Raw genomic sequence first — 115,343 nt, forward strand, 5'->3', positions numbered from 1 at the left:
GCGCGCTTTCCCCGATTACTACGACGGCAAATTCCTGGCCTACGATTGGATGCGCGGCTGGATTATGGCCGTAACGATGGATGACGAAGGCAACCTTCAGCAAATGGAGCGTTTCATGCCGAACTATAAATTCAGCAACCCGATGGACATGCAGTTCGCGGACAACGGCGACCTGTATATGCTCGAGTACGGCTCCGGCTGGTTCTCCCAGAACCCCGACGCCCGCCTGGTGCGCATCGAGTACAACGGCGGTAACCGACAGCCACAGGCCACCGCCATTGCCGACAATACCGGTGGCGTGCTCCCCCTCACCGTCAATCTTTCCGCCGAAGACGTGGAGGATCCCGACAACGATGACCTGACCTACCGTTGGGTGGTGACCAGTGACAAAGGCTACAACGAGGCCTTCGACACCAAGGAGGTGAAGCTGGATCTGAACGAGCCCGCCAGCTACACCGCCCAACTGACGGTTTCCGACGGCCAGGGCGGCGAAGCGAAATCGAACGTCCAAATCTCCGCCGGCAACGCCGTACCCGACGTACGCTTGGATCTGGCGGGCGCGAACCGCAGCTTCTTTACTCCCGGCGAGCCGATACGGTACACCGTAGAGGTAGCAGACGCCGAAGACGGCAGCCTCGGTCAGGGAATCGCGGAAGGGCAGGTAGCGCTGACCATGGATTACCTCGCGGAAGGCTATGACCAGGTTGAGATTGCCCGGAGCCACCGGGGAGCCGATGCCGGTGCCATCGCGATGCAGGGAGAAAGCCTCATCAACGAAAACGACTGCATCAGCTGCCACGCGATCGAGAAGGAATCGGTGGGCCCCACCTACCAGGCCGTGGCCGCCCGCTACGCCGGTGAATCCGGTGCCCGCGACTACCTGGTAGGCAAGATCATCAACGGCGGCGGCGGCGTCTGGGGCGAGAACGTGATGTCCGCCCACCCCGATCTGGACGAGGAGGCGGCGGAGACCATGGTCGACTACATCCTCGCTCTCGACACCGGGGCTGACGTCAAGAAGCTTCCGCTGGCCGGCACCTATACGCCGGAACTGCCGGAGAACGACCCGGGACAGGGCGTGTACTACCTCCGCGCGGCCTATACCGATAAGGGCGCCCCGGGCCTCGGTTCGCTGATGGCGGAAGACGTGCTTATCCTGCGCAACAGCAACGTCGGCGTACACACCTACGACGAAACCGATAAGATTCAACCTTTCACCACCGGCCCCATGCGCGTTTCCATCGCTGGCGGTGACGGTGCCTATATGATGCTGCGGGACGTGGACTTGACCGGCGTGACCGGACTTACGGTCTCCGCCACGGCGCCCAAGCCGCGGGCCAATGCCGTGGGTGGTATGATCGAGCTGCACCTCGACGGACCGGACGGTCCACTAGTCGGACAGTCCGGGATGCTGGAACCCACGGAGGAGTTCAGCTTTGCGCCAAACTTGCTGGAGATACCCATCGAGCTTCCCGAAGACGCCGGGCAGGCAATGCATGACCTCTATCTCGTTTTCGTTAATGACGGCCACCCCGACGATACCATCATGGTTGTCACCGGAACCCGTTTCCACGTGGGTGGTGGCGGGGGCCAGATGAGTCGCTAGGCCGGCTTCTCGCCGCGGAAGTAGAAGCCCAGTCCCCGCTCCAGTCGCTCCGGCAGTTCCGGGAGGGCGGAGCGGGGGATGAGCAGCGAACTGATGTGGTGCAGGTCGCGAAAGATCTTGTGCCGCTCGGCGGTCTGCGCCAGGTAGCTGTGGCCGGAGGAGCCGCCCGTACCGATCTTGTTGCCGATCATGCGCATCACCATCTGGGCGTGGCGGTAGCGCCAGGTGGTGAGGGATTCGTCGATGACCATTAGTTCGGTCAGCAACTGAAAGGGGATATTGAGGATGGGCTGGTCCCGGTAGAGATTAATGAGCAGGGCCGCGATCGTAGCGTCGTAGCTCAACCGCGCCTCCCCGGCCTCGACCATTCGGTCGTGCTCCTCGCGGTCGAGGACGTGGTGGAAGTAGGTCGTCGTGTCACCGAGTACCCGCAGGCGCATCTCCTTCATATTGGGGCTTAGTTCGCTGTCGCGGATGTGCTGCTGGTCGCGCGCGATCATCCGCTCTACGGCTTGTTTGTAGGCGGACAGGAAGTCGAAGTCGCCGAACTGCAGGAAGGGCGTCCGTTCCAACCAGCGCTCTACCAAGTCGAATAGGCTGCCGCCCCGCTCGACGGTACCCAAGCGTTCCTGCTGTTCCTCGGTGAATACGGACTTATAGGATTTGCCGTGGTAGGTAAGCCGGTCTTCCTCGCGCAGGCCCAGCGTGGTCTCGATGAGGCGAAACTGCACGCTCTGGAAGCCGGAGGCGGGGAAGAGGTAATCCCGAAAGTCCAGGAAGTCCAGCGGCGTCATCGTCTCCATCACTTTCACCTGCTCGATCAGCAGATCGATGATGACGTTGACCCGCCGGAGCCGGAGCAGTACCGTGTGCATATTGTCCTCCCGTACCCGCTCCTCGCGAAACAGCAGCAACACCGAATCCAACTCCGTCAGGATCTGCTTGAACCACAGCTCGCACACCTGGTGCATGATGATGAACAGCATCTCGTCGTGGGCCGACTCCCCGACCGCTTTACTGCGTTCCTTCTGCAGGGAGAGCAGGGCATCCAGCTCCAGGTAATTGTGGTAGTGGATGGTGGTGTATTTGTCGGACATGGGGGGGAGGGTAAGTACGATATTTGAAGTACGATTTACAAAGTACAAAGGGCTGCCGCACGGGGTGGCTCGCCTGCGGCTCTTTTTCCTCAATACAGATTTCGCAGATTTGCTTCGCGGCTGCCTTCGGCGGTTAGGGCACGGATTAAACACGGATTTTCTTGGCGCGGTAGCTCGCCTGCGGCTCCGGCCACCATTCGTGAGCTGCGCTCGGGGTCATCGTGGGTTGTAAATCTCGCTTGCTGCTCGAAGGCTTCACAACACGAGTTGGCATCCCTTCGTAGCTCGCCTCCGGCTCGTTTTCCTCACCACAGATTTCGCGGATTTGCTTCGCAGCTTCCTTCGGCGATTAGGGCACGGATTAAACACTGATTTTCTTCACGCGGTAGCTCGCTTGCGGCTCGTGGTATTTACGGTTCGTGAGCGCTGTTCGCGGTGATTTCGGATTATGGGAGCTAGCCTGCAGCTTGTTTATTCACCCCAGAGGACGCGGAGAGCGCCGAGGTTCCGCAGAGACAATACGGGCATCACCGCCATGGAAGGCGTGTCTCTGTGGCAACTCTGTGCAGCCCTCCGTGAAGCACGCAGTGCCATCTGTGTTTAAAATAGCCGCACCTCCCTCGGCGAAACTCAGCGCTCCTCTGTGTCTCAGCGGTTGACCTCCTTCGCGCTGCGGCGATGCCTACTATTCCCTCGCCTATGCCATCCTCTCAAGTCGCGCAGCGACGCCCCCCCTTTAGATTGCGCAGCAACCCCTACCGCCGCGCGGCAGCCCCGGAATGCTCCAAAATAAAATCATCCACCACCCGCTTCCATTGCTCGCGGCTAGCTTCCTCCACGTACATCATATGCCCCGCCTCGAAGTACTCGATCTCGATATTATCGCGGATACTGGGATCCAGGTTGAGGTGATTGACCGTGTGCTCGATACCGTAGAAGGGGGTGGCGGCGTCGTAGTAGCCCTGCAGGATCAGTACGTCGAGGTTCGGGTTGGAAGACATGGCGGCGGCCAGATCGGCGGCGGTGCTGACGGCGGCCTGGGTGCCCCAGCCCATGTTGCCGGCGTGGGTCCAGTCCCACTTGAAGCCCTCGCGGCCGCCGGTGCTGCTGGTGTAGGTCATCGACTTATCGGCCCCCAGCTCCCGGTAGAGGTAGTCGCGGAAGGCAGTCATGTAGGCGCCCTGGACGGCTTCACTGAAGGGGTCGCCACGGTCGGGTTCCTGTCCCATCGGATCCTGGTTGATGGCGGTAAAACGGGCATCGAGCCGGCCGGTGGTGGCGGGCGTGGTCAGGTTGAGTTGCTGGAAGAATTCGCCGTCGGTGAGGCGGAGATTAGCCTTGAGCCAGATGTCGCTGCCGATGCCGGTGTACCGTTCCAGCTTGGTCGCGATGTCCTGCTTTTCGCCCGGAGAAAGGCGGTCGCCCCGGAGAAGGGCCGGTGCGTATTCGTCTTCGGTGAAGGTGCGTACCTCCTCCATGAAATCTTCGATGTTATCCGGCCGGTCGGCGATGGTTTCGTGGAACCACCCGGCCGCGGCGTAGGTCGGCAGGAAAACGACGTAGCTCTGGTCGTGCCCCGCCCCGAAGAAGAGGTCGTGGATATCCAGGGTGGCGGAAACCATGATCACCCCGTTCATGGGTATCCCCTGCTCCTGGAGGTGCTTCACCAGTCCGGCGTTTCGGAAGGTGCCATAGCTCTCGCCCAGCAAAAACTTGGGGGCGTTCATGCGGTCGTGCTCGATCAGGAATTGCTGAATGAACAGCCCGATACTGCGGATATCCTGGTCGGTACCCCAGAAATCTTTCCATTCCGCCTCACCCACGGGTTCGCTGAAGCCTACCCCCACCGGGTCGATCATGACCAGGTCGGCTACTTCGAGCAGGGAGTAATCGTTGTTCACCAGCTCGAACGGTGGGGTGGTATTGAAGAGCAGGTCTTCCGTAGCGATGCGCTTGGGCCCCAGAATGCCGATGTGCAGCCAGAAGGAAGCCGAAAGCGGCCCGCCGTTATAGGCAAAGACAATCGGGCGAAGCTTTCCGGCTTCTTGTCCCTCGGCGAGGTAGGAGGTATATCCGAAATTGGCGATGGGCTTATCGTTTTCGTCCCGCAGGCGGAGGGTGCCGGTGGTGGCTTCGAGGTCTACTATGGTTCCGCCGAAGGTCACGGTTTGCTCGGAGGGGAAGGTGCGGGCGGGTGCATCCGTCGTATCGGCTTGGGCGCTACCCCGTCCACTAATAAACAGGCAAAGCAAAAGGGTAGCGTAGCGAATTGACATAGGGCAGGTTTGCTGGCCGTACACTTTAGCCAGATGGCTATCAGGTGGGTACGAATTAAGAGTTCTTCAAAGTAAGGTAATTGCCATGGCTTGCCCAAGTGGTTTTTGCGGCGGGGCGCTGGAAAGGGGCTGACTTGGATAAAGAGATGCCATTGGGCTAACGACTGGCTCTGGATAAGTGGACTTTACATTCGTGGGATTAGTCCTTCCAGGCGGGATTGACTCAGCGTAGCGTCTCGGCCCGGAGGGCGCTCGACCCCGGAGGTTCACGAGGGTGCTACATTCCAAGGTCAAGCCCTTCTAGGTCGAGGGGTGCTTGTAGTATCTCGGCCCTGGCAGGTTATCGTACCAATAACCGCTCCGTAGATAGCACACCGTCCCGGCCAAGTAGACTGACCAAATACATCCCCGCCCGCAGGTCACCAACGGGAATGCGGTCGGGCACTGCCTCGTCGATCGCGATCTCCCGGACCAGCCGGCCGGTCACGCCGCGGATCTCGATCCGTCCCACCTCCTCCGGAATACCGGCGAGTCGTACGTAATCATCCGTTGGATTCGGGAAGAGGCGGTACGCCGCCAGGCCCGACCCGGTTACAAATACCGTATTGCTGAAGCTGGCGGTACCGTCGAAGTCCGTCTGCCGGATGCGGTAGTAGCCATCGGTGGCCAGCGCGGGTAGCTCGGTGCGGTAGATGACTTCGGCGGACCCGTTTTCGATGTAGGCTATGTCTTGTACTGGCTCGAAGGTGGTGCCCTCCTTCCGTTCGAGGGTGTAGCCGGCTACGTCCCGCTGGTCAGCTACGCCGAAGGTGAATTCGGTCTGAGAACCAATTTGTCGAAAATGGAGCGGTTTCGTCCATACCACGGGTAAAGCACCTTCCAGTACGGTAAATGTTTTCCCGCCCGGAATAAGCGGTGTATACAGCCCACTCCCTTGGTTCTGATCGATAAAAATGGTAGCCTCTCCCGCCCGGATGGGTTCCACCGTAATTCGCTTTACACCTGGTATGAGGTCTATCTGCTCATTATTTTCGTCCAATAGCAACGTCGACGTACCGTTTTCGATTCGTACTCGACCCGGAGCCCCCTCACCTTCAAACTGCAGCGTGACCCGCAGATTCACCTCAAATTCCACTTCGATTCCCGGAAGTATTTCTACCAGGATACGCTCAGGTAAATCAACGCATCGAACCACATTCTGCCGTTCGGTAAATTCATCGGTTGCCAAAAAGAACACCAAGAATTCATCCCACGTCTCCGCCGGACTACATACCTGTGCGCGTAGCGTAGAAAAGAGTGCGGGCAGGCATAGCGCTACTAGAACGCAGATAAGTCGGTGCATATCAATAGTGTCTAAATCGCCAAAAAAACAAAGGCGGGGGCAATAGTCCCCCCGGAAGATAAGCCGCTCACCAACCAAATACCATCGTAACCGACGTTAAAGTATGCTCTTAAGCAATAAGCACCCGGCAGCGCCTAAGCGCTACGGGGTGCGATAATTGGGTGTCAAATAAGTTTCCGGAGCGAAGTAGACGCTTACTTTTTCCGGGGTGTATCGGGCGCGCCCGGCTCCCAAATAAGCCGGACGAACGAGCTGAACCGCTCGTTCTCTCGACTCACCGGAATACCCGCTACGATGCCCACCATCAGATTATCCGCGATACCGAGGCGCATTTGCGGACGTAACGTCATATCGAAGTCGCCGTGGTCGAGTGTCTTGTTAAACTCGATGCCGATGAAATTGCGGGTGCCCGGTACCATGTAGTGCAGGTTGCTGTTGATGTCGTAGGTCGTGTGCCAATCGTTGGTGCGGTAGTGCTGCTGAACCTGTGGACCGGTGTATACCAACGTATGCCAGTTGCTTCCCCATCGTTTGGCCACGACCAGGAAGGGGTTGTAGACGTTTCCGGTGATGAGGGGCTTTCCGAAGTCGGCAAAACTTCCCAGCTCGAATTCGTTGATGTAGCCGATAGCCATGGAAGTGGCCATGCGATCGTTGACGAAGAAGGACCACTGGGTCGCCACCTTGATGCTCTCCAGCCGGTTGGAGGGGACCGCCTCGTCATCGGTGCCGTTTACCGGCGAATAGAAGGTGAAGGGGAGTTCCACTTCCAATCCCAGCCGGTTGATCGGCGCCCACTCGTACTCAATGAGGGCCTCGTAGGTGTCGAAGTCCTGATTGTCGGTCAGCCCGAAGCCGAGGTTCCACTCCCGTTCCCCCTTGCGGGCACCGAGGTCGCGGATGAGGTCGATGTACAGGGGCTCGGCGTGGAGCACTTTGGCGGGTAATTCAGCCTCCACCTCCTCCAGGTACAGGCTGTCCTGTACGGCGTTATCGGTTTGGGCGGAGGAATGGAGGGATAGCGTCAGTACGAGGACTGACGTCAGCATTAACTTGAAATTCATGTTGATTTGTTTGAGGTACGAAAGGATCCGCCGACCGGGCGCGGTCGGAACGGCTAGGGGTCATTGACCACTAAGGGCGTGCAAAAACAAATCAGGTTCGGGGGGGTGGGGCGTCGATGCGGTGATGGCCGGCCGCCCAACGGTCCGTATAGGGAGGGTAAGCGGTACGGCGGGCACGGGGCACCGGGGTATGCAACACAACCGCCAAAGCCGTGGGCAGGGTGGCATCCACGCTTACGGTCAGCTTAGTGAGGATTTCGTCGGAGTCATCATCGTCGTATTCCGCGAAAGCATCTTCGTAGCCCAATAACTTCTCAATGGCGAATTCCAACAGGCTTTCTTGCTCGTTGTGGCTCAGGTCTTCCGGTAAGTGGCGGCCAGCCGGATCCGGTGCATCCACGCTCAGGTTGAGCAGGAAAGCGGCCATCGCTCCCCAAAGGAAGCTGCGGTAGGGGCTATGGCGGATACGGTGAATCATGGACCGGGGTCAGCCGGTAAAATGCGCCGGTTGGGGGTTGGGTTCGATGCGGGGTCACTTTCTTCCCGCGGCGGCATGGGAGCGGGCCACTATAAATCGGGCGCCGCAGCGCAGGAACCGAGCCAGGTTCCGGCGCGGAAACGGATCAGTATTCCAATCCCCTTGGCTACCCGCGCCCCGGCGCCAAACATCCCCCTATTCGCTCCGTTGCGCCAGTATGCAATTCCTTCGCAAGCTGCTGTATTATTTGGTGATCGGGGTGGGTACGGTGGTCACGCTGCTCAGCCTGCTGTCATTAATTTACGACGTCTCCTACTGGTACACCAAGGTGGTTGATTTTCCGCGGGTGCAGTACCTGATCGTTGGGGCGATCAGCCTGCTACTCTTCCTCCTGCTGAACCGCCGGTGGAATGTGCCTACGGTGGCCTTTATCCTCGGTCTGCTGGCGACGATCACCATCCAGGCCTTCGCCGTGCTACCATACCTCATCGGGCCGAAGCAGGTACCCGACGCGAAGGTCGGGGACGTTACCCCGGACAATACCGCCAGCCTCATGCTAGCCAACGTGCTGGTGACCAACCGGCAAGCGGACGCCTTGCTGGAGATCGTGCAGGCCCGCGATCCGGACCTGCTGCTCGTCATGGAAAACGACCAATGGTGGGCCGAACGGCTCGCCCCCCTCCGCGAGCGCTATCCCCATACGATCGAATACCCCGCCGGCAACGGCTACGGGATGTCGCTCTACTCGAAACTGGCCCTGGCCGACGAGCGGACGCTGTTCTTCAATCAGGACAGCGTGCCGGCATTCCGCGTACGCGTCACCTTGCCGGATGGCAGTCCCTTTATCCTCTACGCCATGCACCCCGTGGCGCCGGTTCCCAGCAAGCAGTATCCGGATAACCAGGGAGAAAAGGAGGTCGCCTTCGAAAAACTGGCCGACCGACTGGCCAATGACAGCCTGCCCGTGATGGTGGCCGGCGACTTTAACGACGTCACCTGGTCACGCACCGCCCGGCTGTTCCAGCACCGGAGCCAGCTGAACAACGTACGGCTGGGGCGGGGGCTGTACAACACCTTCGATGCTACTTCCTGTTGCATGCGTTGGCCGCTGGATCATTACTTCGTGAGCCCCGGTTTCGCGTTGGTGGAGTTGGCGCGCTTGCCCGCCTTCGGCTCCGACCATTTTCCCATGTACGCCCGCTTTACGCTGACCGAGTAGGGATCTTCCCCCGCCTAAGAATGGGTGGGTAGCGGATTTTCGCCGTCGTCGGATTCCTGGTCGTCGCTTTTGTCATCCTTTGACTTCTCGCCGATCACGGAAAATCCCCCGTCGGATTCGAGAATGATCAAGTCGATGTCGCTCAGGTCGTGGTGGCCGTGCGCCCGGGCGATCGCGTACAATTCGCGTTTGGTGAGTCGGGCGCCGTGGATGGCTTCGGGAAGAATTTCGCCCTTACGTACCAAGAGTACCGGCTCGGAGCGGACCATTTTGGCAAAGCTTTTCGAACGGACGGAAAAGTAGGCCAGCAAAAACTGCAGTACGCATAGGAGGCTGATGGCCAGGATCCCCTCCACGAGGGCCACCCCCTCGGACAGCAGCATGGACGCAAAGACGGAACCGAAAGCAACCGACACGGCCAGGTCGAAGGCATTCAACTTCGACAGGGTGCGGTTACCGGAAATGCGCAGGGCCAAAACCATAAAGGCATAGCCGACCGTACCTACGATGAGCGTACGCACCAGCCCGGCCCAGTCCTGGTAGATCATTTCCGAAAAATCCATACGTATCCCTGTTTTGTGGGGATTAACGTCAAGGAATGGCCGTTGTTCCGTACTTCCCCCTTCCTACCGCTGCCGGGAGAGCTCTACGGTTTCGCGGCTGCTGCCTGAACGCCGGGGGCGGAAGAACGCGGGGCAACGCAAAGCAGGTACGGTGGCAAACCCGGGTCGGATTAACACCGCACTTCCGGGGTGGTTACCGGGTTACCCCTATAACCCTGACTTTCAAGTATCTCCTTACCCATTGTTCACTACCCCGTTCTTCGCATTCCCCCGCTAAATCATGAATATCGGCAGCAACCTTACATCTGAAACCTACCGATCCGTATTCATGGCAGGCCCCATGCCCTGCCTTCTGGTGGCCCCGGACCCACCCCGGTTCACGATTCGCCACGTGAACCAGGCTTACGTCCGGGCAACCCACGTTCCTGCGGAGCAACTGATCGGTAAAGGGTACTTTGAATGCTTTACTGAAGAGACCGAGGAAGCCCGTAGCCGCTGTGTCGGGCACCTTAGGAAATCGTTTAGCTATGTCCTGGAACACCAGGACGCGCATGAGCTTCCGGTGCAGAAATGCGACGTCTACCTGCCCCGGGAGCTCGGCGGGGACTACGAGCAGCGGTACTGGAAAATTCATAACGCCCCCATTATCGACACCGACGGCCAGCTCGGTTTCATCCTCCACACCATCGACGACCAAACCGGGCAGGTGCTGGCCGAGAGTGACCGCCGCCACTTCGCCGACGTGGTCAGCGACATGCTGGTGAAGGTGGGCTTCGATGGCTACTTCAAGCACATCAACGCCCGCTGCGAGTCTATCCTGGGCTGGACGCCCGCGGAATTGCAGCAGACACCCTGGATTGATTTCGTCCACCCCGATGACGCCGCCGCTACCCTCGACGTCATGGAATTGGTAAAAAAAGGCAACCCGGTTCACCACTTCGAAAACCGCTACCGCTGCAAGGACGGTAGCTACCGCTGGCTCAACTGGAATACCCTCACCGTACCCGAAGAGGATGCGATTTACTGCGTGGCGGGCGACATCACCCAACCCCGCCGCTTGCACGCCGTCGCCGAGGGGCAGAAGCACGCCCTGGAGCTTTCGGTGCAGGGTGCTACGCTCCCCTTCATCCTGGAGCGACTCGCCCTGACGATGGAAGCGAACACCGGTAGCGGGGTGCGGGCTTCGATCCTCCTGCTTAGCGAAGATGGCCGGCAACTCTTTACCGGCGCGGCGCCCAGCCTGCCCGCGGCGTACGTTGCGGCCATCGACGGTATGGAGACCGGGGAGGGGCAGGGCTCCTGCGGCACGGCCGCGGCTCTGGCTAGTACGTACATTGCCCGAGACATCGCCACGGACCCCTACTGGGAAAACTTCCGGGAGCTGGCGCTGCGCCACGGCTTACGGGCCTGTTGGTCTATCCCCATCCTCTCGAGTACCGGCGACGTCTTCGGAACCTTCGCCCTCTACTACGCCCAGCCAAGGCGACCCTCGGCGAGCGAGCGGCAGCTGGTGGACATTCTCTCCCGGACGGCGGGCGTCGTCATCGAACGGGAGCGAAACCAAAAGATCCGGGTGAGGACGGAACGACAGATGATCAAGGCACGCAACGAAGCCCAGGCGGCCAACCTCGCCAAATCCGAATTCCTCGCCAACATGAGCCACGAGATCCGCACGCCGATGAACGTGGTGGTTGGCATCTCCAACATCCTGAGCCAGCACGAGCAACTGAGTGAAGAGCAGTCCGACCTGGTCCATACCCTGCAGCATTCCGCCGCAAGCCTCCTGGATCTCATCAACGACCTGCTGGACATTTCCACGATTGAAGCCCACGGCATCGAGCTGGATCGGGTAGCCTTTCGGATGGAGCAGTTGCTGGAAGACGTAGCCGATATGATGCGCCCGCGGGCCGAGGAGAAGGGGCTGACCTTCACGGTCAGCGGCCAGGACGCTCTCGACGGTCGCTTCATCGGCGATCCGGCCCGGCTGCGGCAGGTGCTCCTGAACCTCTGCAGCAACGCCGTGAAGTTTACCGATCGGGGCAAGGTCGAGCTATTCGTATCCCGCCAACCCGGAGAGCAATCCGGTACGGCTCTGGTTTCTATCGGGGTCACGGACACCGGAATCGGTATCCGCAAGAATAAGCACGCCGCTATCTTCCAGAAATTCACCCAGGCAGACAGCAGCATCAGCCGAAAGTTCGGGGGCACCGGGCTGGGGCTTTCCATCACCCAGCGCCTGGTTGGGATTATGGAGGGCACCATCAGCGTGAAGAGCAAATTCGGGGAGGGATCCACCTTCACCGTCACCGTTCCGCTCACCGTCGACAACCGAAAGGCGTCTTCGCCGATGGCCGAAGCACCGGCGGCGGAGCGGCGGGGTAAAGCTTCTGGAGGAAACGTCCTCCTGGTCGAGGATTTCGAGCCCAACGCCATCATTACCTCCCGTTACCTGCGTGTATTCGGTTACCCCTACGAGATCGTTACCAACGGGTTGCAGGCGGTGGAAAAGGTCAGAACGAATGCCCACCGGGTCGTGCTGATGGACATCCAGATGCCGGAGCTGGACGGCTACGAGGCTACCCGACGCATTCGTGCCCACGAGCGTGCCAATGGGCTCCGCCGGATACCCATCATCGCCATGACCGCTAACGCCCTGTCCGGCGATCGTGACCACTGCCTGGAAGCGGGGATGGACGACTACCTGGCCAAACCCTTCAGTTCGGCGGAGCTCAGGGAAAAATTGGGGAAATACCTCGGCGAGCCGGACAACTAGTGCGCTGGCCTGACGGGCTCCCTACCGGTCGGGGAATCCGGTTTGCGCCCGGGATCGACATACCAAACAACCGATAAGCGGTAACGAAGTCGGTAACGGATGCATCAACGGGCAGCATGCTCACTCCCCCCGCCATGGCCGATCCCAAGCCGCACCCCCTTACTGTACTGCTCTGCCTGCTCTGCTTTCCCCTGCTCTACCTACTGGGGTGTTGTTTCCGGTACTGGTGGGGGTGACCGCATGGGCTTTTCTCCGCCGGAAACGAATTTCTTCCCCCTTAGCCACAGTCATCCGCTCTCCTATTCAGCCAAAATCCGTCTTTCAGGGATGGCCTGACGGAGCAGTAGCCCTATGTGCCTGGTTCGTCCCCGAATAGGAGGAACTACAGCCTGGAATTATAGGTTATATTTGTTGCCCTCTACGACCTATGCATCCGCCTGTCGGATTACAACACGGGTGGATGGGCAAGCGCCGCTTTCATGAAAAAGACCCCCTCTGGTCCGATGATTCCCTTCGAGTCCATTTTCATGGCTGCCCCGAGTCCCTTCCTCATACTGAAGCCGGACCCACCGCGATTTACGATCGTTACCGCTAACGATGCCTACGCGGAAACTACCGGTAAGTCCCGGGAATACCTGACCGGCCGGGGACTATTCGATGCCTTTCCCGCTAACCCCGCCGACGGCGAAGCCAACGGACAGGAACGACTGACCGCCTCCCTGAATCACGTACTCCGGTACCGAAAGGTCCACGAGATGCCGTGGCACAAGTACGACCTCCCGCAGGACGGGGGCCTCTTCGAGGAACGGTACTGGAAACCCATCAATCAACCCATTTTAGACGAGCACGGAGCGGTCAGCTACATCATCCACCGGGTAGAGGACGTGACCGAAAAAGTCCGCGCCGAACGCGACCGCGATCGTTTTTTCGGTCTGGCTACCGACATGCTCGTGAAAATGGATTTCGACGGCTGCTTCCTGGAAGTGAACGCCGCCAGCGAGGCCATCCTGGGTTGGCAGCCCCACGAATTGCTCGGTCAGTCGTGGGCACAGTTCATTCATCCGGAGGATCTGGAGGAAACCCGGGAGCAGTTCCAGCGCGCCGTTAGCGGAGAACCCTGCTTCCAGTACGAGAACCGGTACCGGTGCAAGGACGGAAATTTCTCCTGGCTGAGCTGGAAGACCCTTACCGAACTCGAGGAGAAGGTGATCTACTGTGCCGTTTCCGACGTTACCCAGCCCCGCCGGCTCCAGGCCGTCACCGAAGGGCAGAAACGCGCCCTGGAGATGTCGGTGCACGGCGATCCCCTGCCCCGTATTCTGGATCTGCTGCTGCGTACGATGGAAGAAAATTCGAGCCGAGGCGTAAGGGCGTCGACCATGTTGTTGAACCCGGACGGGAAGTCGCTATTTTCCGGTGCCGGTCCTAGCCTTCCACCGGAATACCTGGAAGCCTGCAACGGCATCCCCGTAGTCCCCTACGCGGGTTCCTGCGGTTCGGCTGCCTCGTCGGGGGAAGCCTATTCCGCCGACGATATCGCCACCGACCCCGCCTGGGAGCATGGCCGGGAAGTAGCCCTGCGCCACGGGCTCCGGGCGTGTTGGTCGACCCCCATCTTCAGCACGGCGGGCAAGGTGCTGGGCACCTTCGCCCTCTACTTCGACCAGCCTAGGCATCCCCCCCCGCAAAAGATCCAGCTGGCGGAGATCATTTCCCGCACCGCCGGCATCGTCATCGAGCGCCAGCAAAACGCGGCGGCCAAACTGCTGGTGCAGCAGCAGCTCATTCAGGCCCGCAACGACGCCGAAGCGGCCAACGTCGCGAAGTCCGAGTTCCTGGCGAATATGAGCCACGAGATCCGCACCCCGATGAACGTGGTGATCGGCATCTCCAACATCCTCAGCACCCAGGAAACGCTTACCCCCTCGCAGGCGGAACTGGTCAGCACCCTGCAAACCTCCGCCGACAGCCTCCTGGCCCTCATCGACGATCTGCTCGATCTGTCCAAGATCGAGGCAAGGCAAGTCGAGCTCGAGCGGGTTCCCTTCAGCATCGGCCGGCTTCTGGCGGAAATCGTCGACATGATGACCATCCGCTCCCAGCAGAAAGGCCTGAAGTTCTTCTCCTTCGGCCACGATAACTGCGAGGATATCGTGGTCGGCGACCCCACCCGGCTGCGGCAGGTCATCCTGAACCTCTGCAGCAACGCCCTCAAATTTACCGACCGGGGGCAAGTGGCCATTCACCTCAGCTGCGAACCTTCCGAACGGGAGAATATTCAGGACGTCACGATCGCCGTGACCGACACCGGTATCGGCATCGAAGCCAGTAAGATGCAGACCATCTTCCAGAAGTTCACCCAGGCGGACAGCAGCATCACCCGTAAATTCGGCGGCACCGGCCTGGGCCTTTCCATCACCAAGAAGCTGGTCGAGGCCATGGACGGCCGCATCTCCGTGGAAAGCACCCCGGGCCAGGGTTCCACCTTTACCCTGCACGTACCCCTCTCCCTCGATACCTCCGGCCTCCAAAAGGTAGCTTTGGCCGATTCGCCCCCCCCGGTGCGGGCCATCTATACCGGCGACCGCAAACGCGTGCTGCTAGTCGAAGACTTCGAACCCAACGCCCTCATCGCCGGACGGTACCTGCGCGTCTTCGGCTACACCTACGACGTGGCCGTTAACGGCCGGGAGGCCGTCGACCGGGCCAAATCGGGCGACTACTTCGCCATCCTCATGGACGTGCAGATGCCCGAAGTCAACGGCTACCTGGCTACCAAAATGATCCGGGAGCACGAACGGGCCACCGGGACGCCCCGCACCCCCATCATCGCCATGACCGCCCACGCCATGGCCGGCGACCGCGAGCGCTGCCTGGAGTCGGATATGGACGACTACCTCTCCAAACCCTTCCGGGCCGAGGAGTTGATGGAAAAGCTGGCGGCGGTGGCCTCCGCTTCCTGAATCAGGGGGCGGCGGGGCGCGGGTGCAGGAGAATCTGCCGAAATTCCCGCGCGCCGGCGCCCTACTTGCCCGCTTCCGCTCTCAGTATGCCGGGATAAAGAATCCCCTGCGCGTCGGTAAAGGAGAAGCCGAGGATCTCCGCGATCACCGGGGCGATATCCGTAAGGTTCATTTGCTTCAGTACCGTACGCTCCTCTGCCTTGCCGCCGTAGGCGATAAAGCCGGTGTGAATATTCGCGTGTTCGGGGAAGAAACCGTGGGTACCGCCGCTTCCGGCTCCCAGTAAGGGGCCGTCAACGCGGGAAGACAGGCTGATCCCCTCTTCGGGGGCAATGGCCAGCACCGCATGGGGGTCGGCGCCGACGGTAGCCAGTTCGTCCCGCTCCACAATGCGGAAAAGCTGTTGCTGGCTCTCCGGCAATTCGCTCAGGAGCTGCCGTACCCGGTCTACGGATTCCGTGTCTTCGGGATCGTTCAGGTGCAGGAATGCAGCCGCGCCCGAGGTGTGGAATTTAGCCGTCCACGCCGCGCCTTCTTCGCCGATCAGGTCGTTTTCTTTCAGCAGCACGTTGGGGGCCAGGGTGGAATGGATGTCCACGAAGCCGTGATCGCCGGTGATGATGAAGGTGGTGGTCTCTAATTTCCCCAGCCGTTCCACCGTTTCCAGGATCTGACCGATCGCCGCATCCACGGCACTGACCGCCCGCTTCGGCATATAGCCTTCCCGGCCGTCGGTATGCTGAAAGTGGTCGACGGAGATCAGGTGGACCGCCAGCAGATCCGGATTGTAGGTTTCATAAATGTAGGAAGCCGCCGCCGCGAACCGTTGCTCCCGCGCGAAGTAGCCGTCGTTTCCGAAGTTGGTGCTCGTGATCTTACCGGTAGCGTGGGTTTCGATCTCCTCCAGGAAGCCTGCGGGGGTGGCGTTGGTCCGGATGGGCGCCAGCCGCTCCTCGTTTTCATCCAGCGACCAAACTTCCGGGATATTGTAGTCGATGGGCGCGCCCACGGTTACGGGCCAGGAGATGGCCGCGGAGGTCAGCCCCGCTTCCCGGTTCAGGGAAAACAGCGTCGGCGTTTGGATGCTGTCGTATTCCCAGTACCACCTGCCGGTCGCGCCGTCCGGTTCGAAGGGGGCGTTGTAATAGATGCCGTGCTCCGCGGGGGTGGCTCCGCTGATGATGGTGGTGTGGGAAGGGTAGGTGACCGACGGAAATACCCCCTTCACGGCCTGGGCGTGGGCGCCATTTTCCGCCATGTGCTGCAGAATGGGAGCCGGCCAGGCTTCGTCCAGGTAGAAATCCGGCCGGAAACCGTCGATCGATATCAGGATCACCTGTTGCTGTTGCGCGATGGCCGTGCCGCAGAGGAGGGCTACGGCGAGGGTGAGGAGGGTTTTCAGCGGAAGTTTCATACGTTCTTTTTTTGGGGATTATCTGATGGGCATTCCAAGATCAACTTACCGATCGCCACGCCCGAAGGTGATGCTCAGAGGGAGGTGGTCGCTCAGCACCCTTCTTTTTTCGGGTGCCAGTAAGTCGGGTACTTCCGCGGAACCGGGCTGGTATTCCTTCTGCATATTGCCGTTAACCAGGACATAATCCAGTCTCCGGGACGGATCGTCAGCCGGATGCGTAAGCAGGTCCGCGGGCAAGGGATCGTAGAAGGTCTCCCCTTCAGACTCCCCCGCTTTCAGGGTTTCAATCTCCCTGCTGCCCAGTGTACTGTTCAGGTCGCCGGCGATCAGCAGGTTCTGAGAAGCATTCGCGTTGAGAAAGCGGGTGAATTGTTGCTTCAGAAAGTTGATCTGCCCCAGGCGCATGGCTTCGTTGCGCTCGCCGCGCCCCGCCTTCAGGTGGAGGCCCGTCAGGATGAATTGGTAGTCTTCCGCCGGAAATACTTCCACCGACCACATCCGCGTATTGATGTTATTCTGGGTTTCCGTGAGCCCCTCCTCGTTGGTATAATCGACTACCGGGGTGGTCACGTTGCCGTAGGCGTAGAGGATGCCCAGCGGAAATTTGCTCATCACCACCACGTTCATGTACCAGTTATCGCTGGGCGCGCTGGCAAAGAACGCGTAGTCCATTCCAGCCAGCTGCTCCGCCGCGAATTGCCGCAGGTATTTCGTACTCTCGAATTCCTGCAGCACCACGATATCGGCGTCCGCCTTTCTCAGCGCCTCCGCCAGATAGGCCACCCGGGTGCCCATATCCGCGTTCGGCTTGTCCTCCCGCTCGTTATCGATGTAGGGGTCGTCGAGGCCGTCGACGAAATGCTCGACGTTCCACGACAGTACCTCGAAGGTCGCCTGGTCCGGATAGGCGTAGCCGGCCGGGGTGACCTGGACTTCGGCGCTAGTCTCCGGCCGTGGCGCGACCGTAGCGGCCTGCGCGCCGGCGCCCGGAGCGGACACGCACCCTTGCAGTACGCAGACCATGCCGCCAACGACCAGCCAGGCAATTCTCGAACGCTGTTGCTTACCCATTTCCATCCGCCGCTGCCTTACGCTCATCATTGTCATTCCTTAAACTGAGGGGCGAAAGTAGCCAGGTCAAGGATGGCAGCGACCGATCTCCGGCCGCGCGGGGGATAGTTAACCCAAACTTAAAACCCGATTAATGTGGCTACCGACAACGAAAAGGGCGGGAACATCCTCGGATGCCCCCGCCCTCGCTGCCTGACGCGGCAGTCGGTCACCGGTCCGCCGGCGCGCTTACTCCATCAAGTCCTTAAAAGCGGAGCCAAAGATCAGGTAAGCCGTATTGCCCCCGATCGTGCCCTCGTTTTGTCCCCACAGAAAGGGCCAGTCGTCGTAGTTCTCGAAGTGGTCGGGCTGGCGGAAGAGCAGGCCCGGGGCTACGTTGCCGGGAATGAAGGAGAAGTCGGCCCGGTTGTTGCCGTAGAAGACCTCCTTCGGCCGGGTGGCGCCCAGGGTGGCTACCAGGGAGTAGTTGTGGTAGGGGTGGTTGCCGTACAGCCAGTCCGTGACCTTGAAGACGTGATCCGCGCTGATGATGTCGGGGAAGTGCTTGTTCGCGAAGGCAATGGTGGTCCCGAAGTTCACGATCTGTCCGGAGCCCGCCCAGTTGCCCAGGCCGATGGGTACGCCGTACGGATTGTCGCTTTCCAGCCCGTCGATGTATTCCTTGTACTTCACTACGTAGGGCCGCAGCTTTTCCTTATAGGCTTCATCCATTTTCGGGATGGCGTGCAGGGCCGTCAGGATATTCCAGCTGACCCCCTGGTCGAGAGCCGGCCACAACAGCTCCTGGAACTTGTCGGCGTACTGCTGCTCCCCGGTCGTGATGTAGAGCTGGAGGTTGGTGGATACGTCCGCTGCCCCCCAGCGCCGGCGGGAGTCATCTTCGGGCTGGTTAGCGAGTAATTCGGTGGCCTCGGCCAGCAACCGCTTGGATTGCGTCAAAGCCCGTTCCGACAGCTCGTCGTTGTAGCCCTTCAGTGCCCGGCTGGCCGCGGCGAAGGTGGTGGCCGCCCGCAGGTCGCGGCGCGCGCTGCGGCTGGTGAAGGCCCACATATCGTCCTTCACCCCGCTCGACTTACCGTCCGCGGCGACCTCGTAGGGGCCGAGTTCCGGATTGTAGGGGAGCCCGTCGGTAATCGAGGCGGCGTCGCCCAGGTGGTGGTAGTTATCGAGCACGGAATTCGTCAGCGTCAGGGCCATGTGGCCGAGGATCTCCGCCTGGGCCACCAGTTGCAGGGTGCCGTGTTCGAGGTACTGGAGCACGTCGGGGCTACCGTCCGGGCGGTGGAGGTCAACGTAGCGTTGCTCCTGGTCGACGAAGGTCTGGTCGCGTTGGGGCTGGAAGTATTCCCAGGTCTGGGCGAAGTTCTCCACCACGCCAAGGTTCGCGCCCGTTTCGATGTCGAAGTCACCGGCGTCGAAGAAGCCGCCCACGTTCAGTCCGGGGATTAATTCTAACGCCTCGTACTCCGTATCGGTGGTTGGTCCCTGGGCGTGAATGTCGAAGTGATCGGTATTCGGCGGGGCCTGGAGGTAACCTTCCTTGAAGGGTTCCCCGTGCCATACCCGGTAGCCCTCGTTGACGAACATGTGGTTCATGTGAATGGGGATCCAGACATCGCTGGTGGCGTCGGTGATCGCGTCGTAGACGTCCTCGCCGATGAGGAAGTTATTCGTTTGGTGGTCGCCGTACCTGATGTAGTAGACCCCGGGCTCGGTGACCGCAGAGAAGTCGAACTTCACGTAGTTGTACTTATAGTAATCGCCCCAGGCTTCGATGCCGCCGGTGAAGGCTTTGGTTTCGGTGCCGTCTACGCCGATCTTATACAGGGAGGCTTCGGCGAGGGGCTCGCTGTTCGGGTCCAGCTCGATGACGGAGACTTTCGGTTGGGTAGGGAGGTAGCCCACCTGGGAGAGGCCGATGTTCGGCTCCCGCTCCCAGCCGTCGATGGCGTGGGGCTCCACGAGCCAGCTCAGCACCTTACCGGTCTGGCCCGCGGGTAGTGCGCTGCGCACCACGAACCAGCCGTTCTGGGCCAGGATGCGGCCGTCGAAGAGCATCAGATCGGCGTCCTCGGACGTGATCTTCACCAGCCGTTCGGGATCGTCGGGGGCCATGATGATCGTCCGGCCGGTTTCCAGGGGAAGCGGTTCGACGAAGGAGCCGCTGCCGCGGTCGTCGTGCGTCACGTAGCCCTTGAATTGCTTGAGCTTCTCGCTGTTGGGCCGGGTGCGGGTATCGCCGACCACGTAGCGGGGGAAGCGGTTGAGGCGGCCGTCCATCGTATAGACTTTATTCCAGTACTGGGAGGGCAGGAATTCCAGGTTAAATCCGGCGTCCCCCTCCAGTTCGGCGGGCAGGGCTTCGTCGAGGTACACGGCGATCTCTACTCCCTTCCCCCGCGGGGTGACCACTACCCGCGATTCGAAGTCGAAATCGTCGTAGCGCAGGGTGGCCGAAATGGTATTCTCCACGGAGTCTACCGTGCGGGTAGGAATGTTAGGCACCAGGTCCCACTGCTCCGGCGTGTTGGATAGGCGGACGGCCCCCCCCTGGGCGGTGCGGACGCCGTGGTGAATGATCTCGATGCCGGCGTTCTTCTCGTCGTTGAAGCCCCCGGTGAATTCATTACTGTAGACCAGGACGTTCACGCCCTGGGTTTCGAAGTAATCCAGGTCGTTAAGCATTAAATCCTGCGCACCGATGCCCAAAATGGGGAGCAAGAACAGGGTGAGGGTCGAAAGTGTCCATTTCATAGCTGATCGATTGGTTTTGGCGTAACTGCCGGGGGTGGCCCAAGGTACACGTTTTGCGCAATCGTTTGCGTGGGATGGAGTGGGGGATTTGGTCTGCTTGCCGCGCCCTGGGTTACGTCACAAGGAGGCAACGATCAACCTCCGCGGGTAACCTAAGCCACACATGAAGCGCAGCAAGCTGAATAGATGGCGTCCATTACGGAATGATGCTGTATAGTAGACTATGCGCTTAAAAGCTTACTCCCAATGGCGGCAGTATTCCTCCTAAGTTCCTATGCACTTCTCAAGAAACTCGTGGTGATCTACCTGGCGTGTTTTGTGACGGCTAACTTACTGTGCTACATCGATTACGAAACCGTATCGCTGGCTCGCGCCTGGAAGAACAGCGAAAGCAGACAGGAGATTTTCCTTCTGGCGGCCATGTTAGCGGTTGTATATTTAGTAGTTGGGGTCAGCCTGACCAAGCTAATAGCGATTTATTACAACCACCGGTAATAGCGTCCAACTAAATGGACGTATTCGGAATCTCTTGGTGGATGGCCTATTCAATACTTGTCACAAAATGGAAGGTGCCACGTAACTAGTCCAAACCGAATGAGCAAGCACGTTACGATAAGGCTGGTTTTTCAGCTGCTGCTCATCAGTTTGCTAAGCTGCCAGGGCGATGACGAAAACCAGCGCCTATTAGGGCACTGGCATGTCTTCCCAATTAGCCCGAAGCCGGCATTTGAAGCATACTCGACCATTGATGTGCTCAACGATTCCGTTGCGGTCTTTGACCGTGGGGTGTTGGATAAAGACGAAGGTTTTTGGGGAACAATCGATCCAGCCGAGAGCCAGATGCGATTCGGAGGGGAATGCCTTATACTAGACTTCCATTTCGAAGTTATTGAAGACACGACCCTGTTGCTAAGTCACATGCAATATGACAGTAGTGACACTTGGTCATTCAAAGCGGTTAGGTGTTCGGAAGCGTGTTGCTCCCCGGAACAGGATTATTTCAAGCACAGCAAAGTCCTGGTTTCCTTACCTAGAGAAAAGCAATCCGTCGGCGCATACGCATACGATCAATTTCCCCATTCCTTATTGCGCATCGCATATGTAGGTAGATTAAACCAGCCCCTGGCAGAGGTTTACGGGCGAACGGATAATGCGCTACTGCTGGGGGACAAAATCTCCCCGATTTCAGACCTAAAAGAATGGAAAAGCAAGCATCTAATAAAGCTACCTGAACAGGCCAGGGATCGAACGCACACCGCGATACTATGTGATACCAGCACAAAAGTCAGCACGATCCAACCCATCCTGGAAGAACTCCAGCGGCTCGGTGAGCAGCGGGTTTGGTTTGGGATCAACTCCTCTATAGACTCGTTTTCCATACAGTGGCTACCGGTTGTGCTATCGGAAGAGCTTGATTCGACTATAATCCAGTATTTAAAGTGATTCCGGACCCCACACCGCATGCAACCCAGCTAACCCCAACCCGTCAGTTACCGTTGCAGCTGTCTACGAGTCACCAGCCGCGTCCTTCGAGGGTCGATTGCCATCCTCGGTTACTGCCTGCAAAATCGTAGCCGTGCAGATTCCCGTACTTACAAATCCCGGCGGCTATGGGAACCGCACCCGCAGTAAACCAGCAGTACGGCAGTCCAGCCTGGCGGATCAGCCAAAAGAGGTGTCGGCCAAACTCCGCCAGATCGGACCCGCAAACGCGTAAAGCGCCCGTATAATCTTCCGACACCCCCGCCCGCCGCAGGTATCGTAGAGCCTCTTGCACTTTTGCACGATCACTATCCTGGCTGAGCCAGGGGATGGGGTAGTCCAGGATAAAGTCCAGCGGTGCATCCAGCAGTTCCGCCAGGGTAGTCCCGATCTCCCGCATGCCGCGCATTATCGGTGTCCGGCCACTCGTACACCCAATCATAAGCGTCACGGAGAAGCGGACCAGTGAAATTGTCCTTTTGCTGCTGGTACGCTGCCTGTTCCCGCCGGTTGATCTTGTCTATTTCCTCCTGTCCGAACCAGCGGAACTTATCGGATGCATGATCGTAGTACTCCCCCGGCACCGACATATACGGGTCCAGGTCGGGGTCGAACCATCGTTGCCACGTGGCTACACAGGTGGCGAGGGCGCGGTTTTGGAGGGCTTGTTTTCTGGGGAGTGAGTAGATCACGGTCAATCTGCTTTGAATCGCGACAACCCGAAGTACACCCGGGTCACCGTATCATTGTGCTTGATCAGATAGGCGATCCGAAGTCCTATGATGGCCGCAGCCGCGCCCATCAGTATTCGGAGCCACTCGGTTCCCAGACCGGCGACCAATAGAATGATGGCTATGTGTTCCCGGAAGGCTTCCCCGTTTTCCAATTGCTGGGCGGTGAGGTATCCCCAGCCCAGTAGCAGTCCTAGGCCAACGAAAGCGAGAAGGGGCTTGCGGATCACCTTCAGCACGGAATCCTTTTCGCGGGTAACCTTTACCGCTTCAGCCCGCTCGGATAGGAACGATACAATACGTTCCGCTTGCTCCGGGCTACTGGCGTCGTAGTGGAGCTGGCTATCCTTCTGGTAGTGGACGGTAATCCTGGCTTCATTTGCTTTGGACTCTACGGTGCGGATGTACGAAAAGGGAACGATCTTTTTCTTCGGACCGGGAGGGAGGGCGGAATCACCCGTTGAGATCTGACCAGGCTGATGCGGGTTAACGGTGAATGTTCCGATCTCCTTTCCGGCAGCGTAGAAGTACTCCCGCTTTTCTCCCGGTTGGGAGATTAGCCATTTTTCAACGTCTTTCTGGATCATGTTTGGAGATACTAGGTGCGTGTGTCCAATTGGGCAGGTCGGTTTTAAAATTTGTAGCCTGTGACGATCACAATAAGCCTTTGTGTAACAGATTTTGATTAATCCACGCATGAATTATACACTAAACACGCATGCATCTCGACAAGTCTTTGTCCATTACTAACCACCATATAGAGCAACGTAATTCACGCCAGCGCTTTCTATACACTTCAGGTCAATTAATAGAGCTTGCAAATCCTTTACAAGACTATCAGCACCTATACCTAAGTTTGATTTTGCAAAGTAGTCACCCCATGGATAGTCCCATCCGGGAGGGGGAACCACACGGTCTGATATATCTTGCTCCGTTGCTAGCTTATCTAGCAAGTTCCGCGTAACCTTGCGGAATTCGGCCACCGTTGTCCATCCTTCGTTGTTCGTGTCGTAGGTCTGGTGCCACAATTCCTCGGCCTCTTCCATTTTACGTTCGATCGCAGCCATCTGGTTTAGGTCCTGCTTCTCTTCGGCCAGGTAAAGTTGATATTCCAGTTCGCCCGTGTCAAGCGAGTAATTACCAGGAAATTTTTGGTACACGGAAAGGTCGATTTGCAATAGGCTTTCGACTTGTTTCAATTCACAACCTTCAAAATCTCTCGACTGAAACATCGCGAAATCCCTCGAAAGGAAGCCGCCGTCGGCTTCTTCGTGGCAACGAAAGATTTCATAGTCGACATCTTCGTCCCTCGTTTTGGCCACAAGTTGGACACTGTATCCCATGGTGTGCTACTGCTGATGTAGATTAAACGGGTGGGTACAAAGCTTATTCTATATTTAAAATACGACTAGCGTGGCAAGCTGTCCACGTAAGACTAGTATCTATTCCCGCCTGTGCAATAAAAGTACGGCCTGCTGTCCGGCTGCAAATACATGTGCTAATTCAAATTAAGCGCAATAGAAGGATTCACACCAACTTAATCAATACTTAAAATCCTTTGACTCCCACCATTAAAAACGATCTCCTCCCCCACCCCACGGTTCAGCAACTCCTGTCCGATCGGCGATGCGGCGGATATACAATAGAACACCTCACCGTCCAGCTTCACCTTGCCCAGTCCGACGGCCAGATAGTACCGCCCGCGGGTCGTGACGACCAGGCTACCCTTGCGCACACGGTCGCTCCCCGGCCCCGGCTCCATTTCATCCAGTTCCTGCATCGTTTCCATGGCCTGCTGCAACTGGTGATTGGCCTGCACCTCCTCGCGGTGCAGCATGGCCCGCCCGGTTTCGTACTTATCCCCGACACTGCTCTTCGTTTCGCTTTCCCGCGACGCATCAATGCCCGCCAGGATATTCCGGACCGTGGCGATCCGCCGCTCGACGTCCGCCAGGCAGGCTTGGTGGAGTTGCTGTTTTATGTGGGTGGGGTCTTTCACGTCGAAAGTGGCAGCTGCTAATGAGTATGGGGTAGGCGGGGGAAGCTTTTGCACTATTCTAAGGGGTAAGGTAATAGAACCAGTTCAACAGCGGTGCGAGCATCGCCCTACCACGCTCTCCACTCCTCCGTAATATCTTCGTCGCTTGCATTAAAGCCCTTAAGGTGGGCAGCGAGAATGATAATTTCCGCAATATCTTCCCGCTGATCAGTCTCTATCAACTCATCCTCGCATTTTTCATTCAAGTCGTTCAGCGATAAAACCGTCCTTTTGACCAAATTCATCGCCTGCTCTCTCGATTCTGCCTGCTCAATTTCGTCAAGGTATACCGTAATCAACTGCATACAGTTAACTACATCACTTCGGTCGTATGCGGGTTGGGCGGCTTTGATGTAGTCAATCATTCCCCGTTCTAACCTGGCTTGTATTTCCTTGATTTCCGGATTTTTCATGGTCTTCTTTATTCTTGGTATGGTACACTTACTTTTCCGCTGACAGGAAGTATGCCTGCAACTTATTCGTTGAAGGTATTCCTATTTGCCAATCAGTTTAGAGTCCTATCGACTTGCTTGTCAAAGTCCGAGACTTCCCCTAAACTCGGCAGAACGACCGGCAACCTATCGGTGCGGTATCCCTTGTCCTGGGCTCAATATGAGGCCGCGACCTGATATCATCCGGACCGTACGCTCTATTTTCCTTTGGACATCAATTCCGTCAAGCCCTGTGGGGAAATGACCTGAATGGAACCGTTCTCTTCGACGACTAAAATTCTAGTGAATTTCCCGTGGTAGTACCAAAAGAAATCCGTAGAAACCGGTTGGGGGTGTTGGTAGTACGATTGCTGTACAATGGGCTGCATCATCTGAATGAAGAGGACAAAGTCTACGGGCTTGTCCGGAAATACCTTGCAAATATCGACTATGCCCTTATTAGGAATGGCCACCACGGAACCCCATTCACCAACGAATTCCGGGGTATTGGTTTGAAGATCCAGGGCTAAACTGGCGCCGTAATCTTCATTCTCAATAAAATGGACTTCGATCTGCTGTTTATCATCACCTACTGTCTCCGAAGCGGTGATAAACGCTTGCTTATTCACATTTTGCTGAGCTATGGCGAATACTTCGTCGGTACCCTTGTTCCACAGATCAAAATGCTCTTTCTGCATAGGCTTGAAAACTGATGGCAGGTCCAACATTAACACCGACCAGGTTCCATTCAAGTGCTTTTCCACGATCATATTATCGGCTCCACCATTCTGTTCCACATATGCTTCCGGGTATACGCGTATGCTTAAATAGTCCTTTATCGCCGCAAAGTTGGTTGGATCGAGGTCCTCTTGCTGGTGGATCGATTCGACCATTCTGGAAAAATGATCCTCGATCACTGCTGGCCAATCGCGCTTGCTTAACGGAGCGCACTTCAACATAAGGTTATGAAGATTGGCCACTGAAAAGGCCTGTCCTTCCTTGAGCTGTACTACGCCTTTGCTGATAGAGGCAATTTCATAGCTCCGAGCAATTACGCTTCTGGATTCGTTAACCAAAAATTTATAGTCCTTCTTGGACATCAGTTCCTCGTACCCTTCTGGAACGGAATAGTCAATGGTCTGCGCGGATAGGCTAATCGTGGACAGTATCAGTAAAATAGCCAGGAGATTATTCATTGGGAGGTATTGTCTAACAAATATCATTACCGGTCGTACCGGAGAGGAGTGGGCGGTTGAGGCTTTACCCTGAGAATGGATGTCGGTCCTTAGCTAACGCTCGTTGGACAATTAGCGTGTTTTTAAAAAATTAAGGAGCAAATCTGGCTAGTGACGATAGAACCATCTGGAGGTTAGCCAGAGACCGTTGCAAAAGGGTATCCCGATTAGCATCAACACTTTTCGTAACGCACACTAAAAAGAAGGGAAAGCCTAGCGTTTGATGTAGAAGCCTGCCGGGAGGAAGCGCTGAAGAAATTTCACGCCGGTGAAGGCCTGCTGGGCGAGAACGGAGCCTTCACGCCGCTGCTCAAGTCCTTTCTGGAGCAGGCGCTGGACGGTGAACTGGACGCCCACTTAGCCGACGGCGACCAACCAAATCGTAAAAACGGACGTGGCAAGAAGCGCTTACGCACCTCGATGGGTGAAGTAGAGGTCGTCACTCCCCGCAACCGGAACGGCGGCTTCCAACCGCAAGTGATCGGCAAGCGCCAGCAGCAGTTACTTAAGGACCTCGAAAGGCTGATCATGACCCGCTACGCCCCCGATAGGTATCGGGGCAGTTCGCTTGGCGAAATCCACGATTGGCTAGAGGAGGCGCACGGCGTGGAGGTATCGCCGGCGACGATCTCGCGGGTGACCGACAGATTATTGCGCTACTGGAGGAGTCGCGCACGCGGCCGTTAGAAATCCGATGAGCTTAGCGACGATCAGGAAACTAAAGCGTTTTTCTGAATACGATCCGCTACAAGGTCCGCGAAAGAGGTCAGATAATCATTAAGTTCGTTTACGGGATGATTGCGGGTAACCAAGAGGGCTACCACGATGTACTCGGCCGGTATATTGGTCATAATGAGTCCGCCAAGTTCTGGATGCAGGTACTTACGGACCTGCAGAACAGGGGTTTAGAAGACATCCTGATCGCCTCGGTGGACAATCTGACGGGCTTCGTAGACGCCATCCAAGCCATCTATCCGAAGACCGACATACAGCTCTGCGTGGTGCACCAGATCCGCAACTCGAAGAAGGATCTGGCCTACACCGATACCCGGCGGGCTTAGGGGTAGGGTCCCTAAGGCTTAGCCCAACTGGAACCGCATCCTGGCTCAGCTGGCCATCCTCTACGATGACCGATTGCGCCTGGACCTGTGAGCGCGACCGTCAGCGTACTTTTTGCCCAAGCCAAGCCCCCCCGGTCTTCTACGGGGGCTTGACCAAAAACTACTTCCGCTAGAAAATGCCGTGACACACTTTATGCAATACTCTCTGGCGCGGTGTTAACTACAGTTTATTTAATTTTAATCTTCGATCCAATTCTCTTCTCAAGAATGTTGATGCTGATTGTAGATAATTTTGCTCTACATCTTGATTTTCTTTCATAACATAGTGTACCATTTCTGTTTGTCCGGTTTCTATATTTGTAAAGTCTATTCGAAATCCGTAGTCCACAGGATGGTAAGCGTTTAAAATAGTGATCCTTTTATTTTTGCGATCGTATTCAATGCTATCCCTGATTATTAATCCATTTGATTGTTTTTCTGCTAAATGTTTCGATTTAAAAAACCCAAAGTCTGAAACTAGGAACTCGAAATTCTTTGAAGCTTTTTCAATAAAGTTCCGTCTCCTCAAATTATAAATGTCTCATGGAGTCATTGATATAGCTTCTTAGTTCTTCTGGTTTTTTTTAACTTTCCTAAATACGACAATTAGCATTTCATCTGCTCACAAATGAAATAGATTTTTTGTGTCGTAGTTGTCGATTTCAACGCGATCTGTACAGTGCGGATTACTATGGAAGTTTATGAAAATTCCAATTACCATTTGAATGGTATTAGATGGCCACATAAGTATTGATATGGCAATTAAGGTTATATAAATTGTAGCCAACGTTTGCGGCGGCGCAGACCGGCTACCACCGACCAGCTTCAAGGTAGCCCTTAAAACTACATCGGCACCCGCCCACACCCTCGCCGGTTTGTCGCTGGCGCTATAATCGGCGCGTTTAATTTATCAATCCTGTTAGACTATAATTTCCTTCTGGCTTCTCCTCTCTTATATATTTTGACAACTCGTTCTTTGACTCTACGTGGAGCCAGACGACTGGATTGATACCGAAGATATTTCCAATTTTATGGCGAGATCTGGATTTATCTTTCGTCTACCCTTCAGAACGGCAATTAGATTAGAGTAATCATACTCGATATACTTAGAGAAGCGCCCTTTTGTCACACCAATTGCCTGTATCATCTTTTCAATGAATGTGCCTGGCGGTATGATCTCTTCGCTCTCTTCATTTAAATATGTTTCGATCTGAAACCTAATCGAAAGCAACTCATTTTCAGTCCTTCTCGCCTCAGGCTGACCCTGACTGTGAGCAGAGATCATCTTCTTTAGTTCTTTGAAGCTTTCGGAATTTTGATTTACGAGTGCTTCTCCTAAACCATTTATCCCCCCCTCATTAATAAACTTCTGCTGCTTCTTCATTAGATTGATTAATTGAGATAGGTATCCATCAGCTTTCGACCTGCGTCCGGATTGATGAACATTTGTTGGCCCATGGCGTGTGTTGCTCCGTACTTGTTCTGATACAAATCTATTAGTTTCGTTCTGCTATCAAAGGTTAGGTAACCTATGTAGTGGCCCGTTCCTTCCTCAAAGCTCTTGTAACAAGCAAACGCGATGAGGCATCCAGCCACCCGATCGTATCGCCCGTGTTCGCCAAAATTGTGCGGTGCGACTTCGATGTTGTTCATGTACAGCATCTCACCATTAAGCAACGTGAGCATCAGTACTCCCTCGATTTCACCGGGTTCACTTACTCTAACGATCTTGCAAAACTCAGCTCCTTCCGTTTTGCCTAGTCGCTTCCAGGTAAACTGCCATCCGTCTTTCTTCAATGGCAAGTTCGAACTAGAGCACCTCACTATTAGCGCGTCGACTGATTTACCGCTGCTGGCTTCGACAAGTTGAATTCTCACTCCTGCAACGTACAGTCAAATATTGACATGTACAACGCCTGTTCTGTCTGTATCTGACAGTTGTAGTTTGTCGCCCAACATAAACGCATCCGTATTGCGCATACCCATCTCCACCAGTACGTATGCCGCAATTCAATAACTTGGTTAAGCATAATAAAAATACCGGATTAATTGACGGGTATGCCCCCTATCAGGCCCGTAACCCGCAACGATCGGCGGGAATATGGCTCGTTTCACTCCTTCCGCAAGTCCCCCACCGGCATCCGCGTCACCTCCACCACCTCCTTATTCGTCCCGTAGCCTACGTACAGGTAATCGCCCCACAGCACGCTCTTCGGGTAGCTGTAGCCTGCCCGTTTGTACCGGCCCGGGTAACGCTGGGGCGGCAGGTCGTCGCCACCGCTACGGAGTAGGTACGCCCGGTCGAAAACGAAGCCGTCCGCACTCAGGGTGATGACGAGGGGGATACGCGACTTGCTGCCCGAAGGGTTATTCACCATGAAGGCGGTGCCGTCGGGTAGGTTGCCGGCGCTCTGCTTGGCGCGGGAGTCGGGGGCAGCTACGAGGACGGGTTGGGTCCACGTTTCGCCGCGGTCGTGGCTTACGGCGGCCAGTTTCTGGAAGGTGCCGGCCTGATCGCGGAAGACCATCACTACGGCGCTGTCGCTCCGGTAAAACCAGCTGGGTTCGATCTCGCGGCTCATGCCGGCATCGTCGGTGGGCACGTTTTGCATTTGTCCGGCCCGCCAGCCGGTTGCGCCGAGGGGGTCGTCCGTGTAAAAGGGAGTGGCAATCAGTCCCGGCTGCAGGTGGAAGGCCGTCAGCAGGCGGCCGGAGGGTAGGGCACGGACATCCTGCTCGATGACGCCGGGGACCGGCTGCCCGGTGGCGTAGGTGACCGGCTCCGGGGCTGACCAGTGCTCCCCGTCAATGGAGGTGCGGAATTCGGTGTGACCCTGCTTGGGCCCAGATTCGTGGTCGGGCCAGACGGAGATGTAAGCCACTAGCGTATCACCGTCGGTCCACCAACCGCCACTTGTCGTAATCCCCTGGTCCCAGACCTCAGTGAGTGGGGTAGGGGGTGTCCAGTTTTCGCCGTCCGGACTTCGGCTGTAGAAGACCCGGGTATCCGGACCGTCCTCATCCACCGAAGAGCTCTGCCACTGGGCGTAGAGCATACCCCGAAAGGGAAAGAGGACCACGCCGTGGTTGTACGTATTGTCTCCATCGCCGGGGGAAAAGACGGTGAAGGAAGCTACGCCCGGGGCCCAGGGTAGACCGAGGGTTTCCGGTTGGTCGAAATCGTACAGCGGGTCTACGGAAAACGGCGGAATGCTGTCCTGGGCTCCCAACACGAAGGTCAGGCAGAGCAGGGGAAGGAGCAAAATATTGAATAAATGCACGTGCTGTAGGGAACTGGCGGACCCTAAACCTAGCGAATTCCTCCAACCGGCCGGGGTAACTGGAAACTAGGTTAGCCGGATAGCCTCCTATTTACCAGATTGCCCGACACCCGCGCCCCGCCGCCCAAAACCCACCGCCCCCCACTTCCGTTTGCTGAGTATGCCGACTGCCGCTTCCACCGCCGATTACGCCTACCTGCTCCGCGAGCAGCAAGCCTACGCCCCCACGCTCGCGAAATCGACGGCCAAGGAGCGGAAGGAAAAGCTCGGCCGTATCCTTCGCTACCTCGACGACGAGCGGAATACCCAGCGGCTGATCGATGCCCTGAAAAGCGACCTGCAAAAGCCGGAGGTGGAGACCCGCCTCAGCGAGATCGGGCCGGTGTACAGCCACGTCAAGTACATCAATAGTAAACTGACCCGGTGGATGGAGCCGCGCCGCATCTCCACGCCACTGGCCATGCTCGGCACGATGAATTACGTCTACTACGAGCCCAAGGGCTGCGCGCTCGTCATTGCCCCGTGGAACTACCCCTTCAATCTCGCCATGGTGCCGGTGCTCTACGCTATCGCCGCGGGCTGCACGGTGGTGCTGAAGCCCTCGGAGCACAGTCCGGCGACCACGGAATTCATGCGGGCCATGTTCGATAAGTTGTTCGCCGACAACGAGATCGCGGTGGTGAAGGGGGAGGCCGAAACCTCCGCGGCCCTGACAAGACTGCCCTTTAACCACGTGTTTTTTACCGGTAGTCCGGCGGTGGGGAAGAAGGTGATGGCCGCCGCCGCCGAAAACCTGGCCAGCGTGACCCTCGAACTCGGGGGCAAGTCGCCCTGCATCGTGGACGCGGACGTGAACCTGAAGAACTCCGCCCGCAACGTGGTCTGGGGCAAGGGCTTCAACGCCGGCCAGACCTGCATCGCGCCCGACTACCTGATGGTGAACGACGCCGTCGCTAAGCCATACGTCAGCGCCCTGTGCGAAGCCGTGACCGCCTTCTACGGCGAGGATCCCCAGGCATCCGACAGCTACGCCCGTATCGTCAATAACAAGCAGTTCGACCACCTGACCGGCCTGCTGGAGGACGCGATCGGGAAGGGCGCCCAGGTGGTCTGCGGGGGCCGCCACGACCGTGCCGATCGGTACTTCGCGCCTACCATCCTCACCGGGGTGACCCGCGAGATGCGGGTGATGCGGGAGGAGATCTTCGGGCCCATCCTGCCCGTGATGACCTTCAACAACCTGACGGAGGTAGTGGCGTTCGTCAACCGCCTGCCCAAGCCGCTGGCGTTCTACATCCAGGCGAAGAACCGCCGCATCGTAAAGCGGTTGCTGGCCGAGACCAGTGCCGGCGGTACGTTGGTGAACGAATTTTTCCTTAGCAACGCCAATCCGGCCCTGCCCTTCGGCGGCATCAACAACAGCGGGATTGGCAAAAGCTACGGCTACCACGGCTTCCTCGATTTCACGAACCAGCGCGCGGTGGTGGAGCGCAAGTTTCTGGACCTTAGTTCCGTTTATCCGCCGTACACGGATAAGGTGAAGTCGCTGGTCCGTCGTATTTATCGGTGGTAAGCCCGTGTTTATCCTGCCTTCATAACTTACCTTTGCCCTATGGATCTACTCCTGACAATCGCCCTGATCTGGTTTGCATACCGTGGTTACCGGTGGTACCAGCGCATGCAATCGCAGGTGGGGCCCGGCCGTAAGCCCCACGATAAGCTGGATATCACGCCCGAGGAGGAGCGGGATGATTATATTGATTACGAGGAGGTTAAGTAGGGGGGGGCCGCTGGCGCGGGTTTTGGGGTTCCGCTTGGAGGGTTAGAGGTTCACCACAGAGGATACAGAGGGCTTCACAGAGGAATCACGGAGGACGCGGGAACTTGTCGCTGCGCGACTGGGGGGTATTTTAACACTGATTTTTACGGATTAGGGCACTGATTTCCACGGATTTTCCATCGCTTCCTGGTCGCTGCGCGACGGGTAGGGTTACCGCAGAGAAAGGAGGAGCGCTAAGTTTCGCCGAGGATAGGGGGTGTCTTGCTTTTTCAGGCGTAGGGAAGGGGGTTCGTCAGCGAGCAAGGAAGACTGGGGGCGCGCTGCGCGACCGGGGTTTTAACACTGATTTTTACAGCTTCGCTACGCGGCTGCCTTCGGCGGTTAGGGTACGGATTTTCACGGATTTCCTTGTAGTGGAGGTCGCTGCGCGACGAGGAGGTTTTCCCAAAGAAAAGAGGAGCGCCGAGTTTCGCCGAGGGAGGTACGGTTTTGTTAAACACAGATGGCACTGCGTGCTTCACAGAGGGCTGCACAGAGTTGCCACAGAGACACCTCTTCCATCACTGTGGTACCTGCATTATCTCTGCGGAACCTCTGCGCTCTCCGCATACTCTGCGGTGAAAAAAGGAGCCGCAGGCTATGTCCCATAACCTAAAATCACCGCGAACAGCGCTCACGAGCCGCAGGCGAGCTACCGCGCCAAGAAAATCCGTGAAAATCTGTGCCCAAAATCAGTGAAATCTGTGTTGAGAAATCGAGCCGAAGGCGAGCACCCCCACCCGCTCTGTGGAACCTCTGTGATGCCCTCCGCGAAGTGCGGCGAAGCACCCTCAGTGTTAAACCTCCACGAGCCAAAGGCGAGCACCCCGTACCTTTCCCCACCAACCCTCCCTCACGAGCCGAAGGCGAGCACCCCCACCCCCTCTGTGGAACCGCTGTGACCCCATCCGTGAAGTGCGCAGCACCCTCTGTGTTTAACCTTCCACGAGCCGAAGGCGAGCACCTCTCCCCACAAGCCGAAGGCGAGCACCCCCAACTCCGCTGTGAACCCCTCCGTGAAGTGCGCAGCACCCTCCGTGTTGAACCTCCCACGAGCCGCAGGCGAGCCCCAATAGCTATCAGGCCGGCAGCCCTTCGTACTTCGTACTTGAAACATCGTACTTCCCATCCCCCCGAGCCGCAGGCGAGCAATCAAACCCGCCTTACCTTTACCAAATGCCAGACCAACCGAAATTCCCCGGCCGCCCGGGCGACTGGGTCCTCTACAAAGACAACCAGCTAATCGCCTTCAACAAACCCGCCGGCATGCCCGCCGTACCCGACAAAAAGGGAAGCCCCAACCTCCTCCAGGTAGCCGCGGCCTACACCCGGCACGATCTCTTCCCCATTCACCGGCTCGACCGGCCCGTCTCCGGCGTGATCCTTTTCGGAAAGAAACCCGCGGCCCAGGCGCAGGTCACCGAGCAGTTCCAGGCCCGCACCATCGAGAAGACCTATCTGGCCATCGTCGGCGAGCGCCCGGAGCAGGACGAAGACATCCTCGTCCACTTCCTCCGGGAGGCCAAAGGCAACAACGCCGAGATCGTCGACAGCAGCGACAAAACCGCCAAGCGCGCCGAACTCCGCTACCGCTACCTCGGCAGCAGCGACCGCTACCACCTGCTGGAGGTCGTGTTGGTCACCGGCCGGAAGCACCAGATCCGCGCCCAGCTCGGAGCCATCGGCTCGCCCATTCGCGGGGATGAGAAGTACGGCTTCAAACGCGGTAATCCGGATCGCACCATCGATCTGCATGCTTACACGCTTGCTTTCGATCACCCAATCAGTGGGAGCCGCGTGGAACTGCAGGCGCCGCTGCCGGAGGAACCCGTTTGGGAGGCTTTTTCGTCTTTACTTACTTCGCGCTCGTAGAGCGCTTCGAACTTCGCTGCCGGAGGCAGCTTTTTACTTGCGCTGTCGGGAGACAGCATCCTACTATGGCCGACATCATTTTTCAGTACTTCCCCGATCTCAGCCCGCGGCAACGCGAGCAGTTCACGGCCCTCGGTGGCCTCTACCGCGACTGGAACGCCAAGATCAACGTCATCAGCCGCAAGGACATCGATAACCTGTACGTCCACCACGTGCTGCACTCTCTCGCCATCGCTAAAGTGGTTTCGTTTCGCGACGGCGCGCAGGTGCTGGATCTCGGAACGGGCGGGGGCTTTCCTGGTATTCCCCTGGCTATCCTCTTCCCGCAGGCCCAGTTTCACCTCATCGACGGTACCGCCAAGAAGATCCGCGTCTGCCAGGAAGTGATCGACGCCCTCGGCCTGAAAAATTGCCGGGCGGAGCAGAAGCGTGCCGAGGAACTCAAGCGGCCGGCTTACGATTTCGTCGTCACCCGTGCCGTTGCCAAGATCGAACAGCTCGCCGCATGGAGCTTACGGCTGATCTCCCAAAAGCAGCGCCATGGCCTGCCCAATGGCATCCTCGCGCTCAAGGGAAAAGGACTGAAACAGGAGTTGGCCGCGCTTCCCAAGGGGGCGTACGTGGAGGAGTACCCGATCGATACATGGTTTTCGGAGGAGTTTTTCGGGGAGAAGGAGGTGATGTACTTGCAGTATTGATGGGAGGTTTATCAAGGGAGGTAGTCGCTGCGCGACAAAGGGGTAAACACAGAGGTCCCACGGAGTAGGGCACAGAGGAATCACAGAGAGGTCGCTACGCGACGGAAGGGGCACCGCCGAGGCGCCAAGAGCACAAAGTTTCGCAGAGTACACACGGAGGTGCCCCAGAGGGTAGCTATTGGAGGCTTTAAGCAGGTGTCACTTGGTGACTTTGAGGGGTTTTCCACGGGGGGGACATGCGACCCACGGAAATGTCCGGCCCTGGAAGGGACGCCTGCAGTTAGCGAGGTCTGTCACGAGCGCAAGCGAGGGGAGGGCCTCGCCGTCATGAGGGCGTCACAACGAAGTAGTCCTTACGCGACAGGAGAAGTACCGCAAAGGCGCAAAAGAGCGTTAAGTTTCGCAGAGGTGTGCGGGAAAAATCCGTGTAATCCGTGCCAGGGCGTAGCCAATCCGTGAACCGCGAAGCAGCGACAAAGTCAATCGGTATTGAGAAAGCTACGAGCCGCAGGCGAGAAGAAGGGTAAATAAAGAGCGTTCGCTCGCGACAGGAGGATTACCGCAAAGGCGCTACCTTTCGTGGAGGTCCTGCGGGAAAAATCTGTGCAATCCGTGCCAGGGCGTAGGCAATCCATGAACCGCGAAGCAGCGAGGAAGTCAATCGGTGTTGAGAAAGCCACAAGCCGAAGGCGAGGAGACGCAGATATAGATCTCCAGCGCAGTCAAGGAGAACAACAATGTTCCCCGTGGAACTACATATACCCCAGGGCCATCACCAAAAAGGTGAGCATAAATGGCATAGATACCCAGAACCACTGGTTCAGGAAGATCAGCATCAGGAAGAAAATGACCGCGCTGATCAGGAAAAACAACCAGTACTTACCGGTGGTGGTATGGGGTTGGTCGGCAGCGGTAACGGCTTCGCGGGAAGTCATGGGGTAGAATTTGGAGGGTAAAGATAAGGTGTCGATCAATAACCAACCTCGCTTGCGGCAGCCCGGTCAAGGAACCAGTGCAGATTGCCGGAGGTGGGGTTAATGTGCGCGGCGGGGAAAGAATCGGCCAATTGTTCCCGGTTGACGATTTGGGCGACGCGTAGCGTTTTGGAACTACCGGTTATCAGGAAAATGACCTCGTCGGAGGCATCAATTACCGGGCCGGTGAGCGTTACCCGTTTTTGGCCGGATTCAGGGTGAGTGGCTACCGCGCAGATAGCATCGGAGGTGAGCAGAGCCATATTGTCCGGAAAGATGGAGGCCGTGTGTCCGTCACCGCCCATCCCGAGCATATTCAGGTCGAAAATGGGTAAGCCGTCGGAGTTCTGCGGCAGTAGTTCGGTGATCGTGGCCGCGTACGCTTCGGCGGCGGCTTGCGGTTCCAGGTCGGTAGGGACGGGATGTATCTGCTCTTTCACTACCGGAACGTGATCGAAAAGCAGGTTCTTCACTTCGCCGTAGTTGCTCTCGGCATCGTCGTAGGGTACCATCCGCTCGTCGCCCCAGAAAAAGTGGAGGCGGCTCCAGTCGATAGTATCCTGGTACTCGGCGGCCAGTAACTTGAACAGCAACTTGGGGGTCGATCCGCCGGATAGCGCCCAAAAGAACGGTCCTTCTCCCCGTTCCTCCAGCTTATCAACTAGGTGATCGGCGAAGGCGCGGGCAACGGCGGGGCCGTCCGTGTATACGTGCAGGTTGGGACTATAAATCGACTTATCCATGCTTAATCAGGTCTAAAAGGTCATCGGCGCTGAGGCTGGCGCTCTGTTCGGTACCGGCGAGGAGGCTATCGGCCAGGTCCCGCTTCTCGGCGTGTAATTTCACGATTTTCTCCTCAATGGTGTTCTCGGACACGAAGCGGTATACCGTCACGGGCCGCTGCTGACCGATCCGGTGGGCCCGGTCGCTCGCCTGGTCTTCTACGGCGGGGTTCCACCACGGGTCGAGGTGCAGCACGTAGTCGGCCGCCGTAAGCGTAAGTCCCGTACCACCGGCCTTCAGGCTGATCAGGAAGATGTCGCCCTCGCCCCGCTGGAAGGCCTGTACGGCTTCGTCGCGTTTCGGACCGGGAGTACTGCCGTCGAGGTACTGGTAGGGGACGTTGTTGGCGATGGCCCACTGCTCGACAATTTTCAAGTGTCGAACGAACTGACTGAATATCAGTGCTTTATGGCCGCCTTCGCGCAATTCTTGGACGGTTTCCGCCAGTAGTTCGAGCTTGCTGCTTTCAATATCGACGTCCGGGTCGACGAGCTTGGGGTGGCAAGCCGCCTGCCGCAGTTTCATCAGTTCGGCCAGAATCTGGAAGCGGCGGTTCGGTCCTTCGCTGTCGTCGATACTTTCCAAAGCCCGCTGCCGCAGGGCCTCGTAGAACGCCCGTTCCGCCGCGGAGAGCTCTACGGTGAGGGTAACTTCCGTCTTCGGTGGCAGTTCTTCCAGCACCTCTTCCTTGCGCCGGCGCAGGATGAAGGGCTGAATGAGGCGCCGCAGCTGCTGCCGACGCTCGTTGTCGTTGTTCCGGGTGACCGGAATGGTGTATTTCTCGTTAAACCGCTGGAAGGTGCCTAGCAGGCCGGGGTTCAGGAAGGTAAACAGGTTCCAGAGCTCCCCGAGGTGGTTCTCGATCGGCGTACCCGTGGTGGCTACCCGGAAATCGCCCTGCAGTTTCATGGCGATCTGGCTGCGTTTGGTGCCCCGGTTCTTGATCGCCTGCGCCTCGTCCAGTACGATGGTCCCGAAGCGTTTCTCAGCCAGTGCATCGCCCTCGAAGGGCAGCAGGCCGTAGCTCACCACCAGCATATCGTAAGGACCGACATTGTCGATGATTTCCTGACGGTCGCTACCGACCAGCAGGATAGGATTCAGGGTGGGGGCGAACTTGGCCGCCTCCCGCATCCAGTTGCGCGTCACGGAAGCCGGCGCGATCACCAGGGCCGGGCCTTCCTCGGCGCGGGCCTGCAGCATCGCCAGGGCCTGAACGGTCTTACCCAGACCCATATCGTCGGCCAAACACGCCCCGACACCCCAGTCGGCCAGGCGCATCAGCCAGCGGAAACCATCGAGCTGGTAAGGACGAAGCTCGGCACGAAAGGTGCTCGGCACGCGTGCCATGGTGAGGTTAACCGTCTGAATTCGCTCCAGGCTCTCCCGCCAGGCGATGTCGGTTTCGAAGGCACCCAGCTGATCGGCCACGTCGTCGAGTAGACCACTGGCGAGGGGGTGTAACTGCATCCCGTCACCGTTTTTGCTCATCAGCCCCTCCATTTCCCGGAGTTTGCGCCGCAGCTGCTCGGTGAGGGCCACATACTGCCCCTCGCTGATCTGAATAAAATTGCTCTGCTCGTTCTCGCTGACTTTATCGATCAGTTCGCGGAAGGTCAGCATCTGCTGCTCGTCGACGGCCAGGGTGCCCTCCACGTCGAACCAGCCGGCCTTTTCCTTGACGCCCAGGCTCAGGTCACCGAAATCGACACTGCCGACCAGTTTGATCTTTTCGCCGCGGGGATGTTCCAGGACGATGCGGTCCAGTGCACGCAACGGTTGTAGTTCGAGCAGTACGTTGAGGCAGTCCTCCACCTCGTCTATCTGCCACTCGTAGTCGCGGTGTACGATTTTCTGGAGGGTAGGGCAGTCGACGATGACACCTTCGGCTCGTTCGATCTCCCGGGAGAGGTCGCGTTCGGCTAGTCGGCGGTGGCCATCGGTTTCGCTGATGACTTTGTTCCGGCCCCGCCCGGGCTTGAAGTACTGGTCTTCTTCGAAAATGGGACGAACGAAGAATTCCACCTTGAAGGTTTCGCCTACGGGCAGCAGGTGAACGTAGGTACGGGAATCCGCCTTGGTCTCGTCGAGATCGTCGATAACGCCGGTAAGGGTGTTCTGGACCTCGGTGAATTTGCTCAGGTTACGCGCTACCTCCAGCAACCGGTGGCGGGCCCGTTTGGGAATTTCCAGTCCCTGGCCGATCTGCCGGTGAATCTGGCTGTGGCCGTCATTCACCTCGATCACTTGGTAGCGGGTCGGGGTTTCCTTGACGACCTGTACCCCGGTACCGTTGAAATCCTGGGCGAAGCGAAGATGCAGCCGGTTATTGGTCTCTTCGATCAGTAACTGGGGGTTGCGGCGAATCAATTCTACCCCGATGGCGGGGTTCTTCGTAAGATACAGGTTCGGATGGCCGACAAGTGCCAGCAGTGCATCCTCGTAGTTAATCGTGTAGCTGCCGTTGGGGTGGTATTTGCTATAGTCTTCCTCGATGGCCTTGGCTACGGAGACGTCCTGCGGGGTCATTCCCTCCACGTCGCCCTGTTTGACCCGCTTGAGGGCCACTTTCCGTCCCTTCGACCAGCTGCCGCCCTTACTGAGGGTCTGCTCGCGGGGTTCCAGGTCGCGGTTCTCGAAATCGACGAACCACACGAAGCGGCTGGTCTTCTTGGTCCGTTTGCCATTGTTGCGGTCGGGGGTACCCATTCCGACGAGTACCTCCAGGGCGCGTTCCCACGGCTCGATGCGCGGCATGGCGTCCGCCAGACTAAAGATGCGTAGCTGGTCACTCAGTTGCTGAGCGCGGCCGGCGTAAGCTTCCCTGGCATCGGCCTCGGGGTGGCGTAAGGAGAGGACGCGGGTGACCTCCATTTCTACCCACTTGTAGCCATTATCCTGGGCCTTTTCGCGGAGTTGCTCGAGCTCTTCCAGGTAATGGGCCGACCGGATAGCGGTATTCCCATCCGTCCAAAGCCGGTAGAGGGCGAGAAAGGTGTGAGCGAAGGCATTCGCCTCCATACGGTCCAGACCGGCCCGTGCGGCCTCCTGGGCTTCCTCGTCGTTGCGCAGGTAGGCGTGAAGGGCTTTGAAGACCAGGTAGGTGCCGCCTAACCGGAGATTCTGGACCGGATCCAGGTTATCGAGGTGATAACCGATCGCTTCGGCGCTCTTTACCCCCCCGTTCCGGAGTAAGGACAGCAAGTAGAGGTAACCCGCCAAATGAGCCGGATACTTGTTCTCGTATTCCCGTCGGTACCCCTTGCGAACGTCGTCGATCAGTTCCTGTGCCGCTTCGTCGTCGTCGCGCAGCACGTGGTAGATCAGGTAATTGGCGGCACTGCGCCACTCGCTCGTTTCCAGATCGGCCCATAGCTGCAACCGGCTCCAGGCGCCCTGAAGGACGAAGGCTTCGGCCAGCAATTCCCGTAGGGGGCCGGATTCCGGCTCGCGGATGTGCTCGTGCTGCTCCAAAAATTCGATCAGCGGATCCAGCGACTCCATGGTTACGAGCGCCCGGCGGAAGGCTTTCCGCAGGTTGATCTCCTGCCAGGCGGGCACCAGGGTTTCGACCCAGCGTGGATCGAACTCGGCAAAGAGGGGATCGATGAATATGCCGGTGCGGGCCTGATCCGGGTAAAAATTCTCGGATTCCCGCTGCAGTCGGTCGAAGCCGGACTCGTTCTGCTGGTAAAAGGCGATACGGATCTCCCGCATCAACGCGTGTGGACTAGCGGGTTGCCAGTACGTTTTATAGGGTAATTCCCGCCGTATTTCGTTGAGTAAAACCGTAAAATCGGGTCGCCGACCGGCGTGGCGCATAATGGCCTCACTGATTTCGGGATTGATCCGCCAGCCGTGATCGCTTTGCTTGACCAGCACGTTTTCCGCGTACAGGCGGTGCACGATATCCTCGGTGTCGGCGTGGGTAAACCGGGACTCGCCCGCGGGCGGAGGCATACCGATCTTGTTCAACAGGCGGGACAGGTCGAGAACGGAGCGCTCCTCGTATACGATACTCATGGCCGTGGCGACGTCACGGTCGGTAGCGCTCAAATTTTTCCAGGCGGCGCGGAAGGCTCCGTTCATTTAGCTTTCAATCAGGGTTATCTAGTTCTAAAGGCTCAGGGGCAATTGTAAGTTGTGCCAGGGTGAGGGTTTTTCCGGGCTAATTCATTGCTCCTGCGCTCGGCGCCCGCCTACACTCAGGCAGACGCGGGTTTCGATTGCGCCAGCTCCTCCACCATATCGGCGATTAGCAAGCGCAATTTTGGTTCTACGGACTGGACGGTCGCGATGACGTCCTCCACCGTAGTGGGCTGGATGTCTACGATGGGGAAGCATTTGTTGCTCACCACCGAGGCCACGAACACGGGGAGATCGGCGTGACGCGCCACCAATACCTCCGGTACGGTCGACATCCCGATCACGTCGGCACCGATGATGTTCGCCATCCGGTATTCGGCGGGCGTTTCGAGATTCGGGCCGGCTAGCGCGAGGTAGACCCCCTCGTGGGAACGCAGACCGTGCTTTTTGGCCAGTTCCATGGCCCGGGCGTTGAGCTCGCGGTTATAGACGTTCACCATATCCGGGAATCGCGGTCCGAGCCGGTCGTCGTTGTGTCCCCGCAGCGGATTATCGGGCTGCATATTGATGTGATCGCGTAGGAAGACGACGTCTCCCGAGCAAATGTTTTCGTTAACGCTGCCAGAGGCATTGGAGATCAGTAGGTGCTCGATACCCAGGGCCTTTAGAACCCGAACGGGAAAGGTGAGTTGTTGCATGCTGTACCCCTCGTAGTAATGCAGGCGACCGGCCATGGCGACCACGGGCACGCCGCGAAGCTTGCCGAGCACCAGTTTACCCCGGTGGGTAGCTACCGTCGACACCGAGAAATAGGGCAGGAGGCCATAAACGAATTCGCGTTCGATCTCGATCTCGTCGACCAGGGTACTTAGGCCGGTGCCGAGGATGATCCCGATCCGGGGCTCGGTCTTGGCACGCTGCTTGATAAAGGCGACGCACTCCTGTATTTGCTGGTATATAGTCATGGAAGGCTAATAAACTTTAGTAACGATGCTATCGGGCAGGTAGGTACCCCATTTCCGGTTGTAGGTATGCACGCGGTCGGTTTCCCCACTTTCATTTACTACGGGGTTTCCGGCGAGCAGCCAGGCATACACGCTGCCGTAAAGGTTGTAAACGTGCCGGAAACCCCGGCTTTTTAGTTCTTCCACCATGCGCTCGCTGCGGTAACCGATGGTACAGTACACGACCAGGGGTGTGCCCGGGTCCGCGCCATCCAGCACGCTGTAAGTCGGATCTTTATAACCGAGCGATCTTGCGCCGGGCAGGTGACTTAAGGCGTATTCCTCGGGCTCACGGGCATCCAGAAAGATCGCACCGGACAATTCCTTCGCTTCGGCCGGACTCAGGGACGCCGAATCGGCGGTGACCATCGTCGACAGCCGCTCATCAAGTGGGGGATATCCCGTGCGCAGCCGTTCGGGAACCTGCTGCCCGGAAAGGCGACAGGCGTACAACAGCAACAGGCTGATACCACCGATCAATGCAATAGCTAGTCTCATCCAAGCCCTAACAGCTAGCGGACGGATGTCGTTGTATTGGCAGCCAATTGTTGCGGTCCCTTTCCCACGCGGTCGGCGAGGTACAGCTTGTCTTCACAGTAGGGCAGCAGATGACCGCGAATAAAATCCTTCACTTCACCGGCGATGGCATCGGGGTAGAGCAGATGTACATTCGGTCCCGCATCAAGGGTGAAGTGAACCGGGTGGCCGGTCTCCCTCCGGTAATGCTGCAAAAGCTTGATGACGTGTAGGGTATTCGGTTCGATCAGGGTGTAATAAGGACGGCTACTCATCATCAAAGCATGCAGCGTAAGTGCCTCACTTTCAAGTAGTTGTCCGAAATTTTCCGTATCTCCTTCCATCAATAACCGCAGCATTTCGGTCACCCGGCGGTTCGCCTGATCGTAGCGGGGTGGCGCGTAGGGATTCTGCTCCATAAGCCCGTGCCCCGCCCGGCTGCTAACGGATTTCTCCTCCCGCGAAACAAGCAGGATATCGTCGTGGTAGGTCTGGAACACCGGGTGCAGCCGGTCGGCGATGCTTACTGCGTATTCGTCGCTGCTATCGGCTACGGCTTCGCTTTTGCCCCACACGGCCGCGGAACCATAAACCGATCGGCTGGCGCTTCCGGATCCCAGCCGGGCCAGGAAGCTGGCCTTTCGGTAAAAGGCTCCCCGATCGGTTAGTGGTTCGAAGAGCGCTTCTTCGAGTGACACCAGGCAAAGGGCCAGCGCACTCATGCCCGAAGCAGAACTGGCGATACCGGCGGAGTGGGGGAAACTGTTCTGGGTCTCCACCCGGAAGCTAAGCTGGCGAAGAAACGGATAGATCGGCAATAGCTTGGAGAAGAACGTCCGGGTGCGTTCTGCAAAGTCCACGCGCGGATTACCGTCAAGGTATAGTTCCAGATCGATGCCTTCCCCTAGCTGCTGGCGGGGCGTATAGTGCAGGGTCGTGTCGGTTGCGGCCGCATCCAGGGTGAAACTGACCGAAGCATTCCGGGGAAGCTGGTCTCCGTGCTTGCCCCAGTACTTTACCAGCGCGATATTGGAGGGGCTGCGCCAGCGAATGGCGCCGGCTTCCACTTCATCGGTGACGAGGGTTAGTCCGCTATTGTCGTATTTCATTCTAAGCGCTTACCGGCGTGAGCCACTCTGCTCCGTACCGTTGGCGCGCGCGTCTCGCTGCATGGCATTCTCCCCTTCGCGTTGTTGCCGCTGGTACAGGTCGAAACGACTTGCCGTATTCCGGGAAGGGTAGTAGTTATTGCTGGTATCGGTATCGGCGGTTTCGATGAAGGGATCGAGTACGATACCGACCACTTCCTGCTCGAAGGGGAATACCTTGGTAATTTCTTCGGTACCCATGCGCCAGATCTCGGCGGGGATACGCAGCACCTCGGTAGTGCCGTCAGCGAAGGTGAACTCCAGAACAAGCGGCATGACCAACCCACCGACATTCTGGAAGGTGAGCTCGTAGTAATACTTATCGGCGTTCAGTACGTTTTTCTCTGCTTCCGTCAGGGTGGAGAGATAGCGCTGAAATTCCTGTTTATCGATTACCGTAGCTTCCAAGGGATCGTAGGTGGAGTAGAAATCCACGATCGTCGTATCCGTTTCATCGAAGGTGCTGATGATCTCCTCTTCGTTCCGAATGCTGCTGATGTTACGGGGTTGCTCCTGCTGCTGCTGGCGCGCCCGCTGATTCTCGACCGTCGGATTCATGGTATTGACCCGGAATTCCTGCACGTTGGCCAGGGCGATATCGACGTGGTTGGTGGTAAAGAACCAGCCGCGCCAGAACCAGTCCAGGTCAATGGCCGATGCATCTTCCATCGTGCGGAAGAGGTCGGCGGGGGCGGGGTGCTTGAATTTCCAGCGATTGGCGTAAGTCTTGAAAGCGTAATCAAACTGTTCGCGGCCCATGACCGTCTCGCGGAGGATATTCAATGCCGTGGCCGGTTTACCGTAGGCGTTATTACCGAATTGCCAGATCGACTCCGAATTGGTCATGATCGGACTGATGTACTGCTTATCACCTTTCATATAATCGACGATCTTGTCGGCGGGACCGCGGCGGCTAGGGTAATCCCGTTCCCACTGCTGCTCGGCGAGAAACTGAAGAAAGGTATTTAGTCCCTCGTCCATCCACGTCCACTGCCGTTCGTCGCTGTTCACGATCATCGGGAAGTAATTGTGGCCAACCTCGTGGATGATCACGCTGATCATCCCGTATTTAGTCCGATCGCTGTAAGTTCCGTCAGCTTCCGTACGCCCAAAATTGAAGCAAATCATCGGGTACTCCATACCAATATCGGCGGCGTTGATCGACCACGCGACGGGGTAGGGGTAGCTGAAGGTATAGTGAGAGTACCAGCGGAGGGTGTGCGCCACGGCTTTGGTAGAAAACCGCTCCCATAAGGGGTTTCCTTCTTTCGGGTACATGGACATAGCCATGACCACGCTTCCATCTTCCTGCTCGACGCCCATTGCGTCCCAGATGAATTTACGGGAAGTAGCAAAGCCAAAATCCCGTACGTTCTCCGCGACGAAATGCCAGGTCTTTTCTTGCTTTACCTTCGTCTTTTCCCGCTCGATAGCTTCTTCCTGGGTAGCGACGACAACCGGCTGCTCCCGAGCGGCACGGGCCAATTCCAACCGGCGACGCTGTTCGCGCGTCAGTACATCTCCCTCATTCTGCAGGGTACCCGTCGCGGCAACCAGGTGGTCTGCCGGTACGGTGATCTTCACGTCGTAGTTACCGAAAGTCAGGGTAAATTCCCCACGACCGAGAAACTGCTTATTCTGCCAACCATCCACGTCGTTGTAGACAGCCATCCGGGGATAAAACTGGGCGATGGTGTATAGATAATTATCGTCTTCTTCGAAGTACTCCGACCCTGAACGACCGCCGCCATCGGTCATGCGATTATTAATATTGTACCAATACTTGATGTCGAACTCGATCGATTCTTCGGGTTGCAGGGGCTCGTCCAGCTCGATGCGCATCATCGTTTTCTGGATATGGTAAGTCATATCCTGTCCATCGTCATTTTTGACATAATCGATTTTGAATCCACCATCAAAAGTGGGCTCAAGACGGGAAAGCTGCGCCAGCGACATCTGCTCCCCCATCTGGTTGGTAGACGTCGAATAAGTATCGGAATCCAGTGCCCGTACATTCTGATCCAGTTGCACCCATAAATATTCGAGTGCATCGGGAGATTGGTTGAAGTAGGTTATGGTTTCGGTGCCGTATACCCGTTGTTGCTCGTCGTCCAGCCGAATATCCATCTCGTAGTCCGCCCGTTGCTGCCAGTACATATATCCCGGAGCGCCCGCGGCATTTCGGTATACATTCGGCGTGGGCAGCTCATTATCGAGTTGCTTAAATGGATTGTCGTTAAGCTGAGCGGAAAGGGAAGCCCCAAACACCAACAGGAGTGCTGCTAAAAAATACTGTTTCATTTGGCTGAGTTTTATCTACGCTAAGATATTAATTATCCCTTGCCTTTGTTGTCGCGCAAACTATATTCTTTGGCGCCGGGGCGCGGGAACAACGACCGTCAGACCTTCAAACGACCTGCTGACCGATTGTTCCACGTGGAACAATTTGCCCTATTGTCTCCGATTGTTCCACGTGGAACAATCATATCATGTTATTTTCTACTTAGCAACCACTTCCGAAAGGAGATATAATCGGTATCCATTGGGGTAGCTTCCTTCGGGAGGGTTTCCAGTCGCTTTAGCCGGTCCGGAACGGCAATATCCTGACTCAAAATGCGCTGCATATCGGGTAAAAATTTGCTGGGATGGGCGGTTTCCAAAATCACGCCCCGGGTACGGGGGTGTTCCTTTTGGTAGGCATTCAGGGCTAAGTAGCCAACCGCCCCATGTGGATCGATGGTATAGCCGAAACGATCTTTTACCTCCCGGACTGCATCTTCCGTTGCACCATCGTCAAAGGCGTATCCACTTATTTCTTCCCGCATGCGTCGGTGGGTCTCTGAATCGGGATGGTCCTTCCCGATGACATGTCCGTACAAATTAGTCATCCGGGCGAAATTGCTCGGGGCACCCACGTCCATGGCATTAGATAGCGTAGCAACGGAAGGAGCGATAGCATACTGTCCGGCACGGAGGTAACGGGGCACGACATCGTTGCGGTTGGTAGCGGCTACAAAGTGGTGAACGGGTAGCCCGAGCTGCCTGGCGATCAAACCGGCGGTGATGTTGCCGAAATTGCCACTAGGAACCGCAAAAACTACCGGGTCACCAATTGTTCCCAATTGCTTGTACGCCTCGAAGTAGTAAAAGCTTTGAGGAATGAGCCGGGATATGTTGATGCTGTTCGCCGAGCTCAGCCGCAGGCGTTGCCGTAGGTCGACGTCCAGGAAGGCCTGTTTCACCAGTGCCTGGCAATCGTCGAAGCTTCCGTCCACCTCCAGGGCATGGATATTTTTCCCTAGGGTAGTAAGTTGCTTTTCCTGCAGCTCGCTCACCTTGCCACTGGGGTAGAGAATAACGACCTCAATACCCGGCGTATCGTAAAACCCGGCGGCTACGGCACCCCCCGTATCTCCCGACGTAGCCACTAGAATGGTCAGGGGTTGCGGATCGTCGTTGTAGTAGTGCATCAGCCGCGACATGAACCGCGCTCCGAAATCTTTGAAGGCCAGCGACGGTCCGTGAAAGAGCTCCAGGACATACCTCCGATCGTCGAGCTTAACTACCGGAGCCGGGAAATTCAACGTCTCTTCTACGATTGTACGGAGGTCAGCGTCTGGAATTTCGTCACCCAGCAGCCGCCGACTCACCCGAAATCCGATCTCGGCAAAGCTCATTTCCGGAAGCTCGGCAAAGAAGCGGTCGGGTAGGGGATCGATCCGCTCCGGCATGTACAATCCATTATCGGCGGGCAACCCGCGAAACACGGCTTCCTTGGTATCTACCCGGTGCTCCGGATCATTGGTGCTGTAAAACTTCATAACTGCTGATTATCGCATTATCCGGTTACGGACAAAATCTCCACCCCCCGCTGATTGATGGGAGATACGTAGAGTTGGCTATCGGTACCTAATTCCCGAAATGCCGCCTGCATGCCCTGACCGACGGACTGAGCCAGGTACCCGCTATCGCAAATGGCGAAGATGCTCGGACCGGCTCCACTGATACTGCACCCTAGGGCACCCCGCTGTAATGCGGCGGCCTTTACGGCATCGAAGCCCGGGATCAGCTGCTTACGCTGTGGCTCGACCATATGATCGTGCAGCGATCTACCCAGCAGGGAAATATCGTTGGTATAGAGGGCGGTAATGAAACTGGCCAGGCTGCCCATCTGTCGGATCGCCGTGGCCAGCGGAACCTGATCGCTGAGCACTGCCCGGGCGTCGCGAGTAAGGATCTCAATCTCCGGATGGACCACCGCAACGTGAAGGCCTTCGGGTACGGGCAAGTGATGAACATCCAGCGATTCGTTGGAGCGAATCAGGGTGATTCCGCCCACCAAGCAGGGAGCCACGTTATCCGCGTGAAAGCTGCCATCGGCGACTTCTTCACCCTGGACGGTGAAGTAGAGAATAGCTTCGCGGCTGAGTGGACTGCCGAGTAATTCGTTGACGGCCACGGCGGCGCCGGCGGCACTGGCCGCCGAGGAGCCAAGACCCGAACCAAAGGGCATCTTTTTGTGAATCTCAAGTTCAATGCCCGTACTTCCCATTCCCAGGTGCTCCAGCAACCGCTGGGCGGCTACACCGGCGGTATTCTTCTCCGTGTCCATCGGTAATACCTTATTACCGGTACCCGTGATCGCGGTAATACGTACCCCCGTAAAATCGGGATTTAAGCGGGCGACGATCTCGTCACCGGGGCGGTCGATTGCGAAGCCCAATATGTCAAAGCCTACCGCTACGTTGGCTACCGTAGCCGGAGCGAATACCCGTACCTCTCGCATAATACTAACTTAGTGAAGATCCGATCTGAATGATTTCGGCAAATACTCCGGCGGCGGTGACCTCGGCTCCGGCACCCGGTCCGCGCACCACCAGGGGCCTTACCCGGTAACGGTCACTGGTGAAGACAATCATGTTGTCGCTACCGCTCAGGGTGTAGAAGGGGTTATCGTTTCCTACGGCCTGTACGCCCACGGTTGCTTCTTCTCCTTCCAACGTAGCAATCATCCGTAATGCTTTCCCGTCGGCAGCGGCCCGTTGCTGAAGCTCGGCAAAGTAATCGCCGTTTTCTTCTAGCACCGAAAAAAAGCCATCCACCGATTTCGCTTCCATTGCCCCTTCCGGCAAAAAGCCTTCAACCGATACGTGCTCAGGATCGAGGGGGATGCCCGTCTCACGACCCAGGATAAGTATTTTACGGGCCACGTCTTTACCCGATAGATCTATTCGGGGGTCCGGCTCGGTAAAGCCTTTGTCTTTGGCTTCCCGGACGATTTCGGCGAAGGGGCGGCTACCGTCAAAATTATTGAAAATGTAACTCAGCGATCCACTGAGCACGCCTTCTATTTTATTGATGCGGTCACCGCTGTCGATGAGATCCCGGAGCGTAGAGATCACCGGCAGTCCGGCACCTACGTTGGTCTCGTAACGGAACTGTACGCCGCGCTTATCGGCTATGTTCTTTAACCGCTGATATTGTAAGTATCCGGAAGATGTAGCGATCTTATTCGGAGTAGAGATGCTGATACTGTCGTCTAGGATGGATTCGTAAAAGGAAGCGATCTTGTCGTCGGCCGTATTATCTACGAAAATGCTGTTACTGAGATTCAGGCTGCGCATTCTTCCGACAAAAACCGGAAGATCGGTAGTTAGCTCGGACGCCACGAGTCGCTTCTTCCAGGAAGCGAGATCGATGCCCTCCGCGTCGAACAGCATCTTCTTGGTGTTGGCTAATCCGACAACTTTTACTTCCATTCCGCGGCGTTCGCGGAGATAAGCATTCTGCTGCTCGATCTGCTTCAGCAGGGTGCCACCGATCAGTCCGACCCCAATGATAAAGAGGTGGAGCGTTTTGTAATCGGAAAGGAAAAAGGCTTCGTGTAGGGCATTCAAAGCTTTCGTCTCGTCTTCCCGGGAGATAACCACGGATACATTCAATTCGCTCGAACCCTGGGCGATAGCCACGGCGTTGATGCCGTTCTTACCGAGCGCCCGGAAGAGCCGGCCCGAAATACCGGGTTGGTAGCGCATATTCTCACCGATAATGGCTACCACGCTCAGGTCTTTTTCCACCTTGACGCGATTGACTACCCCCCGTTCGATCTCGAAGGCGAAGGCATCTTCTACGGCCTCTTTAGCCCGGTCGGCGGCGGTGGGTTGGACGGCAAAACTGATCGCATGCTCGCTCGATCCCTGGGTGATGAGTATTACGTTGATGCCCGCTACGGCCAGTGATCCGAAGATACGCCCTGCGATACCGGGTACGCCGAACATCCCCGTGCCCGAGACCGTACAGAGTGCCACGTCATTAATGGAACTGATTCCCCTGACCGCTACCCCGTTTTTATCGCTTTCCTCACTGACCTTGGTGCCGGGAAAATCGGGCTCGAAGGTATTTTTAATGTAGAGCGGAATCCGCTTCTGCAGTGCCGGCATCAGGGTAGGCGGATAGATCACCTTCGCACCGAAGTGCGACATTTCCATGGCTTCTGCGTAAGTCATGCGGGGTATGGTAAAGGCCTTCTTGACGCGACGGGGATCGGCAGTTAGTACGCCACTTACATCGGTCCATATCTCGATCGCGGATGCGTCGAGACCAGCAGCCAGCAGGGAGGCGGTGTAGTCCGAACCACCCCGCCCGAGGGTAGTGGTGAGTCCACCCTTAGCCGATGCAATAAACCCCGTAACTACCTGAACCTGAGGGTGTTCCCGGTAGTGCTCCCGGATTTTATCGTAGCTTTTATCGAAGGCGACCTTGGCATTCCCGAAGGTTTTATCGGTCTTGAGTATCCGGCGCGCATCCAGGTATTCGGCCGGAATGCCCGCCTGTTGCATGCACTGAGTAATGATGTATGACGAGGACCGTTCTCCGAAACTGAGCACGTAGTCCATGGTGCGGGGAGAAGCCTCCCGCACCAGAAAGATTCCGTAAAGGAGGTTCTTCAGCACTTCGTGCGATCGACGCATCTGCCCGGCCGTTTCGTCGCGTAACCGGTCGTCGGTGAGTAAGTCATTGATGGCGGACTGGTGGCGATCCGCGAATTCCTGAAACAGCTGACCGTAGCGATCGTCACCGCGGGCGGCGAGGGCACTCATTTCAATCAGGCTATCGGTAACGCCACCGAAGGCGGAAAATACAACGGTAAAGTGGTCGCCTGAGGCGTAGTATCCCTTTAGGATATTAACAATTCCACGTATTCTGTCCGGCTGGGCGACGGAGGAGCCACCGAATTTGAGGACTTTCATCGACAGGATGCATATTTCCCGTAAAGATGCCTTATTTGGCCGGCATCGAGAGCCTGACTGCGCGTATTCCTAGCGGTGTTTTACGATATACGGAACCGATTATTTACGCAAGCTATCGGGGCGAAGCCCTAGGGCCCAGGCTTCGAGTTCCCGCATCGCCTCCTGTTCCGCTTCCGCTTTGTCCGACTGTCCGCAGAGGTGCAGGACGCCGTGAATCATTACGCGGTGTAACTCGTCCTCGTACCGCTCGCCGAATTCCGCCGCATTCTCCCGTACGCGTTCCGTGGAGATGAACAAGTCGCCGGATACCAGGGGAAAATCCGTATAGGGAAAGGTGATGATGTCGGTAAGCGTATCGTGCTGGAGGTACGCTACATTTACCTGGTGGAGGTAGTCGTCATCGCAGAAAATGTAGCTGAGTTCGCGTAATTCACCGCCGCGGGCGGAAATGACGCGGGTAATCCAATCCTCCAAAAGGGCTGGATCGTGAGTGGGTAAACTTCCCGCCTCGACGTGAAAGGTAACGGTGGAGGGAGTTTTCAGAGCCGAAATTGCATTTCTACCGTGGAACCGCCGTTGATGTAGCGCATCTTATCGCAAAGCTGGTTCATCAGGAATACGCCCCGGCCTCCACATTCGCAGATTCGTTCGGGACAGGTGGGATCGGGAAGGTTCTTGTAGTTGAATCCACCGCCCTGGTCGGAGACCCGGATGGATAAGGCGCCGGTCACCTGAGCGAAGCGAATGCTTACGGTTTTGGACCGGTCTTGTTTGTTACCGTGAATAATCGCGTTGCTGACGGCTTCCGTGAGGCTGATCAGCAGGTTATCGTGCTTCTCCTGGTCAAGGTGATAGCGAGAGGCGAGTTGGTTCACCAATTGCTCGACCTGGTTGATGTTATTCGGATCAGACGAGAGTGTGAGCATGCAATGTTGGGTTCGAAACTATTGGCGGACGGAAAGACAAATAATAAAGGCATATAACACCGTACCCCCGTCCGAAAGTTTATAAGGGGCTGACAGACAGGGAACGAAAGTACTCATCTACCAGCGTTTGGTAGTACGGTTTTAACTCGGGGGTCACCCTGCGGAACTGTTCTACTTCGGCGCGACGCTGGCGAATGTAGGCCTCCAAACTGGGAGGAAGGTCGCGGCGCTGTTGTTCCGCGGTTTCGGATTTACGCTGTTCGTCCATCTTTTGTTCGCGTTCCGCCCGTTCGTGTTCCAGCATTTTGGATAGGATATCCTGTTGCCGCATCAGGGATTCGTTGGTGAGCCGCTTGTTTACAAGGTCTTCCTCGGCGGCATTCATTTCATCGATTAACTGCTGGAGTTCGCCGTTCTTTCCCTCACCGCTTTGCTGCCGCTCCTTTTGTTTTTCTTCCAGGGCGCGACGCAACGCGGCCTGACGGGCCGCCATTTCGGCAAACTCTTTGCTGCTGCCGCCCTGTCCTTTCTCGAGGCCCTCCTTCATCTCGCGCATTTCCTCGCCGATGTTGCGTTGGCCTTCACTGCCGGGGTTTTCGCTGGGTTTACCGCTCTGCTGTCCCTGCTTGCCGTCCTGAGGGTTTTGGCATTGCTGTTGCCCCTGCATCTGGCTGGCCATTTGCTGTTGCATCTGTTCCATGCTTTCGCTCAGCATGAGGGCCAGGTCGTTGAGTCCGGTCATGGCCCGCTGTTGGAGGTTGGCAGCCTGGGGGGTGCGTCTTTCCTCCAGTTCGTCAACGGTATTGCTGAGGTTGCCCCGGATGTCGGTGACTTTATCGGTAATGAACGTTTCGATTTGAAAATTGCGCTTGGCCAGGGCCTGGAGCGAATCGCGTACCAATTCGAAGTCATTGTTAATCCGGAATTGCTGCTGGACCAGCTCCACGTAACGGGGCGTATTTACGGTGGTCAGATTTAACTGATCCATCGTCTCCTCCTGGTCAAAGCTCAGATCGACGATATTTTCCAGCAACTGACGAATGGCGGCCATGTCCTCGGTGTTCTGCTGCTGTTGCATGCTTTGCATGGACTGGTTCATCTGTTGGGCCATCTTTTGCATTTTCTTGCCCGCATCCTGCTGCTTCTTGGCGGCATCCTGACGGGGTTGCTGGCCGGATTGCTGTTGCTGTTGCTCGCCCGCTTGCTTTTCCTGGGGTTCGCTTGGCTCCTGCGCTTCGGCGCCCTCCTGGGGTTGTTGCTCGCCCTCCTGGGGTGGCTGCTTACCTTCCTGAGGTTGCTGCTCGCCTTCCTGCTGCTGGGCTTCCTCCATCTTCCGTTGGGCCGCTTCCATGTCCTGCTTCACCGCTTCCGCCTGTTCCTCCTGTTTATCCAGCGGCATGGGTCGCTCCAGTTGCTCGTTCTTCTCTTCGGTTTGCTCCAGCTTTTTCTGGAGCTCCTCAAACTTCTTTTGCAGGGCTTCCTGTTGCTTTTGCAGCTCTTCGGTGGGCGTTTCGCCGTTTTCCGTTTCCTTTGCCAGTTCCTGTTGCTCCTTGGCAAGCTCCTCGAGTTCCTCGATGGATTCCTGCATTTCTTTTTCTATCTCCAGTTGCTTGAAGAGCTCGAGCATCCGATCCAGTTCGGCTTCCGTTTGCTGGTCGGACAGCTCCATATCCTCCATCTTTTCGAGGGTCTCGTCCTTATTGAGCTCCTCCATAAGGCGCTGAATCTCTTCCATCAGTTCCTGCATCTCCTCGGATAGCGACTTCTCGAACATCTCCTGGAGTTGCTCCTCCTTCTGGTTGATCTGTTCGTTCTGTTGGGACTGGTTATCCAGGTTCTCCTGGAACGCTTCCTGGGCTCTCTTGACCTGCTCCTTGATCTGCTGTTGTTGGGCGGCCAGCTTTTCGACTTCCTTTTTGAGTTTCCAGTCGACTTCCTTTTCCTGGAGCATGCGCTCGCGCACTTCCCGGGTTTCTTCCCGGAGCTTGCGGGTGTCGTCCAGCGCTTGCTGAAGCTGGTCCTTGATCTTGCTGTCGTTGGCGTTGGCGCGTTCGGCCATTTCTTCCTTGGTCGGCATTCGGAAGGTCATCAACGAGGTTTTCGAACGCTTACTCCCGTTGACGCCGTCGTTGTCCCGCACTTCGAAGTAATAGGTCAACTGATCGCCGGGCACGAGTTCGACATCCTGGCGGAGATCGAGAACGTAATCGTATTCCGTGCGCTTACCGGCTGCTCCGCTTACGGGGGTTCGTACCTCATCCGTGGCACCGCTGGCGTTTTGAATGCGGTAAACAAAATCCAGTCCGCGGATTCCGTGATCGTCGGTGGCTTCGCCTACGAAGAAGAGCAGGGATTCGTCCGTAGAGTCGCGGAAGCTTTCCACGGTGATGCGGGGGTACTGATCGGGGATAACGTTGAGCGCGAAGCTGACGGAATCGGCGACCGGGATCCGCTCGTTACCGATGTAAAGGGTATAGCGATCGTTGCGCATGGCGCGTTTGTCGAAGCTGTGCAGATCGCGACCGTCGCGACGGAGGCGGCCGGTGGTATCCTCACTGGCGAACCGCAGGTCGATGTATTCGGTGTTCTCGGTGTCGAAGGACCACTGTAGGCGAGTGCCTACGGGAACGGTCAGGTCTCCGATATTGGCCAGCTCTTCGTCTTTCCGGCCTAGATAATCCGGATAGTCGGCGGCGACGGTAAACCCGGCGATGGTGGGTTTGGGCAGAACCTCGAGGGTGTAATCGGTACTCTCGACCTCGCCGGCGGATAGGCGGAAGGGTACCGAAGACTGGACGTTATTGAACTGGTACGTGAAGGTGTTGCCATCTTCCTTTTGCAGCCGGTAACGGTAACCATCGACTTCGATGTAGGCCTCGGCGGGAAGTACTTCCCCTTGCACGTCTACGGTAAGGGGAAAATTGCCGTACTGGACAACTTCCAGGTTGTCGTCAGCCAACACGAAGGAAAAGGGAGCTGGCCGCTCGAAGCTTTCGTCGTTGCGGATGAGGCGGCTGGTGCTGTCCTGAATCAGGGTTGGGGAAGCGATGAGGATGACCAGCAGGAGCAGCATCGGGGGCAGCGCAAACTTCAGGTAGCGACGATTCTGCGTCAGGTCGATCGCCGAACGGAAGGGGACGGGGCTGATTTCCGATGATTTCTGGTCGATGGAAGCCAGCAGGAGGTCGTTATTGCCCGTAGCCGCCTGGCGACGCAACTGCAGTACATTCAACAACTTGTCTTGGACGTTGCCAAAGTGAGCCCCGATAATCTGGGCGGCGCGTTCGTGACTGATTACTTCGCCAAGCCGGAAGTAGCGGCTGAGGGGAAGCAGGACCCAACCGGCCAGGGCCAACAGACTGACGCCCAAGAAGCCGTACCACAGGATTCGGCGGGTCGTTCCGGAGAAATAGAACTGGGATTCCAGCAAGCTTACCGCGAGAAAGGACAGCAAAACCAAGCCTACCCAGAACAGGAGCCCCCGAATCGCACTATTGATGTAGTACTTCCGGATAAAGGCATCGAGTTTGCCGATGAGCAGGTCGTAATGTTGGGTGCGGGCCATAGGAAAAGGGATTGCGACCGATAGATAACGATCGAATATACAATGGAAGGAACAACTTCCCGGTTGACATACAACGCCTTACGGTCGGCGTATATGCAAAAATTACCACCTTCCACTTAAAAGTGTGAGAACACCTATATTTACCCCGTAAGGCTAACGGAATAGTCCAACATTGCTGGAAGATACCCGTTTGAAACCTAACGTAATTCTTATGTTACGGTGAGCGTCTGCCTCCTCACCCATATCCGTGCTTTCGGCATCAATCGTTCCTATGTATCCCCTCACTCCGCCCCAAATTATGGCCCTTGCCAATCAGGTGGTCGGCGATGGCGAGCATGACTTGTTGTGTGCCAATCTCAGCGGACGGGTCCGCTACGCCAACAATTCGGCTTGCTTTACGCTGGGCTATTCCTTCGAGGATATGCTGCAGAAAAGTTTTACCGATTATGCTCCCCACCTGTCCCAAGATACCTGGAAACAGCACTGCCAGAAGACCATCAGTAACGGGAAAGACCAGATTTATACTTACCACCAGAATTGTAAGGGCGATTCCTATCCGGTGACCATTCAAAGCATACCGCATCTGGTATCGGATACGAATGAGCAGTTGATCTGTAGCATCGTAGCGGATGCAAAAAATAGCCAACGCTATAAACGGATGCTGGAAAACGTCGAGGTTTCCCAACGCATCGGCAGCTTCGACCTGAATTTTCATGACCAAAGCATCCTCGTCAGCGAGAATCTGAAGGCCATCATGGGCGTATCCGATCCGGAAGAGCTCAAGCCCAGCGCCATTTCTCAGCGACTTTCCCGGGAAGACGCCGCCCGTTGGAATTCCCGGATGATCAATTTTCTGAATGGGTACCACCGCATGGACGAAAACTTTCTCCTGCGCGCCGCCGCCGAGCGGGTATCCCTGGTGCGGGTCGTGATGTGGTCTCGGATGGAAGACGGAGCGGTCAGCGGAATAACCGGCCATTACGAGGTGATGGAAGAAACCGGTCAGGAGAGGATGATCAGTCTCGAAGAAAATCAACGGCGGCACATCATTCGTGCCCTGCGCTACACCAATGGCCGGGTTACCGGGCCCAACGGTGCCGGTCGGTTGCTGGACATCAACGGCAAGACGCTCTTCGCCCGCATGAAAAAGCTGAATATCAACCGGGATGACTACACCGTGCGCTAACGGAGGGTAAGGAACAGGTTGAAAAGGAATTCCCCGGTTTTATAAAAGAGTAGCCCGAGCACCGCCAGGCCGATCAGGTTCTGCCACCAGCGGTTCGTACGGTCGCCGAGCAAATCCCGCCGGTTGGCGAGGTAAAACACCGCGGCGGCGATGAAGGGGAGCAACAGCCCGTTGATCACCTGAGCCGCCAGGATCACGCCAATAATATCCAGGCGTAGCACGGCGACGAGGAGGCCGATAAGCATAACCACGAACCACGTAGCCCGGAAGGCGCTGCCCGCGGAGCGCCAGCTTTTGTCGCCGGAAGCGAGCAACTCCCGACCGGCCATGGCGGCGGCCAGCGGTGCCGTCGTAGCGGAGCTAAAGCCGGCGGCAAACAGGCCCATGCCCAGTACCAGCCTGCCGTATTCCCCCAAAAAGGCTTCCAGGCTGACCGCCAGATTCTCGAAGGAAACAAAGCCGGAAGCCGTGACGCCCACAACTACAATGGAGGCGGTAACGAGAAGCCCGACGCCGAAACTGAGCATCAACCCCCGCCGCATGTCACCGAGCCGGCCATCCGAACCCAATCCGGCCGCCAGAAAGAAATTATACGGAACTATCGTCGTCCCAAGCAGCCCGAGCAGGACATCGGTACGTACCGGTGCCAACGGTCGGTCCGGATACACCCCCGGCCAGGCGATCTGGGCCGCGGCTACGATAAAGAGGACGCCCATGACGGCGACGATGTAGGCCATCATGCGACCGATCAGCTGGGTGCTCCCCTTCCAGAGTAGCGCGAAAACGAAGCCGCCGATGAGCAGCACCCCCCACCGGCCGAGGGGAAAGAGCAACTGCAGGCCCCCCAGGGCACCGACCAGATTACCCGCTTGGTAGGCCATACAGCCGAAAAAAACGGCCGCGAATAAGAGGGTGGGAAGCCACTTGCCCCTGACACTCAGCAAATCGCCAAGCCGGCGACCGCTCACCAAAGTGATCCGGGCGGCCATTTCCATAAAAACATACCCGGCCAGGGCAGCCAGAACCACCACCGGCAAGTAGGCGTATCCTCCTTCCGCACCCGCCCGCGTCGCGGTGGCTACCGTACCGGGACCGATGAAGGCAGCCGCGATGAGCGACCATACGAGGGCACGGCCCCAGGAGGTGGATTCGATGGCTAGTTGACTTTAGTCAGCCACAGTTTACGAAGTCCGCTCCGGATTTGACGCTCCTGGCTCAAATCCACGTAGCTATGGAGGGGGTAGGCACAATCACCGCAACGGTGGTAAATGGCAAAGTCGCCGCGACCGTTGATGTAGATGCGAAAATCGCCCGGGGCGGGTTCTTCGCTGCTACAGCGATGGCAGCGGGCCATTTTGCGGGCGAAGTGCCAGAGGAAATCACAGTGCTCCCGAAGGTGGAGCGCCAGTTCGTTAAAGGATATACGGATTTCCGTAGTGTAGGTGAGGGGTTTAACGGAATTCATGAGACCAGGATTTAGACGGCTGGGGGTTGCCGAAAAATTTATTTGCACTATCTGTGCACAATAACGGCATTCTATTGTTATACATTTCGCTCCGGACCCAAAATATTATTGGGTGAAATCTCCAATGGTCAGTAGGTCGCAAGCTGAGCTACCTTCCCTACAACCTTTCCGTCGCCGTAGCTTTGTAGCGCTATGATCCTCCTGTTACACACGCTGATCCAGGCCGTCGTGGGCTTTCTTTTCCTCTTTTACCCCCATGCCGGGGATCTCGTGCCCGGTTTTGGCACGTCTGAGGGACCGAGTTTCGTCCTGCTAATGAAAATGTATGGGCTGGCCGCGCTCTTTCTCGGCGGGCTATCGCTCCATGGCTACCGGAAGCGCAACGACGATCCGACCTTCCTGCTGGTTACGCTTAGCCTCAGCATATACCACTACCTGATGATCGCCGTACAGACCGTCTATAACCCCGATCATCGGGCAACCCTCCTCCACTTCCTGTTAGCCATATTTCTGACCGGCCAGTACCTGGGAAGGCGAAGAAAATCGTGGAAAACCCCTGCCTCGGGGAGCAATTAAACCACCAAACTTTTTTCCGCTTTGTTTTCCACCATCTTTTCCACACCGGCTAAAGGGGTGCCCGGGCGGTAGCGATAATTGATGTAAACCACGGTGGCTACGAGGGCAATGGCGGTGAACTGATGGGCCACGCCGAAGCCGACCGGGACCTGTCCCTGGCTGTTAACCACCGTCAGAATACCGAGGGTAACCTGAGTTATCAACAGTATTATCAACAGGGTATTCGCACGGCGTAAACCCGCCGGGAGGGTAATGCTACGGCACCGATATAAGAAGTACAAAACCATGAAGGTCAACGCGTAAGCCGTAATCCGGTGCAAGAACTGGAAGAGGGCTGGTTGGAACAGACTTTGCTCGTACTTCACCAGATTTTCCACAGTCCAGGCCGATGCCTCCAACAGGATCGGCGGAATAAAATAGCCGTTCATATCCGGCCAACTAGGGTAGGGCAGGGCAGCGCGGGCTCCGCTCATTACTCCCCCCAGTAGAAGCTGCAGAAAGAGTAGCGCATTCAGCGGTAATAGCAGCTTTTTCACCGCTCCCTGTGGAAAAACCGGCCTGACGGGCTGTACCACCTTTAGCGTTATCCACAACAGGTAGGCGAACAGGGTAATTCCCAGCGCCAGGTGGATCGTCAGCTTGTACGCATTGACCCACGGACGATCGATGAGCCCGCTGGCGACCATGATCCAACCGAAGCTTGCCGCGAGGGCCGCCAGCAGCACCACGATGCCCAATCGCCGCATTAGCGGAGCATCGAGATACCCTTTTCGCCAAAAGACCAGGAAGCCTACCGCAAACACCAGACCCATCGTGCGCGCCCACTGCCGATGAAACCATTCCCAGAAGTAGATGAACTTGAAATCGGCCATGGAGATGTCGGCGAAGATCTTCTCGTACTGGGGCGACTGTTGGTACTTCTCGAACTCCACCTGCCAGTCGGCCGCGTTGAGCGGCGGCAAAGCCCCGCTGAGCACTTCCCACTCCGTAATGGATAATCCCGACTCGGTAAGCCGCGTTATCCCTCCGATCACGATCTGTCCGACAACCATCACCAACCCCGCGAGCAACCAAATTTTGACCGGTCGGGGGTAGCGGCGCAGCGATTTTCCCATGCTCTTAATAGTTATTATCTTTTTTTAAAATTCAAATCCCTTTATCATTGTTAGGGGTGTGGAAAGCGGGAGAAAGAATTCCCCATCCGGTTGGTTATTTCAATCTCCACCCCGGCACGCTTCCTTTGAACAATCTATTCACAGGCTAACAAGCTGTAAGCCATGGGGATTTGCCCGTAATCCACATTTCAGCCAATCCGCCCCCCTGGATAACTTTTATGACACAGCCGTGGGGATAACCGGGACCGAGCGGTGGGATCTCGGTGGAGAGCGATTGTGGAGAGCTGTGGAAACGTGGATAACTCGCCCTAAAATCGGCATTTGTGGGTAAGACTGTGGATAACCCTCCCTTTTTCCACGGTTTTCCACCAAGTGGGGTCGGAAAATAACACTGGATAAACTCCTGGTTAACAGGGGTTTTACACTTGACCTATCGGCCACATGTGTATAATGCCCCGCCGGCGCTTATTCGCCCACCAACTCCATCCACTCCATTTCCTTTTCCTCGATGGCTTCGTTGACTTCGGCAAGTTCTTTACCGAGTTCGGCGATCCGTTCGGGGGTGAGATTGCCCATATCGTTGAACTGACGGTTGATCTCGGCTTTGCGTGCTTCCAGTTTTCCAATCTGCCCTTCCACCCGGCGAATGGCTTTGCGTTGCTCCTGCGACAGGTGGTTTTCGCTGGCCGGCGGCGGCGCAGGTGCGGCGCGGGCCGGGGAAGGAGTTGGGCTGGCTTGGAGTTCTTCCTTTCGCATCTCCCGGTATTCGGTGTAGAGCCCGTTCCAGTCGCGGATCTTCCCTTCCCCCTCGAAGATGAACAGGTGGTGCGCCAGCTTATCCAGGAAGAAGCGGTCGTGACTTACGATCAGTACGCAGCCCGGAAAATCGAGGAGAAAGTCTTCCAGCACGTTGAGGGTCACGATATCCAGGTCGTTGGTCGGTTCGTCCAGGATCAGGAAGTTGGGATTCTTCATCAGAATCGTGAGTAAGTATAGCCGCCGCTTTTCTCCCCCGCTCAGCTGGCTTACGTATACCTGCTGCTGCTTGCTGTTGAACATGAAGCGTTCCAGCAGGCCGCGGGCGGTTAGTTTGAGTCCCTTTTCCAGGGGAATGAATTCGGCAATCTCCCGGACCACCTCGATTACCCGCATATCCTGGGTCAGGTTGATGCCTTCCTGGGTGTAGTAGCCGAAGACGGTGTTGCTGCCGTGGACCACCTTCCCGGTATCGGGCTCCAGTTCCTGGGTGAGCATGTGGAGGAGGGTGGATTTTCCGGCCCCGTTCTTACCTACGATACCTACCCGCTCCCCCTTCTGGAATTTATAGCTGAATCCTTTGACGAGTTCCTTGTCGCCGTACGACTTACCGATATTATGGGCTTCGAGGATCTTGCTTCCGAGCCGCTGTCCTTTGATCTCCAGCGTAAGCTCGTCCTCGCCGCGGTAGCTACCGACCTTGTTCTTCAATTCGCTGAAGGCGGTGAGCCGGCTCTTGGCCTTCGTGCCGCGGCCACTGGGCATGCGGCGTACCCATTCGAGTTCCTTCTTCATGCGCTTGCGGTCCTTGTCGAGTTCGGCGCTTTCGGTTTCCTCACGGGTGGCCTTCTTGTTCAGGAAGTCGGAGTAGTTACCGGTATAGTGGTAGATGTTACCTCCTTCGAGCTCGATGATGCGGTTACAGACCCGTTCCAGGAAGTAGCGATCGTGCGTCACCATTAATAAGGTAAGGTTCGGCGATTGCAGCCATTCTTCCAGCCACTCGATCATGTCCATGTCGAGGTGGTTGGTGGGTTCGTCCATGATGATCAGGTCGGGCTCGTCGATGATGAGCTTGGCCAGGGCTACGCGTTTGCGCTGCCCGCCGGAGAGGGTGGCCACCTGCTGGTTGACGTTCTCGATGTTGAGTTTGCTGAGCACCTCCTTGATCCGGGCCTCGATGTCCCAGGCCTGTAGCCGGTCCATACGCGTAAGCGCGTCTTGCAGGAGATTGGGCTTGTCGGTCCGGGAAAGGGCCTCCTCGTAGTCGCGCACGGCCCGTACCAGTTCGTTGTCGCTGTCATAAACGGCGTCCATTACCGTGGCGCCTTCCCCAAAGTCGGGTTCCTGGGGCAGGTAGGCCATGCGGGCGTCCTTGTGGACGTAAGCGCGTGCGCCCGTTCCTTCGGGCTGATCGATACCCGCCGCTACCCGGAGGAGGGTAGACTTACCGGTACCGTTTTTGGCCACCAGCGCTACCTTGGTGTGCTGGGCGACCTGTAGATCGACCTGATCGAAGAGCACTTTCTCCCCGTAAATTTTCGATACCTTCTCTAATTCTAGGTAAACCATCTCCGCATTTTTTCAGGCGCAAAGATGAGGATTATTGGGGCGGCGGCCGCCTACCGAAGATTCTCGTAGACCCAGCCGAGGATGTCTTCCATCGTCGCGTAGTATTCGCGGCTCGAACCCATCACGTTGTTGTGCATAAAACTGAAGGCCAGCCACCGACCGCTACGGGTGCGTAACAGCCCACTGATGCAGATCACCCCACTCAGCGAGCCGGTTTTGGCCCATACGTAGGGTTCCGGCTGGTTGTCGAAGCGCTGCTTAAGGGTGCCGTTGATCCCACCGGTGGGCAACAGGGAGCGCAGCCGCTCGCGGCCGACCTCCCGGTCCAGGGCGGCAATCACCTGCACCAGCTGTTCCGGTTTGACCAGGTTGTAGCGGCTCAGCCCGCTACCGTCGCGAAAGCTAATCTCCCCCAATCCCATCTCCTGGAAGAGGGTATCGGTGGCCCATTCGAAGAAGGCTTCTTCGTCGGGACGCCCGTAACGGCTCGTTGCGGCCAGCAAGATGAGTTGCTCGGCCAGGTAGTTATCGCTATCCTGTAGGAGCTTCCGGTACAGGGTGTCGGGTAGGGGGGTGGAAATCGTCCGCAACGCATCGAGGGGTGGCCGCGGCCGGTCACCCGACCGGATAGACGAGCCGGGCAGGGCGCTGCTCAGGTAACGTACCGTGGTGGCGGAATCGACGCTGAGGGCCCGTTCCAGGGGGAAATTATAGGGACGGTAAAAATTTGCGTTGACCGTAAAGCGGTTGCTTCCTTCTACCCGCGAGATCGTCCGCTCCTGGGCGGCGTCCATCACCAGGTTATCGACCACTTCGGCTGGCGAACCGAAGAGGGCTTCCCGGCCGGTATCGCCCGCTTCCCGGTACTCCAAATAGAGCCGGTTGCCGTACACCGGGAGGAGGGAGCGTTCGAAGACGTACCCGTAATTGAAATCATCCCAGCTCCACCCGGCACCGTAGCGTGGGGGGATGTCTCCGTTTGGAAAATTCAGCACCAGGGGTAGGTCACGCGTAGCCAGCCACGGCAGCAGCGTATCGTAGCCGACGAAAGCGGGGTGCAGGAGCAGCGGATAACCGGTGCCCCATAATTCGATACGATCCTCGAACGCTTGGTACACAACGGCCGGAGCCGCGGCTTCCAGTAGGCGGTTGGCGACGAGGAAGGTGAGCAATTTAGTATTGCTGGCGGGTACGAAATAGCGGTTGGCGTTATAGCCGTAGACCGGTCGTTGCGCTTCCAGATCGTAGAGGGCGAATCCCGTGTGGGCTTCCCCGAAGAGGGAATTTTCAATGCGGTTGTCCAGAGCCCGGGTGGTGGCGCGTCGGGACGTATCCTGGGCCTGACTCACACCGAGAAAGAAGAGGCAGCAAAGAACGAGAAGGGGGATTCGCATACCGGAAGTAAACCAAAAAAAAGGCCGAAACCCGAAGGTTTCGGCCGATAAAATTATAATCCCAAAAACTAAACGGTTGGACGACGGTGAAACGTCGGCATATATCTTGTTAGCTCTACGAAGTGAGTATGGGCGGCGATAGCCGGTTATCGGTACAAAAACTACCAATTCCTGGCTTGCCGTATCGGTGGTATTCGATTTAACAGCCGGTGAGCGGCTTAGCTTTCCTGCTCGTCCTTAACCAGCAGCTGAAAGCCGTTGCCGTGGATATTGACGATTTCGATGGCCGCATCGGGCTTGAGGTATTTGCGCAGTTTGGTCACGAACACATCCATCGAGCGGGCGGTGAAGTAATTGTCTTCGCCCCAGATCTTGGTCAGGGCTTCGCTACGGCTCAGGATATCGTTTTTGTTGATGGCGAACAAGCGCAGGAGCTGAGCTTCCTTAGGACTAAGTTTTTCTTTCGATTTTTCTCCCTTTTCGTCGGTAAACGTGAGAATGCGGAGGGGGAAATTGAAGTGAAACTTACCGAATTCGAAGTCGGTTTGCTCTTCCTTGGGATCGGCCGGGGTCTGGCTCCGACGCAGGATGACATTGATGCGAGCCAGGAGTTCCTCGCTGTTGAAGGGCTTGGTGATGTAATCGTCGGCACCCAGTTCGAAGCCGTTGAGCACGTCGTCCTTCATGGCCTTGGCGGTGAGGAAAATGATGGGGGTCTGGGTATCGTCTTCGCGGATCTTTTTCGCGAGTTCGAAGCCACTCAAACGGGGCATCATCACGTCGAAAATGCAAAGGTCCCAGTCTCCGCGGCGGTAAGCTTCCAGACCGGCTACCCCGTCGGTGGCAAGCGTGACGTCGTAGTCGTGGGCTTCCAGGTAGGACCGCAGGACGTCTCCGAAGTTTCGGTCGTCTTCGACCAGTAAAAGTTTGGCTTCGGTTGCAGTTGATTCGCTCATCGTTAGGGTGCTGTTTACTTCAGGGTAATTTGGATCAGTCAGGTTGCCGGTACGGAAAAGTCACGATAAAGCTACTGCCCTTTCCGAGCTCACTCTTTACCTCGATACTACCGCCGTGTACTTCGGTGATGGTTTTGACGTAGGATAGGCCCAGGCCAAATCCCTTGACGTCGTGCCGGTCACCGGTATGTACCCGGTAAAAACGGTCAAAAATGTTTTTTCTTGCTTCGCGGGTCATTCCGAGTCCGTGGTCGGTCACCGTAACCTGTATACCACGCGGTACGTTTGCGGTGGACACGATAATATCGGGGGCCTCGGGAGAGTATTTATTGGCGTTGTCGAGCAGGTTGTTGACCAAGCTGGACAGGTGGGTCAGATCGCCCTCGACGACGGAGGGATCCGCACGGAGGTGGGTGGTAACCCGTCCGCCCCGGGGCTCCACCTGGAGGCAGATGTACTCTACGGCGCTCTGTACGATGTCGTTGAGGTCCACGGCCGTCAGGTTAAGGTTGAGCCGGCTTTTGTCGAGTTTAGCCATTTGCAGCACTTTCTCTACCTGATCGTTCATGCGTTTGTTCTCCTGCTTAATGATGCGGGCGAAGCGCTGCACCTTCTCGGCATCGCCGCTGATGCGGGGGCTGACGATGCTGTCCGTAGCCAGGGAAATGGTAGCGATGGGCGTTTTGAACTCGTGAGTCATGTTGTTGATGAAATCGGTCTTCATCTCCGAGACCTGCTTCTGGCGAAGGATTACGTAGATCGTGTAGATGAAGCAACCGAGGATAATCAGCACGAACAGCAGGCTGGCGGCGAAATTTCCGTAGAGGGAGCTGTAAATGACCTGATCCTTGTTAGGGCTGTACGCGCGGATTTCCCCGGGTATGGTCGAATCGTCGTCGAACAGAATGACGGAATAATCGGCGTTCATGAGATCTTCGTGCCGGCTCGTATCCGACCCGAGCGGAGAGAGGAGGCGGCCGTTCCGCGCCAGGAATCGCTGCTGACGGGTATCGTAAATCCCGTACTCCAGCTTATTCTCGATACCGGCGTTCTTGAGCTCCTTGACGATCTTGTTGTGGATTGCCTCCCGGTTGATGCGCTCTTCCAGGTTGCGGTTGGCGAACTGGGCGCGCAGGCGAATGGAAGAATTCGGGCTGATGCGAATGGAGCGGGCGCTGAGCAGGCTGGGGGGAGTGCCGCTGATGCGCAGCTCGCTGTACCGCCCCTCGGGGATCCCGCCGGCGTAGCCGTTGTTGAGCGTGAGGCGGATTTCGTCTTCCTCCCGCTTCTCCACTTCGTCGGCGACTTGCTTAAGCACGGTCTGAACGGCGCGGTCGTACCGTTCGCGGTTCACCTCCAGGCCGGTTTGCAGCAGCCGGAGCTGAAGGATGATAAGCCCCACGATCGCGGAAACGATCAGACCGATGATGAGGTATATGGATTTTTGGCTCATGCGAGGGAAAAGCTACGGCGGAAAATGCGGTACAGGATAATACGCCGGAGGGAGGCACCGGTATTCATCACCGGCACGGCTTTAAAGGTTTAGTAACTTTACCGGCGAGCGCATGCCATCCGTTACCATTCATACCACCCAGAACGTCCGTATCGACTATGAAACCGCCGGGGTAGGGCTGCGGATCGGTGCCTTCGCGATAGACCTGATCGGAGTGCTGATCACCTACTTCCTCCTGCTGTTTTTTTTACAACTGGTGGAGGCGGAGATCGACCTGGCCGTGCTGGTGCAGTACGGCCTGGTGTTCTACATCCTGCTGTATTTCTTCTTTACGGAAATGCTGAGCCGGGGGCAGACGATCGGCAAACGGATATTAAAGCTACGGGTTATCCGGCTGGACGGGGAGGACCCCACGCCCGCGGACTTTCTCGCCCGCTCCATTTTCCTGCTGCTGGACGTACTCTTTACGGCGGGCGTACTCGCCGTGCTATTGATCGTGACTGGCCGGCAAAACCAGCGCCTCGGCGACGTGATCGCCCGAACCGTGGTTATCCATACTCGCCACTTCGGCGGGGTGAGCCTGCGGGATATTCTGACTATTCGGAACCGCGAGGAACACGTGGCCCGATTTGCTTCCGTCCAGCGAATGAACGACAACGATATGTTACTGGTAAAACAGACCCTGGCCCGCTACCGTCACTACGGTAACCCGGCCCACCGGGCCGCACTGCGAGAACTGGCCGCCAAAATGTCGGACCTCCTGGAGGTGGCGCAAACCGACCGGCCCGCGTCCGACGAGCAGTTTCTGGAAGCCCTCCTTCTGGACTATATCGTACTTACCCGATGATGCTGGAATACACCCTTGCGCTGGTGGGCTCCTTCCTGGCCGGCGGCATCAATACCCTTTCCGGTAACGGATCGGCGATCACGCTTACTATCCTTATGGAAGTATTGGGATTACCGGCTACGGTCGCCAACGCGACCAACCGCATCGGTATCGCAACCCAGAGCCTGGCGGGAACCTGGGCCTTCCAACGGGCGGGCCGGCTGCAGCTTTCAGCGGGGCGGCAACGGGAAATGTGGACCATCGTGGTCGTATCGACGGTAGGTGCCCTCCTGGGTATCTGGCTGAGTCTGGTGGTGGACAGCGCGACCTACCGATCGATTTTTCGCTATCTCCTGGTCGTCATGCTGCTCGTCGTGCTGGTGAACCCGAAGCGGTGGCTGCGGGCGGAGCAACCCGAGCGACCGCTTTCTCCGTGGATCGGCATTCCCGCCTTCTTCGCCCTGGGCATTTACGGTGGATTCATCCAGATGGGCATGGGCATTTTTTTCCTGGCCCTGATGGTGCTGGTGGCGAAATACGAAATCATTCAAGCTAACGTCGTCAAAGGAATCGTAGTCCTGATCTATACGACGGTTGCCATTCTGATCTATGCCTGGCAGGGAGTGATCGACTGGTCGCTTGGCTTGCTGATGGCCGTGGGGCAAACCCTCGGAGGCTACCTGACCGCTCGTTACGCCGCCAACCACCCGAAAGCGGGGGTTTGGTCGTACCGCTTGCTGATCGTGGTGATCGTGGCGGCCATTGCCAAGGCATTCTGGCCGTTCTGAGTTCCTAGCTCCCGCGCTCCGCCGCCCCATTGACATCCGGTAAAATGGCTAATTTTGGGACGAGCGCAACACTCTATCCGTCAATAGGTTTTAAAACCTGCGTCTGCTACCCCAACTTTACCAGTCATGAAAAAATCCACCGTAAGAAACATTATTAAAACCCTGCTTGGAGTGGGCATCGTGGTGCTCGGTTACTTTGCGATGACCTGGCTCTTCGGCATGAAGGAGGAAGCCCCGCGGCGGCCGGTAGAGAAGCGTATCCGAACGGTGGAAACCCGGCGGGTACAGAACGGTGAGTTGGCCACCACCCTCGATATTCAGGGGCGGTTGGAAGCGTACAACAAGATCCAGCTCTTCAGCGAAGTGGGCGGCGTGGTGGAAGAAACCGGTCGGCCGCTAAAGGAGGGAACGTATTTCCCGAAGGGTGAGGTGATCCTGCGCATCAACGCCGAAGAAGCCCGGCTGAACCTGCAGGCGCAGAAGGCAACACTGATGAATGCCATTGCGCAGATCATGCCCGACCTTAAAATCGACTACCCCAAGAGTTTTGCTACCTGGGAAAGCTACCTCGACGCATTCAGTGTAGACGAACCCTTACCGGAACTGCCCACCGCCGCCGATCAGGCCGAGAAACTTTTCGTGGCCGGTCGTAATCTATACACCCAGTACTACAGCATCAAAAGCCTGGAGGAGCGGCTCGCTAAGTACGTCATCTACGCCCCCTTCTCCGGGGTGCTGACCCAGGTCATGATCGATCGGGGCGCCGTGGTGCGTTCCGGGCAAGCCCTTGGCGAACTGATGGCCACCGGCTACTACGAAATGGTGGCTACCGTGCCGCTTTCGGACCTGGAATACTTGGAAACCGGCGGGAAGGTGCGGCTATACAGCGAGGATATCCCCGGAGAATGGGAGGGCACCATCCGCCGCATCAGCGACCAGATCGAAATCGGATCCCAGACGGTCGGCGTGTACGTCGGCGTAAGCGGTAAAGAACTACGGGAAGGGATGTACATGCGGGGAGAAGCCGCAGCCCGGACCCTGCAAAACGTAGCGGAGATAGACCGTAACCTGCTGATCGATGAGAACGAGGTGTACGTAGTACGACACGACAGCCTGCTGGTGCTGCAACCGGTGACCGTACGGAAATCCAACCGGTCGACGGCCATCGTGAGTGGACTGGACGACGGCACCGAACTGCTGACCAGCATCGTGCCCGGCGCCTTCGACGGTATGCTGGTCCGGATTGAAGACCGCGAGCCGGTCGGAACCCCCGCAGCCGAAGCCGCGGCCGTAAACGGCGCGCAACCCACGAGCAGCCTGAAGTAACCCCCAGCCATGAGAGGATTTATCAATTACTTTATCAAGTATCCGATCGCGGCCAATCTGCTGATGTTCGGTTTGCTGATCATGGGGGGCTTGAGTCTGCTGCAGATGAAGTCGACCTTCTTTCCGGAGACGCCCAGCCGGAACATTTTTATCCAGGTGATCTACCCCGGGGCCAGCCCGGAGGAGGTCGAGGAGGGGATCGTCGACAAGATCGAGGAAAACCTGAAGGGACTCACGGGCGTAGAGCGCTACACCAGCGTCAGTAGTGAGAACAGCGGTACCATCACCGTCGAGGTCCTGAAGGGCTACGACACCGACATCATTCTGCAGGACGTAAAGAACGAAGTAGACCGCGTAAGCAGCTTTCCGACCGGCATGGAACCGCCTGTGATCTATAAGCAGGAACAACTCGGTCGCGCAATCTCTTTCGCCCTGACGGGGCAGGGCGTCAACCTCGGTGCCCTGAAGACCGCCGCCCGCCAGGTGGAAGATGAATTACTGGCCATAGAGGGAATCTCTAAGGTGGAAATGAGCGGCTTCCCCGACGAAGAGATCGAGATTGCCTTCCGGGAAGCCGATCTGCAGGCCTATGGCCTTACTTTCCAGGAAGCCGCCGAGGCCGTACGTCGTACGAACGTGGACATCACGGGCGGCACCGTCAAGGGGCTCAACGAAGAATTGCTGCTCCGCGCCCGTAACAAGGAATACTACGCCGACGGTCTTAAGGATATCGTAATCAAGACCACGCCGACTGGCGGAACCGTACGGCTGAGCCAGGTGGCCACGGTCCGGGATCGCTGGGCCGACCAGCCCAACCGCGGCTTCCTTGACGGGATGCCGAGTGTACGGATCGACGTGCAGAATACCCTGGAGGAGGATATGCTCTCGATCACCGACAAGGTGAAGGAGTACCTGGAAAACTTCAACGCCGAAAACGCCACCATCCAGGCCAAGGTCATCAGCGATGCCAGCATTACCCTGCGGCAACGCATGGCGACGTTGCAGGAGAACGGCATCATGGGCTTCATTATCGTAGCCGTACTGCTGGCGGTGTTCCTGCACTGGCGGCTGGCCTTCTGGGTGGCGTTGTCCATTCCGATCAGTTTCGCGGGGATGTTCATCGTGGCCAGTGCGCTGGATGTCACCCTCAACGTCATTTCGCTCTTCGGTATGATCATTGTGATCGGTATTCTCGTGGACGACGGTATCGTGATCGGGGAAAACATCTATAGTTACCACGAAAAGGGCCTGCCCCGGACCAAGGCGGCGCTTAACGGCACGGTAGACGTATTGGGAGCGGTTTTCGCGGCTATCCTGACTACGGTGATCGCTTTCTCCAGCTTCTTTTTTATCGACGGCCGGTTGGGAGATATCTTCCGGGAGATGGCTATCGTTGTCATCTTCTCGCTGATTTTCAGTCTGGTCGAGGGGGCGATCATCCTGCCTACCCACATCGCCCACTCGAAGGCGCTGGATAAGGACGTCAAGCCGAATAAGGTGCAACGCAGCTTTGACTGGCTCATGAATTTTTTACGGGATACGCTTTACGCCCCGGTGCTCGCGTGGACCATGCGGTTCAAATTCCTTACGCTGTCCATCTGCGTGGCGGTGCTGTTTCTAAGTATCGGTCTGGTGGGCGGCGGCTTCGTACTGACCACCGTTTTTCCGACGATCGAACGGGACGAGGTCGACATCACCGTGCAATTGCCCGCCGGTTCGCCCGAATCCAGGACGATGGAAATTCTCGACCGGATCGAAGCGGCGAGTCAGCGGGTCAACGAGCGCATGAGCGACGAACTGTTTGGAGACGGACGATCTCTCGTCACCCGTATCGAGAAAGCCCTGGGGCCGACTACCTATCAGGGCAGCCTGGAAGTAGCACTGCTTCCGGGTGAGGAAAGGGGAGACATCGACGTGCGTACCGTTCAGAATGCGATTCGCGAGGAAGTGGGAGTAGTCGAAGAAGCCGAGATACTGAGCTACGGCGGCAACTCCTTCTTCGGCAAACCGGTGAGCGTCAGTTTGGTCGGCAACAACATCGAAGAGCTGGAAAAAGCTACCGCCGACATGAAGGCCGAACTAGAGCAGATGGCCGAGTTGACGGACGTAGTGGACAGCAACCAGGAAGGCCTGCGGGAGATCAATATCTCCCTGAAGGATAAGGCGCGCTACCTGGGCCTGGACTTGCAGGATATCGTCGGCCAGGTCCGGTCGGCCTTCTTCGGTGCCGAGGCCCAGCGACTGCAACGCGGAGAAGACGAAGTACGGGTGTGGCTGCGGTACGGCGAGGACAGCCGCCGGAGCCTGGCGGATCTGAATAATATGCGGATACGGTTGGCGGACGGAAGCCAGTTCCCGGTATCCGAGATCGTCAATCTGGAACCGCAGCGTGGCGTTATCGCCATTAACCATACGAATGGAATGCGGGAGGTGAAGGTGGAAGCGGACATCGCGACGAACGCCGTTTCCGTCACCGACATCAACGCCACCGTAGCGGAGGAGATCATCCCGGCCGTACTGGCAAACTACCCCGGCGTAACTACGGTCCCCGACGGGCAGGTGCGCGACCAGATGAAGACCTCGGCTTCTCTGATGATCGTACTGCCGGTGGTCCTCGGGCTAATGTTCTTCGTGGTGGCCCTCACGTTCCGTTCGGCGGGGCAGGCGGCCATCCTCTTTTCCCTGCTTCCCTTCGGACTCATCGGCGTTATTCTCGGCCACTGGCTGATGGGCAAACCCATTTCGATGTTCTCGGGCCTGGGCATGATCGCGCTGGTCGGGGTAATCGTTAACGACGGGCTGGTCTTCATTGCCACCTATAACGATAACATCCGCGGCGGAATGCCCATGATGGATGCGCTGAACGATGCAGGCAGAAGCCGGTTCCGCCCGATCCTGCTCACTACCCTTACCACCTTCGCCGGCTTGGCACCGTTGCTGCTGGAAACCAGCCGGCAGGCGCAATTCCTGATTCCCATGGCCATTTCGGTCGCCTTCGGGCTGCTGGCCTCCACCCTGGTCCTACTGCTGCTGCTGCCGGCGCTGATCGTGCTGCTCAACCGGAGCAGGGTGGGCATCAAACGGATTACCACGGGCAAGAAATACGAATACCACGAGGTGGAGCCTGCCTACCGGGAATTAGGGGAAGACGGTATCGACCACGATAAGCCCATCGGTATCAGTAAAGTAGAATCTTAATGCGCATTTGTATTGACATGGACGAGGTGATGGTCGACAACTATCAACGCTACCATGAGCTGTTTGAAGAACAACAGGGGCGGAAGATCGACCCCCAAGCGTATTACGGCAAAAAGATCTACGAGCTGCCCGGCATCGAATCGATGCGGGACGAGCTGCACCGGCCCGGCTTCTTCCGACACCTTCCGGTGATGAAAGACGCCCGGGAAGTGGTGGAGGAACTGTACGAGAATTACGAAGTCTACATCGTGACCGCCGCCACCGAATTCAAGCACTGCTTCACCGATAAATGGGAGTGGCTGGAAGAGCACATGCCCTTCATCCACTGGGAACGCATCGTTTTTTGCGGGAACAAAAGCATCGTCCACGGTGATTACATGATCGACGATAAGGTCAGTAACCTGCGGACGTTCAATGGGAAGGGCCTGCTTTTCACCGCCTCCCACAACGTCCACGACGAAGGCTACCTGCGCGTAGACAACTGGCTCGAAGTACGCGACTTTTTCCGCAACGAGCGGGCTGCCGAGCTGGCGGCGGAGTCGTGAAGCGGGCGGCGAAGCAAGTCTGGGAATTCAGCTGGAAAAAGCTGCCCTTCGCCCTGACCGGTCTCGTCGCCACGGGGATCAACTACGGCCTGTATCTCCTGCTGGTGGATACCTACCTGCCGCCCCTGCCCGCTACCCTGATCGCGTATTCCAGCAGCGTCGTGCTAAACTTCTTCCTGCAGCGCTACTTCGTGTTCGAACTGCGGCGGTCGCTGCGATCGGCCTTCGCGCTCAGTATGCTGGTGAGCCTGGGCGGCCTGCTGCTGGATGCGGCCATCGTGTACGGCCTACACTATTTCCCATTGCTGGGCGACCGGGAGTGGCTCATCAAAGGGGCGGCTACGGGGGTGGTGTTCTTTTATAATTATTATGGGAAGCGTAGGGTGTTTGAGGGGCGGTAGCGCTCGCCTGCGGCTCGTGGGTTCACCACGGAGGCTTCGCTGCACGGAGGGCTTCACTGAGGAATCACAGAGAGCATAGTATAGGCTCGCCTGCGGCAGGTGATTTGTCTAACACAGAGTTGCCACAGAGGTAATTGCACGGAGGTACCACAGAGAAATGTCTAACTCCGTGGCACCGCTGTGTTTCCCCTGCTTCCGCGGCCCGTGATTTGTCAAACATAGAGGTGCCGCGGAGAAACGTCTAGCTCTGTGATTCCTCGGTGAAGCCCTCTGCGTCCTCCGTGGTGACCCTAAAGCATAGACCGGAAAAATTCCACAAACTCCTCCATCGTCATCGCTCCTTTGTCCCCTTCGCCCTGGACGCGCACGGCGACCTGGCCGTTTTCCACTTCTTTTTCGCCTACGATGAGCATGAAGGGGATGCGCTTGAGCTCGGTGTCGCGGATCTTGCGGCCGATGGTTTCGTTGCGGTCGTCGACGGAGCCGCGGATATCGTGCTTGGCCAGTTCCGTAAGGATGCCCTGACTGTAGTCGTTGAATTTTTCGCTGATCGGCAGGACGGTGAACTGCTCCGGCGTGAGCCAGAGGGGAAATTTACCGCCGGTGTGCTCGATCAGGATCGAGGTGAACCGCTCCAGCGAGCCGAAGGGGGCCCGGTGGATCATGACCGGCCGGTGGGGCTGGTTGTCGGTGCCGACGTACTCCAGCTCGAAGCGCTCGGGCAGGTTGTAGTCGACCTGGACGGTACCGAGCTGCCACTGCCGACCGAGGGCGTCGCGAACCATGAAGTCCAGTTTCGGGCCATAGAAGGCCGCCTCGCCGTAGGCCGTGACGGTTTTCATATCGATTTCCTTGCAGGCGTCGATGATGGCCTGCTCGGCGGATTCCCAGTTCTTTTCGCTGCCGATGTACTTTTCGGGGGTGGCCGGGTCACGGAGGGAGATCTGGGCGGTCACGTCGTCGAAGCCGATCATGCCGAGTACTTCGCGGACGATGTCCACCACGGCCAGGAATTCGCCCTTCACCTGCTCGGGCATGCAGAAGATGTGGGCATCGTCCTGGGTAAAGCCGCGCACCCGGCTGAGGCCGTGCAGCTCACCGGTCTGTTCGTAGCGGTACACCGTGCCGAATTCGGCGAAGCGCAGGGGGAGCTCCCGGTAGCTCCGCGGCCGGAACTTGTACATCTCGCAGTGGTGGGGGCAGTTCATGGGCTTCAGCATGAATTCCTCGCCCTCCTTCGGGGTCTTGATGGGCTGGAAGCTATCCTCGCCGTACTTGTCCCAGTGGCCGCTGGTGACGTAAAGGTCTTTTTTACCGATGTGTGGAGTGGTCACCTGCTGGTAACCGGCGTGCTCCTGGCGATCTTTCAGGTAGTTGATCAGCCGCTCGCGCAGCTGGGTACCCTTCGGTAGCCACATGGGCAGGCCGGCGCCGACCTTCTCGCTGAACATGAAGAGTTCCAGTTCCTGGCCGAGCTTGCGGTGGTCGCGTTTTTTCGCTTCCTCCAGCATGTGCAGGTAGTCCGTAAGTTCCTTGGCTTTCGGGAAGGAGATGCCATAGATGCGGGTAAGCTGCTTGCGCTTCTCGTCGCCGAGCCAGTAGGCGCCGGCTACCTTCATCAGTTTAATGGCCTTGATCGCACCGGTGTTGGCGATGTGCGGTCCCCGGCAGAGGTCGGTGAAGTTCCCCTGGGTGTAGAAAGTGATGCTGCCGTCCTGCAGCCGTTCGAGCAGCTCCAGTTTGTAGGGATCCTGCTTCTCCTGAAAGTAAGCTACGGCCTCGGCCTTGCTGATGTCCCGGCGGACGTAGTCGACCTTACGGCGGGCCAGCTCCAGCATCTTTTCTTCGATGCGGGGCAGGTCTTCGGAACTGATGCTGCGGTCATCGCCGGTATCGATGTCGTAGTAGAAGCCGTTCTCGACGGCGGGACCAATGCCGAGTTTCACGCCGGGGTAGAGTTCCTCGAGGGCTTCGGCCATGAGGTGGGCCGTGGAGTGCCAGAAAGTCTCCTTGCCGCCCTGGTCGTTCCAGGTGAGGAGTTCGACGGTGCTGTCTTCGGTAATGGGCCGGTCGGCGTCGATTATGGTGCCGTTGACGCGGGCGCTGAGCACGTTGCGGGCCAGGCCGGCGCTTATGCTCTGGGCCACGTCCATGGCGGTGCTGCCGGCTTCGAATTGGCGGACGCTGCCGTCGGGAAGGGTGATGTCGATCATCAGGCTTGGGTTTTTACCTGCATACGGACGCAGGATTCGGGGCGCGAAGGTAAGGAATCACATCCCGACCCGCCTGCTTCCTTTTTGTACTTCGAAACGAGGAATATAGAATGCCGGGAAACCGTTGAGAAGTTGCTCTCAGATCAGGAGCTATGCAGATTAACAGATTGGGGGCTTGGTTAGGGAGGGCGGCTTTGGTAGCCCTCTTTTTGGTCTGCCTGGCCGTCATCATTGTCGGGATTTGGCTCGCCAATTTTTCGTTGCTTGGGAAGGAGCCGCCCCAGATCAATGTCATTTGTCAATTTACGGCCCCCGACGGTCTGGAATACACGGTCTATCAAACTGACGGTGGCACGACGGTAGGCAGTTCCGTTGGCGTCTACCGGGGCCGTGCATTTGAACCTAGGCCTTTTCACTGGTGGGCATACGCCGCGGGTGATCGATATCGCGCGGGGCTGACCGGTGATCAAGCTATAATTCTGGTCGACAATAAATTCAGTAATTACGCGGTGACGGATACCCTCGTGTTTGATTTGAGCAAGGAGTCTGACTACGTCCTGGAAGCAAGCCAATTGACGCAGCCGATTTTACCGCTGTGTTCCGAATCAATGGAATAGCCGGTTTACCAGTGATGCCTTACTCCCGGATCGGCTCCGGCAGATCCGCGCCTTCCACCACTACCTCGTAGCCGGCGTTTTGGGCCAGGTAAGTAATACCTTCCAGTACCGAGTTGCCCTGCTCCCGCGCCCGGCGCAATAAATTACTGCTCAGGGCTTCGTCACGCAGCCGCTCCTTGGCGCGGCGGTTGAGGCGACTGTAGTCCTCGGCCGTGAAGGTGTTGAACCAGCTCTCGTTCAGGTTGCGGTACACCAGTTCGTGGTCGATGGCCAGTATCTCCGGTTCCGGCAGGTTGCGGATGGTCATGACGCGGGCGTCGGGGTCGAGGGTGATGTCCAGTTGCTCGAGGTCGTAGCCGACCAGCACCGTGCCCCGCACTTCGACGGTAGCCTGCTTCTCGAAGGAGAATTCCGAAGGCAGCGGCAGGTAAAGCGTGACGTTGCGGGAGGAAGTGGAGTTGAAGATTTCGCTGACGTCCCCCTCCACCGTGACCAGTTTCATCACGTTGCGAACCCGCTCCAGCAAAATGGTGGCCTCCTCCTGTACCACCTGCTCCTGGCGGTGGCCCTGCCAAAGCGTGAGCGCGGCCATACCGAGCAGAAAGGCCAGTACGACGACCAGCAGGGTGAGGAGGGTACGGTTCATCAGTCGGCGAGTTTGGCGTCCATGGGATGACGGAGACCTTTATACGATTTGAGGACCGCCTTGACGCTTCCGACGCTCACGGGCGACTCGATCATCAGCGGAATCTTGTTGCGGTCGTCGCTCACGTAAATTTTCATCTCGTCTCCCTCGTCGAAGAGCTCACCGGAGATGAGTTGCGGACTGAATCGCAGGGTATTGTACCGGCCATTGTCCTTGATCTTCACGTTGTCTTCCGGGCCGAGGTAATGGATCTTGAGGGGGTGCATTTCCTGGTCCATGAGGATCTTGATCGGGATCTCGTCGCCCTCGTCGAGAGCCTGATAGTCGAGGTTGCGCGTGAAATAGATGATCGAGATCAGGTCGTGCATGCAGGGGTCGACGTCCATGTACTTCGGCTCGGTATCCTCCCGGGTGCGGCCGCGGTAGCTGACGATGCGCTCCTCATCCTGAAAAAAGGTGGTCCGATCGTATTTCTGGTAGCCGCCCTCCTGGATATCCTTGATGTGGATCTTCGGCAGTAGGGTTTCCTTGTCCAGGTAGCTGGTGTAGTTATCGGTCACCTTATAGAACCACTCGTAGCTGGGGTAGGTGCGGCCCTTGACGGTGACGCGGTAGCTATCGCCGAGGTCCGTCACCCGAAAGGTGACCTCACCGGCGGCGAGCCAGACGAAGTTCCAGTTGTAGTACAGCTTGTAAACGATCTCTTCCCCCGCCTGGAAGCTGGTATTGTCGATGGAGCAAACGTCGGTAATACGCTGGGGGCGCCGGGGCGCGGGAGCCACGGAATCGGGCTCGATACCGTCCGTTGGTAGCCCGGGTCGATCGTCCGTGCCACCAAAGCCGGGGAGGGCGAGGAAGAGCAGGAACAGCGACTTGAACACCAATGAATTCATCAAACGTAGTTTTTTCTCACGATCAACCAGTACCCCGGCACCGCGGGCAATAACACATTAACGCCGAACAGGGCCGTATATGCTGCCAGCACCGCCACCGCCCCTTCCGGACCCGCCGACCAGAGCAGCAATCCCAACTCCGTTCGGGTCACCAGGTTCAGCCCCGGCGGTAAGGGAATGCCGGCCTGCACCAGGTAGATGGCCATGATGCCGGCCAGCCCCCCGATTAGGGGCAAGCCAAGGCCGAAGAAATGCAGCAACAAGTAGAGTTGCACACAGTAAACAAGAAATCGCAGCGTAGCGTACACACTGGCGCGCGACATTAGCGAAAGCTTAACGTTGGTCAGGGATTCCCGCAGACCGGTCGCATCCCCGACCAACCTTCCCTCGGTCCAGTTCACGATGCGCAGCAGGAGCGGCTTGCCCCCGGCCGCGGCAATCGCCACCGCCAGCGGCCCGAGCGGCAACAGCCACCAGTAGGAAAAGGGCAGGTCGAAGCGGGGTAGCCGGCCCACCGTAAGCACCAATGCCGGCCACGCCAGCAGCAAAAAAGCGACCCACTGGCAGAGGCTGCCCAGCAGGGAAGAGGCCACTACGGCGGGCCACTCCTCGCGGCGCGCCAGCAACATCCTACCGCCGATCTCCCCGACCCGGTTGGGCGTGGCGGCACTCACGCTGACCCCGGCCAGCGTAGCCCGGAATACCTTGGCGAACGGCCAGTCGAGAAAGGGGAGGAGTAACAGCTGCCACTTTCGCGTCTCCAGCAGCCAGTTGACGGGCATCAGGACCAGGGCGGCCGTCAGGTAGCGCCAGTTGCCCGGTCGTCCGAGCGATTGCCAGAAGTGCGGCCAGTCGATCTGCCGTGCCACTTTGCCGAACTGGTAGATAAAAATGCCCACTACGGCTACCGTCAGTATCCGTAAAAGCCAGTGACGCACGGCGGGGGAGGGCAGGAAGCGGGAAGTCCAAACCATGGGGACGGGTAAAGTACGGCGCGTTCGATAGCTCCGGCGGCGCAGCACGGTACTTCAAGCAAATCGTTTCAGTCCGGCAACTACCAAAAAATTTGTTGGCCTGGACCTTTTCCGCTTACCTTGCACGCTCCCGGATGTACCTCAATCGCTTTAGGGCGACTACGGTAATCGGGGCCGTGCCCGTAAATCTCACTCAACAACATTTCCTTGGCCACCAAGAAAGCCCCGGAACCCGCCGTCTACCGCATCATCGGTATCGATCCCGGTACCGTGGTGCTCGGTTTTGCCGTAGTCGAGGTACATCCCCGCAGCCGCCGGATCGTTGAATTGGGCGTGCTGAAGCTGGCCCAGCTAAAGGATCATTCCCACCGACTGGAGCTCATCCACCGCCGGCTGACCCAGGTGATTCAGGAGCATACGCCCACGATCATGGCCATCGAGGCGCCCTTCTTCGGCAAGAACCCCCAGTCGATGCTCAAGCTCGGCCGGGCCCAGGGGGTGTGCATGGCCGCCGCCATCGCCCAGGGACTGGAGGTCACCGAGTACGCCCCCCGCAAAATCAAGCAGAGCATTACCGGCAACGGCAACGCCAGCAAGGAACAGGTCGCCGCCATGCTGGAAAATGAATTTACCCTGGATAGCAGTCGCTACCTCGCCGACGCCACCGATGCGCTGGGTGCCGCGATGTGCCACTTCTACCAGAACCGCAGTGCGGTGCCGGGCGCCAAGCGCTTTTCCGGCTGGGAGGGATTTCTGAAGGCCAATGCGGACCGGGTGAAATGATTGACCCGCGCGAGCTGCACGGCTACTTCGATCTTCATCCCGCCGAACTCAGCCAACTGGCAGCTGCGTTTTCCGACCTGTCGTTGGCTACCGGACAGGATTTCCTCCGCCAGGGCGAATACCATCCCCGGATGGCCTTCGTGCGCTCCGGCTACCTCCGCGTCCACACCGAAACCAATGGTAAGGAAGTGACGCAGTGGATTGCCCCGCCCCGCTACCTGCTCACCGACCTGGCGGCCCTCGTCTACGGTGAGCCCGCCCGGTGGACCATCACGGCGCTCACCGACTGCCGACTGTCGGTCATTTCGGCGTCCGATTACGCCCGGCTCGGCAAAGAGATTCCCGGTTGGCCGCGGGCCGAACGGAGTTTCCTCGCCCATTGCTTTGTCACCCTCGAAAACCGGGTACTTTCGTTTTTGTCCCTGAGCGCCCGGCAGCGCTACGAAGCCCTCTTCACCGAGCATCCCGACTTATTCAACCGGGTCCCCCTGCAGTACCTCGCCTCCATGCTGGGTATGACCCCGGAGACGCTCAGTCGGATCCGGGCCGGCCAGCGTTCTTGATGTAGATCAACCGGAGTGGGAAAGGAGGCGCCGAGCTTTGTAAAAAAGCAAGGAAAATGGCCTATCATCTTACTACTTCCGTCCGTATCGCTACCTCTCCCGACCGGGTCTGGGAAGCGCTCACCGATTTCCCGCCCTACGCCGAATGGAACCCCTTCATCCAACCTGCTGCGGGTAGCGCCGTGGTCGGGAACCAACTGGATCTGACGATTGCCGGCACCCGTTTTCGCCCACGCGTACTCGTCGCCGTACCAGGGCGGGAACTGCGCTGGCTGGGCCGGCTGGGGATCAGGGGGCTTTTCGACGGGGAGCATTATTTCCTCCTGACCGCCAACGGGGATGGCTCCACCACCCTCGGAGCAGGGCGAGCGCTTTTCGGGGCTGCTGGTACCCTTATTCCGCAATAAGCTGGCTACCGATACCCGTAGCGGATTCGAAGCCATGAACGATGCCCTCCGCCGACGGGTGGAAAGGTCGCCGGCTTAGGAGTTGCCGAGTTCCCGCTCCAGCCGATGCATAAACGCATGGTAATGCACCTCAATCGTATGCCGCTTCGACCGCTGAAAGTCCCGCTCGATGCGGTCGCTGTCGGCTTCGGCTCGTTGCCGAAGGTCTTTGGGTAGGCGGTACGTTCCGGCCATGTAGGCGGCCGCCAATCGCGACTGCGCGTCGGCCAACGGCCAGATGGCCCCCTGGGGCTGAAAAAGACCAATGAAGAGCAGGGTAGGGTAGTCCGGGCGAAACATCCGCAGGTAAAGGGGAATGCGGTCGGCCCGTTCGTAGTCGATCAGGTTCTGGTCCAGGAACGGAAAGGTGATCCGGTAGCCGGTGGCGGCCACGATGGTGTCGTATTCTGATTTCTTACCGTCGGTGAAGGTGACCCGCCGTCCCGTTATGTCGGCGATGCCCCGCCGGGGTTGCACCTTGCCGTGACGGATCTTGTAGAGCAATTCCGAATTCAGGGTGGGGTGGGTGCTGGTCACCGGTACGGTAGGTGCTTCCAGCCCGTAGAGCCGGTAATCCCCGACCATCGCCTTCACCGTCAGTTTGCGGAGCGCGCGTTGCACGAATTTCGGAAAGTAACCGAGGCGCTCATTGAAGGTGTCCACGGGGCGGCCCAGGAAGAACTTCGGCAGGATGTAGTGCGGCCGGCGGATGCTGATGTCCGTCCGCGCGGCGACCCGGCTGATCTCCACCGCGCAGTCGCAGCCCGAGTTGCCGCCGCCGATGACCAGCACCCGTTCGCCGGCGAAGGACCGGTTGTGTTTGTAGGCGTGGCTGTGCAGGTAGCGGCCGGTAAAGGCGGACCGCACCTCCTCCGGGTGGCGCGGGGCGTGGTGGTGGCCGTTGGCCGTCAGCAGGAAGTCGAAGACCTCCGGGTCTCCCGCGTCGGTGGCGATTTGCCACCGGCCGTCGGCGAGCAGCCGGGCTTCGGTCACCCGCGTGCGAAAACGAATGTGCGGACGTAAACGGAAGCGGTCCGCATAGGCGCGGAAGTAGCGGAGTACCTGATCGTGGCTCGGATAATCGGGGTATGCCTCCGGCATGGGGAAATCCAGGTAGGCGCTCATCGACCTGCTGCTGATCAGGTGCGTCGTTTCGCAGACGCTGCTGTGGCCGGGCTGCTCGGAATAGATCCAGTTTCCCCCGATGTCATCGTTCGCTTCGAAGCACACCACGTCCAGGCCACGGGCGAGGCAGTTCTTCACCGCCGCCAGCCCCGAACAACCCGCCCCGACGACGGCCACCCTGATCACTCGGTCCATGCCCCCAAGATAGGGACCGCTAAAACCAAACCCGCACCGCCAACAACAGCCCGAACAAACCCAACGCCACCGCCCCCGCCCGCTGCGCCCGCAGCATCGTCGCCGGCCGTAGCAAGGCGCGGATTTTCCTGGCACCCAGCACCTTGCATGAATCGGCGATGATGATCGTAACCATAATACCGCCGTATACCGCCATGGCTTCATAGGCGTATAAATGCCGGTTGTGTACCTGTGTCACGACGAAGGTCGACCAAAAGAAGGTGGTGAAGGGATTGAAGGTGTTCAGCGCGAACCCCTGGGCCCAGGCACTCAGCAACCCCCGTCGGGAAGGCAAAATTCGCTTGGCTTTCAGATTGGGTGGGTCGCGGTACCACATCACGATGCCGACTCCGATGAGCAGGATAGATCCGATGGTGCCGAAGATTTCGTGGAGGTACTCGTAGTCGAGCAGGCGTTCGAGCCCCTCCAACCCGAAGTGGGAAAGCGAAATGTAGAGGACATCGCTGGTCCAGATACCCAGGGCGGCGGCGAAACTCGCCAACGTACCCCGGCGTAGGCTCAGTTGAACCAGCAGCACCACCAGTGGTCCTACCAGCAGGGAGAGCACCAGCCCGGCGCGTATTCCTTCCCAGACGTATCCCAGCATTTAAACCGTTTCGAGTAGCTGGGCGGCGTGGGTCTTCGTCTGTACCTTGGTGATCACGCGCTCGATCTTGCCCCGTTCGTCGATGACGAAGGTGGTCCGGTGTACGCCGTCGTATTCCCGGCCCATGAATTTCTTGGGTCCCCACACGCCGAAAGCGTCCATGATCTCGTGGTTCTCGTCTGCCACCAGCGGCATCGGGAGGTCATACTTATCGATGAACTTCAGGTGTTTCTTCGGGCTGTCGGGGCTTATCCCCAGTAGTTCGAACCCTTGTTTCCGGAGATCGCCGTAGTGATCGCGCAGACTACAGGCCGCGGCGGTGCAGCCGGGGGTGTCGTCCTTGGGATAAAAGAAGACGATCAGTTTCTTTCCGGCGTAGTCGGAGAGCGAAACGGTCGATCCGTCCTGAAGGGTACCGGTAAAGGCGGGGGCTTGGTCGCCTGCTTGCAGTGTGGTCATACGGATTGAAACAAGGCCCCTCCCGTGGGGTTCAGAAGGGAAAAGCCCCAGCCGTGCCTTATCAATTCGCCCTCATTCTGCTCGTACTCATTCTCGTCGGCGTACTCATCTACCGGCCCATCATGAAACTGGCGCGACGGGATATGGCGGCGCGGACGGCGGCCGGGCTCAGCAATTCCGTCGTATACGCTATTCTACTGCTCCCGGTGATCGGACCGGTGTTTTATCTCCTGGTGCGCCGGGCGATGTTGCCCAAAGAGTGAGTGGAGGAGCCTCCAGTAGTTGATGGCGCCGGAGCGCGGGAGCCGGTACCAACCGGCAAAAAGCAATACTTTGTCGCAAATTATGACCATGAAATTCGGGATAGACCTCGGCGGGACCAAAATTGAAGGCGTCGTAATGGACGATCGGGGAGCCGTCGTCGAACGCAGGCGCATCCCTACCGAGCGGGAAAAAGGGTACGACCACATCATCGGCGGCATCAAACGGGTAGTCGATCAGCTGGAGGAGGTCACGGGTGTCACCGCCGAACGGGTCGGAGTGGGCACCCCCGGTACCATCGACCCGCCCACCGGCCTGATGAAGAATAGCAATACCGTGGTCCTCAACGGCAAACCGCTCGGTCGCGATCTCGAGAAACTGCTGGGAAAATCCGTCACCCTCGCCAACGACGCCAACTGCTTCGCGGTGGCCGAAACGCTGATGGGCTGCGTGCCGGAGGAAGCACCGGATGCGAAGGTGGTCTTCGGCGTCATTCTCGGTACGGGCACCGGAGGGGGAGTCGTCGTCAACCAAAAGATCGTTGCGGGTGCCCAGGGCATCGGTGGCGAATGGGGACACACCTTCCTGGATCACTCCGGCGGCTACTGCTACTGCGGCCGGGTAGGCTGTACGGAGCAGATCATTGCCGGCCCGGCCCTCGAACGGTACTACCTGCGCATGAGCGGCCACAAATTAAGCATGCGGGATATCGTTCCCCGCCACCGTGGCGGCAACGACCCGGCCGCAACGCGGACGATCGATCGCTTTTTGCACTTCTTCGCCAAGGGCATCGCCAACATCATCAACGTCCTGGATCCCGACGTCGTCGTGCTGGGTGGCGGCCTCGGCAACATCGACGAACTGTACGACCGAGGCGTGCCCCAGGTGGTGGACCACCTCTTCAATCCGCGGCGGGACACGAAGTTTCTCAAGCCAAAACTGGGCGACTCGGCCGGCGTCTTCGGGGCGGCGCTGCTCTAGTACAACGCTGTCTCCGACAGCGCCAGTACAAAGCTGTCTCTGACAGCGAAGTACGACGCTGTTTCCAACAGCGAGGTAGGAAGCTCTTTCCAAGAGCGAACCCGCCGAAAATACGATCCCACCACGTAAACACCCTACTACACCATCCCGCCCCCAACAAAGCCCCCCCGCCCCAGGTTGCACCAGAAAATAAAGCAACCATGGCCGACCAAGAAAAACCCAAGATCCCCTACTGGCACGTCTACACCGACAAAGACGGCACCAGCAAGCAAAAGAAAGAGTACCTCACCGACTTCCAATTGGAGAGCATGGGCGGCGACTCCGACAAGCAGTGGAACAATAAGCTCACGAAGGGCGCCACCCAGATCATCTTCAGTGAGCTCCCCGCCGGCTTCGACGGCGACTGGCACGAGAACCCCGCCCCCCAGTGGATCATCCCCCTCAGCGGCGGCTGGTGGGTAGAGACCATGGACGGCACCCGCGTCGAGATGCGGGAAGGCGAACTCAGCTTCGGCGCCGACCAGGGTACCACCGACGAGAAAGGCCACAAGTCCGGCCCCCTCGACGGTAAGCCCTGCAAGATGATGATCATCCAGCATAAGGATAAGAAGGAGCTGGAAGGCGGTAAGGTGGCACCGCACGCGCTGTAGAGGTGGTGGCTCCTGGTCCGCCGAGCGGTAGCTCGTCTGCCCAGGAGACTCATAGCGGCCACGGTCAAAGGTGCCGGTTAGGTTGATCCGTGGGCGGACGAACTCCGTTGCACTGCGTTCGGCAGACCACTAATGGTGGCTCCAGGTCCGAACGCACCCGAGCGCAGCGAGGGGTAGAAACCCCTATACGGAGTCAATAAACAAAGGGGCAGGGCGCCATCCAGGTACCGGGAATATCTTACGATCCACTTCCCCACCAATCCGCGTTCGGCAACCAGTTATCCCGGAAGATTTCCCGGCGTTGATGTTCCAATCTGCGCAGCACGGTGTCTTGGTAGAATTTCTCCATCCGTCGAAAGCGGGCCGGGTCATACTCCGGATCGGGGCGGGGGTAGCGAGCGTCGCGCGATTGCAGGTAAGCGAGCAACTGACGGCGAAGGTCCCCGACCAGATCGGGCCGACGGATGGCGAGGTCCTCCTTCTCCTGCGCTCCGGCGCCCAAATCGTACAGTTCGTCGTGGTCGTCCTCCCAGTAGTGGATGAGCTTCCATTCGCCGCGGCGAATCACCGAGCTGGGATCGCCGCCCTGGTTGCCGTAATGGGGGTAATGCCAGAAGAGGGCCCGCTCGGCCAGGGTGTCGCCGCGCAGCAGAGGGGCCAGGTCGATGCCCTCGATTTCCTGGGTAGGTTTTGTATTGAGTCCGGCCAGGGACACGAGGGTAGGGTAGAGATCGGCCCCGGTGACCGGCGTTTCGACCGTCCGGTCCACGAAGCGATCCCCCGGCCGGATGATGAGCGGCTCGCGGATGCCGCCCTCCCACTGGTAGCCCTTGCCGCCGCGGAGGGGCAGGTTGCTGGTGGCGTAGGCGTCCCCGCTGGCTACGCCGCCGTTGTCGCTGGTGAATACGACGATGGTGTTATCTGCCAGGCCGAGGCTGTCGAGGGTGCGGAGTACCGTGCCGACGGCTTCGTCCATGGTAGCGACCATACCGGCATAGAGCGGATTATCCTGCACCATACGAACGGGAAACCGGCGTTCCATTTCGAAGGCCTGATCCGCCATGCCGCCCTCCACGGCTTTATTGCGGTAGTAGCGCCAGCGTTCCTCGGTCGTCTGCAGGGGGGCATGGACGGCGTAGAAGCTCAACATCGCGAAGAAGGCCGAGTCCTGGTTGGCCGCGATGAAGTCGGCCGTCTCTCGCCCGAGCCGCAGGGTCAGGCTCTCCCCGTCGGGACCATCTTCCATTTCCGGATTTTCGTAGGGCGCGAAGAAGCCACCCGGGGGCGAGCCGCGGTGGTGCCCGCCGACGTTGAGGTCGAAGCCGTGGTCGGTCGGCAGGCTGCCCGCGCCGCCCAGGTGCCATTTGCCGGCGAAGAAGGTGCGGTAGCCGCCGGCCTGGAAGACCTCGGCGAGGGTGGTAGCTTCCGCCGGTAAAGCCCGGACGTAGTCGGGCGGCAGGTGGGTCGTATGGCGGTTGCTTCTCCGCCAGTCTTCGCCGGCCCAGGCCCCGATCCAGTCGGTGATGCCGTGGGTGGCCGTGTACTGCCCTAGCATGATGGTGGCCCGCGACGGACTGCACACCCGGCTCCCCGCATAAGCCTGGTCGAAGACGATGCCGGTGGCCGCCAGGCGGTCCAGATTCGGGGTTTCGTAGAAGGTGGAGCCGGTGTAGCCTAGATCGTGCTTGCCGAGGTCGTCGGCTAGGATGAGGACCACGTTCGGGGGCTTTGGCGTAGGCGACGCTTCTTGTCCTCGGTCGATGCCACAGCCTAGTAGGCAGACGGTAAGGAGGGACAGGGAAAAACGATGCATACGGATCGACTTACAAGCGGCGGAACTGACCGGACTAATGTACCTAATTGGAAGGGCCAATCCGGTAAGTAATTTGTCTTGGGCGAAGCCGATCGGTGGTAAAAAAGGGGCGAGATGTTTCTCGGTCTGAGGCCTCGATTACATCGCGGTCGGAGACCGCTTTGTACTGCCGCTGCCGGAGGCAGCATCTTACTGCGCTGCCGGAGGCAGCGTCCTACTCCCGCGGTCGGAGACCGCATCCTACTAAACGGCCCCACCCTCCGAGGAAGATGGGGCCGAAGTTGACCGTTCCGGTAAGCCGGGTTCTGTCGGTCCTCCCGATAGCTATCGGGAGGACGCTCCACCATTTATCTAGGCCGCCGGTTGCCCGACGGCTCGATCTACCTACCCGCAGCGCTGGGGTTCGACCGGGCCGGCCGCATCCCCGGAGGGAACGCACTGCTGTTTGGTATTTCAACCCACGGGGTTTACCTCCATCCGACATTGCTGCCGGAAGGCGTGGGCTCTTACCCCACGGTTTCACCCTGGCCCTCTCCCGATAGCTATCGGGAAGGGGTGGTTTGCTTTCTGTTGCACTTTCCGTACCCCGTCAGTCTCCCGACGGGGCCCCGGCCGTTAGCCGGCGTGGTGCCCTGCGTTGCCCGGACTTTCCTCTTGCCCCGATAGCTATCGGGGCAAGCGGTGGAGTGGACGGTCAGGGAATATAAACCCTTCAGCCGCCGCGGGGTTGTTGACGCTATGAAAACAGCCGTCATCGGAGCCGGAATTGCCGGCCTGGCCGCCGCCGTACGCCTGGCCGCGCAAGGCCACGCAGTGGAGGTCTTCGAGGCGGCCGACGGCCCCGGGGGCAAGCTGCACCAATTCTCGCTGGATGGGGGCTACCGCTTCGACTTCGGTCCCTCCCTCTTCACCATGCCGCAATACGTCGACGAGCTCTTCGAACTGGCCGGCGAGGATCCGCGCGACCACTTCAACTACGTGCGCCTGGACGAAGTCTGCCGCTATTGGTGGCCCGACGGAACCCGCTTTACCGCTCCGGCCGATACCGACGACCTGGTCCGGGAAGCCGCCCAAACCTTCGAGGTCAGCGAGCCGGCCATGCGCCGCTTCATGGACAAGGCCGCCGAGAAGTACGAGCTCACCGGCCGCACCTTCCTGGAGAAAAGCCTGCACAAAATCGGCACCTGGCTGGACCCGCAGGTGGCCTACGCCATGCTGAAGATCCCGGGGCTGGACCTCTTCCGCAGCATGCACGACGTCCACGCCGCCGCCTTCGACGACCCGCGGCTGGTGCAGCTATTCGATCGCTTTGCGACTTATAACGGCAGCAACCCCTACAAAGCACCCGGGCTGCTCTCGATGATCCCCCACTTCGAGCACCACTTCGGCGCCTACCTGCCCACGGGGGGGATGTACGACATCACCACCGCGATCTACGAACTCGGCCAGCGGCTCGGGGTGCGCTACCACTTCGGACAGCGGGTAGACCGCATCCTGCATACAGCGGGCGCCGGCGCGCAGGTGAAAGGCGTCCGGGTGAACGGGAAAGACATTCCCTTCGACACCGTCGTCTGCAACATGGACGTCTGGCTCGCCTACGATCGCCTGCTTCCGCAGGCCAATAAACCCGGCATCACCCTGAAGCAGCAGAAGAGTACCAGCGCCGTCATCTTCTACTGGGGCATCGACCGGGAATTTGCCGAGCTGGGCCTGCACAACATCTTCTTCAGCCGCGATTACGCCTCCGAATTCGACAAATTAGAGGGGGGTGATCTGCACGATGACGTGACGATCTACGTCAACGTCAGCAGTAAGCTGGTGCCGCAGGACGCCCCGCCCGGTTACGAAAACTGGTTCGTGATGGTGAATGCCCCCGCCCACGCCGGTCAGGACTGGGATAGCCTGGTCAGGAACCTCCGGGATCGGGTATTGAGGACTTTGGGGGAACGGCTTCTACCTGCGCTCCGCCGCAATAATGAGGAGTCTGGAAACTTGGAGGATAATATCCGAGCGGAACGGATCGTGCGTCCGCCCGATATCGAATCGCTCACCGGAAGCCACCAGGGTGCTTTGTACGGCAGCAGCAGTAATAACCGGATGGCGGCCTTTTTGCGGCACCCCAATTTCAGTCGGAACATCGATGGGCTATACTTCCTCGGGGGCAGCGTGCATCCGGGAGGGGGCGTCCCGCTGTGCCTGCTATCGGCCAAGATCGTGGCGGATCTTGTTAAAGTGCCTTAACGGGAGGCTACCAAACATGGTGTATCCATACCCTGTTTTAGTAGGTGCATTCAAACTAACAAAGCATTATGAAGACTATTTATAAATCATGCACCGTACTCGTACTGGCCGTTCTGATGGTATTTGCCACCGGCTGTAATACCAGCAAAGCCGTTAAGGGCGGTGCTGCGGGTGGTGCCATCGGCGGTGTCGTAGGCGGCATTATCGGTAAGAACAACGGCAGCGGTACCAAAGGTGCCATTATCGGTTCCGTAGTGGGCGGTGCCGCCGGTGCCGTAATCGGTGACTACATGGACAAGCAGGCCGAGGAGATCGAGCAGATCGAGGGCGCCGAAGTAGAGCGCGTAGGCGAAGGCATTATGGTGACCTTCGACAGTGGAATCCTCTTCCCCTTCGGTGAGTACACCCTGACCGAAGCTTCTAAAATCGAGCTGAACCGTATGGCCGAAGTATTCAATAAGTACCCCGAAACCGACATCATGATCGACGGCCACACCGACAGTGTGGGCAGCGATAAAACCAATCAGCGCCTCAGCGAGCAGCGTGCCGCCAGTGTTGCCGACTATCTGGCTGAGTCGGGTATCGACCGGCTGCGTATGCAGACGGTAGGCCACGGCGAAACGATGCCCGTAGCCACCAACGATACCGACGAGGGACGCGCCGCCAACCGTCGGGTCGAGGTTGGCATTACCGCCAATGAACAATTGCAGGAAAAAGCCCAGGAGGGCACCCTGACGGTTCCGGAATAAGCTATTCTAATCCCTATTTACTAACGGCGACGGGCTTTGGCCTGTCGCCGTTTTTTTGTGGGCGCGGAGCTTTCTGATTTGGAAGGCAGGTAAATAGCACCGTTCGTTGGTGGCGGGAAAAGTATGGAGGAGGTTGAGACGCGCCCGGGGCTTAACCGATTCGCCGCGTAAACGCCAGCAGTTCCTCCTCCTGCCAGAGATCCGCCATTAGTTGGTAACCTACCGGGAGGTGACCGCCCTCCGCGATACCCGCCGGAATGGCGATGGCCGGTAGCCCCGCCAGGTTGGCCAGCACGGTGTAGATATCGGCCAGATAATTGGCGACCGGATCGTCGGTCTGGTCGCCTACCGGCCAGGGCTGGCTGGGGGAGACCGGCATCATGATGAAATCGTAATCGGCCAGAATGCCCCGCAACTGCTCCTGGATCACCCGCCGGGCGCGCTGCGCCTTACCGTAGAATGCATCGTAATAGCCGCTGCTGAGTACGAAGGTGCCGAGTAGAATTCGCCGCTGTACTTCCGTACCGAAGCCTTCGGAGCGGCTGCGTTTATAGGTTTCCTCCAGGGTTTCAGCGTCCGGACTCCGGTAGCCGTACCGCAGTCCGTCGTAGCGGCTCAGATTGCTGCTCGCCTCGGCGGTAGTGAGGACGTAGTAGGTTGGCACCACGTAATCGAAGTAGTCGAAAGCAGCCGGCTCTACCGTGTGCCCCTGCTGGCGGAGCGATTCGATGGTTGTGGCAATGGTTTGTCGGATGGGGGCGTCGACACGTTCGTTCTCCAGCACCTCCGGGAAATAGGCGATGCGCTTCGGTCCGTCGCTGGTGGCCGTGGCATAGTGCGGCACCTCGCGGTTGGGGGCGGTTGCATCGTAGGCATCGGCTCCGGCGATGATTTCCAGTCCGAGCGCGATGTCGGCCGGGTCGCGGGCCAGCAGGCCGATCTGATCGAAGCTGCTACCGTAGGCGATCAGGCCGTGGCGGCTGATGCGGCCGTACGTCGGTTTGAATCCGTAGATACCGCAGAAAGAAGCCGGTTGCCGCACCGATCCGCCGGTACTGGAGCCGACGGCCAGCAGACAGGTATTAGCCTGCACGGACACCGCCGCGCCTCCACTGCTTCCCCCTGGCACGCGGGCGGGGTCGGCGGCATTGCGGGTGGGGCCGTAGTGGCTGTTCTCGTTGCCGCTGCCCATGGCGAACTCGTCGCAGTTAGTGCGGCCGATGACGATGGCGTCTTCGTCGAGCAAGCGCTGCAGGGCGGTAGCGGTGTAGGGGCTGACGAAGTCTTCCAGCATCGCCGAGCCCGCGCTCACGACGTGGCCGGCGTAGCAGATGACGTCTTTAATGCTGATGATCACGCCGGCCAGTTGGCCCAGCTTTTCCCCTGCGCTCCGGCGCCCGTCCTGTTCCCGCGCACGGTCCAGCGCCTCGTCGGCGAAGACCTCCACGTAAATATTCAGGTAGCGCTGGTCACCGATACTGGCCAGATAGCGCTCCACGAGTTGTACGGTGGTGAGTTCCCCGGCGGCCAGGGCAGCTTGCGTCTCGGCGATGGATGTATAGAACATGGATGCAAGGTAAGTAGGTAGCAAATAGCGGGTAGGCAGCGCAGCAACCACGGTGCCTACCCGCTACCCGCTACCGATTTCACCCAACCCAACCGCCACCATAGCCCCTGCATCCCCGCGCGAAGCACCATGAAGAGCAGCAAACTTCCCCACAAGCCCCAGTTGCCGAAGTGCCGGCCGACGAGGTAGTAGGCGATCAAATAGCCGGCGAAGGCCAGCAACATCGTCTGCCGCATGGCGGTGGAGGCGGTGAGGCCGACGAAGATGCCGTCCATCAGGTAGCAGGGGGTGGCGAGCAGGCAAAACGCGATTAGGACGGGCAGGTACCGCAGGGTGACGGTCAGGGTATCGGCGGCACTGGCCTCCGGGGCGAAGAGGGCGAGCAAGCGGCTGCCCCCGATGCCGTAGATCAGGGCGTAGATACCCGCCAGCCCCATGCCCCAGGCGAAGATCAGCCGGATGACGCGGCTCAGCTCCCGCCGTCGGTCGGCCCCGGCGTACTTTCCGACCAGGCTTTCCGCGGCGAAGGCGAAGCCGTCCACCCCGTAGCTCAGCCAGTTGACGAGCTGCAGGAGGATGACGTTAGCGGCTACGGTGGCGGTGGCGGCGTCGAGGGCATTGGCCCGGTTGTAGAAAAAGGCGAAACTGAGGGTGAGGCAGATGGTACGGATGAAAATGTCGCGGTTGATGCGGAAGAAGGCGCCCAGGCTGACGGCGCCGGAGCGCAGGGAAAGCAGCTTCCGCGAAAGGGGGAAGGCCGGTTCCCGCCATTTACCGTACGCCAGCAATCCGACCCCCAATGCCAGTCCGAAATACTGGGCCGCCACCGTACCCCAGGCGACCCCGGCGATGCCCCAGCCACGAACGGCCACGAGATAATAACTGAGGGCGAGGTTGCAGCTGTTGACGGCCAGGGTGAGCAGCAGCGGCCAGATGGCGTTCTGCCGACCGAAGAACCAGCCCAGCAACACCATTTGAAGCAGGGCGGCCGGGGCGGCGATGATGCGGATAAAGAAATAGTCCTCTACCAGGGCGAGCTGATCGGGGCGGATATTGAGCAGCCACTCCGTGAAGCGGATCAGGGGACTTTGCAGCAGCACCAGGAGCAGTCCGATCGACAGCGCCAGCAGGGCTCCGCGGAGCAGGGCCTGGGCCTGATCCGCCGTGCTTTCCTTTCCGTAGGCCTGGGCGGTAAGGCCGGTGGTGCCCATGCGGAGAAAACCGAAATTCCAGTAAACGAAGTTGAACGCCATGCTACCCAGGCCCACGGCCGCGATGTGGGCACCGCCGAGACTGCCCATCAGCGCCGTGTCGAAGCTGGAGATCAGCGGTACGGAAACGTTGCTGAGAATATTGGGGATGGCGAGGCGGAGAATTTCGCGGTTCACGGGGCGAAGGTAGGGGTAGACATCGGATGTGTCAGATCTGTCGATTTGGCAGGCGTGCCTGACACATCGGATGTCTGTCACGCTGGCAGGTCTGCCACATCCGATGTGTCAGGCCCACCACTTTAGTAAAACATTAAGCAACAGCCCCCGCCTCCACAACGTCTTACTACCGAACTTGCTACCAAAATATCCACCGATGAAAACTTCCGCCACTCTCCTCTTCTGCTTTCTTGTCGGTATGTTGCTATGGACGGGCTGCGGAAGCGACGACGAGGATACCCTCACCACCCTTAACTACGACGGCCCGAACGTAAACGCCCCCCAGCTCCCGCCGGGCCGGAATGTTTTCGGCGTCTATTTTCCTCCGTCGGAGACGGCACCTTACCAAGGGCGCGTACTGGAATCCGTGCGATTTTATATGAGCGACATTCCCGACTCGACCATCGTGGTCGTGTACGATGAGGGCCCCGACGACCGCACCCCCGGCGCGGAACTCTACCGCCGAAATATCACCGGCCGCGTGAATGTCACCGCATGGATAGACGACCGGCTCAACGAGCGGATTGTCATCGGTGACAGAGGAATCTGGCTGGCCATCGAGGTGGTAATCCCCCCCGGCGAGCCCTTCTCCGTAGGCTGCGACGCCGGGCGGAATTTCCAGCCTAACGGTAACCTCCTCTTCCTCTCGACCGAAAGCGACTGGACGACTTTTGAAGAGATCACAGATCCGAACAACAATGGTACCGGCGAAACCGTCAACTGGAACATCCGCGGGGTGCTCTCGGCGGAATAATTAATTTGACCCCAAACGCGGACAAAAATCCCATGTTCGTTCGTTTTCGTATCTTAGGTACGCTTTTTCACCCTTGAACAACACGTTATCCCCTAACTACTTGCTCCGCATTCTCTCCATATCCTGCCTGTCTTTCCTGCTGCTTTGTGCTTGCGGCCGGCCGGAGGTGGATGAGCGGTTCGCGGTTAAGGGCCTGGACGTCAGCCGTTACCAAGGGGCCGTCGACTGGGACCTGGTAGCAGAAGGAGGTCAGCACTTCGCCTTTATCAAGGCCAGCGAAGGACGCGAGCACCGCGACATCGCCTTTCAGGCCAATTGGACCGGTGCCGGTCGGGCCGGGCTCCGACGCGGAGCCTATCATTATTTTCTGGCCCACGTCAGTGTAGAGGAACAACTCAGCAATTACATCGACCTGGTGAAATTAGCTCCGGGCGATCTACCCCCCGTACTGGACGTGGAACACATCGGAAATTTATCGAGCCCCGAACTGGTAAGCCACGTTAAGGACTGGCTCCACCTGGCGGAGGCACACTACGGCATCAAACCCATCCTCTACACCGGACTTAACTTTTACAATCGCTTCCTTGCCGGCCAGTTCGACGATTATCCCCTCTGGCTGGCGCGCTACGACAACCGGGATCCAGTCACGATCTGCGGTCGGCCCTACCAGTTCTGGCAGTTTACCGATCAGGCGCGCATCAACGGCATCGTAGGCAACGTCGACCGCAACGTATTCTCCGGCACCCTCCAGGAGCTGGAGGCCATCTGCGTACCGTATCCCCACGACGAGCAGCAGACCGCTACCGCCAAGTAGGCGATCCCTTTTATACTTCTTCCGACCCCGGTACCGCGAATTTCCGCCCCGTCAGCGCGTCCGTGAACGCCCGTTTGGTGGTCGCGTCGATCCGCAGTTCCTCGTTCAGAAAGTCGGCCAGAAACTCCCCGATCTTGACCGCCTCCGTCAGAAACCCGTCGTGGCCGTAATCCGAATGCATCACCTCCAGCCGGCTGTTCGGGATGTACCGGCTCAGGATGGCCTGTTCCTCAATGGGGAAAAGAAGGTCGGTGTCGATGCTGATCACCAGGGCCGGTGCGGTAATCCGCTTAAGGGCCTCGCCGATACCCCCGCGGCCGCGCCCGACATCGTGGCTGTCCATCCCCCGGGAAAGGCCGTAATAGCAAACGGGGTCGAAGCGCTTCCACAACTTGTACCCCTGGTACCGCTGGTAGCTGCTGGCACGGTAGTCGTCGTACTTCGCTTCCGGATCGCTCTGGGTACCGACGTAGGTGCGGTAATGCCGGTACGACAGCATGGCAATGGCCCGGGCGGCTTCCAGACCGGCCTTGCCGGCGTCGGGTTCCGGGCCGCCCAGGGTAGGGTCGGCACGCAGGGCCATACGCTGGCTTTCGTTAAAGGCGATGCCCCAGGCGGAGTGTTTGGCGTTCGTGGCCAGTACGCAGAGCAGGTCGAAGCGAGCGGGCTCGGTACAGGCCCATTCGAGGCAATGCTGCCCGCCCATGCTGCCCCCCATCAGTAGCCGGATGCCCCCGATACCCAGGTAATCGGCCACCAGAGAGAAGAAGCGGGCATTGTCTTTAGTCGTAACGAGCGGGAAGTCCAGCCCGTAAGCTTTACCGGTCGCGGGGTTATGACTTAGCGGACTGGTACTTCCGTAGCTGCTGCCCAGCATATTCACGCAAACGATGAAGTACCGTCCGGGGTCGATGGTGCACCCCTTGCCGACCAGCCCGGGCCACCAGTCCTCGCAGTCGCTGTTGGCCGTGAGCGCATGGCATATCCAGATCACGTTGTCGCGGGCGGCGTTCAGCGTACCGAAGGTGTGGTAAGCCGCGGTGAGGGAAGGCAGGACGGAGCCGGATTCCAGCTCGAACGGATGATTGATGTAGAGATAGCGGGTCAATGCAGGGGTCGGATTGGCTAGTGGGGGGCGGTATTCCGCAGGACGCTGGCGATCAGGTTGATCTGCCCCAGATGGTAAATGTCGTGCTGCACGGCCCCGTCGAGGGCGTGGCGGTTGTGGTAGTAGTAATCGGGGTGGATCCGCTCTTCGAGCGTACCGTAATCAACGGCTGCCAGCGCGTCCAGCAGGAGTTCCTTGGTCTCCGCCAGTTCGGCCAGCATGTCCGCCTTGGTTTTACGGGAATAGTCGGGCCAGTCTTCCGGCGAGCCCAACTCGATTTTCGGTCGGGGCAACTTCTGGAAGCGGAGGGCGGAGTTTTTCCGCCACGCCACCATGTGCCCGATCAACTGGGCGATGGTCCGGTGTCCGACCGGCCGGTGGAAATCCGCTTCGGGAATCGGGTCCAGACTCTCTTCGACGCCCGTTCCGAACATGGGCATCTTGCCGTGGAGTACGCGGTACTGATCCTGGTAATATTCCGCTGTCATGTTGGGATGGGTGATGACCGGCAGCTGCGGGAGATACGCAGGGGTACCTTCCGCAGCACGGCCGGTCATTGCTAGATAAGGTTGAACGCTTGCTCCAGGTCAGCCTGGATATCCTCGATGTGCTCGATGCCCACGCTGATCCGCAGGGCGTTCGCTTCCACGCCCGCCGCGCGCTGCTCGTGCTCGTTCAGCTGCTGGTGGGTCGTGGCGGAGGGCTGGATGATGAGGGTCTTGGCGTCGCCCACGTTGGCCAGGTGGCTGATCAGCTTCAGGTTGTCGACCACCTTGGTAGCGTCCTCCTTACTTCCCTTGACATTGAAGTTCAGCACGCCGCCGAAGCCGTGGCGCAGGTACTTCTTGGCGTTGGCGTGGCCGGGGTGGTCGGGCAGGCCGGCGTAGCTCACGCTTTCCACCTTATCGTGGGCCTCCAGCCACTTGGCCAGGGCCAGGGCGTTCTCGCAGTGGCGGTCGACGCGCAGGCTCAGGGTTTCGAGCCCCTGCATGAACATCCAGGCGTTGAAGGGGCTCACCGCCGGACCGAAGTCCCGCAGTCCTTCCACCCGCGCGCGGATGGCGAAGGCGATGTTGCCGAAGGGACCGTCCTTGCCGAAGACATCGTTAAAGACCATGCCGTGGTAGCCCGGGCTCGGGTCGGTAAATTGGGGATACTTCCCGTTGCCGAAATCGAATTTCCCACTGTCTACGATCACGCCGCCGACGCTGGTGCCGTGACCGCCGATCCATTTGGTGGCCGACTGTACCACGATGTGCGCTCCGTGCGCGATGGGCTGGCAGAGGTAACCACCGGCACCGAAGGTATTATCCACTACCAGGGGTAGGTCGTGCTTTTCGGCCAGGGCGCTGAGGCCCGCGAAGTCGGGCACGAGGAAGCTGGGGTTGGGCAGCGTTTCGGTGTAGATCGCTTTGGTGTTCTCGTCAATCAGCTTTTCGAATTCCGCGGGGTCCGTGCTTTCCACGAAGCGCACCTCGATACCGATCCGTTTGAAGGCTACTTTGAACTGGTTGTAGGTGCCGCCGTAGAGGTAGGCGCTGCTGACAATGTTATCGCCGGCTTGCGCCAGGTTATTAATGGCCAGAAACTGCGCGCTCTGACCGGACGCCGTTGCCAGCGCGGCGGCGCCCCCTTCCAGTGCCGCCATACGCTTTTCGAAGGCGTCGGTGGTCGGGTTCATGATCCGGGTGTAGATGTTCCCGAATTCCTGGAGGCCGAATAGCTTGGCACCGTGCTCGCTATCCTTAAAGGTGTAGCTGGTGGTCTGGTACAGCGGAAGGGCCCGGCTGCGCGTGGTTTCGTCGACCTCCTGGCCGGCGTGAAGTTGGAGTGTTTCGAAGTGCATGTCGTAAGAAGATTAGGAATGAAAAGGGAAAACCGGCGGTGGGCCGGCAGGGGATGTTTTGCGGCGGGGCGCGGGTGAAGCGAATGACCCGTTACCCGGTTGTTCGGCGTCGAAAGCGGGTTCCGGGTCGGGTCGGGACGTCGGAGGATCCGTAAAGCGGGGCGGGAGGAGCGGCGAGAGCGGGCAAAAACCCGGTGGGAAAAAGGGGCATGGCGGTACGTTTTATAGGCTCCCGCACTGCGGGGCAGGCGTTGGCACCTTTTTTCCCGAGCCATCGGGAAAGTGGTTGCCAGGGTTTCACAGAGCCTGATCTCTCCACCCTTCGTTATAAATTCCTTGCGCACGCTTGCGCAGGCGGCCGAGGTTTGCCGACCGCAAATATACTCCTTTTCCGAAGTACCTTGTACCTGTCCTGATGACGCTATCGGGAGCCCCCTTTTTGGTTTACACTCACCATCCTATGCAAGCATCCTTACTTACCCCGCGTTTCGCGTTGCTGCTCCTGCTGCTGGGCACCGCGCCCCTGGCCGCCCAAATCACCCTCACCTCCGCCTACTTTCCCGAGGTGGGCGACAGCCTCCTCACCAACCAGGCGACGGACGCCTACCGCGACGGCATCACCTTCCAGCCGCCGGGCGAGAACCTGACCTGGGATTTCGGCACCCCCGAACTGCGCACTGAATTTACCGAGGTGCTGGAAGCGGTCACGAACGACACCTTCTTCGTGGATGCCACGGCCCGGCTCACCTCCGCCGCCTTCGCTTACGAATATTACCAACGTACCGATACGGCCTACAACCTCGTAGGGCTGGTTGGCACGCTCCCTTTCCTCCGGGATACGGTGCTCGCCACCCGCCTCACCCCGCCGCGACCGGTAAAACGGGCGAATATTACCTACGGGGATCGCTTCGCCTCCACCTCCGTCCGGGAATTACGCATCTCGATCGACAGCCTTCCCCAGGAAATCAAGAATGGCGTCGCCGGCCCGTTCTTGGCTATTTACGATACCCTCCGGGTGGTAAATACCAGCGTGCGGACCGACGAAATCGATGCCTACGGTACCTTAACGCTGAATGGCAAGGAATACGAAGTTCTCCGGGAAAAACGGGTGGAGCAACTGGACACCCGGGTATATCTCAAAGCGGACGGCGGCGAATTCAACGACGTCACCCAACAAATAAAATTCGCCGATCCGTCTTCCGGCCAATTCCTCGGTCAGTTACCGGAGCAGGGAACGTATTATTTCTGGGCCCAGGGCGTAAAGGAGCCGATCGTGGAGATCGAGTTCGATGAGGATGAAAACCCCACCACTTTCGTCTACATCCGCGGGGAGCGTAACCCTACGACCTCGCTGGAGCTTCCCGAAGCGTTGGAAAGGGTAAGCCTTCGGCCCAACCCGGTGCGCGACGCCTTTACCCTCTCGTATACGTTGACCCAGGCAACTACGATAAGTGCCGCCCTGTACGATACGCGGGGACAACGGGTATGGCAATGGCCGGCACGCTATTCCAACGCGGGCCCGGGGCGTCTGGAGGGTGATGTGGCCACGCTGGCCGGTGGCGTCTATTACCTGCAATTACAAACTTCCGGCGGGCAGACGGTGAGACGGTTAGTAAAACAATAATTACTACTTTAGACGCCTAATTTCGATCATCGAACTTTTGAAGCGTAGGGAGCATCCATAATTTTTTGCCCTGCGGCCATCTAGATCGCTTGTCATCGAAGACGGAACCTTCTTTCTTCAACTACAAGTTAATCTTCACACATTTATGGTTTCAACCTTACTCATGGCCATACCCTTGCTGGGTATAGTGGCCCTCATTTTCATGGCGATTCGCTACAGTTGGGTCGGCAAACAAGATCCTGGCAACGAGCGCATGGTCCGTATCGGAGAGAACATCGCCGACGGGGCCATGGCCTTCCTGCGGGCCGAGTACCGCGTACTGGCCATCTTCGTGGTCGTCGTTGCCCTACTGCTCATGTTTACGGCCGATCCCGCCACCTCGAGCTACATGATCGGCGTGAGTTTCGTGCTCGGGGCCATCTGCTCGGCCCTCGCCGGCTTCATCGGCATGCGCGTCGCCACCAAGGCTAACGTCCGTACCACCCACGCCGCCCGGGAAAGCCTCGGCAAGGCCCTGGGGGTTGCCTTCGCCGGCGGTTCGGTGATGGGCCTCGGGGTAGTCGGTCTCGGTTTGCTGGGCCTGGGCGGACTGTTCCTGCTTTTCCAGGGTATGTTCGTACCGGAGGGCACCGTAGCCGGAACGGCCGAGGCGCAGTTCGCCATCGTGCGGGTCATTACCGTACTCACGGGCTTTAGCTTCGGTGCCTCCTCGATCGCCCTGTTCGCCCGGGTGGGCGGCGGTATCTACACCAAGGCCGCCGACGTCGGGGCCGACCTCGTGGGCAAGGTAGAAGCCGGCATCCCCGAAGACCACCCCCTCAACCCCGCCACCATCGCCGACAACGTGGGCGACAACGTGGGTGACGTAGCCGGAATGGGAGCCGACCTTTTCGAATCCTACGTGGGCTCCATCATCGGTACCATGGTGATCGGGGCGGCCTTCATCGTGCTGCCCGAATTCGCCCAGAGCGAGATTGGGGGACTTAACGCCGTACTGCTGCCCCTGGTAGTGGCCGGCATTGGTATCCTGGCGTCCATTATCGGTACCTTCTTCGTGCGCGTCAGCGAGGGCGGCGACCCCCAGAAGGCCCTTAATACGGGCGAGTTGATCGCCGCGGCCATCATGCTGGTGCTGACCTACTTCGCCGTGACGACGCTGCTGCCCGCCGAATGGACCATCAGCTTCGATGGACTGGGTAAACCGCTGACCGACCCCCAGGGTAACGAGGTCAGTTTCGCTTACTCCAATATGGGCGTCTTTTACGCCATCATCCTCGGCCTTGTTGCCGGCCTCGGTATCGGCTACATCACCGAATACTACACGGGTACCGGTACCAAGCCGGTGCAGGGCATCGTGGACCAGTCGCTGACCGGCTCCGCCACCAACATCATCGCCGGTCTGGCGGTGGGCATGCGGTCTACCGCTTACCCCATCCTGGTACTGGCTACCGCCATCATTGGTGCTTACTACTTCGCCGGGCTCTACGGCATCGCCATCGCCGCCGTGGGCATGCTCTCCAATACGGGCATCCAGTTGGCGGTTGACGCTTACGGACCGATCTCCGACAATGCCGGCGGTATCGCCGAGATGGCCAACCTGCCGAAGGAAGTGCGCGAACGCACCGATAAGCTCGACGCCGTAGGCAACACCACCGCCGCCATCGGTAAAGGCTTCGCCATCGGCTCCGCCGCCCTGACGGCCCTGGCGCTCTTCGCCGCCTTTATGCAGACGGCCGGCATCACGAGCATCGATATCGCCAACCCCTACGTTATGGCCGGCCTCTTCCTCGGCGCCATGCTGCCCTTCCTCTTCAGCGCCTTCTCCATGGAGGCCGTGGGTCGGGCCGCCAACGACATGATCCAGGAAGTGCGCCGGCAGTTCCTCGAAATTCCCGAACTGAAGGCCGCCCTCGAGGTGATGCGGCGCGCCGGTCACGATGAGACCAAGTGGTCGCCCGCCGATAAGGCCACCTTCGACGCCGCCGACGGCAAGGCCGACTACGCCAAGTGCGTGGAAATCTCCACCGAGGCATCGATCCGCGAGATGATAATGCCCGGCCTGATCGCCGTACTCGCCCCCGTGGTAGTCGGCTTCGCGCCCCGCCTGTTCGGATCCGACGTAGGCGCCGAGATGCTGGGCGGCCTGCTAGCCGGCGTTACCTCCGCGGGCGTCATGATGGCCATCTTCCAGAGCAATGCCGGTGGCGCCTGGGACAACGCCAAGAAAATGTTCGAGGAAGGCGCCTCCGTACAGGGTACCGTGTACTACAAAGGTTCCGAACCCCACAAGGCCGCCGTAGTCGGTGATACCGTCGGCGATCCCTTCAAGGATACCTCTGGCCCCTCGCTCAATATCCTGCTGAAACTGATGAGCGTGGTGGCTTTGGTGATCGCGCCGCTGTTGTAGTCACTAGTGGTCTGCCGAACGGAGCGCTAGCGTAGTTCGTCCGCCCACGGGTCGCGACCTAAAAGATTCAACCCCATAGCGTCTTCCCCTGCCACCTGGGCAGACGAGCTAGCGCTCGGCGGACCAGATGGCGCGAGCGCAGCGCAGTTCGTCCGCCCACGGGTAAAATTGGAAATGCTTACGCCCCTGCTGACTTTGGTTGGTGGGGGCGTTTTTTGTGAAGTGATTCGCGGCGGTCAACCGCTCCGCTATGCTGGTTGGCCGACTTGTCGGAGGAGCGCTAGTCGTCTGCCGAGCTCCGCTCGTCCGCCGACGGGTTGGTGTGGAAAAGCTTATCTGCTGGAATCACTATTGGGGTAGCTGGGCCGACGAGCATCAGTCGTCCGCACAGCTCCGCTGGTCGGCCGACGGGTCGGGGGGAGAGAGGTTGGTCGCGGTAGCTGGGCCGACGAGCAGTAAGCTATCCTTCCAGAACAAACGCTTTTGGTGGTAGCTCGGCGGACCAGCATCAGTCGTCCGCCCAGCGTAGCTGGTCTGCCGACGGGTCGGGGGGAGAAAGCTTGGTCGCGGTAGCTGGGCCGACGAGCAGTAAACTATCCTTCTGGAACAAACGCTTTTGGTGGCAGCTCGGCCGACCAGCATCAGTCGTCCGCACAGCTCTGCTGGTCGGCCGACGGGTCGGGGGAGAGAGGTTGGTCGCGGTAGCTGGGCCGACGAGCAGTAAGCTATCCTTCCAGAACAAACGCTTTTGGTGGTAGCTCGGCGGACCAGCGGTAAGGTAGTCTTCCGGGAAAATTACCTACGGGCGGTAGCTCGGCGAACCTGGGCTGGTATTAAGGTATTACCGCAAGTAGTACCTTTCCCCCATGTCCAACTTCCCCAAACTCGGTATCCTCGGCGGCGGGCAGCTCGGCAAGATGCTCTGCCAGGCCGCCAGCGAGTGGCACCTCCCGGTGTACGTACTCGACAAAGACGAATCCTTTCCCGCCGCGCCCTACGCCACCGTTTTCGAGCGGGGCAACTTTCGCGACTACGACGACGTCATCGCCTTCGCCCGCAACCTCGACGTCGTTACCATCGAGATCGAGCACATCGACACGGAAGCCCTCCACAAGCTGGAAAAACAGGGCGTCAAGGTGTACCCCCAACCCGACAAGATCGATCTGATCAAGGACAAGGGCCTACAGAAGCAATTCTACGTCGAGCACGGCATCGCGACCACGGATTTCAAACTCTACGGCACCAAGGAGGAAGTGAACCGCGCGGTGGAGAAAGGCGAGCTGCATCCCCCCTTCGTGCAAAAGACCCGCACTGGCGGTTACGACGGACAGGGAGTGGCCGTCATCCGTTACCGGGAAGATGTACCCGACAAACTGCTGGACGGCCCCTGCCTGGTGGAAGACATGGCCGATATCGATAAGGAACTAGCCGTGGTCGTCGCCCGGTCCGCGACGGGTGAAGTGAAGGTCTTCCCGACCGTGGAAATGGAGTTTCACCCCACCGCGAACCTGGTGGAATTCCTGATCTGCCCCGCCGCCCTGGACGGTGATACCGATGGTCGCGCCAGCAAACTTGCCGTGGACGTGGTGCAGCAAATGGAGATCGTCGGCCTGCTCGCCGTGGAGCTTTTCCTGACCAATGACGGCGAACTACTCGTGAACGAAGTAGCCCCCCGGCCCCACAACAGCGGCCACCACACCATCGAGGCCTGCGCTACCAGCCAGTACGAGCAGCACCTGCGGGCCATACTGGGTCTGCCGTTGGGGGATCCGTCGCTCCTGCGCCCCGCCGCCATGATAAATTTACTTGGCGCGGAAGGCCATACCGGCCCGACCTACTACGACGGCTGGACGGATGTGCTGGCTATCCCCGAGGTACACCCGCATTTGTACGGCAAAGCGGATACCCGCCCCTTCCGAAAAATGGGCCATCTGACCGCGCTGGGCGATACGGTGGCCATGGCGCGGGAGCGCGCCGCGCGGGCCCAGTCGATGCTGAAGATCATCGCGCGGGAAGCGTAATTCCGCCTGCCGGTCGGCGGCCTTTTTCGCGCCGGGGCGCAGGTGAAAAGGCAGTCGGGTCCGGCCAGCTTGCCCAACGAAAAGCCCCTCCCCCAAGGCCTGTCTTAACGACTGCTCCGGGGAAGGGGCCAACCAACTAAACTAGGTTTTATTTCCAGCCACCGCCGAGTGCCTGGTAGAGATTTACGGTGGCCGCCAGTTGTTCCTTGCGGGTCTCGATCAGATCGGTACGAGCCTCTAGGGCATCCCGCTGGGTGAGAAGCACTTCGAGGTATTCGGCGCGGGTCGACTGAAAGAGCTTGTTGGAAACCTCGATCGCTTCGTCCAGCATCGCCACCTGTTCTTCCTTCAGGCGGTAGGCATCGGCCAGCTTGTCGATATTGGAAATTTCGGTGGCGACTTCCCGGTAGGCATCCAGTACGGTCTGTTCGTATTCGTAGGCTGCCTGTACCTGTCGGGCGCCGGCATTTTGGTACTCCGCTTCGATGGCGTTGCGGTTGACCAGGGGAGCCATGGCGTCGCCGGCCAGGGATAGGAGTAGTGATTCGGGGGTTTTCAGCAGGTACCGCAGATTGAACGCCTGGTATCCCAGCCCTGCCCGGATGCCGAAGGAGGGCAGGAAATTAGCCCGCGCCACGTCGACGTCGAGGTCCGCCGCGGCCATTTCCAGCTCGGCCTGGCGGATGTCGGGGCGGTTGCGCAGCAGCTGGGAAGGGATACCGGTGGCGACCGATACGGGTTGCAGGGCGAGGAAATCGTCGGAAGTACGGGCAACCGGTCCGGGCAAGCGGCCCGTCAGGAAGTTGATCCGGTTCTCCACGGCGGCGATGTCCTGCCGGACCCGATAGGTTTCACTCCGGTTCTTCTGTACTTCGGCTTCGAAGCGGCGTACCGCCAGGGTATTGGACCGCCCGGCCTGTTGCATCAGATTCACCACGCGCAGGGCGTCTTCCTGGATGGCGATGTTGCGTTCGATGTTGTCCAGTTCACTGTCCAGTGCGAGTAACTCGAAATAGGAATCCGCGATCTCCGCCACCAGGTTGGTGATGAGGAAGTTGCGGCCTTCCACGGTGGCCAGGTACTCTAGCACCGCCACTTTCCGGGCGTTGCGAAGTTGCTTCCACACGTCGAGTTCCCAGCTGGCGTAGAGGCCGAACTGGATATTGGTAAGAAACTCCGGGAACGCGCGGTCTTCGTTGATCTCCAGACTTTCTTCCAGAGCACCATTGCGGGTGTAGCGACCGACCTTTTCTACCTCGGTTCCCAGTCCGGCGTTGACCGTGGGCAAATATTCCCCCTTCCGGGCCTGGATCTCATTACGGGCTACGGCGATGCGTTGCAGCAGGATATTGACCTCCTTGTTGTTGACGAGGGCGGTATCGATCAGCCCCAGTAAATAGGGATCGGTGAAGAAATCGTCCCAGCGACGGCCCGCGGCGATCTCCGTGGTGTCGGCCGTCGCCGCGGGGAAGGTGTCCGGTATGGGTACCTCCGCGGCGCGGGTGACGACCTGGGGTACGGAGCAGGAGGCGATGAATAGTAGCGAAACGACCGCGACCAGGCCGGCGGGATAGTTACAACATGTCGGTATCATGGAAGGGGTATTCTTCGGTTAAGGGATCGAAATCTTCTCCCTGAATGAGTTGACGACCCTCTCCGAGTTTGGCGAAGAGGTAGTAAAGGCCGGGGATCAGGATCACCCCGAACAGGGTGCCGAACAGCATACCGCCGAGGGCGGAGGTGCCGATCGTCCGGTTGCCGATGGCGCCCGCTCCGGTGGCGAAGACCAGCGGAATAAGCCCGGCAATGAAGGCGAAGGAGGTCATCAGGATCGGCCGGAAGCGCGCCCGGGCCCCCTCGATGGCGGCGTTGCGGATGGACATGCCCTTCTGGGTCTGCTGCACCGCATATTCCACGATCAGTACCGCATTTTTGCCGAGCAAACCGACGAGCATCACCAGGCCGACCTGGGCGTAGATATCGTTGGCCAGTCCCATCGCCTTTAGGAGTAGGAAGGAGCCGAAGATGCCGACGGGCAGCGAAAGCAGTACCGCAAAGGGTAGTAGAAAACTCTCGTACTGGGCGGCGAGCACCATATAAACGAAAATCACGACGATGCCGAAGATGACCAGCGATTCGTTGCCGCGCCGCGCCTCGTCGAAGGAGAGGCCTTCCCAGGCGATCTCGTAGCCGGGGAGAAGTTTTTCCCGGGCCACTTCCTGTACGGCGGCAATGGCCTGGTTGGAGGTATAGCCCCGGGCGGCTTCGCCGCGAATGGTCGCCGAGTTGTAAAGGTTGTAACGGGTGATCTCGTTGGGCCCCTGCTTTTTCTCCAGCTTCATGAAGGCGGAGTAGGGAACCATCTGACCCTCCTCGTTCTTCACGTAGTAATTCAGAATGTCGCTGGGGTAGCGGCGGTACTGTGGGCCGGCCTGGGTGTAGACCTTGAAGAAGTTGTTGAAGCGGATGAAGCCCTGCTCGTAGGTACTGCCGATGAGAATGTTCAGGTTCTCCATGGCCATCCCGATGGATACGCCCTTCTGCATGGCCAGCTTATTGTCGATCTTCAGTTCGTACTGCGGGTAGTTGGCCGCGTAAAAGGTAAATAGGCCGGTGAGTTCCTTGCGTTCGGCCAGGGCGTCCATGAATTCCTGGTTGATGCGGTCGAATTCTTCGTAGTCCGTACCGTTGGTTTTGTCGAGTAAGCGGAGGGCCAGGCCGTCGGCCGCGCCGTAGCCCGGTACCGCCGGCGGTTCGAAGAATTCGAGGACGGCCCCGAAATCCCGGGTTTCCTCCTCCAGTTCCTCGATGATCTCGCGCACGGAGTGTTTGCGCTCGTCCCAGGGCTTGAGGTTGATCAAACAGGTGCCCGCGTTGGAGCCCCGGCCCTCGGTGAGGATTTCGTAACCGGCTAGGGAGGAAACGGACTGGACGCCGTCGATCTCTTCGGCCACCTTCTGGAGTTCGCGGGAAACCTTGTTCGTGGCTTCCAAGGTGGAACCCGGAGGGGTTTGAATGATGGCATAGATCATGCCTTGGTCCTCACCGGGGATGAAGCCGCCCGGTAGGACGCTGCCGACCAGGCCCGTACCGGCCGCGAAGCCGATGAGGAGCAGGACCGTTACGATGCGCCGGGCCACGATGCCGTCGAGCAGACGGACGTAGCGACCCGTCAGGCGCTCGAACAGGCGGTTGAAGCCGTCCAGGAAGTGGGTCATCGGTGATTTGCGGTGTTCGTGTCCCTCGTGTTTGCGCAGAATCATCGCGCAGAGCACCGGGGTCAGCGTGAGCGCCACCACGCCGGATATGACAATGGCCGAAGCCATGGTGATGGAGAATTGCCGGTAGAACACCCCGACCGGTCCGCTCATAAAGGCGACCGGAATAAAGACCGACGTCATCATCAGGGTGATCGCTACGATGGCCCCGCCAATGTCGCCGAGTACCTCGCGGGCGGCGGGGTAGGGCGGGATGTCTTTTTCCGCCATCTTCTCGTGCACCGCTTCGACGACCACGATAGCATCGTCAACCACGATACCGATGGCGAGCACCAGCGCAAAGAGGGTGATCAGGTTGATGCTCAACCCAAAGAGCTGCATGACGAAGAAGGTACCGATGAGCGAGATCGGTACCGCCAGGGTGGGGATCAGGGTCGAACGCCAGTCACCCAGAAAGACAAACACCACGAGGGCTACCAGAACGAAGGCCTCCCCCAGCGTGTGGACCACCTTTTCGATGCTGGCGTCCAGAAAGGTCGACACGTCGTAATTGATCTCGTACGCCATGCCGCTGGGGAAGGCCCCTTCGAGGTCGCCCAATTTGTCCTTCACCTGTGCAATGACGTCGGAGGCGTTGGTGCCGTAGTTCTGTTTCAGGACGATGGCCGCCGAGGGGAATCCGTCCTTGTTGGAATAGATGTCCTGAAATTCGCTGCCCAGCTCTACATCGGCAACGTCCCTGAGGTGCAGGACCTGACCGTCGGCGTTCGCCCGGATGATGATGTCGCCGTATTCCTCAACCTGGTTGTAGCGCCCGGAGTAGACCAGTACGTATTCCAGACTCTGGGCTTCAATGCCCGAACTGCGGCCCAGTCGGCCGGGGCGGCCGATCACGCTCTGCTCGTCGATCGCCTTCATGATTTCCTCGCTGGATACCTCGTAGGCGCGCATGCGGTCGGGCTTCAGCCAGATGCGCATGGCGTAGGTCTGGCTGCCCAGGATTTGGGCGCTGGCGATGCCATCGATCCGCTGGATCTCCGGGATGACGTTGATGCTGGCGTAGTTGTACAGGAACTTTTCGTCGGCCGCCGTATCCCGGCTGTAGAGGTTGACGTACATCAGCATACTGGGCTGAACCCGGGAAACGACCACGCCCTCGAGTTGCACCAGTTGGGGCAGGCGGTTGATGGCCTGGTCCACCCGGTTTTTCACGTTGACCACCGCCTGGTTGGGATCGGTGCCGAGTTCGAAGATGACCTGAATGGTGGCCTCGCCGGCACTGGTGGCATCGGAGACGATGTATTTCATGCCCTGCACCCCGTTGATGGCGCGCTCGAGCGGAATGAGGGTAGATTGGACCAGTACGTCGGCACTGGCGCCCGGATAGGCAATGGTGACGATGACCCGCGGCGGGGCGATCTCCGGGAACTGGGAGATCGGAAGCGTCCGAATGGCCAGCCCGCCGATCAGCAGGATGAAGAGCGACAAGACGATCGCGAGGACCGGCCGCTTGATAAAGGTTTGAAACATGTTTTTTTCTTTTTAGGGGTTCGGACCTACTCCACGCGCAGGGCCAGCTGCGACATGGCTTTCTCGGGCTCCTGGAATTCGACGTCGATGACATCACCGTTGCGCACCTTGCGAAGGCCCTCGATGAGGATACGGTCGTCCGGGGTAAGTCCTTCGCGGATGACGTAGACGTGCGGCATTTCCTCGGCGATCACGATGGCGCGCTGCTCGAGGCGGTTCTCCTTGTCCACGACGTAGACGTATTTCTTGTCCAGGATCTCGAAGGTGGCCTTCTGGGGGATTACGATGGCGCGTTCGTAGGGGATGGGCATGAGCACGTTGCCGGTCTCGCCGTGGCGCAGAATACGGTCCGGGTTGGGGAAGGTGGCGCGGAATTCGATGTTGCCGGTTTCGTGGTCGAATTCACCCTCGATGGCTTCGACGATCCCCTCCTGATCGAACACCTCGCCGTTGGCAATGCGTAGGCGGACGTGCTGTTTCTCGGGCTTATCCTTGTTTTGCACGTAATCCAGGTATTCCGCTTCCGGTACGCTGTAGTAGACCCACATTTTGCTGTTGTCGGAAAGCGTAGTGAGCAGTTCGCCCTCCTCCAGGAGACTGCCTTCCCGCGCTTCCAGGTGGTCCATGATGCCGTTGTAGGGGGCGCGAATGTTGGTAAAGTCGAGGTGGGCTTCGGCGAGCGTAACTTCGGCCTGGGCCCGGTTGAGCTTAGCCCGGGCCATGGCGAGTTCGTTAGGTGCTACGATCTTCTCGTCGGCCAACAGCTTGGTGTTCTGGAGCTCGATCTCGGCGATCTCGGCCTCGGCCTTGGTGATCTGTAGTTCCGCCTCGTAGATGTTCGGCAGGATCTTGAACATCCGCTGGCCCTTGGAGACGGTTTGTCCCTCGTCCACGTAGATCTCCTGGAGGTAGCCCCGCTCGAGGGCCCGGAGTTCGATGTGGCGGCTGGCGTGAACCTGGCCGACGTATTCCCGGTCGACGGTCACGTCCTGAACCAGGGGGGTCGTCACCTCGAGTTTGGGGGTCACCTCGTGGTGGTGTTCTTCCTCGTGCTGGCAGGCGGCCAGAGCGAGAATCAATAGGGGTAGGAATGCTAACTTGTTCATTGTAGCTTAGTTGGGGAAAAAAGTAGGTGAGTCAGCCTCGCCACCTTAGGCGTCACGGACTAGGGGTGGGGACGCGGCGAGGAGCAATTTTTAGATCGGGGAAGGGCCGATCCCGGTCCTAGCGGACGCGACGATGCGGGTAGCGTCCGACAACGGACCTACCTCAGCGAGAAAGGGAATCGATCAGATCCGGAAGACCCGGTAGAGTACGGTGAGTTCCGTGCCGGCGGGCGGAAGTTGCCTGGCTCGATGCACGGGGCTGGGCGGCCCGGGAAAACAAGTGACGGAAACCACCAAATCAGCCAGGAAGGAGGTACGCTTGCGCGCCGCCACGACATCCTGGGCGTCCTTGGCTTCGCTATCCCGAACCTCCTCCTCTACTTCCGCCGGAAATTCGGGGAGTTGGGAGGGGTCATGTGCCGGTAGTTGGATCGCCGTTTCGTCATCCCCCGTATAGGTTAGCTGCAGCAGTGCGGTTCGCACGTCCTGCGCCGGTATGGCTTCCACTCCCCGCGGAGCGAAACCCGATAACAGCGCTAGCAACAGGTAGATGTACATGGTGGGGTTGAACGGACAGAGTATCAAATGTATCGTCCAATTTCCGCTGGTGGAAAGCTTTCACGGGCTGTAAGTATTGCTATCAAGCATAGCGAATCAAAACCCGGACTTGAAACTTTATTACCGTCGTGAAAAAGTATGTCCGATTTACGCAATCAAATATGGCGGAATGACAAAATGAAGTTTGGATTCACGAGGGTACCTTGCAAGTAGAGGAGACGGCAGAAATTTATCGAAATTTCTAATTTGACAAATCTATGACACGGATACCACCGCATCAAGCTCCTACCGATGCGATCTGATTTGGGTACGAGTTCCGGGCGCGGGGTGATCCTATCGCTGGAAGGCTTGTTCCTGCGCCCCGCCGCCCCAATACCCCTGCCTCAGTCCTTGGAAAACACATCGTGGGGTACCGGCTGCGGTACGGCATCCCGGTGGGATTGGCCGCCGAAGCGGTAAGCGACGCCGATGTTCAGCAGGTAGTCGGCGAAAGCGGCATCGCCCTGGGTATAGATACCGGTCTCCTGAGTACGGACCTTATCCTCGAAGCTCTGGGTCCGATTGCGGTAAAGGGCAACGGGCACGCTGGCGAACACGGAGAGGCTACGGTGGGTGTAACCAATGCCCGGTTCGGCGGAGACCGCGTAGCCCGGTCGACGGTAGCCGGCGCTGCCGCCGACGAGATCATTGGCGGGTACCCCCTCCAGACGGCCACCGAGGAAAATGTTGAAGCCGGCCATGGATGAATAGTAAGCGCCGAGCCGGACAGCAAACTGGTCCGGACAAGAAAATTCGCTGCGCCCGTTGCGGGTCAGTACGCCGTTGGTTTCGCGGGGATTGACGAGGTAGTAGAGGTTGGTTACGATACCGAAGGAGTGTGACAGTGGGTGGAAGCCCTGTACGTCGACCGCGATACCGGTGCCGCCATCCCCGGGCTGGATGGATTGGTCGACGACCGCCTCGAGCGTTTCGGAGCGATCATCGCCTTGATTGTAAAAGGTGTCGGTGTAGTCGAATTTGCCGGTAGGCAGCTTGACACCGAGACCGATGGAGTAATTAAAGTCGTGTCGCTGCGGGTCGAATAGCCAGTAGCCGATACCGAGCCGGATATCCGCCAGCCCGCTCGAGGCGGTGGCGTGGCGATCGCCCAGTCCGGAAGGGGGGTTGCCGCCGTGCTCGTACATCGAGGAGCGGTGGTGAAACACGACCGGTACAACGGCGGTGGCATACCAGCGGCTGGATAGGCCGTAATTCATCCCGAGATCGAGGAAAGATGAGCGGTTGACTACTTCCGTCCCTTCCTGAATGCGGTTCGCCTCTTCCTCGGAGCCCCGGAAGTGACGGAAGGACCGGAAGTGGCGGTAGCCGGCTTGCAAATTGAATTCGCCCCGACTTAGGTTCAGCGAATTGCCGACGCTACCGGCGCAGGCCGAGCCCCCGCGAATGGCAACGCAGCCTTGGCCTTGCAAGGAGGCGGAGTAGGTAAGGGCACCGCAGCATAGCAGGGCCAGCACGAGCGAAGAGATTCTGTGCATGATCGTAAAATCGACTAGTGAGTTCTGCCAAAGGGCAGTGGATACCGAAGATACGGTGAACCGGGAGTTTTAACATGCTTGTGTTGTGCCGGGTAGTGCGGTGCTTGGTAGCAGTAGACATCCGATGTGTCAGGTCCTGCCATTTTTACAGACATCCGATGTGTCAGGTCCTGCCACGTCCTAAAACAGCGTAGCCATCTCGTGCCGCAGCAACCACTTTTTCCGCTCGATCCCTCCGGCGTAGCCCGTCAAGTTTCCGTTGCGGCCCACTACCCGGTGGCAGGGCACGATGATGGCTACCGGATTCCGGCCGTTCGCCGCTCCCACCGCCTGCTGGGCGGCCGGATTGCCGAGGGCCACCGCCAGATCGCCGTAGGCTACGACCTGCCCGAATCGAACCGTGGACAGCTGCTGCCACACGGCCCGTTGGAATCCGGTGCCGGAAAGATCCAGGGGCACCGTGAAGACGGTCCGCTCTCCCGCGAAGTACTCCGTCAACTGACCTGCGGCCATATCCAGTATGCGCCGACCGTCTTCGGTAGCTGGAGCAGTATCGTCCGCTTCACGGCCCCCCGTCGGTTGAACGGTATCCGGAACGAAGGCAACTTTACAGATTCCCCGCCCGCTTGCAACGAGGCGTAGCGGACCCAGCGGGGTGTCCATAACCTGCTCCACGGTGGTTATCATAGCCTAGCGTACATACGTGTATATCTTGCTACAAGATACACCGCCGACGGTCACGGTCACCCCCCAAGCGGGCAAAGCCGGGTGGATTAGCCCATCGCCACCAGAATGAGGCTGACCAGTAATATCCCCGTCAGGTGAAACGCCCCGCTGATGGCTCCGTACAGCAGCGGCCGCGGTATATTCGGATTGATGGCGATGTTGACGGTATTCGCCACCAGGTAGCCCGTGCCGATCACCAGCGCGAAACGGATGGCCGCTGCTATGGTCGTAACGCCCAGTGCCTGCATCAGCAGGGCCGTGGTCACCGTGATGAGCAGCGAACAGGCCGCCGGGCCGATGATGAAGATCGGATCCGGATTCTGCAGGCTAGCCGCATCCTTGCCCAGGGAATAGGCGTACGCCCGGTTAAAGAATACCGTAAACCAGAGCCCACCGAGCACGAAATAGATGGCAAAAGCGGTGGCTACGCCAAGCCAGGAAAGGGAAGAAAAGGAAGTAAGCATAAGGCGGTTTGGATTGATTGCTCCAAAGTTCCCGCCGTGGAGTGACAGCCCTATGTCAGGGGTTAAATTGGCGGCCTAATCTTGACCGGGATGGTAGCGGTCGAAAAACTGTTGGAGCGTCATACCGTGGGGGGTGAAAGTGTCCGACAGTAGCGTTAGACGTCCGATACGGTCCAGCCGGAAGTAGCGGAATCCTTGCCGCAGCCGGCACCAGGCAATCAGGAGCCAGTTCTCCGTACTCAACAGAGCGAAGGGCTCGATGACCCGTTCCGTCGGCTCCCCGGACGCGTTCGTATAGGTGATCCGGGCGGGTCGGTAATTGGTCAGGGCGTCCTGCAGGGCGGAGAGATTATTGCTGCTCCGGTGCTGCTGCAGGTTCCGGTCGAAGGTGGTCCGCTGGTGCAGCAGATTGGCCTTGTCCTTGGCGTCATAGCGCAGCACCGCCTTGATCTTGTCGACCGCCTCGGCGTAGGCGGTGACGAACGACGAATCCGATGTCTTATGTACCAGTTGCTCGGCCAGTACGAGGGCGTTGGCTTCCGCTTCGGTGAAGGCAACCGGTGGCAGGCGGTAGTGCTCCATCAGGGCGTAGCCTTTCCCCTCCTCGGTCGCAATGGGTACGCCGGAGCGCTCCAACGAACGGATGTCCCGGTAGATCGTACGTACACTCACCCCGTACTTCGCAGCGAGTTCCGGCGCCGTAACCAGCCGCCGGGTCTGCAGCTGGGTAAGGATGGCGGTCAGGCGGGAGAGGCGGTTGTTTTCGGATGCTTCCATGCGTTCCCCAAGGTACCGGAAGCCGTGGATTCCCCCGTTCCCCTTTTTTGCGCCGGAGCGCAGGAGAATTCGCGGGCCGCTTTTAAAGTGACCTGTTTCCGCCGAAAGCTGCCGATGACGGCCCGTAAGTCGTATCGAGCACCGGTTGCCTCGGTCTGGTAGGTGCCGACCAGGATGCCATACCCACCCCCCTCGCGAAAAGAACGACCTGGTAAAGCTGCTCCTCCTCCTCGATCCGGCCTTCCAGCACGTAGCCGTCCAGCCCATCGATGTTGACGGGCACGGTTTCCTGTTCTTCCGCGATGGTGTACCCGCCCGCCCGTTGTCGGATGCGCTGTGCCCCAAAGGTAGCCGGGAAGGCGGCAACGGCACCGTGCCGGAATGCTGGTCGCCGGCCGATATCCGGTAAACCCGCGGAAGCAAATGGTTAGCAAGCTGCATGACATCGGCCGACCGCACTTCCTCGCTCCGCACCGAGTTTCAGGGGGGCAAGTCTTCGTTAGTGCGCACCTACCCCGAAAATCCCAAACCTAGAATCCAGCTAGTCGATGCCCTCCGCGGATTCGCCCTGGCCGGCGTCGGACTGGTGCACTTCCTGGAGGGTTTTGCCGGAGGACTCCTCGCCCCGGGAGCCGCCGAGGCAGCGGATCACGGTCTCATCGACCTCGCCTTCCGGGGACTGCTCTGGATGTCCTTCGGTAAGTTTTTCGCCCTGTTCTCCATCCTCTTCGGCGTGAGCTTTACCCTGATGCGGCGGTCGGGCGGTGATGCCCCCGGGTTCCGAAGGCGTTTCCTCTGGCGTTCGGTGATCCTGGCCGGCATCGGCCTGGTGCACCAGCTCTTTTACCGGGGCGATATCCTGCTCGTCTATGCCTCCTTGTCCCCGCTGTTACTGTTGGTGCACCGGCTACCGACCCGCTGGTTGGCAGGCATCATCGCCGTTTGTTTCCTGGGGCTGCCCCGGCTGCTGGCCTTTGCCATTGGCGGAGAGGGGCCCGCTTTCGGTCCCGCCCCGGTGTTGGACCCGACTCACCCCTACGCGGCAGCGTATACCGGTCTGCTGCAGAACGGCTCTTTCACCGCACTGGCCCGCGAGCACCTGACCGGCGGTCTCGGGCTGAAGGCCGATCTCTACCTCGGTATCCTGGGGCGGTATTACTATACCTTCGGCTACTTTCTGGTTGGTTTGCTGTTGGGACGGGCCGGCATGTTAGGGGATTCCCACCGGCTCCTGCGCTACCGCCGCCCCCTGAAGCGCTATGCCCTCGGCCTGCTTACCGTCGGCACCCTGCTGATGCTGGCCCTCTTCAGTCAGGTCGGCCAACCGATCGACTGGTCGGGCTGGCTACCCGTGGTGGCCCTCAATTTTTACGACTGGACCAACGTAGCCGTAACCGCCCTGATCCTGCTGGGCTTCGTGTCCGCTTACCAGTCAGGGGCCGGGCGGCGGGTATTGGCTCTGTTCGCTCCCTACGGACGAATGGCCCTGACGAACTACGTAGGCCTTTCCCTGATCGGCACTTTCCTGCTTTTTGACTGGGGTCTGGGCGGATTCGGGGCGGTACGGACCCACCAACTGGCGTTGCTGGCGGCATGGGTCGTAGCCGCGCAAATGGCCGGTAGCGCCTGGTGGCTAACGCGCTTTCGGTACGGGCCACTGGAATGGATTTGGCGTTCATTTACCTACCGGAAAATCCAACCGTTACGGTTGCCCGTTGCCGTACCAACCTATGTGCGCTCGTAGCGCTCCGCGAAGGCGATCATTTCCTCGATGAGCGGCTTGACCAGTTCTCCCCTGTCCGTAAGGGAGTACGCCACCCGCGGGGGTACCTCCCCGAAGTTCTCGCGGTGGACGAGGCGGTTTTCCACCAGGATTTTCAGCTCCTGGATCAGCATTTTCTCGCTGATATCGGGAATGGTGGAACGTAGGGCGCTCAGCCGTAACGGCCCCCCGTAGAGTTGCCGCAGGATCAGCAATTTCCACTTGCCGCCAACCATTTCGAGCGTAGTGCGAATGGGACACCGTGCCGTCACGTGTATTCGATCGTTCTTCATACCCACCAAAAGGTTAGTACCGCCATTTTAGTCCGGTACCTACAAAGTAAATAATCTTGTGGGATCACAGGAAAAAGAAGTACGGGCACTATGAAAACAATCGCACTCTTCGGCGGCACGGGGCAAACGGGCCGGGAATTGCTGTCCCTGGCCCTTACCCGGGGCTACGACGTCAAAGCGCTGGTAAGAAACCCGGCAAAGCTGTCACAAACCCACCCCCGCCTGCAGGTGATCGCCGGAGATGTCCTGAACCCTGCGGATGTGGCAGCTACCGTTGCCAGTACCGACGTAGTGCTGAGCGTTTTCGGCCACGGAAAGGGCTCGCCGGACTGGCTCCAGACGGACGGGACCAAAAACATCCTGGCCGCGATGCGCGAATCCAGGGTAAAGAAAATCATTTCCCTCTCCGGCGGCGGCCTGCCCTATCCGGAA

General features: G+C 58.5%; 97 protein-coding genes, 1 other RNA gene and 1 riboswitch (2 of these 99 running past the window's edge). Of the genes, 37 read left to right on the forward strand and 61 right to left on the reverse strand.

The window, feature by feature from the left end; translation table 11 throughout:
• Window positions 1–1,606: the 3' portion of a ThuA domain-containing protein gene (locus CLV84_RS00415; protein ID WP_104417768.1), read on the forward strand. The gene continues 1,850 nt to the left of window position 1, outside the view; the window shows 1,606 of its 3,456 coding nt (coding positions 1,851–3,456); the start codon falls outside the window, past its left edge; the stop codon is at window positions 1,604–1,606.
• Here the strand turns inward: CLV84_RS00415 and CLV84_RS00420 are convergent.
• The 5 genes from CLV84_RS00420 to CLV84_RS00440 all read right to left on the reverse strand — a co-directional run bounded on the left by CLV84_RS00420 (window position 1,603) and on the right by CLV84_RS00440 (window position 7,863).
• Complete coding sequence (locus CLV84_RS00420; protein ID WP_104417769.1) at window positions 1,603–2,703, reverse strand: tryptophan 2,3-dioxygenase family protein; 1,101 nt, start codon at window positions 2,701–2,703, stop codon at window positions 1,603–1,605. The two genes, CLV84_RS00415 and CLV84_RS00420, sit on opposite strands and share 4 nt — an antisense overlap.
• A gap of 755 nt (window positions 2,704–3,458) precedes the next feature.
• On the reverse strand, window positions 3,459–4,979 hold the full coding sequence (locus tag CLV84_RS00425; RefSeq protein ID WP_104417770.1) for a S10 family peptidase: 1,521 nt from the start codon (window positions 4,977–4,979) through the stop codon (window positions 3,459–3,461).
• 340 nt (window positions 4,980–5,319) lie between these two features.
• Window positions 5,320–6,321: a T9SS type A sorting domain-containing protein gene (locus tag CLV84_RS00430; RefSeq protein WP_146088658.1), complete on the reverse strand. Its 1,002-nt coding sequence runs from the start codon at window positions 6,319–6,321 to the stop codon at window positions 5,320–5,322.
• A 194-nt stretch (window positions 6,322–6,515) separates the two neighbouring features.
• Complete coding sequence (locus tag CLV84_RS00435; protein ID WP_104417772.1) at window positions 6,516–7,385, reverse strand: HAEPLYID family protein; 870 nt, start codon at window positions 7,383–7,385, stop codon at window positions 6,516–6,518.
• 91 nt (window positions 7,386–7,476) lie between these two features.
• Window positions 7,477–7,863: a hypothetical protein gene (locus tag CLV84_RS00440; protein ID WP_146088659.1), complete on the reverse strand. Its 387-nt coding sequence runs from the start codon at window positions 7,861–7,863 to the stop codon at window positions 7,477–7,479.
• A 217-nt stretch (window positions 7,864–8,080) separates the two neighbouring features.
• Here CLV84_RS00440 and CLV84_RS00445 point away from each other — a divergent pair, with 217 nt between their 5' ends.
• Window positions 8,081–9,082 (forward strand): endonuclease/exonuclease/phosphatase family protein, encoded by a 1,002-nt coding sequence (locus tag CLV84_RS00445; RefSeq protein WP_104417774.1) that lies wholly within the window; start codon window positions 8,081–8,083, stop codon window positions 9,080–9,082.
• Window positions 9,083–9,096: 14 nt separating this feature from the next.
• On the opposite strand, the gene CLV84_RS00450 is transcribed toward CLV84_RS00445, so the two are convergent.
• Window positions 9,097–9,645: a DUF421 domain-containing protein gene (locus tag CLV84_RS00450; RefSeq protein WP_104417775.1), complete on the reverse strand. Its 549-nt coding sequence runs from the start codon at window positions 9,643–9,645 to the stop codon at window positions 9,097–9,099.
• 328 nt (window positions 9,646–9,973) lie between these two features.
• Here CLV84_RS00450 and CLV84_RS00455 point away from each other — a divergent pair, with 328 nt between their 5' ends.
• Window positions 9,974–12,418, forward strand: coding sequence for a PAS domain-containing hybrid sensor histidine kinase/response regulator (locus tag CLV84_RS00455; RefSeq protein ID WP_170067508.1), 2,445 nt, complete (start codon window positions 9,974–9,976; stop codon window positions 12,416–12,418).
• A gap of 479 nt (window positions 12,419–12,897) precedes the next feature.
• On the forward strand, window positions 12,898–15,381 hold the full coding sequence (locus CLV84_RS00460; RefSeq protein ID WP_104417777.1) for a PAS domain-containing hybrid sensor histidine kinase/response regulator: 2,484 nt from the start codon (window positions 12,898–12,900) through the stop codon (window positions 15,379–15,381).
• Window positions 15,382–15,442: 61 nt separating this feature from the next.
• Here CLV84_RS00460 and CLV84_RS00465 read toward each other — a convergent pair whose 3' ends face one another.
• From CLV84_RS00465 to CLV84_RS00475, 3 genes are all read right to left on the reverse strand, one after another.
• Window positions 15,443–16,795, reverse strand: a complete 1,353-nt coding sequence (locus tag CLV84_RS00465) for an alkaline phosphatase family protein (protein WP_104417778.1) — start codon at window positions 16,793–16,795, stop codon at window positions 15,443–15,445.
• Between the two features lie 45 nt (window positions 16,796–16,840).
• A complete protein-coding gene (locus CLV84_RS00470) occupies window positions 16,841–17,899 on the reverse strand; it encodes an endonuclease/exonuclease/phosphatase family protein (RefSeq protein WP_211295111.1) in 1,059 nt (352 codons plus the stop codon).
• A gap of 198 nt (window positions 17,900–18,097) precedes the next feature.
• Window positions 18,098–20,623: a cellulase N-terminal Ig-like domain-containing protein gene (locus CLV84_RS00475; RefSeq protein WP_104417779.1), complete on the reverse strand. Its 2,526-nt coding sequence runs from the start codon at window positions 20,621–20,623 to the stop codon at window positions 18,098–18,100.
• A gap of 246 nt (window positions 20,624–20,869) precedes the next feature.
• Here CLV84_RS00475 and CLV84_RS00480 point away from each other — a divergent pair, with 246 nt between their 5' ends.
• Both CLV84_RS00480 and CLV84_RS00485 read left to right on the forward strand, forming a co-directional pair.
• On the forward strand, window positions 20,870–21,118 hold the full coding sequence (locus CLV84_RS00480; RefSeq protein WP_104417780.1) for a hypothetical protein: 249 nt from the start codon (window positions 20,870–20,872) through the stop codon (window positions 21,116–21,118).
• Between the two features lie 99 nt (window positions 21,119–21,217).
• Entirely contained in the window at window positions 21,218–22,066 is an 849-nt protein-coding gene (locus CLV84_RS00485) for a hypothetical protein (protein WP_104417781.1), read from the forward strand.
• 347 nt (window positions 22,067–22,413) lie between these two features.
• Here the strand turns inward: CLV84_RS00485 and CLV84_RS21410 are convergent, their stop codons facing one another.
• The 6 genes from CLV84_RS21410 to CLV84_RS00515 form a co-directional block, all read right to left on the reverse strand.
• Complete coding sequence (locus CLV84_RS21410) at window positions 22,414–22,797, reverse strand: hypothetical protein (RefSeq protein WP_146088660.1); 384 nt, start codon at window positions 22,795–22,797, stop codon at window positions 22,414–22,416.
• A gap of 2 nt (window positions 22,798–22,799) precedes the next feature.
• On the reverse strand, window positions 22,800–23,423 hold the full coding sequence (locus tag CLV84_RS00495; RefSeq protein WP_104417783.1) for a hypothetical protein: 624 nt from the start codon (window positions 23,421–23,423) through the stop codon (window positions 22,800–22,802).
• Between the two features lie 159 nt (window positions 23,424–23,582).
• A complete protein-coding gene (locus tag CLV84_RS00500) occupies window positions 23,583–24,158 on the reverse strand; it encodes a hypothetical protein (protein ID WP_146088661.1) in 576 nt (191 codons plus the stop codon).
• A gap of 215 nt (window positions 24,159–24,373) precedes the next feature.
• Window positions 24,374–24,835: a 3-oxoacyl-ACP synthase gene (locus CLV84_RS00505; protein WP_146088662.1), complete on the reverse strand. Its 462-nt coding sequence runs from the start codon at window positions 24,833–24,835 to the stop codon at window positions 24,374–24,376.
• A gap of 107 nt (window positions 24,836–24,942) precedes the next feature.
• The gene (locus CLV84_RS00510) at window positions 24,943–25,287 is read right to left on the reverse strand and encodes a hypothetical protein (RefSeq protein ID WP_104417786.1); all 345 of its coding nucleotides are present in this window, start codon (window positions 25,285–25,287) and stop codon (window positions 24,943–24,945) included.
• Window positions 25,288–25,523: 236 nt separating this feature from the next.
• Window positions 25,524–26,501 carry a hypothetical protein gene (locus CLV84_RS00515; RefSeq protein ID WP_104417787.1) on the reverse strand — a complete coding sequence of 326 codons (978 nt, stop codon included), beginning with the start codon at window positions 26,499–26,501 and terminating at the stop codon, window positions 25,524–25,526.
• Window positions 26,502–26,819: 318 nt separating this feature from the next.
• Here CLV84_RS00515 and CLV84_RS22140 point away from each other — a divergent pair, with 318 nt between their 5' ends.
• Complete coding sequence (locus CLV84_RS22140) at window positions 26,820–27,227, forward strand: transposase (protein WP_406603338.1); 408 nt, start codon at window positions 26,820–26,822, stop codon at window positions 27,225–27,227.
• Window positions 27,228–27,271: 44 nt separating this feature from the next.
• Complete coding sequence (locus tag CLV84_RS22145) at window positions 27,272–27,601, forward strand: transposase (protein WP_104417789.1); 330 nt, start codon at window positions 27,272–27,274, stop codon at window positions 27,599–27,601.
• Between the two features lie 1,021 nt (window positions 27,602–28,622).
• On the opposite strand, the gene CLV84_RS00530 is transcribed toward CLV84_RS22145, so the two are convergent.
• From CLV84_RS00530 to CLV84_RS00540, 3 genes are all read right to left on the reverse strand, one after another.
• Entirely contained in the window at window positions 28,623–29,024 is a 402-nt protein-coding gene (locus CLV84_RS00530) for a helix-turn-helix domain-containing protein (protein WP_104417790.1), read from the reverse strand.
• Between the two features lie 8 nt (window positions 29,025–29,032).
• Window positions 29,033–29,437 (reverse strand): hypothetical protein, encoded by a 405-nt coding sequence (locus tag CLV84_RS00535; RefSeq protein ID WP_104417791.1) that lies wholly within the window; start codon window positions 29,435–29,437, stop codon window positions 29,033–29,035.
• Between the two features lie 314 nt (window positions 29,438–29,751).
• Complete coding sequence (locus CLV84_RS00540) at window positions 29,752–30,903, reverse strand: sialidase family protein (protein WP_211295117.1); 1,152 nt, start codon at window positions 30,901–30,903, stop codon at window positions 29,752–29,754.
• A 178-nt stretch (window positions 30,904–31,081) separates the two neighbouring features.
• Here CLV84_RS00540 and CLV84_RS00545 point away from each other — a divergent pair, with 178 nt between their 5' ends.
• The 4 genes from CLV84_RS00545 (at window position 31,082) to rsmG (ending at window position 35,310) form a co-directional block, all read left to right on the forward strand.
• Complete coding sequence (locus CLV84_RS00545) at window positions 31,082–32,494, forward strand: aldehyde dehydrogenase family protein (RefSeq protein WP_104417792.1); 1,413 nt, start codon at window positions 31,082–31,084, stop codon at window positions 32,492–32,494.
• 39 nt (window positions 32,495–32,533) lie between these two features.
• The gene (locus CLV84_RS21625; protein WP_170067509.1) at window positions 32,534–32,701 is read left to right on the forward strand and encodes a hypothetical protein; all 168 of its coding nucleotides are present in this window, start codon (window positions 32,534–32,536) and stop codon (window positions 32,699–32,701) included.
• A 1,215-nt stretch (window positions 32,702–33,916) separates the two neighbouring features.
• On the forward strand, window positions 33,917–34,612 hold the full coding sequence (locus tag CLV84_RS00555; RefSeq protein WP_104417794.1) for an RluA family pseudouridine synthase: 696 nt from the start codon (window positions 33,917–33,919) through the stop codon (window positions 34,610–34,612).
• Window positions 34,613–34,677: 65 nt separating this feature from the next.
• Window positions 34,678–35,310 (forward strand): 16S rRNA (guanine(527)-N(7))-methyltransferase RsmG, encoded by a 633-nt coding sequence (gene rsmG / locus CLV84_RS00560; RefSeq protein WP_104417795.1) that lies wholly within the window; start codon window positions 34,678–34,680, stop codon window positions 35,308–35,310.
• A gap of 752 nt (window positions 35,311–36,062) precedes the next feature.
• On the opposite strand, the gene CLV84_RS00565 is transcribed toward rsmG, so the two are convergent.
• The 13 genes from CLV84_RS00565 to CLV84_RS00625 form a co-directional block, all read right to left on the reverse strand.
• Window positions 36,063–36,245, reverse strand: a complete 183-nt coding sequence (locus CLV84_RS00565; RefSeq protein WP_104417796.1) for a hypothetical protein — start codon at window positions 36,243–36,245, stop codon at window positions 36,063–36,065.
• A 35-nt stretch (window positions 36,246–36,280) separates the two neighbouring features.
• The gene (pgl, locus tag CLV84_RS00570; RefSeq protein ID WP_104417797.1) at window positions 36,281–37,027 is read right to left on the reverse strand and encodes a 6-phosphogluconolactonase; all 747 of its coding nucleotides are present in this window, start codon (window positions 37,025–37,027) and stop codon (window positions 36,281–36,283) included.
• Window positions 37,020–41,156 (reverse strand): DEAD/DEAH box helicase, encoded by a 4,137-nt coding sequence (locus CLV84_RS00575; protein ID WP_104417798.1) that lies wholly within the window; start codon window positions 41,154–41,156, stop codon window positions 37,020–37,022. Before CLV84_RS00575 ends, pgl begins: the two co-directional genes overlap by 8 nt.
• A gap of 116 nt (window positions 41,157–41,272) precedes the next feature.
• Complete coding sequence (locus CLV84_RS00580; RefSeq protein ID WP_104417799.1) at window positions 41,273–42,118, reverse strand: purine-nucleoside phosphorylase; 846 nt, start codon at window positions 42,116–42,118, stop codon at window positions 41,273–41,275.
• A gap of 6 nt (window positions 42,119–42,124) precedes the next feature.
• Window positions 42,125–42,655, reverse strand: coding sequence for a rhodanese-like domain-containing protein (locus tag CLV84_RS00585; protein WP_104417800.1), 531 nt, complete (start codon window positions 42,653–42,655; stop codon window positions 42,125–42,127).
• A gap of 14 nt (window positions 42,656–42,669) precedes the next feature.
• Window positions 42,670–43,782: a diphosphomevalonate/mevalonate 3,5-bisphosphate decarboxylase family protein gene (locus tag CLV84_RS00590; RefSeq protein ID WP_104417801.1), complete on the reverse strand. Its 1,113-nt coding sequence runs from the start codon at window positions 43,780–43,782 to the stop codon at window positions 42,670–42,672.
• Between the two features lie 9 nt (window positions 43,783–43,791).
• Window positions 43,792–46,122 (reverse strand): M1 family metallopeptidase, encoded by a 2,331-nt coding sequence (locus CLV84_RS00595; RefSeq protein ID WP_104417802.1) that lies wholly within the window; start codon window positions 46,120–46,122, stop codon window positions 43,792–43,794.
• Between the two features lie 191 nt (window positions 46,123–46,313).
• On the reverse strand, window positions 46,314–47,642 hold the full coding sequence (gene thrC, locus CLV84_RS00600) for a threonine synthase (RefSeq protein ID WP_104417803.1): 1,329 nt from the start codon (window positions 47,640–47,642) through the stop codon (window positions 46,314–46,316).
• 17 nt (window positions 47,643–47,659) lie between these two features.
• Window positions 47,660–48,607 carry a homoserine kinase gene (locus tag CLV84_RS00605; protein WP_170067510.1) on the reverse strand — a complete coding sequence of 316 codons (948 nt, stop codon included), beginning with the start codon at window positions 48,605–48,607 and terminating at the stop codon, window positions 47,660–47,662.
• A gap of 4 nt (window positions 48,608–48,611) precedes the next feature.
• Window positions 48,612–51,071, reverse strand: coding sequence for a bifunctional aspartate kinase/homoserine dehydrogenase I (thrA, locus tag CLV84_RS00610; protein WP_104417805.1), 2,460 nt, complete (start codon window positions 51,069–51,071; stop codon window positions 48,612–48,614).
• A gap of 99 nt (window positions 51,072–51,170) precedes the next feature.
• On the reverse strand, window positions 51,171–51,545 hold the full coding sequence (ybeY, locus tag CLV84_RS00615; RefSeq protein ID WP_245911335.1) for an rRNA maturation RNase YbeY: 375 nt from the start codon (window positions 51,543–51,545) through the stop codon (window positions 51,171–51,173).
• 65 nt (window positions 51,546–51,610) lie between these two features.
• Window positions 51,611–51,997 (reverse strand): ATP-binding protein, encoded by a 387-nt coding sequence (locus CLV84_RS00620; protein WP_104417807.1) that lies wholly within the window; start codon window positions 51,995–51,997, stop codon window positions 51,611–51,613.
• Between the two features lie 79 nt (window positions 51,998–52,076).
• A complete protein-coding gene (locus CLV84_RS00625; RefSeq protein WP_104417808.1) occupies window positions 52,077–55,562 on the reverse strand; it encodes a DUF4175 family protein in 3,486 nt (1,161 codons plus the stop codon).
• Between the two features lie 298 nt (window positions 55,563–55,860).
• On the opposite strand from CLV84_RS00625, the gene CLV84_RS00630 reads away from it, so the two are divergent.
• Entirely contained in the window at window positions 55,861–56,748 is an 888-nt protein-coding gene (locus CLV84_RS00630) for a PAS domain-containing protein (protein WP_170067511.1), read from the forward strand.
• Here the strand turns inward: CLV84_RS00630 and CLV84_RS00635 are convergent.
• On the reverse strand, window positions 56,745–57,902 hold the full coding sequence (locus tag CLV84_RS00635) for an NRAMP family divalent metal transporter (RefSeq protein ID WP_104417810.1): 1,158 nt from the start codon (window positions 57,900–57,902) through the stop codon (window positions 56,745–56,747). The two genes, CLV84_RS00630 and CLV84_RS00635, sit on opposite strands and share 4 nt — an antisense overlap.
• Before the next feature lie 2 nt (window positions 57,903–57,904).
• Entirely contained in the window at window positions 57,905–58,213 is a 309-nt protein-coding gene (locus CLV84_RS00640; protein ID WP_104417811.1) for a hypothetical protein, read from the reverse strand.
• A 192-nt stretch (window positions 58,214–58,405) separates the two neighbouring features.
• On the opposite strand from CLV84_RS00640, the gene CLV84_RS00645 reads away from it, so the two are divergent.
• Entirely contained in the window at window positions 58,406–58,789 is a 384-nt protein-coding gene (locus CLV84_RS00645) for a hypothetical protein (RefSeq protein WP_104417812.1), read from the forward strand.
• On the opposite strand, the gene CLV84_RS00650 is transcribed toward CLV84_RS00645, so the two are convergent.
• The 5 genes from CLV84_RS00650 to CLV84_RS00670 all read right to left on the reverse strand — a co-directional run bounded on the left by CLV84_RS00650 (window position 58,786) and on the right by CLV84_RS00670 (window position 66,035).
• A complete protein-coding gene (locus tag CLV84_RS00650; RefSeq protein ID WP_104417813.1) occupies window positions 58,786–59,904 on the reverse strand; it encodes a COX15/CtaA family protein in 1,119 nt (372 codons plus the stop codon). The genes CLV84_RS00645 and CLV84_RS00650 overlap by 4 nt on opposite strands.
• Before the next feature lie 465 nt (window positions 59,905–60,369).
• The gene (locus CLV84_RS00655; RefSeq protein WP_104417814.1) at window positions 60,370–62,232 is read right to left on the reverse strand and encodes an ABC-F family ATP-binding cassette domain-containing protein; all 1,863 of its coding nucleotides are present in this window, start codon (window positions 62,230–62,232) and stop codon (window positions 60,370–60,372) included.
• Between the two features lie 50 nt (window positions 62,233–62,282).
• On the reverse strand, window positions 62,283–63,626 hold the full coding sequence (locus CLV84_RS00660) for a D-alanyl-D-alanine carboxypeptidase/D-alanyl-D-alanine-endopeptidase (RefSeq protein WP_104417815.1): 1,344 nt from the start codon (window positions 63,624–63,626) through the stop codon (window positions 62,283–62,285).
• A 218-nt stretch (window positions 63,627–63,844) separates the two neighbouring features.
• Window positions 63,845–64,582, reverse strand: a complete 738-nt coding sequence (locus tag CLV84_RS00665; protein ID WP_104417816.1) for a response regulator transcription factor — start codon at window positions 64,580–64,582, stop codon at window positions 63,845–63,847.
• Between the two features lie 34 nt (window positions 64,583–64,616).
• Complete coding sequence (locus CLV84_RS00670) at window positions 64,617–66,035, reverse strand: sensor histidine kinase (RefSeq protein ID WP_104417817.1); 1,419 nt, start codon at window positions 66,033–66,035, stop codon at window positions 64,617–64,619.
• Between the two features lie 112 nt (window positions 66,036–66,147).
• Here CLV84_RS00670 and CLV84_RS00675 point away from each other — a divergent pair, with 112 nt between their 5' ends.
• From CLV84_RS00675 to CLV84_RS00700, 6 genes are all read left to right on the forward strand, one after another.
• Window positions 66,148–66,882 (forward strand): RDD family protein, encoded by a 735-nt coding sequence (locus tag CLV84_RS00675; RefSeq protein ID WP_104417818.1) that lies wholly within the window; start codon window positions 66,148–66,150, stop codon window positions 66,880–66,882.
• Complete coding sequence (locus CLV84_RS00680) at window positions 66,879–67,649, forward strand: sulfite exporter TauE/SafE family protein (RefSeq protein WP_245911339.1); 771 nt, start codon at window positions 66,879–66,881, stop codon at window positions 67,647–67,649. Before CLV84_RS00675 ends, CLV84_RS00680 begins: the two co-directional genes overlap by 4 nt.
• A 126-nt stretch (window positions 67,650–67,775) precedes the next feature.
• Window positions 67,776–68,975 (forward strand): efflux RND transporter periplasmic adaptor subunit, encoded by a 1,200-nt coding sequence (locus CLV84_RS00685; protein ID WP_104417819.1) that lies wholly within the window; start codon window positions 67,776–67,778, stop codon window positions 68,973–68,975.
• Between the two features lie 9 nt (window positions 68,976–68,984).
• Window positions 68,985–72,173, forward strand: coding sequence for an efflux RND transporter permease subunit (locus CLV84_RS00690; RefSeq protein WP_104417820.1), 3,189 nt, complete (start codon window positions 68,985–68,987; stop codon window positions 72,171–72,173).
• A complete protein-coding gene (locus CLV84_RS00695) occupies window positions 72,173–72,718 on the forward strand; it encodes a 5' nucleotidase, NT5C type (RefSeq protein WP_104417821.1) in 546 nt (181 codons plus the stop codon). The genes CLV84_RS00690 and CLV84_RS00695 overlap by 1 nt, the downstream gene beginning before the upstream one ends.
• Window positions 72,715–73,119, forward strand: a complete 405-nt coding sequence (locus CLV84_RS00700; protein WP_170067512.1) for a GtrA family protein — start codon at window positions 72,715–72,717, stop codon at window positions 73,117–73,119. Before CLV84_RS00695 ends, CLV84_RS00700 begins: the two co-directional genes overlap by 4 nt.
• Window positions 73,120–73,409: 290 nt before the next feature.
• Here the strand turns inward: CLV84_RS00700 and thrS are convergent, their stop codons facing one another.
• Complete coding sequence (gene thrS, locus CLV84_RS00705) at window positions 73,410–75,332, reverse strand: threonine--tRNA ligase (RefSeq protein ID WP_104417823.1); 1,923 nt, start codon at window positions 75,330–75,332, stop codon at window positions 73,410–73,412.
• Window positions 75,333–75,484: 152 nt separating this feature from the next.
• Between thrS and CLV84_RS00710 the strand changes: the two genes are divergently transcribed.
• A complete protein-coding gene (locus tag CLV84_RS00710) occupies window positions 75,485–75,949 on the forward strand; it encodes a hypothetical protein (RefSeq protein ID WP_104417824.1) in 465 nt (154 codons plus the stop codon).
• A gap of 19 nt (window positions 75,950–75,968) precedes the next feature.
• Here the strand turns inward: CLV84_RS00710 and CLV84_RS00715 are convergent, their stop codons facing one another.
• The 3 genes from CLV84_RS00715 to CLV84_RS00725 are packed head-to-tail and all read right to left on the reverse strand — an operon-like array spanning window position 75,969 to window position 78,462.
• Window positions 75,969–76,595: a DUF4230 domain-containing protein gene (locus CLV84_RS00715; RefSeq protein ID WP_104417825.1), complete on the reverse strand. Its 627-nt coding sequence runs from the start codon at window positions 76,593–76,595 to the stop codon at window positions 75,969–75,971.
• The gene (locus tag CLV84_RS00720) at window positions 76,595–77,488 is read right to left on the reverse strand and encodes a DUF3108 domain-containing protein (RefSeq protein ID WP_104417826.1); all 894 of its coding nucleotides are present in this window, start codon (window positions 77,486–77,488) and stop codon (window positions 76,595–76,597) included. Before CLV84_RS00720 ends, CLV84_RS00715 begins: the two co-directional genes overlap by 1 nt.
• Window positions 77,488–78,462 (reverse strand): lysylphosphatidylglycerol synthase domain-containing protein, encoded by a 975-nt coding sequence (locus CLV84_RS00725; protein ID WP_104417827.1) that lies wholly within the window; start codon window positions 78,460–78,462, stop codon window positions 77,488–77,490. Before CLV84_RS00725 ends, CLV84_RS00720 begins: the two co-directional genes overlap by 1 nt.
• Before the next feature lie 207 nt (window positions 78,463–78,669).
• Between CLV84_RS00725 and ruvC the strand changes: the two genes are divergently transcribed.
• The 3 genes from ruvC to CLV84_RS00740 are packed head-to-tail and all read left to right on the forward strand — an operon-like array spanning window position 78,670 to window position 80,215.
• Complete coding sequence (gene ruvC / locus CLV84_RS00730; RefSeq protein ID WP_104417828.1) at window positions 78,670–79,245, forward strand: crossover junction endodeoxyribonuclease RuvC; 576 nt, start codon at window positions 78,670–78,672, stop codon at window positions 79,243–79,245.
• Complete coding sequence (locus CLV84_RS00735) at window positions 79,242–79,808, forward strand: Crp/Fnr family transcriptional regulator (RefSeq protein ID WP_104417829.1); 567 nt, start codon at window positions 79,242–79,244, stop codon at window positions 79,806–79,808. The genes ruvC and CLV84_RS00735 overlap by 4 nt, the downstream gene beginning before the upstream one ends.
• Before the next feature lie 56 nt (window positions 79,809–79,864).
• Window positions 79,865–80,215 carry an SRPBCC domain-containing protein gene (locus tag CLV84_RS00740; RefSeq protein WP_211295119.1) on the forward strand — a complete coding sequence of 117 codons (351 nt, stop codon included), beginning with the start codon at window positions 79,865–79,867 and terminating at the stop codon, window positions 80,213–80,215.
• Between the two features lie 75 nt (window positions 80,216–80,290).
• Here CLV84_RS00740 and CLV84_RS00745 read toward each other — a convergent pair whose 3' ends face one another.
• The 3 genes from CLV84_RS00745 to bcp are packed head-to-tail and all read right to left on the reverse strand — an operon-like array spanning window position 80,291 to window position 82,679.
• Window positions 80,291–81,574: a flavin-containing monooxygenase gene (locus CLV84_RS00745; protein WP_104417830.1), complete on the reverse strand. Its 1,284-nt coding sequence runs from the start codon at window positions 81,572–81,574 to the stop codon at window positions 80,291–80,293.
• A gap of 19 nt (window positions 81,575–81,593) precedes the next feature.
• The gene (locus tag CLV84_RS00750; protein WP_104417831.1) at window positions 81,594–82,220 is read right to left on the reverse strand and encodes a LysE family translocator; all 627 of its coding nucleotides are present in this window, start codon (window positions 82,218–82,220) and stop codon (window positions 81,594–81,596) included.
• A complete protein-coding gene (gene bcp / locus CLV84_RS00755; protein ID WP_104417832.1) occupies window positions 82,221–82,679 on the reverse strand; it encodes a thioredoxin-dependent thiol peroxidase in 459 nt (152 codons plus the stop codon).
• Between the two features lie 53 nt (window positions 82,680–82,732).
• Between bcp and CLV84_RS00760 the strand changes: the two genes are divergently transcribed.
• The 3 genes from CLV84_RS00760 to CLV84_RS00770 all read left to right on the forward strand — a co-directional run bounded on the left by CLV84_RS00760 (window position 82,733) and on the right by CLV84_RS00770 (window position 84,571).
• Complete coding sequence (locus CLV84_RS00760; RefSeq protein ID WP_104417833.1) at window positions 82,733–82,942, forward strand: hypothetical protein; 210 nt, start codon at window positions 82,733–82,735, stop codon at window positions 82,940–82,942.
• An 82-nt stretch (window positions 82,943–83,024) separates the two neighbouring features.
• Entirely contained in the window at window positions 83,025–83,921 is an 897-nt protein-coding gene (locus CLV84_RS00765) for an ROK family protein (protein ID WP_104417834.1), read from the forward strand.
• A 200-nt stretch (window positions 83,922–84,121) separates the two neighbouring features.
• A complete protein-coding gene (locus CLV84_RS00770) occupies window positions 84,122–84,571 on the forward strand; it encodes a cupin domain-containing protein (protein WP_104417835.1) in 450 nt (149 codons plus the stop codon).
• Window positions 84,572–84,809: 238 nt separating this feature from the next.
• Here CLV84_RS00770 and CLV84_RS00775 read toward each other — a convergent pair whose 3' ends face one another.
• Window positions 84,810–86,384, reverse strand: a complete 1,575-nt coding sequence (locus CLV84_RS00775; RefSeq protein ID WP_104417836.1) for a sulfatase — start codon at window positions 86,382–86,384, stop codon at window positions 84,810–84,812.
• A gap of 278 nt (window positions 86,385–86,662) precedes the next feature.
• Window positions 86,663–87,081, reverse strand: an RNA gene (rnpB, locus tag CLV84_RS00780) — RNase P RNA component class A.
• 41 nt (window positions 87,082–87,122) lie between these two features.
• On the opposite strand from rnpB, the gene crtD reads away from it, so the two are divergent.
• Both crtD and CLV84_RS00790 read left to right on the forward strand, forming a co-directional pair.
• Window positions 87,123–88,625: a 1-hydroxycarotenoid 3,4-desaturase CrtD gene (crtD, locus tag CLV84_RS00785; RefSeq protein ID WP_104419469.1), complete on the forward strand. Its 1,503-nt coding sequence runs from the start codon at window positions 87,123–87,125 to the stop codon at window positions 88,623–88,625.
• 68 nt (window positions 88,626–88,693) lie between these two features.
• The gene (locus CLV84_RS00790; RefSeq protein ID WP_104417837.1) at window positions 88,694–89,374 is read left to right on the forward strand and encodes an OmpA family protein; all 681 of its coding nucleotides are present in this window, start codon (window positions 88,694–88,696) and stop codon (window positions 89,372–89,374) included.
• 151 nt (window positions 89,375–89,525) lie between these two features.
• Here the strand turns inward: CLV84_RS00790 and gatA are convergent, their stop codons facing one another.
• Both gatA and CLV84_RS00800 read right to left on the reverse strand, forming a co-directional pair.
• Window positions 89,526–90,941, reverse strand: a complete 1,416-nt coding sequence (gene gatA / locus CLV84_RS00795) for an Asp-tRNA(Asn)/Glu-tRNA(Gln) amidotransferase subunit GatA (RefSeq protein ID WP_104417838.1) — start codon at window positions 90,939–90,941, stop codon at window positions 89,526–89,528.
• Between the two features lie 56 nt (window positions 90,942–90,997).
• The gene (locus CLV84_RS00800; protein ID WP_104417839.1) at window positions 90,998–92,329 is read right to left on the reverse strand and encodes an MATE family efflux transporter; all 1,332 of its coding nucleotides are present in this window, start codon (window positions 92,327–92,329) and stop codon (window positions 90,998–91,000) included.
• A gap of 196 nt (window positions 92,330–92,525) precedes the next feature.
• Between CLV84_RS00800 and CLV84_RS00805 the strand changes: the two genes are divergently transcribed.
• On the forward strand, window positions 92,526–93,122 hold the full coding sequence (locus CLV84_RS00805; protein ID WP_146088663.1) for a hypothetical protein: 597 nt from the start codon (window positions 92,526–92,528) through the stop codon (window positions 93,120–93,122).
• Between the two features lie 73 nt (window positions 93,123–93,195).
• Entirely contained in the window at window positions 93,196–93,936 is a 741-nt protein-coding gene (locus CLV84_RS00810; RefSeq protein WP_104417841.1) for a glycoside hydrolase family 25 protein, read from the forward strand.
• A 10-nt stretch (window positions 93,937–93,946) separates the two neighbouring features.
• On the opposite strand, the gene CLV84_RS00815 is transcribed toward CLV84_RS00810, so the two are convergent.
• Genes CLV84_RS00815 through CLV84_RS00825 form a run of 3 tightly spaced genes read right to left on the reverse strand, consistent with a single transcriptional unit; the run spans window position 93,947 to window position 96,890 of the window.
• Window positions 93,947–95,044, reverse strand: coding sequence for a homoserine O-acetyltransferase family protein (locus CLV84_RS00815; protein ID WP_104417842.1), 1,098 nt, complete (start codon window positions 95,042–95,044; stop codon window positions 93,947–93,949).
• 17 nt (window positions 95,045–95,061) lie between these two features.
• Window positions 95,062–95,601: a DinB family protein gene (locus CLV84_RS00820; protein WP_104417843.1), complete on the reverse strand. Its 540-nt coding sequence runs from the start codon at window positions 95,599–95,601 to the stop codon at window positions 95,062–95,064.
• 2 nt (window positions 95,602–95,603) lie between these two features.
• Window positions 95,604–96,890: an O-acetylhomoserine aminocarboxypropyltransferase/cysteine synthase family protein gene (locus tag CLV84_RS00825; protein WP_104417844.1), complete on the reverse strand. Its 1,287-nt coding sequence runs from the start codon at window positions 96,888–96,890 to the stop codon at window positions 95,604–95,606.
• Between the two features lie 219 nt (window positions 96,891–97,109).
• Window positions 97,110–97,224, reverse strand: a riboswitch (SAM riboswitch).
• 126 nt (window positions 97,225–97,350) lie between these two features.
• Between CLV84_RS00825 and CLV84_RS00830 the strand changes: the two genes are divergently transcribed.
• The 3 genes from CLV84_RS00830 (at window position 97,351) to purK (ending at window position 102,942) form a co-directional block, all read left to right on the forward strand.
• The gene (locus CLV84_RS00830) at window positions 97,351–98,514 is read left to right on the forward strand and encodes a T9SS type A sorting domain-containing protein (protein WP_170067513.1); all 1,164 of its coding nucleotides are present in this window, start codon (window positions 97,351–97,353) and stop codon (window positions 98,512–98,514) included.
• Window positions 98,515–98,659: 145 nt separating this feature from the next.
• Window positions 98,660–100,921: a sodium-translocating pyrophosphatase gene (locus tag CLV84_RS00835; protein WP_104417846.1), complete on the forward strand. Its 2,262-nt coding sequence runs from the start codon at window positions 98,660–98,662 to the stop codon at window positions 100,919–100,921.
• Window positions 100,922–101,787: 866 nt separating this feature from the next.
• On the forward strand, window positions 101,788–102,942 hold the full coding sequence (gene purK, locus CLV84_RS00840) for a 5-(carboxyamino)imidazole ribonucleotide synthase (RefSeq protein ID WP_104417847.1): 1,155 nt from the start codon (window positions 101,788–101,790) through the stop codon (window positions 102,940–102,942).
• Window positions 102,943–103,090: 148 nt separating this feature from the next.
• Here the strand turns inward: purK and CLV84_RS00845 are convergent, their stop codons facing one another.
• The 8 genes from CLV84_RS00845 to CLV84_RS00880 form a co-directional block, all read right to left on the reverse strand.
• A complete protein-coding gene (locus CLV84_RS00845; protein ID WP_104417848.1) occupies window positions 103,091–104,536 on the reverse strand; it encodes a TolC family protein in 1,446 nt (481 codons plus the stop codon).
• On the reverse strand, window positions 104,517–107,690 hold the full coding sequence (locus tag CLV84_RS00850) for an efflux RND transporter permease subunit (RefSeq protein ID WP_104417849.1): 3,174 nt from the start codon (window positions 107,688–107,690) through the stop codon (window positions 104,517–104,519). The genes CLV84_RS00845 and CLV84_RS00850 overlap by 20 nt, the downstream gene beginning before the upstream one ends.
• Before the next feature lie 26 nt (window positions 107,691–107,716).
• Window positions 107,717–108,796, reverse strand: coding sequence for an efflux RND transporter periplasmic adaptor subunit (locus CLV84_RS00855; RefSeq protein WP_104417850.1), 1,080 nt, complete (start codon window positions 108,794–108,796; stop codon window positions 107,717–107,719).
• 183 nt (window positions 108,797–108,979) lie between these two features.
• Window positions 108,980–109,354, reverse strand: a complete 375-nt coding sequence (locus CLV84_RS00860; protein ID WP_104417851.1) for a hypothetical protein — start codon at window positions 109,352–109,354, stop codon at window positions 108,980–108,982.
• A gap of 383 nt (window positions 109,355–109,737) precedes the next feature.
• Window positions 109,738–110,889: a transporter gene (locus CLV84_RS00865; RefSeq protein WP_104417852.1), complete on the reverse strand. Its 1,152-nt coding sequence runs from the start codon at window positions 110,887–110,889 to the stop codon at window positions 109,738–109,740.
• Between the two features lie 180 nt (window positions 110,890–111,069).
• Window positions 111,070–111,576: a methylated-DNA--[protein]-cysteine S-methyltransferase gene (locus CLV84_RS00870; RefSeq protein WP_211295123.1), complete on the reverse strand. Its 507-nt coding sequence runs from the start codon at window positions 111,574–111,576 to the stop codon at window positions 111,070–111,072.
• An 86-nt stretch (window positions 111,577–111,662) separates the two neighbouring features.
• Window positions 111,663–112,079 carry a DUF1761 domain-containing protein gene (locus CLV84_RS00875; RefSeq protein ID WP_104417853.1) on the reverse strand — a complete coding sequence of 139 codons (417 nt, stop codon included), beginning with the start codon at window positions 112,077–112,079 and terminating at the stop codon, window positions 111,663–111,665.
• A 75-nt stretch (window positions 112,080–112,154) separates the two neighbouring features.
• Window positions 112,155–112,856, reverse strand: coding sequence for a helix-turn-helix transcriptional regulator (locus CLV84_RS00880; protein ID WP_104417854.1), 702 nt, complete (start codon window positions 112,854–112,856; stop codon window positions 112,155–112,157).
• Window positions 112,857–113,001: 145 nt separating this feature from the next.
• Between CLV84_RS00880 and CLV84_RS21415 the strand changes: the two genes are divergently transcribed.
• Both CLV84_RS21415 and CLV84_RS00885 read left to right on the forward strand, forming a co-directional pair.
• Entirely contained in the window at window positions 113,002–113,265 is a 264-nt protein-coding gene (locus CLV84_RS21415; protein ID WP_146088664.1) for a hypothetical protein, read from the forward strand.
• Between the two features lie 30 nt (window positions 113,266–113,295).
• Entirely contained in the window at window positions 113,296–114,600 is a 1,305-nt protein-coding gene (locus CLV84_RS00885; protein ID WP_104417855.1) for a DUF418 domain-containing protein, read from the forward strand.
• Here CLV84_RS00885 and CLV84_RS00890 read toward each other — a convergent pair.
• A complete protein-coding gene (locus tag CLV84_RS00890; RefSeq protein ID WP_104417856.1) occupies window positions 114,585–114,911 on the reverse strand; it encodes a winged helix-turn-helix transcriptional regulator in 327 nt (108 codons plus the stop codon). The genes CLV84_RS00885 and CLV84_RS00890 overlap by 16 nt on opposite strands.
• 90 nt (window positions 114,912–115,001) lie before the next feature.
• Here CLV84_RS00890 and CLV84_RS00895 point away from each other — a divergent pair, with 90 nt between their 5' ends.
• On the forward strand, window positions 115,002–115,343 hold the 5' portion of the coding sequence (locus tag CLV84_RS00895) for an NAD(P)-dependent oxidoreductase (RefSeq protein WP_104417857.1). The gene runs 294 nt beyond the window's last position; only the first 342 of its 636 coding nucleotides appear in the window; the start codon lies at window positions 115,002–115,004; the stop codon falls past the right edge of the window.

Origin of the sequence: Neolewinella xylanilytica, assembly GCF_002934605.1 — a bacterium.
GTDB classification, from domain to species: domain Bacteria; phylum Bacteroidota; class Bacteroidia; order Chitinophagales; family Saprospiraceae; genus Neolewinella; species Neolewinella xylanilytica.

Excerpts from the sequence above, each read along its gene's own strand:
- CLV84_RS00650 (WP_104417813.1), bottom strand. The coding sequence starts at position 59,904 with ATGGGAAAATCGCTGCGCCGCTACCCCCGACCGGTCAAAATTTGGTTG.
- CLV84_RS00855 (WP_104417850.1), bottom strand. The coding sequence starts at position 108,796 with ATGAACAAGTTAGCATTCCTACCCCTATTGATTCTCGCTCTGGCCGCC.
- CLV84_RS00460 (WP_104417777.1), top strand. The coding sequence starts at position 12,898 with ATGAAAAAGACCCCCTCTGGTCCGATGATTCCCTTCGAGTCCATTTTC.
- CLV84_RS00465 (WP_104417778.1), bottom strand. The coding sequence starts at position 16,795 with ATGAAACTTCCGCTGAAAACCCTCCTCACCCTCGCCGTAGCCCTCCTC.
- CLV84_RS00745 (WP_104417830.1), bottom strand. The coding sequence starts at position 81,574 with ATGGACCGAGTGATCAGGGTGGCCGTCGTCGGGGCGGGTTGTTCGGGG.
- CLV84_RS00445 (WP_104417774.1), top strand. The coding sequence starts at position 8,081 with ATGCAATTCCTTCGCAAGCTGCTGTATTATTTGGTGATCGGGGTGGGT.
- CLV84_RS00545 (WP_104417792.1), top strand. The coding sequence starts at position 31,082 with ATGCCGACTGCCGCTTCCACCGCCGATTACGCCTACCTGCTCCGCGAG.
- CLV84_RS00790 (WP_104417837.1), top strand. The coding sequence starts at position 88,694 with ATGAAGACTATTTATAAATCATGCACCGTACTCGTACTGGCCGTTCTG.
- CLV84_RS00690 (WP_104417820.1), top strand. The coding sequence starts at position 68,985 with ATGAGAGGATTTATCAATTACTTTATCAAGTATCCGATCGCGGCCAAT.
- CLV84_RS00685 (WP_104417819.1), top strand. The coding sequence starts at position 67,776 with ATGAAAAAATCCACCGTAAGAAACATTATTAAAACCCTGCTTGGAGTG.
- CLV84_RS00440 (WP_146088659.1), bottom strand. The coding sequence starts at position 7,863 with ATGATTCACCGTATCCGCCATAGCCCCTACCGCAGCTTCCTTTGGGGA.
- purK (WP_104417847.1), top strand. The coding sequence starts at position 101,788 with ATGTCCAACTTCCCCAAACTCGGTATCCTCGGCGGCGGGCAGCTCGGC.
- CLV84_RS00830 (WP_170067513.1), top strand. The coding sequence starts at position 97,351 with ATGCAAGCATCCTTACTTACCCCGCGTTTCGCGTTGCTGCTCCTGCTG.
- CLV84_RS00875 (WP_104417853.1), bottom strand. The coding sequence starts at position 112,079 with ATGCTTACTTCCTTTTCTTCCCTTTCCTGGCTTGGCGTAGCCACCGCT.
- CLV84_RS00585 (WP_104417800.1), bottom strand. The coding sequence starts at position 42,655 with ATGAGACTAGCTATTGCATTGATCGGTGGTATCAGCCTGTTGCTGTTG.
- CLV84_RS00555 (WP_104417794.1), top strand. The coding sequence starts at position 33,917 with ATGCCAGACCAACCGAAATTCCCCGGCCGCCCGGGCGACTGGGTCCTC.
- CLV84_RS00720 (WP_104417826.1), bottom strand. The coding sequence starts at position 77,488 with ATGAATTCATTGGTGTTCAAGTCGCTGTTCCTGCTCTTCCTCGCCCTC.
- CLV84_RS21625 (WP_170067509.1), top strand. The coding sequence starts at position 32,534 with ATGGATCTACTCCTGACAATCGCCCTGATCTGGTTTGCATACCGTGGT.
- CLV84_RS00605 (WP_170067510.1), bottom strand. The coding sequence starts at position 48,607 with ATGCGAGAGGTACGGGTATTCGCTCCGGCTACGGTAGCCAACGTAGCG.
- CLV84_RS00695 (WP_104417821.1), top strand. The coding sequence starts at position 72,173 with ATGCGCATTTGTATTGACATGGACGAGGTGATGGTCGACAACTATCAA.
- CLV84_RS00595 (WP_104417802.1), bottom strand. The coding sequence starts at position 46,122 with ATGAAACAGTATTTTTTAGCAGCACTCCTGTTGGTGTTTGGGGCTTCC.
- bcp (WP_104417832.1), bottom strand. The coding sequence starts at position 82,679 with ATGACCACACTGCAAGCAGGCGACCAAGCCCCCGCCTTTACCGGTACC.
- CLV84_RS00575 (WP_104417798.1), bottom strand. The coding sequence starts at position 41,156 with ATGAACGGAGCCTTCCGCGCCGCCTGGAAAAATTTGAGCGCTACCGAC.
- CLV84_RS00765 (WP_104417834.1), top strand. The coding sequence starts at position 83,025 with ATGACCATGAAATTCGGGATAGACCTCGGCGGGACCAAAATTGAAGGC.
- thrS (WP_104417823.1), bottom strand. The coding sequence starts at position 75,332 with ATGATCGACATCACCCTTCCCGACGGCAGCGTCCGCCAATTCGAAGCC.
- CLV84_RS00750 (WP_104417831.1), bottom strand. The coding sequence starts at position 82,220 with ATGCTGGGATACGTCTGGGAAGGAATACGCGCCGGGCTGGTGCTCTCC.
- CLV84_RS00715 (WP_104417825.1), bottom strand. The coding sequence starts at position 76,595 with ATGAACCGTACCCTCCTCACCCTGCTGGTCGTCGTACTGGCCTTTCTG.
- CLV84_RS00450 (WP_104417775.1), bottom strand. The coding sequence starts at position 9,645 with ATGGATTTTTCGGAAATGATCTACCAGGACTGGGCCGGGCTGGTGCGT.
- CLV84_RS00655 (WP_104417814.1), bottom strand. The coding sequence starts at position 62,232 with ATGGTTTACCTAGAATTAGAGAAGGTATCGAAAATTTACGGGGAGAAA.
- CLV84_RS00680 (WP_245911339.1), top strand. The coding sequence starts at position 66,879 with ATGATGCTGGAATACACCCTTGCGCTGGTGGGCTCCTTCCTGGCCGGC.
- CLV84_RS00820 (WP_104417843.1), bottom strand. The coding sequence starts at position 95,601 with ATGACCGGCCGTGCTGCGGAAGGTACCCCTGCGTATCTCCCGCAGCTG.
- CLV84_RS00885 (WP_104417855.1), top strand. The coding sequence starts at position 113,296 with ATGACATCGGCCGACCGCACTTCCTCGCTCCGCACCGAGTTTCAGGGG.
- CLV84_RS00515 (WP_104417787.1), bottom strand. The coding sequence starts at position 26,501 with ATGAATAATCTCCTGGCTATTTTACTGATACTGTCCACGATTAGCCTA.
- CLV84_RS00660 (WP_104417815.1), bottom strand. The coding sequence starts at position 63,626 with ATGCGAATCCCCCTTCTCGTTCTTTGCTGCCTCTTCTTTCTCGGTGTG.
- CLV84_RS00510 (WP_104417786.1), bottom strand. The coding sequence starts at position 25,287 with ATGAAAAATCCGGAAATCAAGGAAATACAAGCCAGGTTAGAACGGGGA.
- CLV84_RS00430 (WP_146088658.1), bottom strand. The coding sequence starts at position 6,321 with ATGCACCGACTTATCTGCGTTCTAGTAGCGCTATGCCTGCCCGCACTC.
- CLV84_RS00425 (WP_104417770.1), bottom strand. The coding sequence starts at position 4,979 with ATGTCAATTCGCTACGCTACCCTTTTGCTTTGCCTGTTTATTAGTGGA.
- CLV84_RS00480 (WP_104417780.1), top strand. The coding sequence starts at position 20,870 with ATGGCGGCAGTATTCCTCCTAAGTTCCTATGCACTTCTCAAGAAACTC.
- CLV84_RS00620 (WP_104417807.1), bottom strand. The coding sequence starts at position 51,997 with ATGCTCACACTCTCGTCTGATCCGAATAACATCAACCAGGTCGAGCAA.
- CLV84_RS00775 (WP_104417836.1), bottom strand. The coding sequence starts at position 86,384 with ATGCATCGTTTTTCCCTGTCCCTCCTTACCGTCTGCCTACTAGGCTGT.
- CLV84_RS00725 (WP_104417827.1), bottom strand. The coding sequence starts at position 78,462 with ATGGTTTGGACTTCCCGCTTCCTGCCCTCCCCCGCCGTGCGTCACTGG.
- pgl (WP_104417797.1), bottom strand. The coding sequence starts at position 37,027 with ATGGATAAGTCGATTTATAGTCCCAACCTGCACGTATACACGGACGGC.
- CLV84_RS00675 (WP_104417818.1), top strand. The coding sequence starts at position 66,148 with ATGCCATCCGTTACCATTCATACCACCCAGAACGTCCGTATCGACTAT.
- CLV84_RS00640 (WP_104417811.1), bottom strand. The coding sequence starts at position 58,213 with ATGAATTCCGTTAAACCCCTCACCTACACTACGGAAATCCGTATATCC.
- thrC (WP_104417803.1), bottom strand. The coding sequence starts at position 47,642 with ATGAAGTTTTACAGCACCAATGATCCGGAGCACCGGGTAGATACCAAG.
- thrA (WP_104417805.1), bottom strand. The coding sequence starts at position 51,071 with ATGAAAGTCCTCAAATTCGGTGGCTCCTCCGTCGCCCAGCCGGACAGA.
- CLV84_RS00420 (WP_104417769.1), bottom strand. The coding sequence starts at position 2,703 with ATGTCCGACAAATACACCACCATCCACTACCACAATTACCTGGAGCTG.
- CLV84_RS00835 (WP_104417846.1), top strand. The coding sequence starts at position 98,660 with ATGGTTTCAACCTTACTCATGGCCATACCCTTGCTGGGTATAGTGGCC.
- CLV84_RS00890 (WP_104417856.1), bottom strand. The coding sequence starts at position 114,911 with ATGAAGAACGATCGAATACACGTGACGGCACGGTGTCCCATTCGCACT.
- CLV84_RS00805 (WP_146088663.1), top strand. The coding sequence starts at position 92,526 with ATGAAAACTTCCGCCACTCTCCTCTTCTGCTTTCTTGTCGGTATGTTG.
- CLV84_RS00865 (WP_104417852.1), bottom strand. The coding sequence starts at position 110,889 with ATGCACAGAATCTCTTCGCTCGTGCTGGCCCTGCTATGCTGCGGTGCC.
- CLV84_RS00455 (WP_170067508.1), top strand. The coding sequence starts at position 9,974 with ATGGCAGGCCCCATGCCCTGCCTTCTGGTGGCCCCGGACCCACCCCGG.
- CLV84_RS00870 (WP_211295123.1), bottom strand. The coding sequence starts at position 111,576 with ATGATAACCACCGTGGAGCAGGTTATGGACACCCCGCTGGGTCCGCTA.
- CLV84_RS00485 (WP_104417781.1), top strand. The coding sequence starts at position 21,218 with ATGAGCAAGCACGTTACGATAAGGCTGGTTTTTCAGCTGCTGCTCATC.
- rsmG (WP_104417795.1), top strand. The coding sequence starts at position 34,678 with ATGGCCGACATCATTTTTCAGTACTTCCCCGATCTCAGCCCGCGGCAA.
- CLV84_RS00880 (WP_104417854.1), bottom strand. The coding sequence starts at position 112,856 with ATGGAAGCATCCGAAAACAACCGCCTCTCCCGCCTGACCGCCATCCTT.
- CLV84_RS00470 (WP_211295111.1), bottom strand. The coding sequence starts at position 17,899 with ATGATGAGCGTAAGGCAGCGGCGGATGGAAATGGGTAAGCAACAGCGT.
- CLV84_RS00710 (WP_104417824.1), top strand. The coding sequence starts at position 75,485 with ATGCAGATTAACAGATTGGGGGCTTGGTTAGGGAGGGCGGCTTTGGTA.
- CLV84_RS00530 (WP_104417790.1), bottom strand. The coding sequence starts at position 29,024 with ATGAAGAAGCAGCAGAAGTTTATTAATGAGGGGGGGATAAATGGTTTA.
- CLV84_RS00475 (WP_104417779.1), bottom strand. The coding sequence starts at position 20,623 with ATGAAATGGACACTTTCGACCCTCACCCTGTTCTTGCTCCCCATTTTG.
- CLV84_RS00565 (WP_104417796.1), bottom strand. The coding sequence starts at position 36,245 with ATGACTTCCCGCGAAGCCGTTACCGCTGCCGACCAACCCCATACCACC.
- CLV84_RS00740 (WP_211295119.1), top strand. The coding sequence starts at position 79,865 with ATGGCCTATCATCTTACTACTTCCGTCCGTATCGCTACCTCTCCCGAC.
- CLV84_RS00860 (WP_104417851.1), bottom strand. The coding sequence starts at position 109,354 with ATGTACATCTACCTGTTGCTAGCGCTGTTATCGGGTTTCGCTCCGCGG.
- CLV84_RS00735 (WP_104417829.1), top strand. The coding sequence starts at position 79,242 with ATGATTGACCCGCGCGAGCTGCACGGCTACTTCGATCTTCATCCCGCC.
- CLV84_RS00850 (WP_104417849.1), bottom strand. The coding sequence starts at position 107,690 with ATGTTTCAAACCTTTATCAAGCGGCCGGTCCTCGCGATCGTCTTGTCG.
- CLV84_RS00580 (WP_104417799.1), bottom strand. The coding sequence starts at position 42,118 with ATGACTATATACCAGCAAATACAGGAGTGCGTCGCCTTTATCAAGCAG.
- CLV84_RS00665 (WP_104417816.1), bottom strand. The coding sequence starts at position 64,582 with ATGAGCGAATCAACTGCAACCGAAGCCAAACTTTTACTGGTCGAAGAC.
- CLV84_RS00770 (WP_104417835.1), top strand. The coding sequence starts at position 84,122 with ATGGCCGACCAAGAAAAACCCAAGATCCCCTACTGGCACGTCTACACC.
- CLV84_RS00670 (WP_104417817.1), bottom strand. The coding sequence starts at position 66,035 with ATGAGCCAAAAATCCATATACCTCATCATCGGTCTGATCGTTTCCGCG.
- CLV84_RS00630 (WP_170067511.1), top strand. The coding sequence starts at position 55,861 with ATGGCCCTTGCCAATCAGGTGGTCGGCGATGGCGAGCATGACTTGTTG.
- CLV84_RS00590 (WP_104417801.1), bottom strand. The coding sequence starts at position 43,782 with ATGAAATACGACAATAGCGGACTAACCCTCGTCACCGATGAAGTGGAA.
- CLV84_RS00435 (WP_104417772.1), bottom strand. The coding sequence starts at position 7,385 with ATGAATTTCAAGTTAATGCTGACGTCAGTCCTCGTACTGACGCTATCC.
- CLV84_RS00845 (WP_104417848.1), bottom strand. The coding sequence starts at position 104,536 with ATGATACCGACATGTTGTAACTATCCCGCCGGCCTGGTCGCGGTCGTT.
- CLV84_RS00825 (WP_104417844.1), bottom strand. The coding sequence starts at position 96,890 with ATGCACTTCGAAACACTCCAACTTCACGCCGGCCAGGAGGTCGACGAA.
- CLV84_RS00495 (WP_104417783.1), bottom strand. The coding sequence starts at position 23,423 with ATGATCCAGAAAGACGTTGAAAAATGGCTAATCTCCCAACCGGGAGAA.
- crtD (WP_104419469.1), top strand. The coding sequence starts at position 87,123 with ATGAAAACAGCCGTCATCGGAGCCGGAATTGCCGGCCTGGCCGCCGCC.
- gatA (WP_104417838.1), bottom strand. The coding sequence starts at position 90,941 with ATGTTCTATACATCCATCGCCGAGACGCAAGCTGCCCTGGCCGCCGGG.
- CLV84_RS00645 (WP_104417812.1), top strand. The coding sequence starts at position 58,406 with ATGATCCTCCTGTTACACACGCTGATCCAGGCCGTCGTGGGCTTTCTT.
- CLV84_RS00625 (WP_104417808.1), bottom strand. The coding sequence starts at position 55,562 with ATGGCCCGCACCCAACATTACGACCTGCTCATCGGCAAACTCGATGCC.